Genomic DNA, 115343 nt, shown 5'->3' with positions numbered 1-115343 from the left:
CTGTTTCTCGCGCTGTATACGCTGTTGCAGCACGGCACCGCTTTGGCGTGGTGTACGAATATTGCGGACATGGCGTGGGGCTTGCCGTGCATGAGGAGCCGAACATCCCCAATGTGCCTGGCTTGGAAGGGCCTAATCCACGTTTTTTGCCCGGTATGGTAGTCGCGATAGAACCCATGTTGACGCTTGGCACAGACGAGGTGCGCACCAGTGCAGATGGCTGGACGGTGGTAACGGCAGACGGATCGTGTGCCTGCCATGTGGAGCACACTGTGGCAGTTTTTGCAGACCACACGGAGGTTTTAACAGAACCTACGGAAGTAGAGCGTACCGGCTAGTCAGCTATCTTAAGTGTGCGCGGTGTGCTGATAGTACATGCAGGGAGCAGTTTGTGCACGGTAGGCAGCGTGTAAGTGTACGTGGCGGGCACAGGTGAAGAGGGGATAAACTCGTAACCATATCGCTGTGTGCTGCTTTTAACCCGGGCTGTGTCGGTAGGGGTTTGGGTACGCGCAGGGACGTGGAGGGACTCATGAACATATTGTTTACCTCGTTTGTGTGTGGGGTACATGCGGTATGCCGCAGTTTTTTTACAGCAGCGGCGTTGCTCGTTTTTATCTGCTGCTCTGGTCATCCAAGTTCTGCGCGTGTGCCCTCTGCAGACACGATAGCTCGGCGCGTTGCCGGAGACAGTGGGAACGCTGGGGGGCGGACATTACTTCCTGTGGGGGTTTCGCGTGAATCGGTGCAGCTGTTAGAACGGCTGCAAAACGCGAACCGTCAGGTAACTGCCGAAGTGCTGCCTTCAGTAGTGACGCTGGATGTGGTGGAGACCAGAAAGGTTCGGGTACGTGATCCGTTTGGCGGTTTTCCGTGGTTTTTCTTTCGTGGTCCTGAAGGTCCGGGTGCGGGGCCTGGCGGTGGTTCTGGAAACAAAGGGGAAGCTGAGGAACGGGAGTACAAAACGGAGGGACTTGGTTCTGGAGTCATTGTAAAGAAGACAGGGAAGACGCATTACGTGCTTACCAACTATCACGTGGCGGGTAAGGCTAATGAGATAGAGATTAAACTGCACGATGGCAGAATCGTAAAAGGTAAACTTGTCGGTGGTGACCAGCGCAAGGACATCGCGCTGGTCTCCTTTGAGGACGCAGACCCAAATATCCGTGTTGCCGTCCTTGGTGACTCGGATGCAGTACGGGTAGGAGACATTGTGTTCGCAGTTGGCTCTCCTCTTGGGTACACTTCCACTGTAACGCAGGGGATTATCAGTGCGCTGGGTCGCTTTGGGGGACCGGGCAACAATATTAATGATTTTATTCAAACAGATGCGGCCATAAACCAGGGCAATTCCGGGGGACCAATGGTCAATATTTATGGCGAAGTGATTGGGATTAACGCGTGGATTGCCTCCTCAAGTGGGGGATCGCAAGGGATTGGTTTTTCAATTCCTATCAATAATGTGAAGTCGGATATCGAATCATTTATCCAGTACGGGCAGGTGAAGTACGGGTGGTTAGGCGTGCAGCTGGTGGCAACGGATGCGGACACCGTAGCATCGCTTGGTATTGCAAAGGGTACAAAAGGGGTGCTTGCGGCGGAAATTTTCTTAGGTTCTCCTGCGCACAAGGGGGGACTGAAACCGGGCGATTACTGTGTAAAACTGAACGGAAAAGAAGTAAAGGATGTAAATCAGTTTGTGCGGGATGTCGGCGCGCTGCGCATTGGGCAAACAGCAGTATTCGATTTAATTCGCGGTGGTGTGCCGATGACGCTTTCGGTGCGCATTACGGAGCGTGATGAAAAAATAGTAAATGACTACTCAAAGCTTTGGCCTGGGTTCATCCCACTGCCGCTTACGGAGGCCGTGCGTAAACGTTTGGATTTGAAAGCGTCGGTGCGTGGTGTGCTAGTTAGCAACGCGCAGAGCAAAAGCCCTGCGGCGCTGATGGGATTGAAGTCGGCGGACATAGTAGTGGCGGTCAATGATCAAAGAGTCTCGAGCGTGCGTGAGTTTTACGCGGTGCTTGCACGTCAGACGAGGGAGGTGTGGTTTGACGTGTTGCGCGATGGGCAAACGCTTTCTACCGTGCGATTTCGGTTTTAGGGGGGATAGTCACGGTCGATCACGTCCTGCGGCGTGTTGTGCGCACCGGGCCGTCTGAGCGCTAAGAGCACATGAGTGCGGGTTTTCTAAACAAGGTGGCCGTCCATGTACCTATCAGAAGGCGAAAAGCCTCTCGCGCGCACAGGGGATTCTCCAACGTAAGACTCAGCAGGAGTGCTGTTTTTGTCCCTAGGTCTTCTCCTGCGCGTGCCAGTACCCACATGACCACGTGGGTGCCCGCGCGTGCGTCGGCCGTAAAGCGTTCCAGTGTTTTCTCAAGTGTCGCGTCAGTGACCCTGCTGATAGCAAAACTTTCTTCTAGTTTTTCTCGTACTAGCGCTTGTACGGTTGTATGACCGGTACGGTAGCGCTCAAATAGAAAGTAGAATTCATTTTGTATTCCCATCAAGACCGATAGAGTCAGTAATGCTTCTGTGTGCGTTTGTGTATTTTTGCACGTTGTGCGCAAAATCTCAAACAGTGGTGGTAGCGCGTGGACTGAATTGAGCATCTCAAGCGCTTGCAGGCCACGCAGCACGACAAAGGGATTTTGCGTGCGCGCCAGCACATGCCCAATAAGGAAATGACTTTCGTCATCGTGTGTGCGTGCTAACGCTACAAGCGCTTCTCCGACGAGCAGGTAATCCTCGCTATGGAGCGCTTCGCGCAGGATTGGAATTGCTTGCTGGACCATATGAATGCCAAGGATGCGTGCCGCCTGTGCGGCAGTAGTGAATGTTCCCTCGCGCAATTCTCGCAGCAAAAGATTACGGTTGTGTGTACTCAGCGAGGGAATCGTTTCCAGTGCTTGCAATGCGCTTGCGCGGATACTGAAACGTGGCGATTGCACGTAGGTGCCCAGTTGTTCGGCAGAGATGGGAGAGGCGATGGTACTAAGTTCTTGTACGATATGCTGCTCGGTTTCTAAATTTTCGTTAAAGTCGAGTTTATGTAGGAGGCTGAGAGTACGCAGATCTTTTGGAGAGCAAAGCGTTGCGAGTGTTCGCAATACACGGTATCCACCCAGGTTGCGCAGCTGTGTCTGAAGCGCGATGCCGATTATCATAATCGCGCTGACTCCTGTAAAAAAGATACGATATGCCTGCAAACTGGAGTATCCTGAGAGATGGCAGAAGTCTAATACCACGCCGCCAATCACCGATCCGGCTCCACCAGTGATGCCCAAAATAAGATAGTACAGGACACTTACATCTATTAAAGCATCCTCAGGAACGAGGACAAAAAAATAGGACTGCGCTGCATTATCTTGTCCGGTAAATCCCATGCTGGTAGTTGCACAGAACAGGCATAAAAAAGCAATTGAAAGGAAAGAGGAATGGAGTCCTGGCGTACCAAGCGCAGGGATGAGGGTGAGTACACTTAAAACTGAGGAGATAATGTACATTGGCTTTGCCCCAATGCGATCGATAGCTAAACTCATTATAAAACCGACGATGAGTGCACCGCCGGATGCACATACGGTGAGGATAGTGATAAAGCTATCTGGAGTGTGGTATACGTCCTTTGCGAATACGACAACGAAGGGGCGTACTGTACCTGTGGCAAAGCTGCTGACAAAAAAAGCGAACGTAAAGGTGCGAAAGTTTTTCTCTTTCAGAGCACGGAGTATCGTGGTGTACCCGGAGCGCGGTGAGGTCCGTGGGGTCTCCGGGGAAGTGTGCTGCACATGTTCGCATGACTCGACGGTAGGTAATGTGAAAAGGAGAAACGAAGCAAAAAAACCTAGTGCGATGCCGAGTGCAGTTGCAAAGTGATAGGTTGTGAGTGAAGCGTTAACGCTCAGTGCCCCGGAGAGTAAAAGCGTGGCAATGAGTATGGCACTGTTGTTCGCAAGCGAGATGCGTACGATGTATGAGCTGCGATGTTTGCCTGGTGCGAGCATGGTGATGACCGGATTGTTCGCGATCATTCCCATACCACGAAAAAAGTTAAACAGTGCGACGGAAAAAATAAGCACATACAGTGCAAGTGCCGTATAGTCTTGTGCATAAAGGTGAGGGATTGCGAGCATTGGAAGCAAACTAGTATTGCGGGCGATCCAGGTGTACGCAAAGGTTTTAATGACGCCAAAACGTCGGCACACAAGTTTTCCTAAAGGGAGTGCAAAGAAGGAAAAGTGCATGCACGCGCTTAGCAAGCCTACCGTGGTACTGCGGGCACCAAGCAGCAGTGCATAGAGCGTAATGGTATTGCCAGTTACGAGTGCGAACGAAAGGGAGTTAATCACATTATACTGGTCATAGACGCGTCGCGCACGCTTGAGCGTGAAAGATTGATATTCCCCACTCATTGCGCGCGATTGTACTGATGCGGCGTAATCTGGTCCACTAACTGGTGTTCAGTTTAAGGACGGAGGAAAGGCTCTACAGAGGAGAAATAGGTGAGGGGGAGAAAATGGACAAAAAAGCGCGTGCACACACTGTTATCGTTTGTTTGGTTGGTGCGCTCTCTCTAGCGTGTGCGTATCTTTTGGGCGGATCGATGAAGTATCTGCGTGGAGATGTATCGAGGTTTTGGACCAGTAGCCGTATGCAGCGTCACCCCGCGCACAGTTCTCAACCTGTTGTGCGTACCTTTACCGATGCAGATGGATATACCTGCCTAGATCAAGCACATCCCCATACCATTGTTATAGATGCTACTCGCGTACGAGTGAGTGTACAGGTATGTGCGCAGCGGCGCTCTCTTGCATACAAGGTTGTAAAGAACAGCGTGTACGATCCGCTATCGATTCACCTGGATCCTACGATGCTTGTCCTACGGCGTGGAAAGAAAACAGTACGGGAGTCCACGCCTCCAGCGGATTCCCCAGGAGTAATGCAGAGTGCGTTGAACGTACGCGATACGTTGCGCGATTGGTTTTACACATTTTGGAAAAACGTATGGGGGAGCCGATGGGGACATAGCGTGGTACCGATTGAAGCGATCATTTGTGTGCCAGCGCAGCACAACGTGCACAATCTTAAAGTGCGGGTGAAAGACAGCAGTCTTCGGCTTGAAGGTATTGAGGTGCGTTTTGCAGATGTGTATGCGCACGCGAGCGAACTAAAGCTCAATGGAGTACGTACCGATCGGACTCTCCTGCACACGACAGACGGTGATACGCAATGCAGTCGCTGCGTCCTATCTGACGCGCATTTATACACGGACCGTGGCACACTATCTTTTGATGGTACGTTGCAAGGGAATAGTGAGATAGGTACTCGCACCGGCACAGTTGTTGCGCGTTTTACAGAAAGGCAGTCGTACTATGCACTTTCAGTATTTTCTGGCCACGGTGCGGTGTACATAAATGATCAGCGTGTGAGGAAAACACTGGGGACCTGTCTTTCTACAGGGGGCTCTGCACAGTTGTGTGTAAGAAATGAACGAGGTGTATTGCACGTATATTTTCCACAGTGACGCGCTCATAGCATCGCTGTATGTGTGATGCTCTATGGACAGCGGCTTGTCCTGTGCACGGATTTTGCGCTAGCATGCGCCGCATGATAACAGTGACGGGTATGAGTGTGCAGTTTTCTGACAAACCTCTTTTTAAAGGTGTTGATTTAAAGTTTGTTGCAGGGAATTGCTATGGAGTCATTGGAGCGAACGGGGCAGGTAAGTCAACTTTTTTAAAAGTCCTTTCCGGTGAACTCGAACATCATCAGGGAAGTATCGCTATCGCATCCGGCGCGCGCGTCGCAGTTCTGCGTCAAGATCATTTTTCCTTCGATCAGCACACGGTGAAAGATACCGTATGCATGGGGCATCCTGCGCTCTATCGAGTGATGAAGGAGCGGGAAGCTCTTTACGCAAAGAGTGATTTTAGTGAAGCAGATGGGTTGAAGGCTTCAGAATTGGAAGGTGAGTTTTCGGATTTGAATGGCTGGGAGGCAGAAAATTGCATTGAACAAATGCTTTCTGGGTTGGGTGTAGATGAGGCACACCATGATCGGATGATGTGCGAATTGGACGAAAGCCAGAAGGTACGTGTACTCCTAGCGCAGGCGTTGTTTGGTAATCCCGATGTGCTTTTGCTCGATGAGCCGACAAACGGTTTGGATTTGTACTCTATTGCGTGGTTGGAAGAATTTCTCATTGAATTCCCCAACACTGTGATTGTAGTTTCGCATGATAGGCATTTTTTAAATAGCGTGTGTACGCATATTTGCGATATCGATTATGGGAAGATTCGTTTGTACTCGGGCAATTACGATTTTTGGTATCAGATGAGTCAGATTATGCAGCGGCAGGTTAAGGATCAGCAGAAGAAGCGTGAAGAAAAGATGAAGGACCTGAGGGAGTTTATTTTGCGCTTCGCTTCTAACGCAGCCAAAAGCCGGCAGGCGACGAGTCGTAAAAAGATATATGACAAATTGGTGCTGGAAGAGATTGAGGTGACTGGTCGAAAGTTTCCCTATGTGCATTTTAAACCACGGCGTGAAATTGGGAATCACGTATTGTCGTGCGATGGACTGCGCTATGCCGCTGAGGACCGAATGCAGGGAGGTTCATGTGAGCTTTTTACAGACATGAGCTTTACAGTTGGGCGCACAGACAAAATCGCTTTCGTCGGTCAAGAACACCGCGCGAAGACCATATTGTTTGATATTCTTGCTGGAGAAAAGCAGGCACATGCCGGCTCTTTCCGTTGGGGACAGACGGTATCTGTTGGGTATATGGGAAAGGATACGGCGCGGTATTTTGATTGTGATCTTTCTATCACGGATTGGTTGCGCCAATTCTCTGATGATCAAGATGAAACCTACGTACGCGGTTTTTTAGGCAGGATGCTTTTTACAGGCGAGGATTCGCTCAAATCTGTGCGTGTACTTTCTGGAGGGGAAAAAGTACGCTGCATGCTTAGTAAATTAATGCTTTCTGGGAGCAATGTTTTGATATTGGACGAGCCGACCAATCATTTGGACCTAGAAGCAATTGCAAGTCTGAATGAGGCGTTGGTGCAGTTTCCCGGCGTGATTTTATTTAATTCGCATGACCATGAGTTTGTCAGCTCTGTTGCAAACCGCATTGTGGAAATTACGCCGCGCGGGATTATCGATCGTATGATGGACTTTGATTCTTATGTAAAGAGTGAGGATATCAACGCCACGCGCGCGCAGCTCTACGGCGGTAGCGTACAGCAGCTACGGATATAGCGTCCCTTCCCCTGAAGGTTTGGGGAAAAGGCACAGGGGACTCATGGGCTAGGCGTGCAGCGCGCGCGTCTCTAGCTTCGCGAGCAAAAAGGTGGAAAAGGCTGAGAGCCCCATTGAGTGCTGGGGCCCTGTGCGCGGACGCACCGCTACCTGCTGCGCGCGCAGCTCCCGCTCGCCAACTATGAGCAGATAGGGCACTTTCTGCGTTTGGGCAGTGCGGATCTTTGCGTTCATGCGCTCTGCGCTCACGTCTGCCTGCACGCGGAGCGAACGGGCGCACAGCTCCCGTGCAACGTGCTGCGCATATTCGAGGAAGGCAGGGGCAACCGGAATCACCACTGCCTGCACCGGTGCGAGCCATGGGGGGAATGCACCCCCGTAGTGTTCAATGAGAATACCGATGAACCGTTCTAGAGACCCAATCACCGTGCGGTGGAGTATCACTGGCATGTGCCGTTGGTTGTCCTCCCCCACATACTCTGCGTTCAAGCGCTCGCACGAGGGCAACTGATAGTCTACCTGAATGGTGCCGCACTGCCACTCGCGTTCGAGTGTATCTATAAGTGCAAACTCCAACTTTGGTCCATAGAACGCTCCTTCTCCCGGTGCGTGCTCGTACGAAAGGCCTGCTGCTTCACATGCTTCTGCCAATGCGCGTTCGGCCCGGTCCCAGGTGGCGTCGTCTCCGATGCGCTGCTCTGGGCGCGTAGAAAACTTGACGCGGATCTGCTCCTGTGCAAAGCCAAAGTCAGCATATACCCGCGCAAGGAGGCGACAGAAACGGGTGACCTCCGATGCGATTTGCGCCTCAGTACAAAAGATATGGGCATCGTCTTGTACAAAGCCACGTACGCGCATAACTCCATGCAGGGAGCCTGACGGTTCATTGCGGGTGCACGAGCCAAACTCCGAAAGACGGAGCGGGAGATCACGGTAACTGCGTGTTTTTTGCTTGAAGATTTCGACATGTCCGGGACAATTCATGGGCTTGAGCGCAAAAGAACGCTTCTCGCCTTCGGTCAGGTACATGTTGGCGCGGTATTTGTCCCAGTGCCCCGAGCGTTCCCAAAGGCTTTGGGGCATGACAAAGGGAGTATGCACCTCTGCGTACCCGTCTTCGTGCATGACGCGGCGCAAGTACTGCTGGATGGCCACGTAGAGGGTCCACCCCTCAGGGTGCCAAAAGACCTGGCCAGGATTTTCTTCGTCCAAGTGAAAGAGACCGAGTGCAGGACCGAGCTTACGGTGATCTCGGCGTTTTGCTTCATCCTGCATGCGAAGGTATGTGTGCAAATCTTCTTCAGATTCCCAGGCAGTGCCGTAGATGCGCGTCAGCTGGGGGCCGCGCTCATTACCGCGCCAATAGGCCCCAGCGATGCTCGTGAGTTTAAAGGCGTGCGGATTAATGTCTCGCATAGACTGCACGTGAGGACCCCGGCACAGGTCAGTGAACGCGCCGGAGTGGTAGAGACTGAGCGTGTCGTCTGCGCTGATGCGTTCGATGAGCTCTTGCTTGAATGGCTCGTCTTTAAAACGAGCAAGCGCGTCAGGACGCGAAACCACCTCTTTGACAAAGGGACACCCCGCACGCAAGATGGCGCGCATTTTCTCTTCAATGGGGGCTAGGTCTGCATCGCACAGGGGACGGGGAGGTGAGAAGTCATAGTAAAACCCGTAATCGATAGGCGGCCCCACCGCGAGCTTGGTGCCGGGGAAGAGAGCTTGAACGGCCTCTGCCATAACGTGCGCCAGACTGTGACGCAGACGGTCGAGGGTATCTGAGCGTTTTTGCAGCATGGTGATATTCTCTTCTACACAGAGGCCCAATCGTGAGACCTTATGGGTGGTTTGTCAATGGGCGCCGTTTTGGAGGAAGCACTGAGCCAGTGCGCCTGCGCCGTCACTGCAGTCTGTAGGAAGGGACGTGGTATGTAGGGTATAGTAGAGGATGCTTTCTGTTTTGGATGTGAGCGCGTGACTCGGTCGCAGTGGCATGCGCTCGCCGCTTTTCGCACTGACCTCAAGGCTTTTTGTGTACAGAGTTTGCGCGCGTTTGGGTATCCGTATATGGACCCGCATGCAGCGCAGTCTGCAGTGGCGTGTTGCACGCCGCAGGCTTTTTTGCACCGTGCGCAAGCGGCACTCGTGCGTGCACAAGGAATACCCACGTATCCGGTACACACTCCGATTGTGTACCCTCACGCGCTTGAGGAACTGACCCAAAGTGATCCTGTACCGGCCCTTATTTTGGTTTCGGACAATCCAGGGAAAGAGGAGCAGCTGCATACGCAGCAACGGTATCTGGTAGGACAGTCAGGTCGAGTGGCTCAGGGCTTTTTTTCGCGGCATGCACAGTTAGGGGTTGATTTTCGTACAGACGTGATGCTGTTGAACAAAACGCCGCTTCACACGGCAAAAACGGTTCAGCTCCGTGCACTGGTACGCCTCCTTGCGCAAGATCCAGCAGGAACTGCGCGTGCACGGCAGGTGCAGTCATTTTTGCATCGTAGCCAGTGTTGGATGGCGCGGCGTACGTGTCAGCTGCAGCGATCGTTAGGATGTGATCTGTGGATTGTGGGTTACAGCGAATTGAAAAGCGGACATCTGTTTGAACCCTATGCGCGTTTACTACAAACGGTGTGTGACCGCCGTACGCCGCTTTTTGTATTTCAACATTTTTCAATGAATTGTTTTGCGCGTGATTTTGCAAAGGCACGTGCACGGTCACCTCAGCAGCAGGTGTGTGACACATTAAAAGACCTCGGATTACATCACCGTCAGCAGATACTGGGTTTTTAAAAATGGGAACGCGCCTGCGCGGTTGCGTCCTCACGGGAGAGTGGGCGTCTAAAGATTCTGTGCCTTATCGCCGAAACCGGTAGGATACGCTTTTACACACACTGTACAGACGCGGCACCATACTCAGGAGGATCCGCTGCATGCATATACATAATCGTGGCATTGTGTGGTTTGTGGGGAGCACATTTGCGTGTTTCCTCGTCTTGCTTTCCTGCACTACTACGTCTTCTCCCTCTCCTCAGGCTTCGGTCGATCTCTTTGAAATGGTTGCGCGCGGTGATCTAGATACGCTGAAGACCCGTTTTGGTAAAGATTCTGTCAACGTCCGTGATGCAAATGGAGATACACTTTTGCACGTGGGGGTGTTGCGTAACGACGCGCACGTGGTTGACTTCCTCCTCTCTATGGGTGCCGATACTGAGGCCCAGGATGCTTCAGGCAGTACGCCGCTTATGGTGGCGGTCACAGAAAATTGTTTTGAGTCTGTTCGTATGCTGATTGCACGAGACGCGAGCCTCTTTTCGCGGGATGCACAGGGAGACACTCCGCTTACCCGCGCCATCCGTAAGGGAACTGCGCACGAATTGGTAACCAGAAAGACACTTCTACAAAAGGACAAAAGCGGCAAAACACCCTGGCATTGGGCCGTGCGTGCGCTGGACCGCGATCTGATCAAACACCTTGTCACGCTCGGTCCCCCGACCCAGGAACGCGACGCTGACGGACATACGCCGCTTTCTCTTGCCTACAGCAGTTCTTCTGATGCGCGTGCTGCAGAAGTTGCTGCCGACTTGCTCCTTGGTGGGGCAGAGCTTATGCACGGCTCTTTTAGCGAGTTCGAAATAGCAGTGCTCAAGCGTAACTACGACCTGCACTTTACCGATGGCTCTACGCCGCTGCACGTTATGGCAAAGCGTGGCTATACCGGTTTTGTCCAGTTTCTCGTTGATCGGAAGGTCAATCTCAATGCAAAAAACCTATCCAGCGCCACCCCTTTGCACGAAGCAGTGCGTGCAGGGCAGGTGGATGCTGCGGTCTTGCTGCTGCGCAGTGGGGCCGATCCAAACGTGCGTGACGCGTCGGGGAACACCTGTTTACACCTTGTCGCTCCTGCTCCCTTCCGTGTCCGTTTGGTTGGCGCACTGCTTGATGCAGGCGCTTCTGTCGCCATAAAGGATGACTATGGCGAGACTCCTTTGCACGTCGCGGCCCGTTTAGGTATGGACAGGGCGTTTGTAGAGCGTCTAGTAGGCGCAGGCGCAGATATTTCTGAACGGAACAAAAAGGGCGAAACGCCGCTTGTCCTCACGATTGACCGTGATCATCGGGATTTGACTGCGTACTTTGTCAGTCTTGGGGCAGATATCCATGCAGAAGATATGCGCGGAGAAACGCCGCTTACCAAGGCACTTGCGCGCGGTTTGGAGACAGTAAAAATTGTCGTCACCGATAGCAACTTGTATAAACAAGATGTGGTGGGGCGCGATCCTTTGCACGTTGCAGTATCAAGGCGTGCGCACCTTGACATAGTTAAATTCTTATTTCGCGAACCAAAACAGATGATTGCACGTGACACGATGGGAAACACGCTGCTGCACTATGCGGTTGCAAACGATGACCGTGCTGTCGGTGAGTTTTTGATGAGGGAAGGAGCTGATATCTTCAGTACAAACGTGCATGGCGTGTCACCGCTGAAAACAGCGTTGACAACTAGTGGCGGTCGCGAGGATTGGATTCTGACTGCGGCAAACGTGCACGCTCAGGATACAGGAGGAAACACGCCGCTGCATCTGGCGTGCGAGTGGAAACTTACGCAGGCGATTAATGGTATTTTGCGCAAGGGGGCAGAGATAGAGGCACGCAATTTGAATCAAGAAACGCCTCTTTTCAGTGCGGTAAAGTCAGATGCAGCGGAGGTTATTTCAATTTTGCTGCATCCTCAGGCAGGTAATCCTGCGCTTGTGGACGCACGGGACGCAGTTGGAAATACGGTGTTGCATGCGTGTGTGCGTTGGTCTGCGCTCCGTTCGGCTGACGTGCTTATCCGCGAAGCGGATGCGCGGCATGTATCTCTTTTAAATGCTCGGAATCTTTCTGGGAAACCCCCGTTGCATCTTGCAGCTCGTGCGGGGAATGTCGACTTTATCCGGTTGCTGTTGAGTCATCGGGTGGCGCTGCACATGGGGGATGAGACGGGTAAGTCTGCGCTCACGGATGCGGTTTTGGCAGATCAGGAAGAGTCGGTGCACATGCTCCTTTCTGCGGGTGCAAATCCTGTGCAGCAGGATATGTATGGACGCACTCCCTTGCACGAGGCGGTACTGTGCAATTCGCAGTCAGTTATTGCGGCGTTGCGCGCTGCAGGAGGCAACCCCTTTGCGCGCGATTCGTACGGGACTACGCCGCTGTCACTTGCCCTGTTGAAGGGAGATACGTTTGTCGGTGCAGTCGTGGGGAAGGATCCGCTCCTGGCAAATTCTGACGGGCAGACGCCACTGCATCTTGCGGTTATGGAAAATGTGCCCGTGCAGACATTTCGGCTTTTACTGGCAAAGGGATATCCAATCGACAAACGGGATCGGATGGGATCTTCGGCATTGGTGCTTGCCATAAAAAAGGATCGCTCGGATCTGTGTCATGAGCTTTTAGCACTCGGTGCGGACCTATTCATTGCAAACAACGTGGGGGAGTCTCCGGCCTTGTTAGTCCTGAGCAAGAACACGTCAATCTTGAAAACGCTGGTGGGTTTTGCGGTAAATAAGACAGATTCAGCTGGAGAAAGTATTCTCCATTACGCAGCAAAGGTTGCAGATGAAAAGACACTGCAAGGTTTGCTGGCGATGAATCGCTTTGGAAAGTTTTTACGAAACGTGGCGGGAGAGACACCCTATGACGTTGCGGTGCGCTGGAGTCGTCCGAAGATTGCAGCGCTTTTAAAGGAATAGTGACACGCGGGGCGACGGTGGGGGTGCATCAGCGCGTTTTGTCTTTTTCTCGGGACTGAACCGCCTGCCCTGGATCGGGGTGTGCGATGCGCGGTATAATCGGCTCCATGAATCCTGCGCTTGCGCGTCTTCAGGCGCGTGGTTTTATTAGACAATGTACTGATCTTTCGGCGCTTTCGGCGCGTATGGATGCAGGCCCACTCACCTTTTATGTCGGTGTAGATCCAACTGGCAGTAGTTTGCACGTTGGGCACATGCTCCCTATGTTTGCGCTAAAGCATTTGTGTGATGCGGGGCACCGCGGTTGCGTGCTCATCGGTGGAGGTACCGCGCGTATTGGGGATCCCTCCGGCAAAACCAGTATGCGCAAGATGCTCGATTATGCAACGCTCGATGCGTACGCGGGAGCGATAGTTGCGCAGCTGGATCATTTTCTTTCCTTCGATCACAGGCATGTGTTCTATGTGAATAATCGTGATTGGTTGGCACATTTGAATTACATTGATTTCTTGCGAGAGGTTGGGGCGCATTTTTCTGTAAACAAAATGCTTACCTATGAGGCGTACAAGAAACGCCTGGAGACAGGACTTTCCTTTCTTGAATTTAATTATCAGCTATTGCAGAGCTATGATTTTTTAACGCTCAGTGATCGCTACGCGGTAGAGTTACAAATTGGCGGCGATGATCAATGGGGCAACATTGTTGCCGGGGCGGATTTGGTTCGAAGAGTGCGCGGAAAAACCGTGCATGGGTTGACCTTTCCGCTCATTACCCGGGCGGATGGGCAAAAAATGGGCAAGACCGAGCAAGGTGCGCTCTTCTTAGACCCGGCTTTGGTGTCTCCCTATGACTTTTTCCAATACTGGCGAAATACTCCGGATGAAGATGTGCGGCGTTTCTTGCTCCTGTTTACCTTTTTGTCTGTGCGCGATGTCGAGGCGATATTGACTCAGGGAATTAATTGTGCAAAGGAGCTGTTGGCATACGAGGTAACGCGCCTCATGCACGGAACGGCTGTCGCGCAGGTGGCGTTGCAGGGAGCGCGCGCGGCATTCGGCGGGTGTGGCGATAAGTGTGCATTGCCGACGTTCGAGCTGACACAGTGCACGTTGCAAGTTGGGATCAAAGTGACTGATTTGTTTGTACAGGTTGGATTGTGTACTACGAAGAGTGATGCACGGCGCTTGATTGCACAAGGAGGAGCTTTTGTCGGGCTCCAGCGCGTGGCAGATATCGGTGCGGTAATTGACCAGTCAGCGTTGGATTTGGACGGGACGGTAATAGTTCGCGCGGGGAAAAAACGCGTGGTGCGCATCGTCACTGACGTGCTTGAGTAGTGCGCGGTGTGAATCTGCTATCTGAGGTGATATTGAAAGGGGCAGTCTATCCTGGATTACCCCTTCTGTGTCGTGTCTACCGCTTCCTGTTGTGTAGGTGGCGCTTTGAACATTACATCTATCGACGAAGCACTCGCGCTGATAACCATGTGGCGTCTCGCCCGTGCGGGCTCGGTGTAGTGCGCGCCTCGTTGTTCGGCGCCTTCAATTTTCCACGCACGTTCTCCTGGGCTACAGATAAGACGGTAGTCGGCGCGCGATCCGAGAAGAGTGAAACGAGCGTTCACGTCATTCAAACAGAATGACGCCCGTTTTAGTACCGCCGCTTCAAAGCGGAGTTCGCCGCGCGTGTGTGTCAGCGTGCATGACTTGAGCGTGCTTTCCGTGAGGGCGAGTGTGCCTTCGTTGCACAAAAGCAGTGACCACACCGCGCGTACGCCGCGCACCGTAGTATGTGCGCCCGTCGCAATGATCTTCACCCATGCGAGCGTTTGTGCACGCGGTATGCCAATGCGTATCACTCGGCGTGTACCCTCCGCGTTTTCTGTGCGTGTACGGACACGAAGCACCCCTTCGTGTTCTGTGAAGAACACGTCTTTTTCAGGAGGGGTACTGATACTGATAGCCGTCTTATCCTGGGCAAACAGCACAAGATCTACCCCCTGCACGACAAGATCCAAAGCGTTGGTTTTTGGCTGCAGCAGGCGCGCGTCCTCTGCCTGAATGGACGCATTACGAAAAGAGAAAAGCAGGGCCAGTAACATGAATGCCATGCGCACGACCCAATATCGGCTGCTTTATTTTCTTTTTGCCTATATTTTTTGCAAGGCGGGGATAAGGGACGTGTGTGCAGCATGTCTTGGAAAAGCTTTATAATTCCTGTACGATGGCGCTGTATGGCCGGGAAGGGGAAACACTCATCAGCGGGGTTGCTGTTCTGGCTTGCGTTTTCCTTGTTAATGGCGGTGCTTTTCTTTCTCAATAGAAGAAATATTGACCGTGTGTTTTCGAGCGCTGCAGTGCAAGGGATGTTCGGCAACCAGGATTCCATGCGCGTTTTTGACTCTGCACGTCGTTCTCAGGCCGGCTCGGCTGTTGAAAGTGATGCTAAAGCCACGCTCCCTACGCAGGATGTGGCACAGCCGGACGCTCCTGTTGCAGGATCCCCTGCGCCAGCTGACGCTGGTACCGAAGGGAAAGATGTCGGCACGGTTTCTGGGGCGCCCGGTTCTGCACAACAGTCCCGCGCAATTACGCTGTGCTGGGTGCGCATTGATGCAGATGGAAAGATCACTCGTGAGGAGGTAGCTCGCACGCTTCCTCATTCGACGGTGCCGCTTTCGGATGCGTTGCGCGCATTGTTCCTTGGTCCGTCTGAGGCAGAAGCGGTGCGCGGACTGCGTACGCTCATCCCTGAAGGTACGCGACTGCGCTCTGCACGCGTGCAAGAAGGGGTGGCGGTGTTGGATCTGAGCGAGGAGTTTCAGTTCAATCAGTATGGCATTGAGGGCTACTTGGCGCAGCTTTCGCAGGTGGTGTTCACGGCAGCTGCGTTTCCTACGGTGCATGCGGTGCAGTTTTTGATTGAAGGACGGCGTACCGAATATCTCGGTTCAGAGGGAGTGTGGATCGGTGCACCGGTTTCTAAGAGTTCGTTCTAATAGCTTGGTATGAGGTGAGGCAGTGCAGGATCTGTGTGAGATGTGGCGGCACGCCGTCGCCCGGGTGCTTTCTCAACTGCAGGGGCCTGCCGTTGAGCCGGTCGAAGGTGCGCAGTTAGTTATGGAAGAGCCGCCGGAGCCGGGTATGGGGGACATAGCTTTTCCTCTATTCCTTTTTGCAAAGCGTGTGCGCAGGAGTCCTGCACAGCTTGCACAGCAGTTGTGCACACTGCTTGAAGAAGACACGTCCATGTGTGCGTATGGCACGCCGCAGGCGCGAGGACCCTATCTTAATGTCTTTTTAAATAAGGAGTGTGTAGCTGCGCATACGCTTGATGCTATCTTTGCGCAGGGGGAGCGCTATGGCCACACGCAGTACTTACAGGGCAAACGTATCATGGTTGAGTTCTCTAGTCCCAATACTAACAAGCCGTTGCATGTAGGTCATCTGCGCAATAACGCGATTGGGGAAAGCCTTTCGCGTATTATTGCGTTCTGTGGTGCGGATGTGTTCAAGGTAAATATCATCAATGATCGCGGAGTACATATCTGTAAATCTATGTGCGCGTATCAAAAATTCGCCCATGGAAAAACACCTGCGCATACCGGCATCAAGTCCGATCGCTTTGTGGGAGATTGGTACGTGCAGTTTAACCGTTACGCACAGCAGTACCCGGAAGAAGCAGAGCACGATGTGCGTGACCTGTTACAGCGCTGGGAAAGTGCAGATCCGCACGTGCGTGCGCTGTGGAGAACAATGAACGAATGGGCGTTGCGCGGTATCAAACAAACATATGAGCGAACGGGCATATCTTTTGATAAACTTTATTTTGAAAGCGAAACTTATACCAAGGGACGTGAAGAGGTTAGACGTGGTTTGGCCTGCGGCGTTTTTTATCAGATGGAGGACAACTCTATTTGGGTGGATTTGTCTTCTCTAGGCTTAGACAAAAAGGCGTTGCTTCGCTCTGACGGCACCACTATGTACATTACGCAGGATATTGGCACGGCGATTTTTCGCGCACAGGACTGGCCCTTTGATCAATTGCTGTATGTTGTGGGAAACGAGCAGAACTACCACTTTAAGGTATTGTTCTTTGTGCTTAGGTTGCTCGGTTATCCGTGGGCGCAGCAGTTGCATCACGTCTCTTATGGCATGGTCAACTTGCCCCATGGGCGTATGAAGAGTCGAGAGGGGACGGTAGTAGATGCAGACGATATCTTGGATCGTCTGCACAGTGCGGCAGAAGAGGAAATTGCAAAAAAGGGACGGGAAAATGCACTGAAACACGCACAGTGTATTGCAGAGAATGTTGCCATCGCCGCGCTTCATTATTTTTTATTGCAAGTCAGTCCTCAAAAGGATATGGTGTTTCACCCCGAAGAGTCTTTGTCTTTTAACGGAAACACTGGTCCCTATTTACAGTATATGGGTGCTCGCATCTCTTCTCTTTTAAAGAAGGTTCAGGAAGATGTGGAGCAAAAGGGACCTCGTGAAGTCCGGTGTGACCCTGCATTGCTCACGCACGAAGCTGAGTGGGAGTTGGTGAAGGCGCTTGCACGTTTCCCTGCGTGTGTCACGCGCGCTGCACAGGGACATGATCCGAGCGTTATTACCGGGTATCTCTATACACTCTCAAAAAGCTTCAGTCGCTTCTATCATGATTGTCCCATTCTGTGTGAAGCACGACCGGACTACGCGTGTGCAAGGCTTGAACTTGTGCGTGCGGTGCGCATAGTGCTGAGAACAGCTATGCGTCTGGTGCTGATTCCTTTTCTTGAAGAGATGTAACGTGCATGCTTAATACGTCTTCCACCTTGCATTGCCTGTGGATGCCAGTTCACGTGCGAGGGTGTTCCTATTCTGCACGGAGTAAGTGTTCGGGGTAACGGATGTTCCATAGGAATAGCCCATGCGGCGGTGCGGTGGGCCCTGCAAGGCGCCTGTCTTTCGCGTGCAAAATGCGGACGAATTCGCGCACGGAGCACCGCTTCTTTTCGCAGTGTAGTAGGGTTCCTGTAAGAGAGCGCACCATTTTCCAGAGAAAGGCATTAGCAGAGATTTCGAAGGTCAGTACGCGATGGTTGAAAGAAAAGTGTGTGTCGTAAAAATAACGCGATTTACTCGCACTTTTATCTCCTGCAGCAGCAAAGCTTGTGCAGTCTAGTTCTCCCTTGAGTGTTGCAGCATATTGATTGAGCAAGTGTATATCGGGCATTCTCGCAATGTGCCAGCAGTAAGGCAGTTCGTGCGCGTATGCGACGGGTGCGCAGTGGAGGTGGTAACGGTACGTGCGCATGACGGCAGAGAAGCGTGCGTGGAGTTGAGAGGAGACTTCGCGTGCGTCTGTAATGCGAATGGAGTGCGGGAGCAGCGAATTAAATGCAGGGATAAAGCGATACGCGAGTATATTTCTCATGGGGGTACAAAAATGTGCTGCCTGTCCTACTGCGTGTACGCCAGAGTCTGTTCTCCCTGAACCGATGACTGCTATCTTTTGGTGGTGAATTTTCTCAGCAACTTTTTCCAACTCACCTTGGACAGAGGGAGCACGTTCCCGTGAGCCTGAGACCTGTTTTTGCCATCCGCAAAATCGTGTTCCATCGTACGAAATACGCAAGAGAATTTTGCGCACATCATTCATGTAGTTTCACTGTCTTCGTGTAATTCTGCGAGCAGGTTTTCGTACAATTGTCGGGCGAGTTCCAGCAATGGACCTGGCTTCTCTTTTGAAGACTTTCCTAGGCCAAATATCTTTGCAAGTCCTTGTTTGTTCCGCTGCATGCGCTCCCTTCTGACTGCTCTGTCGCGCTTGGTCCCGTATTTATACTCAAGGAGATACGAAAGATAGAGTACCCCGTCGTACCCATAATTTTTATCCGTGTCCGGTCCAAAGGATTTTAATCCTGCGATAATTTCTTCGCCTGTGCTTTCGCACTCAATTGCCTTGCGATAGAAAAAAAGTGCCTTTTGGTATAGAAGATTGCGGATGTAATCGTAATGCTCGTTCGGATCTTTTTTTTCAAGATCAGAAAAAAGCCATGCTGCCCTGAGCGCGCAGATCCCCTGTTTAATGGTAGGAGAATACTTTTTATCAAAAAAGTCATAGCACAGTATTGCCAAGTAGTAAGCCGCCGCCCCAGAGGAGAGTGTGCGCAGTGCGCTAAAATCCACCTGAGGAATGAGCCGCTCAACTGATGTGCGGCGCTGTGATGTGGTGGAAGAAAGTTTAGTGACAATCCCACGCTCGATATTTCTAAAGTCTTGCAGAAAGGTTGCGTAAAGACAGGTGGGACAAACTACCACGTGGTAAATGGGAGGAAATACCTCTCCATACTTTGCGGACGTCTCGTATGTCCTTCTTAGTTCATCGGTTAAATCACCAGCAATGGTACGACCTCCTCCAGAATGCATTTCTTCTCTTTGGAAGACGGTTGTGCACACCGGACACTCGATGCGCTCTTTTGAATAGAAAGACACAGTGCTTTCTTTTTTGTCTGTTTTCTTTGTAGATGACCGGGTCATAGCGGTTCTCCCTCGATAATCACGATGGCTGAGGCGACTTCTCTCTCATGCGTTAGCGACACCTGTATATGCGTGCCTCCTGTTGCAGCCAACATAGCCTGTGCAGCACCGTAGACTTCTAGTCTCGGCTTACCCCATCCATTTTGACACACCCGAATATTCCTTAGCTCCATGTTTCTGAGTCCCGTACCGAGTGCCTTTCCAAATGCTTCCTTTGCGGCAAAGCGCGTGGCAAGAAACTGCGCTCGCATGTGGTTTTTAAAAAAGTCTACAATCTCCTCTTGATGAAAGAAGCGACGGAGCAGGCGCACGTTGTGTGTCCAAGATACGAATCGTTCTATTTCTACTATGTCTATTCCCACGCCAATGATCATTCATGTCCGTCCGCCGGGACTGACTGCGCTTCGCGCACATGAACGTGAACCTCTTTGGGACTGTACTGTACCATACGCACGTGTTCGGGCAGCGAGAGGATAAGGGGAGCGGTCACGCGTCCGGGTTCAGTAATTTCTCTTGCAGAAACAGAGAAGAACTCCTCTGGGTGCATCTCTTCAATTACATGCTTTGGCACCTGCACCTGTGCACGTATGGTGACCGGTTCGATGCTGAACGTAAGGTGAGGGGCACAGTCGGTGAACGAGACGTGTGTTGTCTCAAGCTCTTTGAGCTCAGAAACTTCCCGAACCCTGACAACGAACTGCGTTTTAGTTTTTGGAAAAGAAACGAGCGTACTCGGATTGATAAGTCCAATGACACCTGAGAAGGACGCGCGTCTATTGGTTATGTCGAGCGTTTCGGTAACTGCTTGTGTGTAGGAAACGAGCAAAGAGGCCGGACCGCGAATTTCCACCATGGAAGGATTTGTGTCGACTTCCCGCAGCTCATAGCCGTACGCAGGGACACCCTCAAGCGATAGGGTTATGGGGATATTTTTGGTGACACTACGCTCCAGCTTGAACGGGATGATGGCAGGATCTGCGACAAGTTCAAGCGCATCTGGTGGCGCAACATGGTCAGCTACAGTCACCCGCACAGGAACTGCATACTCTCCCTCCTCTGTGTAGGAGGACAAATCCACATAGGGGACAATGTCAGATCCGCGCAGTGCGCCGAGCGTATCACGTGAAGCGCGCATCAGCACCGTCACCTTTTGAGGAAAGCGAAGCGCAGGAGTTAGTGCGCCTTCATTTCTCACAACTAACGGAACAGAAATGGCGCGCCGTTCCAGCAGACTGCCGCTGTAAAATTGCACGAGCAAAAACGCAAGCAGTATGCTCGATGCCTTGGCAGCCCAATTGTGCGCAATCCTATCAAGACAACGTGCTGCGACCATGATCCAGTGTCCCTTGAGCGTGTCCAGCCCGAGTGGTAGTTTCGAGTAACTGTTTGAGCTGCGCCAATACGTCCGCGTGCGGAAGATCGTAGTACAGCTTTGAATCGTAGGCAAGGCTGAGCGCGCCCGTTTCTTCTGACACGACCAGGGTAATGGCATCTGTTTTTTCAGCCATACCAAGCGCGGCACGATGACGTGTGCCGAACGTTTTCCTAATATCGTGCTGTTCAGAAAGCGGCAAAAAGGAGCCTGCAGAGACAACGAGCCCATCGCGCACAATGACTGCTCCATCGTGCATGGGGGTATCGTGGCCAAAAATAGTCACAAGCAGGCTGGATGAAAGGCGCGCGTACAGCGCGGTACCCGTTTCACTGACCTCGCGCACGGTATGGTGACGGGCAAATACTACCAACATGCCGCGCTTCCTTTTAGAAAGAACATCTGCGGCAGTTAATACCGCGTCGATGTGCGTATGGTGCGCGCATTCGCGCTGTCGGAGCCAGTTCTTCTCTCCAATTTTCAAAAAAATTTTTCTTAATTCCGGCTGAAACACAATAGTAATGCTGATAGCCACGCCCGGGGCAGTTGCATTGAGAATCCAAAGGAGCGTTTCTAATTTTAATACGAAAACCAAAGCGTAGAGTACGAGAATGGAGAAGGCGCCTTTCACCAACTGGACTGCCTGTGTTTTAACAAGTATCTCGTATGTCTTGTACAGGAGGAAGGAAAGGAGCGCGACATCCAAAAGCGGACGAACGTACGCTGCGTACCACAGGACCATACTTCTAAGAAATAGCACGATGTTCTGACTCCAGGCAGCGTGTGCGCCGATTGAAACGGATGCGGTCCCCCGGCGCCTGGCGTGAGCAGGCGGGGCCTCCCCGTTCCTTCCGCTGTATGGCGGCCATCTGCCGCATGCGCTGCAAGCGCACGCGGATGTAACGAACGGCGTGCAGATGCATACTGTTCACCGAATCTGCCCAACTGAATGGGCTAACAGCCATTCTGCGCGTGCGGCAATATGCGGTGCAGAAAGGCCTGCTGCGGCGAGTACCTGCGCGCGCGAACCATGCGGGTAGAACATGTCCTGAAAAGCAAGCACGTCGCTGCACGGAGCCGGGTGCCTGGTGTTCAAGAGTGCCTGGAGCGCTTCTGCAATTCCTCCGATTTTTACGCCGTCTTCGACAAAAAGAACGGAACGGTAGCGACCTACAAGATCTAAAAAGTAATCTTCGTCTACCGGCTTTACGAAGCGCACGTTGTAGATATCTGCAAATATGCCCTTTCGCGCAAGAGTGTTGGCCGCAGCGGTTACCTCGGGAAAAACGCCCCCTGTGCACACTAACAGTACATTGCACTCATTCTCTCGGGTGATAAGGACGCCGCGTCCGGTATGTACAGGTGTACTGAATCCGTCTTCTTCAGGTGGACATAACGCCTTAGGATAGCGGATAGCTACGGGGGTGTCCTGTGCAAGCGCCCAGCCAAAGAGCAACGAAAGCTCGTGCGCCGACGCAGGGCACAGGATGTTTATGTTCGGAACAGCGCGAAGAATGCTGAGATCAAACAGGCCCTGGTGTGTTTCCCCATCGTGGGGTACGGCACCTGCGCGGTCAAGCGCAAAAATGACCGGCAGATTCTGCACAGCAACATCGTGAATAACCTGATCAACGGCGCGCTGCAAAAACGTACTGTAGACGGCAACGACAGGTTTTACGCCGGCGCATGCAAGCCCTGCGGCGAACGTGACCGCATGTTGCTCAGCAATGCCAACATCGAAGAAGCGTTCAGGGTATATATGGGAAAACAATCCAAGCCCGGTGCCGCCAGTCATAGCAGCGGTGATAGCGACAACACGGTCATCAGTACGCGCTGCATTTAGGAGGGTATGGGAGAAGGCTTCGGTAAAGGTGAGCGCATCCTTTTTTTCTACTATTCCTTCTGCAAGGTTAAACGGTCCTACGCCGTGGAAATCGGTAGGATTCTGCTCCGCAAAGGGGTAGCCTTTTCCCTTTACAGTCTGCACGTGGAGGAGAGTGGGACGGGTGAGTTTTTTAGCGTCGTTGAGTACGCGCTCAAGATCTTCGATATGGTGTCCATTTAAGGGACCGACGTACTCGAATCCAAAGTCTGCGAAAATATTTGACTGGTACAAAAGCGTTCTTGCACTTCGTTTCAGGCGGCTGAGGGCGCGGCAGGCGGGGCGACCGACGAGTGGGACAGTCTGGAGCGCGCGGCGAAGCCGCGTTTTGAGCTTCTGGTATGGACCTTTTACCGTGAGGGTACTCAGGTAGCGGGAAAAGGACCCCGTATTGGGGCTAATGGACATTTTGTTGTCGTTGAGGATGACGATGAGATCACTGCAGGAACGGCCCACATTCAGGAGGGCCTCGAAGGCGAGGCCCGCGGTGAGTGCGCCGTCTCCTACGACAGCGACTACCTTACCTGATTTACCCCGGTATCGTAGGGCGCTGAGGATACCACTTGCGGCAGAAAGTGCCGTGGAAGAGTGACCGGTACCAAAAGCGTCGTACGGGCTTTCATCGCGCCGCGGGAACCCCGAAATACCATCCTTCTGGCGGAGGGTATGGAAGCGCCCTGCGCGTCCAGTGAGGAGCTTGTGCGCGTAGCACTGATGACCGACATCCCAAACGACAACGTCGTGGGGACAGGAAAAGACGCGGTGGAGTGCGATGGTGAGCTCGACGACACCGAGGTTACTGGCAAGATGACCACCATTGGCACTGACAACGCGCAAGATCTCCTGGCGTACCTCCTGCGCGAGCGCGCGCACCTGCTCGGGGGAGAGACTCTTAAGATCGTGGGGCCCAGTGAGGGAGCGAAGCAGCGACAAATCCATGACGAAAACGCCTCATGTCGAACAGAAGGCGCACGGGCCGAGACTACCTGTTCTTGTGCCGATTCTTGCGAAGCTTCTTCTTGCGCTTGTGGGTTGCTATCTTTTGCTTTTTTCTTTTCTTTCCGCAGGGCACGTAGAAACTCCTCAGGAATCCAAGCTGGCAGGAGCGTAGCGGAAACTACCCAAATGGTCAAGGTATACTCGTGCGTAGCACAGGCTCGGAAGGAGCGAGTTTACTGAATGCGTACAGGTGGGTGACGCTTTACCCACGGACCTGATTTAGGTAGAATCAGCGCCTCTGCGGGGCTGTGCTCTGGCGCGGGCGGTTTCCGCACGCGGAGGCACGACAGGCGTCCGCACGAGAACAAAATCAGACCAACATAGGAGATGCTTGCCATGGGACGGGAGTTGTCGTTTTTCTTGCAGAAGGAAAGTGCGGGATTTTTTCTCGGTATGGATGCGCCTGCAGGCAGTAGTGTCGCGTGCGGCAGTGAGGTGCTGCGTGCAGTGCCTGTAGGTACAGTGGATGCAGCGAAGGAAAAGCATATCCCCGTGGTAGAAGTGCACGGACACGAGGTAAAGGTGAAGGTGGGGAGTGTGGCTCACCCAATGACGCCGGAGCATTACATTGCGTGGGTGTGCCTCAAGACCCGGAAGGGTATTCAGCTCAAGGAACTTCCGGTAGATGGAGCGCCTGAGGTGACCTTTGCACTGACAGCAGACGATCAGGTGCTCGAAGCCTATGAGTTTTGTAACCTGCACGGGGTGTGGTCAGGTAAGTAGGGGTGTAGTGCTCTCCTGTTTTTAGGAAGGGGAGCAGGAGATTGGGGGCATATTTGCGCGCAGTACGCCCTTGCGTAGGATGCAGGCGTGGTGTCGAGGCGTGCACAAGCGGGGAATATGCGAGAATTGGAGCATTTCGTGCAGTCTCTTGCTACGGCTGCTTGCGCGCTGGGCGCGGGCCTCACGCAGGTTGCGACGTCAGAGCGCGTGTGGTATCTCCTGCGCTTCGTTGCCGTGCTGTGCATCACCTCTGCCTTCTTTCGAATGCTGAGGCGCGGTGTGCGCCGTGTTGTTGCAAGGCGGTTATCCGCGCAGACGCAGCATTTTGTGTTCAAAACACTAAACTATCTCTCGTTCACGGTGATGACGTTTACCGCCTTTCACTGGTTGGGGATCAACGTGAGCGCGCTGCTAGGGGCCGCGGGGATAGCGGGAGTAGCGCTTGGATTTGCGGCGCAAACGTCGGTTTCAAACGTCATATCAGGGCTGTTTGTCATGACCGAACGTGCTTTTCGAATTCAAGACGTGATAGAAATTGACGGTATCGTCGGTGCAGTGCAGTCAATTAATTTGCTTTCGGTGGCGCTCAAAACGCTCGATGGGCAGTATGTGCGCGTGCCCAACGAAACGATCCTCAAAGCGAACCTTGTTAACTATTCGCACTGTCCTCATCGCCGAGTGAAAACGGAAGTTTCCGTGGCGTATGGAAGTGACCTGCGCCGGGTGCAACAGCTCTTGCTAGATGTTGCGACACGTAACCGGTTTGTGCTTTCGGATCCTGCGCCGGCGGTTTTGTGGAATGCCTTCGCTGACTCGGGTATTGACGTAACGCTCCTGACCTGGACTCACATTGAGCATTTCAATGATTTGCGCAATGCTATCTTCGTGGATATCGACGAATGCTTCAAACAGGCGGGCATTGAGGTTCCCTTTCCGCATGTGGACGTACGGGTGCAGGGGGCGTGCGATGCGCCACGTGCGGAAACGGTGTGAAATGCAGGGTGAGTCTTGATGTGCGCTTTTTCTTTGGACATTGACAGGATGGATAGAGGGACAGGGGGAGGCCGAATGAGATGAAAGGAAAAACGGTGAGCGCTGCGCTCGTAGGGAAACTCATTGCCCTAAGCGTAGGGGTGGTTGCGTGTACTCAGGTGAAGGATGAAACGGTGGGGGTAGGGGTGCTGTCTGAACCGCACGCGCGCTTACTTGAGATCGCAAAAGAAGAAGTGAAGAAGCAGCACATCGAACTACGTATTGTAGAGTTTACAAACTACGTGGCGCTGAACGAGGCGGTAATGCGGGGGGATATTCTGATGAATTTCTTTCAGCATGTGCCCCATATGCAGCAATTTAACCAGGAGCACAACGGGGACCTGGTAAGTGTTGGAAACGTGCACGTAGAGCCACTGGCGTTATACTCTAGAACGTATCGGCATGTGAGTGATTTCCCCGCCGGCGCGGTCATTGCCATTCCAAATGATTCGTCCAACGAGGCACGTGCACTCAGACTTTTGGAAGCAGCAGGGTTCATTCGGATGCGTGCGGGTTCAGGACTGTTTGCCACAGTAGAGGATGTGCAGCAAAATGTGCGCAATGTGGTACTTCAGGAGGTGGAAAGTGCCCTTCTGCCGCGCGTCTTTGATCAGGTAGATGGTGCGGTGATTAATGGAAATTACGCAATAATGGCTGGTCTTTCTGCACGGCGTGACGGGCTTGCAGTGGAACCTGATGCCTCAGCCTACGCGAATGTGCTGGTGGTAAAACGAGGAAACGAGGCTGATGCGCGCGTGCAGGCGGTGCTCCGTGCGTTGTGTGGTGGGCGCGTGCGTACGTATCTGAAGGAACGCTACAAGGGTGGGGAGGTGGCGCCTGCTTTGTAGGGTGCAAGTTCTTTCCGTTTAAAACCTACCCAGTCCTGACGGTTCTTCTGCATACTCAAGGATGGGGATGGTGTGGGTGTGTCTTTTGAAAGAAGGTGTCCCGTGTGCGCGTCGCGTTTCATAAAGGGCGTGCGCTCTGTGCGGGAGCCTTCGATGTGTCTGAAGGAGGCGCTGTGTTTACACGAACACGGACAGTAGCGGGGGCATTCGTTCTTGTCTGGTTTCTTGCACGTGGCAGTGCGCAGGAGCAACCTCCTGCTGCTGCACAGGCGGGAGCAGCTGAGGTGCGAGAGGCACTCTCTCTTTACCGGAATGGGCGTAGCATGGACACTTCAGGTGGGCGTGAAGATGCACAAAAGATGTATACGCAGGCGGTTGAGCTTTGTCGCAGTGTGCTTGAGCGCGATCCGCGACACGCCGACGCGTATGCAGTGTGTACCTGGTCTCTTTTCCGTCTTGGTCGTTATGCAGATACGGTTGCCCTATGCCAGGAGGCGCTGAAAATTTCGGTCGATCACCGCGTGGTGGAAACTCTCGCAGAGGCGCTCTTTTTTGTCGGCGATTACAAGGGTTCCATGCACGCTATGGAGCGCTATATTGACATGGCGCCGCGCGGTGAGCGTATCAGTGTGGCATACTTTTATTTGGGAGAGATCTTTCGCCTCACCAAACGCTTCCGGAAGGCAGACATCGCGTACTCAACAGCGGTGAATTTTGAACCGTCGAATGCGCTATGGTGGTATCGCCTGGGACTTGCGCGCGAGTACGCAGGAGACAAAGGCTTTGCACTTGATGCATACCGACGTGCGTTGCATTTGCGTCCTGAGTACAAAGAGGCACAAGAATCCATCAGGCGCCTGAGTTAACCTCCAAAAGGTTGACGTCGGAATGGTGTGCATATGAATCTTGAAGCGTTTATTTTAGGGTGTGGCGGCATGGTGCCATTACCCCATCGGCATCTGACTTCTGTGTTGTTGCGTCGTGAGGGAGAGTTGTTTCTGTTCGACGCTGGGGAAGGTACCCAAGTGTCGTTGCGGCGTCTGAGCTTACGCTGGAAGAAAATCAGTGCCATTTTCATCAGTCACACCCATGCAGACCACATCACTGGGCTGCCGGGGCTTTTGATGCTCTCTTCTCAAGTTGCTCGCAGCGAACCGCTGTACATCATCGGTCCTCCAAGAACTGCAGAGTATGTGGAAACGAGCCGCAGGATTTTGGACATGTACATTAATTACGAGATTATTGTCAAAGAGGTGATAGAACCACAAGTGGTATACCGTGGTAAGGATTTTCAGGTGCGCTGTTTTTGTCTGGATCATACCAAGCCGTGTATGGGCTACACGCTAGAAGAGCAGGATCGTCCCGGATCATTTGACCCGCGCGCGGCTCAGGATTTGCACGTTCCCTGTGGGGCGCTGTGGTCTCAGTTACAGTCAGGGGTTGCAGTGCAGTCCGCGCAGGGGGTGACAGTATATCCTGAACAGGTAATGGGACCGGCGCGTCCGGGGCGTAAGGTGAGCTTCGTCACTGATACAAAATATTTGCAGTCCATTGCAGCCGAGGTGCGGAATTCGGATTTCTTTGTGTGTGAGGGAATGTTTGAGAAAGGGATGGAAAAGGATGCAGCAGAGAAAAAGCATATGACGTGCGTGCAGGCAGCCACGATAGCGCGCGATGCGCGTGTGCGACTTATGGCACTCATCCACTATAGCCCTCGATATACCGATCACGAGTTGAAACGTTTATTAAAGGAAGCGCAGCGTGTTTTCCCGCACACTATTCTGTCTCGTGATCAATTGATGGTTCCCATTGCGTATCGAGAATAGATATAACGCGCCGTTGCAATACTCCGTTGGAATACCGAGGCGGTTGGTACAGTTACTTTCTCTGTGGTGTTCTCAGTGGGAAGGGAGCGCGGCGTGCGGGGGCGATAGAGAGAGTGGAAAACCTTTACGCATTTTTTTTCGCGTGTTACCATGCGCCCACATCAGGAGGTCTTAAGTGAGTGACATTGCATGCATTGAAGCGCGCGAGATCATCGATTCTCGGGGAAACCCCACTGTCGAAGTGGATGTCTCGCTCAGTGACGGTAGCTTTGGCCGTGCGTGTGTTCCTTCAGGGGCGTCTACCGGAGAGTTCGAGGCGCTCGAAATGCGTGATGGAGACAAGGAGCGCTATAACGGTAAGGGTGTTCTCAAGGCCGTTGGAACTGTCAACACGCTCATTGCTGATACGCTCGAAGGTATGGATGCGCTCAACCAGGGTGAGATAGATCACGCGATGCGGAATCTGGACGGCACTGACAATAAGTCAAAGCTTGGTGCGAATGCTATGCTTGGCGTCTCCATGGCTTGTGCGCGTGCTGCTGCAGACTTTCTGGGTGTTCCTCTCTACCGTTACCTCGGTGGTGTGCACACTTTTCGCATGCCGGTCCCTATGGCCAACATTATCAATGGGGGGAAGCATTCTGATAATAAAATTGACTTTCAAGAGTTTATGGTTATGCCCATCGGCGCTGCGTCCATGCGCGAAGCGGTGCGCATGACCGCAGAGGTGTTCCACGCGTTAAAGGGCCTGCTTGCCGCCGACGGCAAAGCTACGTCAGTTGGTGATGAAGGTGGTTTTGCGCCTGATTTGGATAACGAGCAAGCCCTTGAGTACATTATGAAAGCGATCGCAAAAGCCGGCCTTGCGCCGCGGAAGGATGTGTGTATTGCGCTTGACTGTGCGTCTTCTGAGTTATTCGATGAAGGAGATCGGAGAGGGTACAAGTTTTGGAAGTCGAATCCGGGGAAGCTGTTCACAGCACAGGAAATGATTGATCTGTACAAGAAGTGGATTGCTACGTATCCGATTGTGTCTATCGAGGATCCGCTTGACCAAAACGACTGGGCAGGTTACGTGCAGCTCACGAAAGAGTTGGGAGACAAAGTCCAAATTGTGGGAGATGATTTTTTTGTAACCAACACTGGGCGTCTGGCCCGAGGTATCAAAGAAGGATCGTGCAATTCGATTCTGATAAAACTTAATCAGATTGGCACGGTCACAGAAACTGTCGACGCGGTGCGTATGGCTCAGAACGCAGGCTACGCGGCGGTGATTTCACATCGCTCGGGTGAGACAGAGGATGCGTTTATCGCAGACTTAGCAGTGGCACTTGAGACAGGTCAAATCAAAACCGGCTCGATGAGTCGCAGTGACCGGGTGGCGAAGTATAACCAGTTGATGCGCATTGAGGAAGAGTTGGGTGCACAGGCGCGCTACTACGGGGCAAAGACCTTTGAGCGGTTTGGTTGTTAGCTTGTAAGGTGCGAGGAACTCTATAAGAAGTTGGGGTACGGGGCAGAGAACGCAGGACTCCGTGTCGTTTCTTCTTTACTTCCTGGCGGAATGGTTGCTGGTCTTTCTGCTGTGAGGACGCTTTTATCTTCGCCAGGATGTGTTTTATACTCCCGCGTATGGGCGCGGGAGTTTTCGTCAGCGATAATCGCCTTCAGTTTTCTCGTAGTCTCGCAGAGGTTTTACGTAATCAGGGGTGTCGTGTGTGCTTGAGCGCACACGAGGCAGCTCGTGGGGATGTGCCTGTGCGTGATGGGTTGGTTTATTGGAATCGCGCGTCTCCCTTTTCATTGCGCGGTATTCTGCTTCAGATTGAAAATCTAGGCATTGTGCTTGAGACAGCGGTGTTCGTTTTTGACGCGCAAAGTTATGTAGATCTTTATCCGGGAGATGATTTTTCCAGTATCGATCGGATCTCGGTGGATTTGATCGTGGCAAATATGGCATTGGTGCACATGCTGACTGCGCATTTTGTCAGTCAGGCGCGTGGGAAACTTCTGTTTGTGCACCGGGAGACGAGCGCGCACTGTGCGTCTGCTATGGTATCTGTTGCGTCTGCCGCTTTTGTGCGCATGGCGGAGGAGTGCGTGCTCGGTCTTGCGCGAAAGGATGCACCGCGTATGCAGACATTGTTAATACGGCTTGACGGAGTTGACGACGATTCCTATACGCAGTGGATTGCAACGCAGCTTGCATCTCCGGTTCTGTCACGTGGCCCTGGGCGATGGGTAAGGGCTGGTCAACGTAGCTTTTTTGGAAAATAGAGGTCACGCGACGTTGTCTTTCCCTTTCGTTGCCGTGTTCTTCTCTTTTAACGTCTTTATTGTTTGCTTCGCTATAGATTAATGACGCGGTATAATCCGTGTAGCGTAAAGCCGATCTTTTCGTATACGCGCCGCGCTGCCATGTTACGTACCTTTACGAAAAGCACCGGTGTTTTTCCTATATCGAGTCGGTTATACGCAAGCGTTGCAACCAATGCAGTGGCAATGCCCCGGTTGCGATATGCAGGCACCGTATATACCCCGCCAATTTGGTGACAATGAAAGCCATGTGCGTTTGTTTGCGCCTTTGCAACGATGTGTCCTCCTATTGAGGCGTGGAATATCACGCGTGTACGGAGATGTGCGTGCAGGGTACGCACGGTCGCCTTATGTTTTGGACTGTTTCCTACGGGCAGTACTTCTTCACGTTTGTAATGCATATGGAGAGGAAATAGCTCTCGCATATCTTTTAGCTGTGCGCGCCGGATATGCAATGGAGCACTGTTTTGCTCATATTCAACACGTGGTGTGTGTAGTGGCAGCACCAGTAGGTAATATCGCTCCTGCTGCGCGTGAGTTGTAATACCTGAAATCGAGCGTGCGATAACGCACGTGTGCATTTCTGTACCTACAATCGAACGCACCTGCGCGGTTACCAGCCGTTTGCAGGCACGGTAGATCGCCGCACTGTTTGTGTTTGGCTCACTGTTGTGCAAAAGCAACCCTGCGCGCGTGAGCAGGAGTACTGCACACGGTTCTGCATCTCGGTACAGTACGCTACCGCCCCGTATAAAGGGAGCGGTACCACGCGTGGAAAAAGAACATTTAGCTGCTTTTAGATATTCCGCCAAGCTGACACTGAATGCTTCACGCGACTTAACGAAGGCAAGGGCTTCATCAATGGTATGCGCGTCGAGGTTGCGAACGAGACGAGACACTATGTCCCCCACGACGGAGGTACAGAGGAGACAGAAAGCGTGCATGGCCCGAGAGGCTCCTGGAAGATCGAGTGCACACCTGCGCACGACCCCGCCAGACCCTTTTGCAAAAGACACACCGTCGCAGCCAGCGCGAGCTCCAAAGCTTCCTCAGAAAGAGTTGGGGATGGGGAGAGAGAACAGTACCCTCCCCTCGAAGGATAAAAAACGCACACCCGAAGTGCAAAGACGCGCAGTTTTAGTTTTGGAGTGTGTCGATGTAACTCGCGGCGGCGTGCGCGGCAAGGGCACCATCCGAAGTAGCAGTAATAACCTGCCGGAAAGACTTAGCGCGCACATCCCCCGCAGCGAAAATCCCCTCTACAGAGGTACGCATCTCGTCGTCGGTGACGATATAACCGGTGGAATCCTTTTCTGCGTCGGGCAAAAGACCGGTGATGGGAACCATACCGATGAAGAAGAAAACAGCATCACACGCGAGCTCTCGCGTTTCTCCCGTCTTAACATCCTTAAGCAGAACGGAGGAAACTTTCGTTTCACCACGTACCGCTTCAAGCGTAGTGTTCCATTGAACGGCAATATGTGGATTTTTAAGTGTGCGCTCTGCAATGGCCTTCTGTGCACGCAGAGTGTCCCTGCGGTGAATCATCGTCACCCGATCGGTGAGGCGAGACAGTACTAGCGATTCATCACACGCAGCGTCACCCCCACCAATGACCACCACGTGCTTGTTTCTAAAGAAGGGTCCATCGCAGGTGGCACAATAGGAAACGCCACGGCCTAAAAACTCACTCTCCCCCGGGATGCCCATCTTGCGATGCTCTGCACCGGTGGCAAGAATAACAGACATCGCCGTATATGCTCCCGTACCCGTGGTAATGTGGAAAACGCTATCGCGCTTACCGATAGTGGTAACTTCTTCGTAAGCAATCTGAGCCCCAAAGGCAACTGCCTGCTTTTTCATGTTTTCCGCGTACTCGAAGCCACTGATAGGAGTTGCATAACCCGGATAGTTTTCCAACGAATCAATAAGCAATGCTTGACCACCGTGTGCCTTGCTCTCAATCACAAGGGTCCTGAGATTGGCGCGACATGCGTACTGCGCTGCGGACAGTCCCGCGGCCCCAGCGCCTACGATGATAACGTCGTAATCTGTCTCCATGCCGAGAGTGTATGCACGCGTAACTGATTAGTCAACGCTTTTTTAGGTGCCCTATGTATGCCGGTAAAAAATATATGATTGAATTCAGGAGAAGATACGTGTGGAATTGATTATTCCTGCCGTGCGTGCGCCTGTCATTCTCAGCGGTTAGGCCCTTCCTTTCCCTTGGTTTGTAGGGAGGTCATTCTAGTAATTCGTGTCAGAATACATTAGACTCACGCCATGGGCGCGGCTACGACGGGGTTTCCCATAAAGGCTGCAGTCATACACTTCACCGCTCTTAGCAGACATGAACAGTATATCGTCTCGCGCGCGCTGTGTGCTTTGCGCACGCAGCCTCGGCGTGCGCAGGTTGTACGCCGGCGCGTGTCTAATTTAAAACGTCTGGTCCGTGCTATGCGTTCGTACTCAGGTGCAGATGGTGCGGACGTAGAAAGGTTTGGAAAGGGAACGGTGACAGACCTGGCCGATGCAGGAAGGTTCCTCTTTTTACCTGCACGTGTGGCGCTTAGGCGTGGGTACCTGATTGCTAAAATCCAAACCTTTGCGTTTCTTACGCAGGAGGTAACGCGGGTAGCTCTAGCTGAGTACCTGGTGCAGGAGTTGCGCCAGGTGCAGTTTGCACTCGTGTGTATGCTCATGACAGAGGATCTATACCTCTCTCTAATGGAGCAGGAGCACGTACCCGCGCGTTTGAAGACTGCTGTTACGCATGCGCTCGTAGCGCTGTGGGAACAGCGTCCGGATGAACGTGCGCGGCGCGCTACGTCGGCACTGCATCAGGTGTGGTGTGCACGGGAGCACTTGGCCCCTAGCTTTGGCTCAATGCTCGGTTCTAGTGAGTTGTTTTTGCTCTCGACAGAGCTAGACGAGATGTGGCGCGACTTTTTAGTGCAGCGCTTGAGCGAAGCAGGAGTTTGTACCGCACTAGAGGAGTTCCTGTTTGGTATTTCACATGAGCAGATCCAAGCCATTCGCTTGCAATTGCGTGCGCAGGGGGTTGCGGCACTGAGCCGTCAGGAAGCATACGCCCTGATCGGGGAAAAGGGCGGGGGAGAAAACACGCAGGCGCACGCATACCAGCGTGTAGCTGATCTGTGCTCCTTTTATAGGTCGTTTATAATACGCAAAAGAGATGCCCAGGCGCGACTACGCCTAAATATGCCTGGACCTGTACGAACCATCGAAGAACACTACGTGGAGTACCTTTTTTTCCGTCAGGGGGAAGCCTGTTTTGTACATTAACGTGCGAGCTGCGCCTTCTACAAAGAGTTTTCCTTTAGGAAAGGTGTGTCGCGTCGAGACAAGCGGTCAGCACCTACTGTTTTTTCATACTCCATCACCCGAAGCGTCCCCACGCGCACCTGCGTGGAAAGCTGGGTGCGCAAAAAGCACACTATCTGAGGGTGCCGTATTCGTTCGGCTCCTTGTTTTACCCATACGGCGCAGTGCGCTTGCCCTTGCGTGTCTACGCGCACGTGTGCGTGCACCACGCACGGATGTTGCATAAGCACACAAACAAGATCCTCTGCGTACACCGCTTCTCCGCGCGCACCGAGTTGCATATGGCACGAGCTGCTGCAGGGGAGGAGATTACCGGTTTCTGTCTTTGTCCAAAGCGTCCCTGTACGGAGCCAGCCGTCGGGAGTAAACGCTGCACGTGTGCGTACCTCATCGCGCCAATAGCCGGGTGTTACACCCTCTCCCCGTAAGGCAAGTTCCCCGGTGCTGGTGAACGCGTTGTAGTTTAAAAGGCGCGTTTTTAAACCGGGCACCGCACGCGTCTGAGTGCGTGGCGCCGGCATGTCTTTGTCTTTTGTATTTTTCTTTGCGGTCACAAAAATGAGCACGCTCGCATGTAGATACCCGTGAAAGAGCACCGCTTCCAGCGAGATCCGGTGCAAAATCTGCGTGTGTTCACTGCACTCTTCGCTCCAGAGAACCAAGAGGCGCAGCTGTCCTCCAAGTTGGGTATGGAGCTGCCGAGCACAGGGGCGGCGCGAACGCAGCTGCTCGGAAGCCTCCAGAAAAGGTGGGAGACAGAAAAGCAACGTCGGCTTTACGCATTGCAATTGCTGCAGTGGCAACCGCATCTGTGGGAGTGGAGGTGCATACCACACGCAGGCACCCTGTAAAAAAAACTGCAAGAAACGCACACACGAACTCGAATAAGTGTGCAAGGGGGAGGAGCGAAAAAACCACATCGTGCGTGCGTACACGCAGTACACGCTGTGCATATCGCGCGGTGCACAGTAAATTCCGTTGGGTAAATGTTACGGCACGGGGAGGAGTGCCAGCGCCTCCGGTGCTGGTGTACACCACGCTGGCAATGGCATCCGGGTCTGATCCAGCATTCTTCCAGTGCGTCACAGGTACTGGAGTGTTTTGTACACCGTCCGTTGTGCAGACAAGGGAGAAATCTTCCAGAGCGATCAGTGTTCTTTGCGCGGTGTGCGATACGGTAGAAAGGTCCTGCCCGTCTTTTGCGGAGCAAGAAGCAGCGTCCGGATCGGTGAGTGTATCCGCTTGGGCGAGTGTTTCTCTTTCTGCAGCGCCCGCAATGACACAGCAAACGTGAGCATGCTGGAGGCAGCGGCGCAGCTCCTGCGGACTGAGCTCTGGTACGAGAGGGACTGCGCGGGCACCAAGGCTTACTATTGCAAAGTAGCTAACTCCCCACTGTGGACAGTTGGGGCCAAAGAGCGCAACGCAGCTTCCTGCGCGCACACCACAGCGCATCAGCAACTGGCGTGCACGGCGCACACGCTGTGCAAAGAGACGGTAGTTCAAGCAGCACCGCGAATGCGCGTCCGTAGCATGGCCTAGGAAGCAGACTGCATTTTGAGATCCAAAGTGCTGGGCACAGTGTCTGAGTGCCGCTTCAAAGGTAAGATGTGGCACGGTTCCCCTTCGACTGTACATGGCGGGCATAGTATCTGCATTTGTTACGTTTTTCTACCGTTTTATATCTTTTACTACGTCATACGTGCAGTGTGTACGAAGCATTATCGCAGAGCACGCGGGTCCCCACGGATGGTTTTTATGACCGTAAAACTTCTGTAGTGGCATTAAACGCCGCAATACGCGATGCGATACGGCCAGGAGAGTGCAGAAAGCTACGGTGTAGCCGTGTCAGCGCAGGGGTAATTGGTGATAAGCACTTCGCACCTTTTTCCCCTTGCGTGAGCGGATCGTGCGATACACCGAGGGGCGTTGAGTTGTTGCACACGGAATGGACGATACCATGCGCGTACCTCAGGGCAATCGCTGTTTGAGAGCATAAAAAGAACTCCCCGCGCGTCTAGGTGCATGCAAAACGCAGCAAGCGATTCGTGCGCTGCTCTATCAAAACCGGTTTTATCATAGGCACTGAAGGTGCCAAGGTACGGTGGATCGAGATACACAAAATCTCCTCGTGCAGGTTGAATGCAAGAAAAGTGTTGGCAGTTAAGAGTGGTGTTTGCTAGCGCACGCGCGCAGCTGCGTAAATTCTCCTCATCAATGCGTATTGCAAGGTGTCCGACCTGCGCCGCAGGCTGTGTACTGCGAGGGGTAGGCGCGGTGGTATTTAGAAAAGGAGACGCAGGTGCAGCGCGTCCGAGAGGCACATTGAATTGACCTGCTTTATTGACACGGTACAGTCCGTTATAGCAGCTCCGATTCAGGTACAGGAAAAGCGCGGCAACCTCGAGCGGATGCTCGCATACGGCGAATTTACGCCGCGCAAGACGGTAATAGGTAGGGGTGTGGCAGGCGATGTGCTGTCCAACCCGGACGATAAGTTCTTCTACACGGTCACGAACGGCTGCATACGCACACAGCAGTGGCCAATTTATGTCAGATAGATAGATGTCGTGTAGGCGCACCCGAGTACACGCGCACAAGTGCCAAAAGAGCGCTCCCCCTCCCACGAAAGGCTCAAAGTAGGAGCCGAATGTCTGTGGCATATGCGCAAAAAGGGTTGGGGCGAGGGCGCGCTTTCCTCCTGCCCATTTTACGAAGGGGCGGGCGGTGTCAGAGCGGGACAAGGAGAGTATCCTTACAGGGCAGCATACGCGCTACTCCCGGAGGGTGCCGGATAATTGTTCCCATGCAAGGCGAGCGGCGCACTGTTCTGCGCTTTTTTTGCTGGTGCCATAACCGGGTCCGAAGCGTGCATCGCCAACGGTAACATCCACCCAGAAGCGTACGCTGTGATCAGGTCCGGTGCGCTTGACGACCGTGTACTCCGGCTTACTACGATAGCGCTGATGTGCAAGCACCTGGAGGGTAGATTTGTAGTCATGGTGCAAATTTTTCTCTCGTATGGGGCGGACACGGGGGAGCAGGAGACGGAGAACAAAACGCTCTGCCGCCTTGAACCCTGAATCCAAAAAAAGCGCACCGATGACAGCTTCGGTAGCGTCGGCAAGGATGGCTTTTTTGTGCCGACCTCCTGAAAGCTCCTCCCCTTTTCCTAGCAGAAGGTAGTGGTCTATACGCAGGCTCAAGGCAATGTCCGAGAGGGTGTCAGTAGACACGAGCACCGCCTTAGTCTTTGCTAAATCCCCCTCGTGACTGTCGGGAAGTGCGCGATACAGGCAAGCGGCGGCTACCGCGCCAAGCACGGCATCCCCGAGAAACTCCATGCGCTCATTGTGGCGCACACCGCAATGGTCCTCTTTTGAGGAAAACAAAGACCGGTGAGAAAGTGCCTGGTCGAGTGCGGTAGGATCGCGGAATTTAACGCCGAGCGTCTCTTGCAGGCGCCGGAGAGACTCCCTACGCTCGGGGGTGAGGGGAGAACGAGAGCGGGAAAAAATATGACCGAGACACAGGCTCATGTCACTTTGGACTTGATGAACTCGTACGCATCTCTGACTGTTTCGAACTCGTTTGCTTTTTCGTCGGGGATAGTAATCCCCATCTCCTCTTCGATCGCATAGACCAACTCGTAGGTATCTAGGCTATCAGCACCGAGATCTCCTCGGAAGGAGGAATCAAGCGTGATGGACGCCTCCTCCACCTCTAATTTCTCTGCCACTAATGCCCTCATTCTTAAGAACAACTCATCCACGGGGCAGCCTCCTTGTGCGCGAGCAAAAGGCAGTCGCTCAGGTGCACACTCGCACGGGCACTAGCAAAGGTCATCAGGGTTAATCACCTGGCGCCCCCGGTAGAAGCCACACCTACCACACACACGGTGAGACTGCACAAAATTACCACAGTTCCCACACTCAACAAGATGCGGGGCCTCAAGCCGCATATTAACCGCACGCCTTCTACGGGTGCGTGCTTTTGAGGTATTTGCTCGGGGCACTGCCATAGGGTGCGCTCCTTTCTGCGCAAGAACTGTGCGCTTCGGACCGTCGACCGCAACACACAGGCTCGCCATTGTGCATGTTCTTCGGTGAACGGTCAAGGGTGCTCATGTGTGCTTCTTAGCATTGTGCAATGCCCCCTGCGTGTGTGGGGGTAAGGGACGGATGTATTGCAAGAGGGAGAGAGCGTATCCCTCTGCATACAGAGCGTACCGGGAGCGCACGGCAGGTAATGGAGCTTTTTGGGAGATATCTGGATCCGGTGCACGGGGAGCAGTACAATGGGTGCCCCATGTTCGTAGTTACCGTGCAAAAGTGGACGCAGGAGACGTGGACTGCAGAAACGTTTTTACAAAGTCCTGCGTGGGCGCACTTCAAGCGAGCGTACGGCTGGCAGACGTACGTGTTCAGCGTGCATGTGCGCCCGGATGCAAACACTGGGGGAGAAAAACACTTTCCCCTGCTCATTCTGTGCAAGAATATTAAGCCCTTTGGCGTGTTTGCGTATGCGCCGGGTGCTCCCCCGTATCTTCAGGACGATCAGATTCCGTCACGGCAGATGGCGCGCGCACGTGCCAGTCTGCTACGTGAGTTAACGAGCGCGCTACTTCCCTTTTTCGTGCGTAAGCCGTTCCTCGTGCGGTTTGATCCCCCGTGGGGGTGGGCTGCTGCGGTGTGCTCGCTCCCTTCTCTTGCATCCTCCTCTACGCATTGCGCGGTGGGAACAGAGATGGAGCTCTTTACGCGAGAGCTCCACGCGTGTGGACTACGGCGCGCTGCTTGTAACGTGCAGCCTCAGGATACATTGCTGTTGGATATGCGCCCCGCGCGGGAAGATATTTTTGCTGCTTTCAAACCAAAATGGCGCTACAACGTTCGACGTGCGCAAAAGCACGGTGTGCGTGTGGCGCGTTTTGATACGCTCGCGCAGGAGGGTTCTCCGGGTAGTCTGCGCGCGGCGGTGGATGTGTTTTACGCGCTGTACCAAAAAACTGCGGCGCGTGATCGCATTGCCATCCACACCCGTCAATATTATCGCGATTTTTGCACCGCATTTGCAGCACAGGGGATGCTGGTGCTCTGTCTTGCCTATGCTCCGCGTGCAGCACTGCGGGTGCGTATTGCAGGAAAAGACACACCGAAGAACATAGAGACACCCCATCCCCCGGCATCGGAAGACAGAGAATTAGGGTGCGCTGATGAGCAGGCAATTGCAGCTTTGGTATTGTTGTGTTTTGACACGTGCGCAACTTATGTGTATGGAGCTTCTGACTATTCAGCACGCCATCTTATGGCACCGTATGCGCTGCAATGGTATGCAATTCAAGAAGCGCGTGCGCGCGGCTGTCTTTGGTATGATTTTTACGGTATTCCGCCAACGGACGATGTGCGTCACCCAATGCACGGGTTGTACCGTTTTAAAACAGGTTTTGGCGGATTCGTATTCCATCGTGTAGGAAGCGTAGATATGCCGGTTCGGCAATTGCATGCTGCGGCATATGCATGTGCTGAGCGTGTGCGTATGGGGTGGTTCAAGCGTGTTCGACGGATGGTGTGCGCCTGTCTGCAGTCACTCGGTAGACAGCGTACTCAAAACTATTCAGCGCATACTGCAGGCGCAGGTGCGTGATGGAACTACATGTGGGGAGTCCGGTGCTCTATCGAAAGCGCCCTGCGTGTGTACACGCTATCGAGCGAGGGAAGGATGCGAAGATCACCATTGAAACCGAACACGGGTTAAGACGCGTGCGCGTGAAAGACGTTTTGCTCTTGCACCCGGGCACTGTTTCTTCCCTGGTAGAACTATTGTCTGCGTCTCACATTGCGCGTATAAGCGAGGAATCCGTACAGGACGCGCGCGAGTTTTTCGGTACCGAAGCTCCTTCCTTTTTTGAACTTGCAGAGCTCCTCTGGGGGGCTTCTGCCGCGCAGTCGTGGGCCTATTGGGAGCAAAGTGTGCAAAGTGCGTATTTTGTTTGCAATGAGCCTGCCGCCGCAGTGCGCATCCGCTCTCAGCAAGAGTGCGCATCCTGCGCAGTGCAGGAAGAAAAAAAGGAAGCGCGTCAGGCGTTAAAGCAGGCGTTCATCCAGGAGCTACGGCGCGTCGCACGAAGTGCACGCAATATGGCACCAACTGCGCAGGAAGGAATGCATCGTGTGCACGTGTCGCAGGTGAACGAGCAGTTTACGCCCTTTCTGCAGGAAATCGAAGCGTTCGCGTTGGGGCACGCGAATCGCTGTAAGATTTTGCAGTGTGCCTTAGGCTGCGAGCACAGGGAGCAAGCGCATGAAATACTCTTGCACTTCGGGTTCTGGCCGGTGTATCGCAATCCGTATCCTGATCGTCTGTGTCCTCTATTTTTAAGTCCTGCTCATGTGTCTGGTTCTGATGGAGAACGTGCGGCGCAGCAAGATGTGCACACACATAGGTGTGTCACTCAAGCACGCACAGATTGTACGCATCTTGCCGCGTATGCCATCGATGGGGAGGGTACGCGCGACCCTGACGATGCGATCAGTTTCGATGGTACGTATTTTTGGATCCATGTAGCGAGCCCTGCAGAGCTCGTTCTTCCTGATTCGCACGCAGATGCATGCGCACGTACACGGGGTGCTTCGCTCTATTTGCCTGAAGGCGCAGTGCGCATGCTCAGCGACGTGGTGGTTGATACGTGTGCACTCGCGCGCGACGCAGTTTCTCCTGCACTGTCTTTTAAAATTTTACTTGATGAGCACGGTGACATCAGCTGTGTGCACGTGCTCCGGAGCATGGTGCGTGTTACGCGCCTTTCCTATGCGGAGGCGGATTCCCAGCGCGATACCCCCGCGTTGCAGCCTCTTTTTGACTTTGCGCGCAACAACATTGCACGGAGAAAAGGGCGCGGCGCAGTGGACATTTGCTTTCCTGATGTCCACATGAGGGTAGATTTTCCTGTGCAAGAAACAGGGCAAGCGGGAAAGGAAATGAACGCCGGGGACGTGCCCGATACACAGGGAAAGGTGCCGCGTGTTCACATTGAAGCACAGCAGTCGTACGAGTCTATGAGCATGGTGCGTGAATTCATGCTCTTAGCGGGAGAAGCGGCAGCACGGTTTGCCTTTCTACATAACCTTGCCTTTCCTTATGTGAGTCAGGAACGTCCTCAGCTGCCCGTGCAACTACCAGCGGGATTGGCGGGGGAGTACAAAAAGCGGCGCGCGATGAAAGCTCGTCGCGTGAGCACAACCGCCGCGGTGCACGCAGCACTCGGGCTGTCTCAGTACAGTCAGGTGACCAGTCCTTTGCGTCGCTATGTGGATTTGCTTGCGCATCAACAATTACTGGCGTGTATTGATCACGCGTATGCAAAAGCTCCTGCTGTAGGAAGTGCACAGACAAACGAGACGCTTGCGCTCAAGCTTGCGCAGGCAGATGAGGCAGCGCGCCAGGCCACACAAGCAGAGCGTGTATCGCGTCGTCACTGGACGCTCGTATACTTTTTGATGCACCCACACACGCGGTACGAAGCGATTGTGTTGGAGCCACTGCAACCGCGTGCACACGTGTGGTTACCTGCTGTTGCTCTTGAGGCGGATGTAGCATTAGGTCGGCAGGCGCAGTTCAACGAACGCGTAATGCTCCGTGTCGTGCGTGTGCGCCTTGCCACGTTAGAAGTACATTTTTCTGTCTGCGAGCACTGTCACCGCGGCGTGACGCAGGCTGTAGAAGGTGAGGCGGAGCAGCCCTCATAAGAGGAGTATGTTTTCGGATCTGTGTTATTCCCCTGTGGATATTTCAGGCGGTGCGTGTACGGTAGCCACTTGGCTGGTTCCTCCCTGCAGGGCGTGCCCGGTTTCTGCGTCAAAGTACAGTGCTTTGGACAAATCGAGTGCAAGGGTAAGCAAAGTTCCCTCGTGTGCGGTTAGGGTATGATTGCAGCGGGCAACTATCGGTTGTACACCTGCATCGAGATACACAAACGTTTCTGCCCCTAAAGCTTCAACTGCAAGTACTTTTAGCTGAATGACGTTGGCGCATTCTCGCGCGAGTGTTTCTTCCGTGCGCGGCGTGATAGCTTCCGGTCTGAGGCCAAAGACTACCTGTGTGCCAATATAGTTTTTTAACAAAAAGGACGCGGGGATATCCGGTCGAAGAACAAAAAGACCTGCATCAATTTTTATCCCATGCTCATCTTTAACAATCGTAACAGGGAAACAATTCATAGGAGGAGAACCAATGAATTGTGCAACGAACGTGTTCGCAGGATGCTGGTAGATATGGAGAGGAGAACCAATCTGTTGTACGCACCCGTCTTTCATGATGACAATCTTATCTGCCATTGTCATCGCTTCCATTTGATCATGGGTGACGTAAATCATCGTGGCCTTTAGGCGCTTGTGAAGAAGAGAGATTTCGGATCGCATTTGCACGCGCAACTTTGCATCTAAATTTGACAATGGCTCATCAAAGAGAAAAACCTTAGGATTTCTGACAATGGCACGTCCAACTGCAACGCGTTGTCGCTGTCCCCCCGAAAGTGCTTTGGGTTTTCGGGCAAGCAGTGGTTCGATATCAAGAACACGCGCTGCTTCGTGGACACGGCGGATGATTTCTTGCTGAGGGATTTTACGGATTCTAAGGCCGAACGCCATGTTGTCAAAAACGTTCATGTGTGGGTAGAGCGCGTAGTTTTGAAAGACCATCGCGATATTGCGATCTTTTGGTGTAACGTGATTCATGTGCTCACCGTCAATGTAGAGGTCACCTGAGCAGATATCTTCAAGCCCTGCAATGATACGTAGTGCAGTTGACTTGCCGCATCCAGATGGTCCGATGAACACCACGAACTCTCCACTTTCTGCGGTAATAGTTACGTCTTTTACTGCATGGACGCATCCGTGATACGTCTTACAGATATGCTTGAGTTCAACCTTTGCCATAGCGTTTACATTCCTTTTGAAACACGGGTGCGCAACACACTACTTTCCTTACGCAAACGGGAGGTGGTGTTGTCATGTTACGCGCTCTGCATGTGGTGCAAGCGGTCGTCTAGATATGCGACAAGCGCTTCGGTAAACAAATCTTGATTTATCAATTCGTGTGCAAAGAAACGGAAGCCGATGGCACCGGCGTGTCCACCGCCGTTTTGAATAGCAAAATGAGATAGCAGTAAACGCAAATCCAACTGTTTCACCCGCGCGGCAGTGCGCACGCGCCACTGCGTGACATAAAATTGCTGTGTTGGATCTGGATACGCGGAGATACCGATACCTGAGATACTCTCTGCAATGTTGCTGGTCGCCATTTTTATCAACGAAACGAAATGTTCTGCATTGCAACACTCGTGCAACGCCTGTGTTTGTGTCTGATTGAGAAGGAGCAGGGAAATACTGCCGCGGTGTTGCACGTTTTTCACCATTGTTTGGTAAACCGCATGTTCTTCAGCGGACAGAGACTCCAGGGTATGGAGGATTTGTTTGGTGGATGCTATGTTCCCGGTAATCGGTTTTGTTTTTTCCCTGAGCATAGTGTTCAGCCTCTGGGTGAAGTAGGTGTAGAGCGCGCGGTCTTTCCGACTTATCAAATAAGCACCTGTCTTTGCATCCCCTATCATACCGGTGAGTATTGAAAGCACAACATTGCGTGAATACAAATTGCGTATCCCAAGCGCAGTGCGCTGCGCGTGGTTACGCGCGAGTTTGTAACAAAGATAAGCGATGATTTCGCACGTGCTAGAGGCGCGTGCGATAAGGCTGTAGCCTGGATCACCGCAGCAGGCAGCGTTTGCAAAAAGGTGATGGTCAAGTTCAATTTTACGGATAGTCGAATCTGAAAGGAGTAGTCGGCACGACGGAGGCGCGTAGATCATACCGGGATTTGGGGTGTCTAGAATGACCAGGGCATCCGGCATACGGGGGACAGTTTGTGTATCGAGATGCACGGCAATTCCGTTATAGAGACAAATATCAATGAGGAATGAAATCTGCACACGAATGGGACCTTGACAACAAATTTCCACGCGTTTATTGCATCGCGTGAGCAGGAGTGCGAAGGCTACTAACGATGCGATACAGTCTTCATCAGGATGTTCATGTCCGAGCAAAAGAAAGGAGCCGTGTATCGCAATCTCCTGCAGAATATTTCGGACGACGGCATTTTTCGCTGCAATGGAGAGATCTCGTTTTGGCGACGGAGAATAGGTGTAGTCACACGCTAGCGCGCCCATGACGGCGAGTATACTATAGAGTGTCCGCTGGTGTGCGGCAAATGAGACCGTTCTCCCAATTATTTTCTGGGTAATGTTGCTCCCTTGTTACTCGTGTGAATTTGCAGTACCGTTGGGCCAGAGGCAGCTTGGCGTGCGCAGGAGTGATTGTGTGTGCGCCAGACGTGACGGAGCCGAGGTTGTATTGAGTTTTCCTTTTGCATGATGACGTTTCCCGAGGCTGCATCGTTTTTGCCGTTCGTGCGGCGCGCAAAGGCGTGCCTGCGCGTCTTGCGTATATGAACGGACTGCAGCCCTGCCTTGTGCAGGGTGTGTCTTGCGATTGCGTTGGGGCATGCTGCAAGAAGCGTACACAGGGGGGCATCCCCCACGAGGGTATGGAGAGGAAATGAAAATTATCATCAGTGCTTCTGTGCAAATTATTCTTGATCAGGCCTTTGATTTAGCGCGTAAGCGGCGTCACGAGTACATCACCGCAGAGCATGTTCTTTTTTCTGCCCTTGCGCATCCTGCTGCGTTGGAAATTATCAATCTCTGTAGCGCGGATATCGCGCTCATCCATAGTAATCTGTCAGAGTTTTTAAAAACACAAGTTCCCGTTGACTTAAGTCATACTCCTTCTCAATCACTGGGTTTTCAGCATCTGCTTAAGCGTGCAGTCTTGTATTGCGAGGCGAATAAAAAAAGTGCTCTTGAAGTCGGAGATCTGTTGGTAAGTCTCCTCCAAGCGGAGACAAACTATGCTTCGTACTACATGCGTATGTCGGGTATGAGTACGGCGCGCTTGATTGAAGTAATAGCTCGTGTCAATGGCATCCGACACGGGGATAAGAATGTGTCGATGGGGTCGAACGCGCAAGAAAGGTATTCAGAGTCAGACGACGTTGGCGAATCTGCAGGGCACGGTCCTCCGCTCGATGGAACAGAGGGGGATGGTAACACAGCGGACGTACATGTGCACTATGAACACTGCGCGCATAAACGCACGGATGCAGATACGCATCGGTATACGGTGCTGGAAAAGTATACGGTGAATCTCACCGAACGTGCTCGTCGGGGAGAGCTTGCTCCGCTCATTGGGCGTACGCAGGAAATTGAGCGGACGATTCAGATTTTGTGCCGGAGACAGAAGAATAATCCGGTACATGTGGGTGAAGCTGGTGTGGGAAAGACGGCAATTACTGAGGGGCTTGCGCAACGTATCGTGCGGTGCGATGTGCCAGAGGCGTTAGAGGGAGTAGAGATTTTTAGCCTTGATATGACAAGCCTGTTAGCAGGTACAAAGTTTCGAGGGGATTTTGAAGAGCGGCTCAAGCGTCTTGCAGAAGAGTTGGAAAAGAAAACACAAGCAATTCTTTTTATTGATGAAATTCATACGGTAGTCGGTACTGGCTCAGGCGGTTCGGGTGGTTTGGATGCGTCTAACTTACTCAAACCGCTGCTTTCTTCAGGAAAGATTCGCTGTATTGGTTCTACCACGTATGAGGAATACACCAAACATTTTCGCAAAGATCAGGCGTTAGCACGGCGTTTTCAAAAAATTGATATTGAAGAGCCTTCTGAGGAGGAAACCCTCCGAATTTTGGAAGGGATTCGCACGCTTTACGAAGACTTTCATGCAGTGCATTACAGTGATGAAGCATTAGCTGCTGCGGTGAGACTTTCGGTGCAATACATCCAAGGGAGACATCTGCCGGATAAGGCGATTGATATTATCGACGAAGCAGGCGCGTGTGCAAAGCTATCCCGGGGAAAGCACGGAACAGAGGGAGTGTGTTCAGTAATTGGGGAGTCGGATATAGACGAAATTGTGGCAAAAATTGCGAAAATCCCTAAGCAGCGGGTATCTGCAAGTGAAATAGAAAAGTTGCGTAACTTTGAGCGCAGTATTTCAGAAAAAATTTTTGGACAAGGCGAGGCAATTGACTTAGTCACTCGTACGCTGAAGCGCGCGCGGGTGGGATTGCGCGTAAAGCATAAACCTATAGCAAACTTGCTTTTTGTGGGGGCTACCGGTGTGGGAAAAACAGAGCTTGCGCGGACGCTTGCCCAGGAACTAGGGATTGTGCTGCATCGTTTTGACATGAGTGAGTATCAGGAAAAGCACACGGTGAGTCGGTTGATCGGCTCACCGCCCGGTTATGTTGGGTTTGAAGAGGGGGGATTGCTCACCGACGCGGTAAGGAAACAACCGCATGCGGTGCTCCTTTTGGACGAAATAGAAAAAGCTCACCCGGACATTTTTAATGTCCTGCTCCAGGTTATGGATTACGCAACGCTCACTGACAACCAAGGCAGAAAAGCGGATTTTCGCAATGTTATTTTGATAATGACAAGTAATGCGGGTGCCCGGAACATGGGTGTTTCTCTCATCGGTTTTCACAAGGGGCAGGTGGGTACTGCAGTTATCGACGAAGCAGTAGAACGTATTTTCTCTCCAGAATTTCGGAATCGGCTGGACGCAGTTATTCGTTTTGATGCGTTGTCCTTGGAAACGATGGAACGCATCGCCCGCAAGGAGCTTGCCCTGGTGTGTGAGCAACTGCAGAAAAAACACATTCGTTTTGATATTACCGATGATGCACTCGCGTTGCTCGCTGAGCGTAGTCACTCAGGGGGAAGTGGTGCGCGTAATGTTGCACGCTTGGTAGAGCAAGAAGTTGCAAATGTGCTTGCAGATCTTATGCTTTTTGGAGGAGTCGCTGAGGGGGATGCGTTGCGGTGCACGGTAAAAGATCGGCATGCTCAATGCAATTTTCTCCGCATCGAGTGCGTGCAGTCTTCGTATTCGGGGAGTATCCAAGACGCGCTGGGGTGATGATGCGTGGCACGGTAACGGTGTATCCGTGTGGTAGGCAGTGCACGTGCACTGAGTTATTCAAACGCGTTTCTCTCTTATCTTCCGCCAAAGCTCTACACTCCATACCGCCACCTCGTCTATGATCCTGCGTGCGTTCCCACCGGCAGTGAGAGTGGTGCCTGAAACGAGCGGAACGCGAGCGAGCACCATTCCATTTGATTCGTCAAGAACATGCGCAAAACCGATAACGTCCGTTTCTTGTAGCGGTGCGCGCAAAAGGGGAGGGAGTGCGAACGTTATGCTGATGCGCGTACCGGGCGTATTCAGAACTGGGCACGATGTACACGAGGGGTGGAGGATTGGTCGCAGTGCCCCAGGGCGCTTACTGCCCAGGACGGGAATAGCACAGGGAAGCGCATCACTGATAGCCGTGCGTACATCGGTGCACTGGAAATGGGTGAACGCCCAGTATAGAAGGGTAGCGCCGTCACGCGCGCGGATGCGCTTTCCTTCGGGAATGGAATTCCCTGCGCCGCCTAAGATAACTGCAATGATGCGGGTGTCTCCGCGCAGACTGCTGAGCGCGACGTTAAAACCGGATTCGCGGATATAGCCAGTTTTTAATCCGTCGCAGCCGGGCACTGCTGTGGAAACGTTTCCGCGCGCTGCGGTTGCTGCAAGCAGGGTGTTGGTTGCAGGGAAACGTGTGTGTGGGGGTATTCTCGAAGTAGCGGGAGAGTTACTACGCTGAAAGTAGCTGCGCGCATGAAAGCGTGCAAGGTTTTCAGGCCATCGGCGCACATACTGGCAACAAAAGAGCACAAAGTCACGCGCAGTAGTTACATTGTGTTCGCTCAGACCGCTTGGTTCCACAAAGCGTGTGCGCGTAAGACCCCATTTCTGTACAAGCGTGTTCATGCGCGTGCAGAACGCCGGTATACTGCCTGCAACTGCATAAGCGAGGGTGTAGGCTGCATCGTTCCCCGAAGCGATGTTCATACCTGCGAGTAAGTCGTGTACGCTGATGTACTCACCTGTACGTAAAAATATAAGCGAGCTGCCCGGTGCAAAGGCCTGCGCGCTACCTGCAAGCGGTACGCGTATACGCTGTTGCCAGTGGAGTTCTCCACGCTCGAGTGCTTCCATGACCACTGCACAGGTAACCAGTTTTGCCAAGGACGCCGGGGGGAGGGGTAGGTCTGCGCAGAAGGAGGCAAGGAGTGTGCCGCTTCCTCCTTCGGCGATGGCGTACGCGCGGGCACTGATGGGGGGTGGGGTGGATCCTGCAGATAGATTGGTAAATTGAAGCGTACGGATAGGGTGAGCAGAAAAGGGATTACGGGACGACGGAGAAAAACGCAGTGTTGGGGAGAAAAGAAAGGAAGGGTGGAGTACTCGCTGCGCGTGCCACTGCAGCGCCCCTGCCCCGACTACGCACGCACCTAACGCATACAGCGCGCGCTGCCCACGCCGCCGTGCCACGGCGCGCAGGGAGCGCGATGAGTGGTCTTTCAAACGGGCAGTACACGCGTGTACCGGGTGTCCCGGCACACCGTATTAGGGACAGAGCGTACGGCACGGGCCGACCGCACATGCGTCACCCCTTGAAAAGCACGCCGCGACACGTCCTGTGTATCACAGAAAACACCACACGGGTCATCATACAGCCTCCCGGCAGAGCATGTTGTTTGCATTACTTTAGTATAGCAGAATGCGAAGTGTGCAGCGAAGGATTCATCAATCCTGTTGCGTTCTCTTCTTTTTTGTGAGGCATATATTGCACCGGATGCTCCTTGCGTCTGCCTGCCCTTTTGGGCAACACTTGTTGCCAGAAACCTGTCTTCACGAAGTCTTGTTTAAATCAGAGTAGGAAACGCTATGACGCGAAAATTAATCACCGCCGCACTCCCCTATGTGAACAACGTTCCACATTTGGGAAATCTTATCCAGGGTCTTTCTGCAGACGTTTTCGCACGTTTCTGTCGGATGCGCGGCTATCACACGTGTTTTGTATGTGGTACCGACGAATACGGCACGGCAAGCGAAACCCGTGCGGCAGAACAAGGTCTCAGTCCTGCACAATTGTGTGCGCACTACCATGCACTGCATCGCGACATCTATCAGTGGTTTGATCTGTCCTTCGATTATTTTGGGCGCACTACAAGCGATGCGCATACTGAGCTTACGCAAGCGTTGTTTCGTCATTTGGATGCGCGGGGTTTTATCAGTGAACATGAAAGTGCGCAGGCGTACTGTCTGCACTGTGCACGGTTTCTTGCTGATCGCTATTTGCGCGGTACCTGTCCCCATTGCCGTAATGCTGAGGCGCGTGCTGACCAGTGCGAGCACTGTGGAGTGCTCCTTGAGCCGGAAACGCTCCTGAATGCGCGCTGTGTGAGCTGTGGCACGGCGCCGGAGTTTCGCCCTACGCGTCATTTGTATTTAAATTTGCCTGCACTGGAAAAAGCCTACCGCTCGTGGTTTTGCACCACGAATCATCTGTGGACTAAAAACGCGGTGCGTATGACTGAAGGTTGGCTACGTACGGGATTGCAGGAGCGTGCGATCACGCGCGATCTGCGCTGGGGGGTGCCAGTTCCCAAAGCAGGATTTGAGCAGAAGGTATTTTATGTGTGGTTCGATGCGCCAGTCGGTTACATTTCCATTACTAAGTGCGGCACAGAGGCAGCTTCCTCGCAAGAAGGGGGGGGGACCGACGATGGCGTGAAAGAAAAATGGCAGTCTTGGTGGCTTGATCAGCAGGATGTGGAGTTGGTCCAGTTTGTGGGGAAGGACAATATTCCCTTTCATACGCTGTTTTTCCCCTGCATGCTCATCGGTTCCGGGCAGCGGTGGACGATGCTTACGCGTCTTTCTGCGACGGAGTATTTGAATTACGAAGGGGGGAAGTTTTCTAAGTCTTTAGGGGTGGGCGTTTTTGGTTCGGATGCAAAAGAATCGGGCATTCCCTCAGATCTGTGGCGTTTTTATCTCCTGTACCATAGACCGGAAAAAAGCGATGCGCACTTTACCTGGCATGAGTTTCAGGAGCGTGTAAACAGTGAGTTGATTGGTAATCTGTGTAATCTGGTCAATCGTACGCTCACCTTTGTGGCGCGTACGTACGGGGGCGTGGTCCCTGCGCAAGATGGAGCGCGCAGCACCCGTGCGCAGGTGATGGAAGAAACGCTTGCGCTCCGCGAAGCGGTGCGGAATACTGCAAAGCGCATGACAGATTTAATGGAGCAGGTACAGTTGCGAGAAGCGTTTAGAGAAGTGTTTGCGCTCTCAGCGCGTGCGAATAAGGCGTTGCAGGATGGTGCACCGTGGAAAACGCGGGCGCAGGACCGTGAACGTGCAGACGCCTTGATGCGTGAGTTATGCTATGTGATTCGGGATGTGCTGATTTTAGCGCATCCTTTTTTGCCGTGGTACACGCAGCAAGCGGCCCGATTTTTGGGTGTTCAGTTGTCTTCCTGTGCACCAGAGGGGGGAGGAGCTGTGTGTGCTGCGAAGAAAGACGCGGATACGGCGCAGCCGGACACAGTGCAACCGACCCTCCGATGGTCAGACGTGGGAGAACGCAAGGGTTTAACGCAGGTGCATCCGCCGGTGATTTTATTCCGTCCGTTGGAGACGGAAACTATTGCTGCGTATCGTGCCCGCTATGCTGGAACAGCCAGGGATGGGGCAGGAGTGAGCGTACCGCGCACTGCACAGATGCCCACGGGAATGAATAAGAAAGAGACAGACGCTCAACAAAAGAAGGAGGAGCGTGAAATGCCCCCTCCCTCAGATACTGCACGGTTATCTGCATTTTTTTCTGAGCGCGTTGTACTGAAAGTAGCACGAGTGTTGCAGGTGGAGCGTCATCCGAATGCGGATATGCTTTTTGTTGAAACATTAGATGATGGCTCTGGCGTTGAGCGCGTTATTGTTTCTGGTCTTGTGCCTTATATGGCTGCAGATGCGTTGCGTGGTGCGCACGTGCTTATTGTGGATAATCTGCAGCCGCGCTCACTGCGTGGGGTACGGTCTTGCGGCATGCTGTTGGCCGCAGAGTATGTAGATGCGCAGGGCACAAAGGCAATTGAATTGGTGCAGGCGCCATGGGCTCTGCCCGGTGAACGCGCAACACTTGCGAGTGCGCCGCCGGTCATTACACCGCACGGGTCTGCCGTTATCGATGCGGACGCTTTTTTTTCTGTGCCTATTCGTGTGGTAAATTATGCAGTAGAAGTTGCAGGTGAGCCGCTCATGGTTGGAGGAAGGCCACTGGTAATGCAGCGAGTGAAAGAGGGAACTGTCGGCTAGGAATATTCACAGAGCATTTGGTTTTCCGTGTCGGATAGGGGGAGCGCAGCATGAACGTGGGATTTTTGGGTTTTGGAGCAATGGGACGGGCGCTGGCAGAAGGGTTGGTGCACGCAGGAGCGCTGCAAGCGGCTCAAGTGTACGCCTGTGCGTTAAATCAGGAAAAGTTGCGTGCGCAGTGTACATCTTTGGGCATAGGTGCCTGCGCGTCAGTTCAGGAACTGGTACAGAAAAGTGAATGGATTTTTCTTGCAGTCAAACCATCTCAAATCAGCACGGTACTGCGCGATCGCCAATCCTTTCAGGGAAAAGTGCTTATTTCCCTTGCGGCGGGTATGTCTTGCGCTGCATACGAGGCATTGTTTGCCGCGGACCCTCATCAGGGTATCCGTCACCTGTCACTTTTGCCGAACTTACCTTGTCAGGTGGCGCGGGGGGTGATCATTGCAGAAGCGCGCCACACCCTGCACCACGATGAGCACGCTGCGCTTTTAGCAGTGCTGCGCACAGTTGCACAGGTAGAGGTGGTGGACACCGCGTACTTTGCGATCGCAGGGGTGATTGCAGGCTGTGCTCCGGCGTTTGCCGCGCAGTTTATAGAAGCGCTCGCTGACGCAGGGGTGCGCTATGGCCTGGCGCGCGATCAAGCGTACCGGCTTGCGGCACACATGCTTGAAGGGACTGCAGCGCTCATACAGCACAGTGGTGTACATCCTGCACAACTTAAAGATCGCGTGTGCTCTCCTGCAGGGAGTACTATTCGCGGGGTGCTTGCGTTAGAGGAGCAGGGATTGCGCCGTGCAGTTATACACGCGGTGCGCGCTGCGCTCAGTTCTTCCTAAGGGGTGGGCAGGGTGCATTGCTTGTTTTTTTTGACTGCTGACAGTACAGTTGCACCCTTGTGAAAAGTTCGTGCGTATATTGGCGGATCGGGGTTCTCGTTTGTATTCTGTGTGGAGTGGGGAGCTGTGGCGGTCGTGCGCGCGTGCGCGAGTATTCGCGTGCGGAGCTTGTTATCGGTACGCTCTGTCGCGTGCGCGTGTACTCTAAGCGACCTGCTGCTGAAGTGCACGCGGCGCTTGAGGAGGTGTTCACGCTGCTACAACAACAGGAGATGGTGCTGAGTGCTAACCGTGATGACTCTGCGCTTGCTGCCCTAAACGCTCAGGCAGGTTCGGCACCGGTTGTTGTTGACAGGTCGCTGTATGCGTTGCTTGAGCGTGCGCTTTTTTTTGCAGAAAAGAGTGGGGGTGCGTTTAACCCCGCACTAGGTGCGGTAGTCAAGCTTTGGAATATTGGCTTTGACCGTGCTGCTGTCCCTGACCCCGACGCGCTCAAGGAGGCGCTGACACGTTGTGATTTTCGTCAGGTGCACCTGCGCGCTGGGGTATCGGTGGGCGCGCCACACACGGTACAGTTGGCACAAGCGGGCATGCAGTTGGATTTGGGCGCCATTGCTAAAGGATTCCTTGCGGACAAGATTGTACAACTGCTCACTGCGCATGCTTTGGATTCAGCGCTCGTTGATCTGGGAGGAAATATTTTTGCCCTTGGTCTTAAGTATGGAGATGTGCGCTCAGCAGCCGCGCAGCGGTTGGAATGGAACGTGGGTATTCGCGATCCGCACGGCACGGGGCAGAAGCCTGCACTGGTGGTGTCGGTGCGCGATTGCTCGGTGGTGACTTCTGGTGCGTACGAGCGTTTCTTTGAGCGTGACGGGGTACGCTACCATCATATCATCGATCCGGTTACCGGGTTTCCGGCACACACTGATGTGGATTCTGTGTCTATCTTTGCACCCCGTTCCACAGATGCAGATGCGCTTGCTACCGCCTGTTTTGTATTGGGGTATGAGAAAAGCTGTGCGCTCTTGCGTGAATTTCCCGGTGTTGACGCGCTGTTTATTTTTCCTGACAAGCGCGTGCGCGCAAGTGCAGGGATTGTCGATCGCGTGCGTGTGCTCGATGCACGTTTCGTGTTAGAGCGTTAGGACAGCACGTGTGCTGTTCGTGTGTAAAAAAGTGTGGCGGACTGTCCTCATCATGGTGTGTGTGCAGGATGCGTGCGCGGGGGTTCGGTCAGATGTCAGGGTGTAGGCAAAGATGAGCGCAGCGCTGACAAGAGGTGTTGAGTGCACCCTTTACTCCTAGGTTCAGTGAGCTGCGTAATTTTGAATCGAGGAGTACAGTGATGGAGACGTTTTTTACCTCAGAGTCTGTGAGTGAGGGTCATCCTGATAAGCTGTGCGACCAGATTTCTGACGCTGTTCTTGATGCCTGTCTTTCGCAAGATCCTCACAGTTGTGTTGCGTGCGAAACTTTTGCCTCCACGTCCCTTATCCTGATTGGAGGTGAAATTAGCACGCGGGCGCATATTAATCTTACCCAAATTGCGCGTGATGTTGCCGCTGACATTGGATATGTAAGCGCTGATGTCGGTCTTGATGCAGCGTCCATGGCTGTTCTTGATATGACTCATCATCAGTCGCCTGATATTGCGCAGGGGGTGCACGGTGCAGGACTGAAGGAGTTTGCAGGATCGCAGGGGGCAGGGGATCAGGGGATTATGTTTGGTTTTGCGTGCCGCGAGACGCCGGAGTTTATGCCCGCCCCCCTCATGTGCGCGCACGCGGTTGTGCGCTATGCTGCCACGCTTCGTCATGAACGCCGTGTGCCGTGGCTGCGTCCTGATGCAAAAAGTCAGGTTACCGTACAATACGAGGGACATCGACCGGTACGTATCAGTGCGGTTGTGTTTTCTCAGCAGCATGATCCGTCACCTTCATACGAAACCATTAGAGAAACGCTCATAGAGGAGATAGTGCGTCCGGCGCTTGCACCTACAGGTCTGTTAGATGAAAACACGCGTTTTTTTATCAATCCAACCGGTCGTTTTGTCATTGGCGGTCCCTTTGGGGACACTGGTTTGACCGGGAGAAAGATCATCGTAGACACGTATGGGGGAATGGGCCGCCATGGAGGAGGCTCCTTTTCAGGTAAGGATGCATCTAAGGTAGATCGTTCTGCAGCGTATATGGCGCGTTATATTGCAAAAAATATTGTGGCAGCCGACCTTGCTGAGCGCTGTGAGGTGCAGCTTGCATACGCAATCGGCGTACCATATCCGGTTTCGCTGCGGATAGAAACATTTGGAACGGCGCGCGCATCTGAGTCACACATCACACACGCGGTGAAAGAGATTTTTGATTTAACCCCAGCGGGTATCGTGCGCACGTTGGACCTGTGTGCGCCTCGGTACCGCTCGACTGCAGTGTATGGTCACTTTGGGCGCGAACAGTTTCCTTGGGAACGCACAGACTGCGTGTGCGACTTACAGCGTGCGGTGCGCCCGTTCGCGCTCTCTGGCCAGATAAAAGAGTAGCTTCGTTTCTTTTTTGTCTGCGCGGGGCCTGTATCGTTACAGCCCTTCACTTTCTGCCCATGTTACGATGATTGGCTCTAGGGAATGTATGGAAAACCCAAGGGTATGGACCTGCTGGTATTCATGACTGTTGGGCCACCGTTGGTAGGGGTCATCGTAGTGCGTGTGCAAAAAGTGATAGATGGTGTCTTCTGCATTGTTTTTGCGCGCGCGTAGGCGCAGACCACGGCGTACTGTTGCACGGTTGAGCACCGTACGAATGGCGGTCCGGACCTCTTTGAAGAACAATTCGCGATACACGCCGTAGTCCTTCCCGGTGATTCTTTTAACAATGTGTGCGATGGATTCGACCGTCTCTTCCGGTGGGGAAGATCGCTCTACGGTTGCAGCTCCCTCCTGGTGCACGGGAGAGGAAGTGACGATATCGGAATGTCTTGCCTCCGCGTGTGTTCCTGTGCGTGATGCACGGGAACTGCACGTGCGGACGTTCTTTGTGTTGTGACGGAAAACCCTTTCCATTCCCGCTGTTTCATCTTTCTGTTTTGATTCCCCACTATCTTTTTTACTAATTTTCTCCGAAGGAAGGGCAGGTAACTCTTTCTTACGCGCACGAGTCCGTGCACGCGTGCCCGCCGTCTTGCGCGCATGCGGAGTAGAAGATCGTCTGTGAGTCGCAGGCACTTTTTTACCCTTTTGATGATGATGCTCCGCACGTTCTACCAGGCGCGCTTTTAACCAGTGCCAGTTTCGTTGCAAATACAGATCACCACTGATGCTGTAGTAATACCCTGAGGCGACGTGCGCGAGCACCAAGTGCAAAATATCTTCGTCTTTCCATTGGTGACTCCGTCCAGTTTTAATTGAATGAAAGATATTGTAGTGATGTGTTTTATACTTTCTGCTGTACAGTAGCACGGTGTTCTCAAAGGCTCGATCATCGTATCTGTGCCAGTATTTGATTGCATACGCAAGTACCCGATCTTCAATTTTTGTAATAGTTTTCGCGATTTCAATGGTGCGTACCTGTTCTGCGGTGAACACCAGTTGTGAAAAATCTATCGTTGAAGAGGTATCTGTACCGTGAGCCTCTGTGCAAAAGCCGTAGGTTGCGCGCGTGTGTGACTCCTGCCTAAATGTTCGCACAGAAGAAAGCGTGTCGGTAACGTACATGCGAATGATGTCTGCAGCCTTTTCCATCTCTTTCTCTCGGTAGAGCAGCCATTGTGCATAATGCGTGTGCTTTCTGGAGAAATGAACGGACTCAAAGCGGTTGAGAGAAATAGAACGCACAATCTTTTCGCAAACTCGGATCAGCGTGCGCACGTCGGTCAGGTCGAGGGGCGCAACCGCGGCGGCGAAAAAATCAATAATTTTCTTTATTTCTTGGATTTTCTTCTGAGCGAGCTCTGCTAGGGCATCGGCAAGCACTTCCTTAAACCGCACGTCCCTTTTGCGATAATAGGACATGAGGAGTACCCTACGCTCCTTCTGAGGGTATTTCACCAAAAGCGTGCGGTTGTAGATATCCAGTGCCTGTCTTTGATCTCCAAGGGATCTTAGTTCAAAATACCGGTCGATGTCGGCATCTTCGCTAAAACTCAGCTGGGGAAACTCCGCCCTCAGTACTTTTTTATCAAGCTCTGTGAGTGTGCGCATGACATCCCAGGTGCGTAGACAAGCTCTTTAGAAGAAAGGCTGGCGCGCAGCGCCGGCCTTTCGAAGCGGTGAGAAGAACTAACGCAAGAGGCTTAGAACGCTCTGCGTAGCCTGATTCGCCTGTGCAAGCATAGCAGTCCCAGACTGCACCAGAATCTGGTTCTTGGTGTAGTCTACCATCTCTTTTGCCATATCCACGTCGCGGATGCGAGACTCAGCTGCCTGCAAGTTCTCTGCCGCGACATTGATACCGGCAACCGTGTGGTCAAGTCTATTCTGGTAGGCACCGAGATCAGCGCGCTGCTTATTAATTCTCTTTATTGCCTGATCAAGCGTACCGATTGCGCGGTTGGCCTTTTCAGGAGAATCGATATTCATGACCGACTCGTCACCTGCATCCCGAATTCCCATGGCAACTGCAGTCATGGTCCCGATATACGCACGCGTGCGCTGGTCCATGTTTGCACCGATGTGGAACCACATGGATGCAGTTACAGTGTTCTCCCCGCCTTGACGCGCGAAGCGACCAGTGAGCATGTTCATGCCATTGAACTGAGCGTGGCTGGCAATGCGATCCACCTCTGCTACCAACTGAGAGACCTCTACCTGAATGTAGAGACGGTCTTCTGCGGAGTAGATACCGTTCGCCGCCTGCACACTCAGTTCGCGAATGCGCTGGATAACGTCGGTGGTCTCCTGTAAAAACGCCTCCGCAACCTGAATGAAGGAGATGCCGTTCTGCGCGTTTGTAGACGCCTGGTTCAAACCACGGATCTGGCTCCGCATCTTTTCAGAAACTGCAAGACCCGAAGCGTCATCCCCTGACCGGTTGATGCGCAGTCCTGAAGACAACTTCTCAATGTTCTTCTGGACGGACAAGTTAGTGTGTCCGAGCGTTCTTTGAGAGAACATAGCGCTCATGTTGTGATTGATGATCATGAAGCATTACTCCTTTTGGTGCTTTCAAGCGGACCAGCCGCCCTGGCATCCCTGCCGTTGCACCCCGTGCTTGGTAAGGGGTATCGGAATACGCCGGGTGCACTTGAGGAAAAAGCGGTGCGTATATCTTGCGTACGTGAGTGCTTGAACGTTGTGCAAATCGGAGGTAGAATCCCCGTCCTGTTGACCTCTGCAGCAGAGTTACCCCGGTTAGGTTCGTGCGTGAGATAGGTTGCCGGTTGCGTCCGGCTGTGTGTGCACTGTGGATTGAGTGGCTCTGTCCTTGTTTGAGCTTGTGCGCGGCGTAGCTGTACTTGGCGTGCACTGCCGTCTTAGCTTTCCACGGAGGGATGTGGGAGAAGATAATTAGGGAATGTGGGGAAGGCGTATGAGGTGTATGAAGATACCCAGGCAACTGACGAGGCGTCGGCTACTTGAGAGGTTTTACGCGCACCCGTGGGTGCTTGTTGCGGTGCTTAGCGCGCTGACGCTCTTTTTTGCAGTCCAGCTACGCACGCTACGCTTGGACAATAATAATTTTCGCTTTATCCCCAAGGAAAACTCGGTGCGTATCGCCGATCAGCGCATCGATAGCACATTCGGCTCCCAAGTTCCTGTGCTCATTGGTATTAAGCGTGAGTATACTTCCGTCGTTGATCCTGTCTTTCTTGCGGACGTGCGGTCGCTTATTGAACGCATCAGTGCGGTCCCCTTGGTGAGGGCGGAGAGTACTCTCTCACTCCTGTCTGCCGAATACCTTGGTCTGCGTGCAGGAAATATTATCAGTGAGCGTGTTGTTCCTGATGAGTTCTCCGGAAGTGCAGAAGAGGTACAGGGCGTTTATCGAAAACTTCGAGATTGGGATTTCTATGAATGTAGTCTAGTCTCGCGCGATCTACGCTCTATGCAGATAGTCGTGTTTCTAGACACCTCCAACGAAGAAAGTAGTTCACCTGAAGCGATGGCAGCTTGTCGCGCGATCATACGCATTCTCGGTGCGTGGAAAAGTCGTGACGCTCAGACTTTTGTCACAGGGGTGACTGTTTTTAACGAAATGGGGAATGAGGCGTCGACGCACGATTTAACGCTCCTGGTGCCGCTTGTGGTGCTCATAATAATCGTGGCGTTGTTTGTATCGTTTCGCCGCCTGGCGGGTATCTTCTTGCCCCTTTTGACAGTGGTCATATCTACCGTGTGGGCCTTAGGAGCTATGGCTTTGTGTGCCATACCACTTTCTATCCTTTCTGCCATCTTGCCTGTAATTCTTATTGCCGTCGGGAGCGCATACGGCATTCATATAGTTAGTGCGTATTTTTACGGCGCCTCCTCGCGTATCTGCTCCACCCGGCAGGAGCATCGCGCTCGCATCGTGGAGGCAGTGGATAAAATAATTCAGCCAGTTTTTTTGTCTGCACTTACCACCTTCGTTGGTTTTGTATCTTTTTGTTTTACCTCTGTTGTGCCTATTTTTGAGTTCGGCGTGTTCGCAAGCGTGGGCGTGGCGTCTGCGTTTGCAGTGGCGCTCATGCTTATCCCCTCGCTCCTCATTATCCGTGGGCCTGAATCGCGTGTGTGTGCGCATGCTCCCGATGCCGGTCATGAACACATGGATACGGCGATCACCGGTACGCTGATGGTAATCGCCCATCACTATCGGACGGTGTTGTTTGTTGCATTCCTTGCTGTTGTATTTTCCCTGGTGGGGATGTCACGTTTGGTAATTGACAACGTGCTTACGGAATACTTTGAGCCGGAGGTAACAGTGGTGCAGTCTGATCGCTTTATGCAGCAGCACTTCGGTGGTTCTCGATCGCTCACCGTATTAGTGAGTACCCCTGCGCGGGATGGCAGTGTAGCACGTCCGGATGTACTGAAGGCTATGGATGATCTGACTGAGTTTTTACAAACGCGGGTGGAGCATGTGGGAAAGGTTATTTCTCTCGTCCCGCTTATCAAGCGCATTAACCAAGTGTACAACGCAGACGCGTCGGCGCGAGGCCTGGAGGCGCAGTCTGCAGATGTGGTGCGCGGTGGTACGGATGACTTTGGTGTTTTTAAAACATTCACGGGCGGACATGAGGAACCTGCGCGGGCGGAGACGTCACGTACTTCCTTGGCGGCGCCGGGGTCATCGTATGATTTTCGTCAAGCAGTCGGTATGCTGGTAAGTGCCGTGCGGGATTCTGATTTTGATCGTTCAGATGCGCAGCAGCTCGTGCAGGCTCTTGAGAAGGCGGTGAACTACGATGGGCGCGCGTATTATGAGATACCGTGTGATCCTAAGAAATATGGGGTGAAAACGAGCGAGGAATTGCAGGAAATTATCAGTGGGTATTTGTTACTGCTTTCAGGAAAAGGGTTGGGTCTGGTGGATCGTGCCGTAGACCCCCGTGCGTTAAAGATGAACATCCAGCTCGGAACTAAGGGTCAGCAAGACTCATACGGTGTCATTGAGGCAGTAAAAAAGTTTATCCGGGAAAATTTTCCTCAAGACGTGCACGCTGAGTTTGGCGGCTCAGTATTGGTTGAGCAATCCTTGAATGATCTGGTGGTACAATCTCAGCTGATTTCACTGGTTTTTTCTTTGTGTGTAGTTTTTATCATCATCGCAGTACATTACCGCTCGCTGTTTGCTGGTATAATCGGTACCCTTCCTTTAGGAGTATCTGTGTTGGTGAACTTTGGGGTTATGGGATTTTTTGGCATTAAGCTGAACATTTGCACCACGATGGTGGCAGGCTTTTCAAGCGGTATTGGGGTCGACTATACGATACACTATCTGGCGGCGTATCGGCGCGCGTGGAAGGAGTGTGGTGGAAAAGATTTTCTGACACAAACATTCTATGGTTCAGGGCGGGCAATTCTTTTTAATGTTCTGTCTGTAGGATCGGGATTTGCAGTGCTGATGCTTTCAAAGTTCAATGTTCTTGCTGATTTTGGTTTGCTTATGGTGTTGGCTATGCTTACAAGTTCAGTGGCGAGTCTCACGCTCCTTCCTACCTTACTGAATGTGGTCAAACCAAGGTTCATCACACGATAGAACCAAAGGGAGGTATGCATGAAACGGATAGCATATGTGCCGTTGTGCGCGGTAGTTGGTGGCATGTGTTCGATGTGGGCACAGAGTGCAACAGATGTGATGGGTAGCTTTAAGAAAACGGCGGAAACAGGCACAATGGGTACGCAAGCCCGCATGGTTGTCCGGAAGGCGGGTAAGACGGTGAGTACCTTAGTACTTAAACAGTATACCCGGTATGAAAAGAGTGGAGAGCAAAAGACTCTTATAGAGTTTTTGTCTCCGTTGAGCGTGAGGGGAACACGCTTCTTATCCCTGCAGAAAAAGGACGGGGCGTGGGAGCAGTACCTCTATTTGCCCAAACTCGCACGCGTCAGGAGCATTACAGGGGGGGATGCCCACGCTTCGTTTATGGGGACGGATTTTTCGTATCACGATCTTTCGCTTGTTGGTGGGGTTGCTGATCTTGATGAATGTACGCTCGACGGTACGGAGTCGTACGGGGGAAAGATGTGCGTGCGCATTCAGACACTGTCACACAAGCCCCAGGCGCGGTACGTCAGGGCGTTGCTGTGGATAGAGCAGGAAACAGGTCGTTTTGTGAAAGGGGAATTTTTCGATAAAAAAGACAAGCGCGTGAAGATCATGACGCTTTCTGATTACGAGACTATCCAGGGTGTAGATACACCAAAGACGGTTGTGCTCGAGACGATCGCCCAACGCAGTACTACAACCATTCACCTCACGAAGGTTGAGTATCACATGGACATCCCTGAGAAGGTGTTTACCCCTGAGTATCTAACCCAAACCGATCGGTGAGTGTTGTGGCTTTTAGCGTGTTGTTTCTTCGTGCGGTATGGCTCGGTGGCTGGCGGTCGAGCCCTTCTTGAGCGTCTCGAGCGTCGAGGCGCCATCCTGCCGTATTGCGTTTAGGAAGTCGATGACGCTTGGGTAGCGCTGAAAAAACTCACCCCACTTTGTGAGGCGTTGCATTTCAAAGTTCTCAAGTGCGCTGCGCTTTGCCGCTTGCTGCGCGAGTGCACTGAGGTGTTCGGACCGCTTCGCTTCGAACGCGCGGTAGGCCTGCTCTGCAGTGTGGTACAGGACCATGTCTGGTATGTGTACCTCGGAAAGCACCACCTCTGAAATTGCGCAGTGGGGAATTTCTTTTTCGATTGCGCGTTTCAGTTCTCGTGTGGCAAGCCCGTACTGCGTGTGAACGCGCTCGTAGAGGGCTGGGTCGGCCATGCAGCGCGCGATGAAATCGTGCGACACCTGGGTGAGTGCCGCTTGTGCTGTAGTGTCCACGTATCGCTCGAGCGAGTTTTGGTCAGTGATCCTTTCTCGCTGCACGGTATCCAACAGGAAAGCTTCTTTGAGAGCAACGCGCGCCGAGAGCGCTAAAGTCCAGTCAAAGGGTGCGTGTTGATCAAGCAGCTGCGCGTACTCCTTTGCCGCGGGCAGGACGTCCTGAACGGTGACGGAGACCGTCTGCTTCTTCAACTCAAAGGCAAAGAGCTCCGCATTGGACGGGAGCAGCGGCTCCCAGCGCCAGAGAAATCGCCCCGGAGCGATGAGCGCGTGGTGGTAACCACCTGAGCGTGATCGCATAACCCCATAACTTCCCGCCGGCAGGGAGAGCTGAAGCCATCCCCTCCACAGAAGGTACGTACTCGCGCCCAGGGCACAGACAAGCGAAAAACAAAACGTCCGCACACGCATGAGTAGGGGAGCCTAGCAGTTTGTGTATCCCAACGCAAGAGTATTTGGGCGCGCAGTATATGGTGGTATCGTGCAGTCCTTTTGCACTGTCCATTGCTGAGACATACCGTGGTAATTGAATGGGCAGCGCCCTCTATGGTAGGGTCCGCCCCTATGGGTCGAGACTCGCCGGCGGGTATGCGCGAGGCCGTTTACTTTCTGCACCGGATGGTGGTGTGTCTGGGCGTGCTGCTGTGTGCAGCGTCGCTACTTTATGTGTTTGGGAACTTTTCTCACTTTCTTGATAAAAGCCAGTTTATTATTTTACGTTCATGTGTCGGCTGTTCAGTACTGTTAGTGGTTGCCTGTTTGTGTGCGGGCAGTTTTGAGCTCTACTTTTTTTTGACGCGTAGTGACGCCCCGTATGGGCGGCTGCTGTGTATCACCGTCGTGGCACTGCTTTTTGGTATGGGTGCACTTGTTTTCAATACGGTAGTGCTCATCGTGGCTAAAGGCACATGAGAGATTTACGAGGCACATCTGCATCTTTTACTTCACACGTTGTAGTTTACAGCTGGAACTGAGAGCCGAGGTACACTTGGCGTACGTGAGAGGATCGTACTACCTCTTGTGGACTGCCCTGGGCGATAATATGGCCGCAGTGTATGATATAGGCTCGGTCAGTGATTTGTAGTGTTTCACGTACGTTGTGGTCCGTGATGAGTATGCCAACGCCTGAGTGCGCAAGACGCACGATAATGCGCTTGATATCCTGCACGGCGCAAGGGTCGATCCCGGAGAAGGGTTCATCAAAAATTAAGAAGCGTGGATTTACCGTTAATGCACGCGCAATTTCCACGCGTTTGCGCTCGCCACCTGAAAGCGTGTCTGCCCTTTGATTTCGCACATGGGTCAGCTGAAATGCTTTGAGCAGCGCTTCGCATCGCTCGGTTTGTTCTGTGTAACTCAGATCGCGGCGCATTTGCATGATTGCGCGCACGTTTGCTTCTACCGTTATTTTTCTAAAAATAGACGGTTCTTGCGGTACGTAGGACACGCCCATGCGCGCGCGCACATGTATGGGTAGCGGCGTTATGTCTGTGCAGTCTAGCAGGACGCGCCCGCTATCTGGACGGCACAGACCCATTACCATACTGAACGATACTGATTTGCCTGCTCCATTGGGACCGAACAGCCCAACTATCTCTGCTTGGTGTACAGAAAAGGAGACGTCATGCACCACGTGCCGTGTTCTAAATGTTTTATTGAGTGCAGCGGCCACGAGGCGCTTTTCTCCCGGTGGAGATTCATTCCAGGAAATATTTTTTTCTTTCTCTGTCTCTGCCTTTAAAGTATATGTGACATCGTGCTTTGCACGGAGTCTGCGCGCGGCAGACAGGAAGCGTTGAAATGTCACCGGTGTTGTTCCCATTCGTAGGGTTTGAGAATTGAGCCTTGCACTTTTCCGTGTAGCTGAATTTCTCTACGGGCCATATTCAACGTGATACGTTCTGCCTGAAAAAGATTACCGCGGTCGCTAACCCGTGGCGCACCGCTTAATTCAAGGAATATACTTTTGCGGTAATACATACCGAACATGGCCTGACATTGCAGGTCTTGGTAGGTAAGGGACACGTTCATTTGTAAGAGCAATGTTTCGTTTTTTTCGTGGTAGACTATGCGCTCTGCACGTGCCATTACGTTTTCTCTTTTGTCAGAAATCTGCGCAGCACCGAGTAGTTCGGTAGTATGCGCATTTCTGCTAAAATGCAGAGATTGTGCAGAGAACGTAAGGTGCTGTGTTTTTTTTTCTCCGCGCACGTTGCCGGTGGCGGTAACAAGATGATAGTCGTCGCCGGAAATTTCAATCTTATCTGCGTGGATTTCTAAATCGGCAAAGTACATGCGCGCGTTTCCGCGGAGTACAGTGCGTGGGGCGTGGGGGTCGGCAGAGCCTTCTAGACTGTCTGCAAAAAAGCGCACCTTACCTCGCGCGTGTGCGCGTTGCCACACGCACAGGGACATGAGAAAAAGTGCAAGGAGTACAGTGCGCAAGAAGGGTACGGGTGAAAAAGCAGGGTATGAGGACGCGCGAGTCATGGACTGAGATTCGGTGCGGCGTACCGTGACGCGCGGGTTTTGGCGAAAGAGTCAAGATCGACGTCTATGTGAACGCCATTTTGAAACACAAAGCGTTTGGTGCGTGCATTGACGCATAAACCAACCCCGGTGACAACAGCCCCTGATGCATCGCTGATGCGAACAGGGGAGAAGTGATCGCTTGTGAACAATGCTCGCGTATTTTCCCATCGAAATGCGCGTCCTTCCAAACGCAGACCCTCATGGGGAAAGAAGCAGTCCACCTTTTTCCCGAGGTAGAAAACAGTACCTTCGCAGTCAGTGAGCAAAACACCTGCATGCCCGCGCACGCTCGCACGCCCATTGCCGTCGTAGCGTGTAAAGTGGATGTCCCGTGCAGTCCAGGTTTGGTCGTGGTGATAGAACTCAAGCGTTTGAGCATGCAGGCGCGTTTCCAACAGGTGAGTGTTGTAGCGATCGAACGTCACTTGGAAAAACGCGATGGTAGGTGTGTTGCGCGTGGCGGAGGGTTGCTGTATCCAGCGTAAGGCACTGCTGTCGGCGCAGCAAACCAGAAGGAGGCAGGAGACAGGAGCAAAGAGGAGTCGAATGCGCACTACCGCTCCTTTACGCTACAACGGGCGTAGCCGGACAGATGCCCGGGCAGAAAAAGAAGGACAGACAACGCGTCCCAAGTAGGAAAGAAGGACGCACCTTAAAAGCAACAACCCCGCCCCCACAGCCGCGAAGCACAACAAACCTCGCAAGAAGGGCGAACGAACTTGAAAGAGATCGCGCGCCATTGTACGTTCTCCCCTATGAAGATTAAAGAGAAAAAAGGCTATTTCATCTCTTTTTCCGCTCTATTTTTGATTGCCTATATGTTCGTAGCAGCCGTCCCCCTCGGGGCTGACCCTTACTTTTTGCCTATTTGGGCACGTGACCTTGCATCTGAATTGCACGAAGAGCGTCCTGAGCGCGCGGTGCGCGTGAACGCTGACACAGTGCAGACCCTCCAACCTTTCATGGTGGGGGAGTACTTTGGCTATTTTACCGATGAGGGGTCGGTTGTGTTTGCCACGCGGGTTACCCAGCGCCTTTCTGCTTCTACACACGCATGGGCGGTGTATCCTGAGCATGCAGTGCGCACGCCTGTTTTTAACCCTGCTGGGGAACACCTTGCAGAAATTGCTGAGCCAGGCTTTGTGCATATTGAAGCGGATCGCTTTTTTCTCTTTTCCCCAGGGGGAAATGCTGTTTCCTCCTATGACGCGCGCGGTGTACAACGGTGGCGTGTGTTGCACACGGCGCCTATAACCGCGTTTCACTCTTCTGCTGCAGGCGCGGTTATCGGGTTTTCTGATGGGAAGGTGATGGTTGTACGTGCCGACGGCACCGTCAGATGTGCATTCTATCCGGGCGGGAGCACATATGAAATTGTGTTTGGGGTGACTCTCTCTGCAGATGGCACACTTGCTGCGTGCGTGTGTGGTTTGGACAGGCAGCGCGTTATCCTGGTGTCTCTTGCGGATGTGCAGTGCAAGATTGTTCACCATCAATATTTGGAGGGCGCGTTACGTCACCAGCTTTTGATGAATTTTGATACCGAAGGGCGCTATGTGGTATTTGAACATGCACAAGGGGTAGGGGTGATTGATTGCCAAAGGTTAGAGACAAACATTATCCCCCTGGTTGGGGATGTTGTTGGTATGGGCGTGCAGCCTGAGTGCGATGTTGTGACGGTGTTAAGCCAGAAGGAGCAGCGGTGTCGGTTTGCTGTTTTTGAGCGCGCGGTGCATAGGGTGGGGGATGTGCGGTTTGACGCACAGGATGTGTCATTGACTCAGGGTGAAAAAAAATTCTTTCTAAGTATCGATATGCTTCTTGCACGCATTGACATTGCAGGGATCCCGTAAGGGGTAGGGACAGAGGGGGTGTGCCGGCGTGCGTACGATTTTTGTGGGTGTACTGTTGCTCGCGATTATGGGAGAAGGGCGCTTGTGTGCGTTGGAATGGCCTGTTGATAAACCTAAGTTTTTGTCTCTTTTTGGACAGAGTGTGGGCGCAGGTCTGTTACAGCAGGGATTGATTTTTGATGGAGCAGACTCTGCAGGAGAGCGTGGATACGCGGTACGTACTGCGGGGTACGGACGCTGCGTGATGCGACTTCAAAAACATCGCCGTGCGCGTGTCTTTCCCGGCGCGTTAGGAAATGCGTTGATTTTTGCGCATGAAGACGGGTTACAGACGGTATATGCAAATTTACGCGAAGCGAAAAACGCGCAGGATTTTGGTTCTACCGCGGAAGCAGAATCCGGGGTAACGGTCGGATACGCAGGATCAAGTGCGTGGGCACCTCCAAACAGTTTTGTGTTCCAGGTGATTGATACAAAAAACAAAGTGTATCTCAATCCCTTGCTCCTGCTGCCTTCGGTGTCGGACACCATAAAGCCCACCATTCAGGATGTGGTATTGGCGGGAAAGACAGGGGTGTTGGCTCTTTCGGGGACAGCAGCGCCGCGCGATGCCGACGGGTATGTCTATACACGCAAGCGCACCCGTGTGCACAGGCGCGTTACGCAGGGAACCTATCGTCTGTATGCGGCAGTCGCAGATGTGTTAGAGCATGGTACCCAGACGTTCACTCCGTTCCAAGTGCATGTTGTGGTGAACGGATCGGAAGTGAGCGCGGTGTCCTTCGAGTTGATTGTGGCGAAAGATTCGCAGGCGTGTCTGTCAGGGTCGCTTTTAAATGAACGCCTGTTATATGAGATGAAGGGTCGCGTGTTTTTGGGGAGCGTAGTGCTCACGCGTGGTACTGCAGAGCTTGCGATTAGCGCGCGTGATATTTCAGGCAATGAACGAACGGAAGTGTTCTTTTTACAGGTGGAGTAAGGCGTTCGTAGTTTTTTCATTTGTACACCGGGGTGTGTGAGGGGGTGTGGTGTGGATAGGACGGGTGGATACGTGCGGCTTGCGCTTGCAGCCCCTGCGGTGCGTGTTGCGGACTGTGCATACAATACCCAGCGTATGATTCAGACGGTGCGTCGTGCAGCTTCATGCGGTGTGGACATACTATTGTTTCCCCGTCTTTCGCTTACAGGGTGTAGCTGTGCGTCTCTTTTTGCTCAGGATACGCTGCTTTCGGCAGTCTGCACGCACGTATCTGCACTGTGTGCTGGCACTGCTGATTGTCAGCTGTTAGCGCTTGTGAGTGTGCCCTGTTTTTTGCGCACTCAGGTGCGCGTGTGTACTGCGCTTGTCGCACGAGGTCGTGTTCTAGCACTGGTTGTGCAGGATACCCTGGCGGCGTGTGGCGCGCAAAAAATGCAAGTGCCCTGTGAGGTCCTGTACGGTGGTGCACCGGTGCCGGTGTACGATGTGCAGACGTGTTTTGAAAGTGCAGAGGGTCTTTTCTCTTTTTGTGTTGGTGCTATGGATGGATCGGTACCTGCCACGCTGGTGTTGCAGGCCTACGGTACGCCAAGTACGGCGCAGACACCGGATATTTTTGCTGCGCACGCTGCGGCATACAGTGCACAGCACCAATGTGCGTATGCGTACGTAAATGCGGGGTGGGGGGAGTCTAGTGCTGATGCGGTGTATGGCGCGGAAAGTGGTATTTTTGAGTGTGGGCAGTGTGTGGTCCAAGACTCATTGCAGGAGATGCGAGAACGGGGGGAGCGTCCGGCGCACGCGGTGCGTGGACTGCATGTTAGTGCGGACGTAGATGTGTCTTTGGTACACTTTCGTCGTCGTGCGCGTAGCGGACATACCACTCTGGGTGCATCGGCTCCCTGCGTCACGCTTCCTGCAGGCATATTTGCAGCGTCAAAGGCGCACGCCACGCTGCGGCGTCCTCGCGTACCCTGTCCTTTTTTTCCGCCTGCTTTTCAAAAATCGCAGGATGCGGTGCCCCCGCTCACGGGTGCCGTGTGCCTCGCTGTTTCTGCACCGTCAGACACGCAGGACGGTTTTTTGCAAAGAACGATAGACTTAGCCGCGCAGGGCGTGGCACTCCGTCTTGAACACATGGGCTGTAGGCGCCTGGTGGTGGGTGTTTCAGGAGGTGTTGATTCGGCGTGTGCATTGCTAATATGCGCGCGCGCGTTAGATTTTCTCTCGATTGCGCGTACACAACTTTATGCGCTAACGCTTCCTGGCTTTGGTACTACGTCAGGAACGAAAGGTGCGGCGCAGGAGTTTGCGCGTGCGCTCGGTTGCACTGTGCAAGAAATTTCTATTAGCGCGGCAGTGACGCATCATCTCCATGATATTGGGCATACGATGCAGCAGTGTGACGGTACGTATGAGAATGCACAGGCGCGCGAACGGACGCAGATTTTGTTAGATCGTGCTAACCAGCTTGATGCGCTCATGATTGGTACGGGAGATGCGTCAGAAGGTGCGCTTGGTTGGGAAACCTTTGGGGGCGATCACCTTTCGCTGTACGCAGTGAACGCATCTTTGCCCAAAACCGTGGTGCGAGCCTTGATTTCCTATGCTGGGCGTGTACCTGAGCGTTTTGTGTGTGAAACTGATTCTCCCTATGCACCGCGCGGTGCTGCCTTTTCTCGCGTTTGTGCAGCTATAGTTGCACAGCCGGTGAGTCCTGAGCTCATACCTCCTTGTGATGATCGTATTGTGCAGTGTACCGAGGAGATGCTCGGTCCTTATGAATTGCATGATTTTTTTCTGTATCACATAACGGTGAACGGTTTTGGTCCTCGAAAACTTTTTCGTGTGGCCGCGCATGCGTTTGGAACTGCGTATTCTTGCGCGCAGCTATGTGCAGCGCTGCGCGTTTTTTTTACCCGCTTGTTTTCACAGCAGTTCAAGCGTTCTTGTGTGCCTGATGGGCCCGGTCTTACGGAAGTGAACCTTTCCCCTCGTGTGGGTTTTTATTTTCCCAGCGACACTTCCGGTGCGCTATGGCGCGCAGAGCTTGAGCAGCTGGCTTGTGGGGAATAGACTGGCACGCAGGATTTTTAACAACTGATATGGAGGTGCGTAGGGCGTGGTGCATACGCTTTTTTCTTGGGTTTCAGCGCATATTCACTCGTTACCTATGGTTGTGTTTGTCAGCCTGCTCTTGGCAGGAGTGCATGTGCCGGTTTCTGAAGATGCGCTGATTGTCATGAGTGCATTAGTATGTCGACAGGATGGAGCATCTGTGCCGAGCTTTCTAGGAGCGTTGTATGCAGGTGCATTAATAAGTGATTATGCGGTGTATTTTTGGGGATACCTGTTGCAACAGGGTGCGTTGCGTGTGGCTGCTCTTGAGCGGACGCTCGCGTCCTGCCGCGCACAAAAGATAGTCACACTTCTTTCGCGTTATGGCCTTTGGGTATATGTGCTTGCGCGTTTTGTCCCATTTGGGGTTCGTAATGTGGTTTCGCTGACGTCGGGGTTTGTGCGTGTGCCGTTTGTGCGTTTTGCGTGCTACGACGCACTCGCAGCGGCCTGTAGTATTTCTGTGCTCTTTTGGATGACCTATTTCCTTGGCTCTGTACAGCGTATTTCACTCAAGGTTTTTGCGGTGGTGATTTTGCCTTTGTCGGTGCTGGGTATACGGGTGTTGATTGGCCGCCGGCAGAAAACCACAGGGGATGGAGTGAGAATTACACACGATGACGTACAAACTAATGTAGGAGTGAGGTGATGAGCACGTGTGCGCAGGCTTTTTATCGCTTGTATGAAATAATTGTGCGGTTGCGTGCGCCGGACGGGTGTGCGTGGGATTTGGCACAAACGCCGGTAAGTATGTGTTCGTCCTTTTTGGAGGAGACGTATGAAGCGCTTGAGGCTATCCTCGAAGAGGGCGAGGCACAGCATTCGTCGTATGCTCACGTTCAGGAGGAGTTGGGGGACGTGCTGATGAATGTGTGTATGATTGCATACATGTATGAACAGCGAGGGGTGTTCTCGCTTGCAGATGTTGTAACTGCATTAACGGAAAAGTTAATTCGACGTCACCCCCACGTATTTGGGCAAACAGAAGGATTTCCTGGACCGGAAAATCCGAAGCGAGCACAAACAGCACAGGAGGTGTTTGATCAGTGGGAACGGATTAAAACACAGGTGGAGCGTCGCCGTGCAGCTTCTCCGTTAGAGGGCATTCCTCGAACGGTTCCTCCCCTCATGCGCGCGTCCAAAATGCAAAAAAACGCGTCGCGTGCGCGTCTTTTTTGTCCAACACGCACGGAGGTGGTACGAGAATGTGCGCGTACCTTTCGTGCACTCCGTGCGATGTCAGAGAATTCTGCCGAACAATCCGCCACTCAAGCAGCGCATGTTGCAGTAGGTGCGCTGTTGACTGCAGTGATATCGTTTGCACATCTTGTGGGGGTAGATCCGGTGCTCGCCCTTATCCGCGCAAATGCGGACTTCGTGCGCCGCTTTTCGTGTGCCTGTTCTATACCTGCCATTTCTGGAGGTACTTCTGTATTTTTGTCTCGCGCGTGCCATAAACCACGTCGCGCACGCACGCGGGCGTCTGCGGTGCGCAGGCGCGCACGGTCACGGCGACTGTTTTTTACTCGACACAAGCTGGGGAATATGCTACGGTAGGACGCGTCCCTGTCTCCGTGTGTAAATTGTTAGCACGGGCAGGGTGCGTGTTGAAGAAGAGGGGGCTTATGAAGACGTTGCAGTGTGATATTTGTCGGAAGGAAGTGGACAATTCGCTGCCCGAGAGGTTGTATTGGACATTCCGGGAGTATGATGTGTGTGAGGACTGTAAGGAGTCTATTGAGGACAAGTTGCGCCCTATCATACGTACTCACCAGCCTTATTCTCAGGGTTGGTACGAGAATCAGTTCATGGGTATGGTGCAGCGCGGGGTGTCTAACCGTCGTCCGTAAGTTTTTGATGTCAGTGTTTCGTGCTTGATGTGTGAGGTAGGGACGTAGGGGTGTGATCCTTTTTTCTCGCGCGAGGTTGTGGGCGAGGGATGGTGTCGCTCGCGCTTATGTTTCTTTCCTTGGGCCGCGGCGCTGTGTTTTTTGTGCGTCCCGGTGTACTGGGACGGTTCCTCTGTGCTGTTCGTGTGTGCAGGATCGGTTGTACGCGCGCGCACATGACTTTTTGGAACACCCTGAGGATTTCTGTAGTCGCTGTGCCAAGCCGCTTGTTTCGGCGCGAGCGTTGTGCGTCTCTTGCCGTGCGCTTCGAGAATCGGGTGAAACGCCTGCGCTTTGGCGTGTCTTTTCACTTTTGCCGTACCTGGGTGTGGGGCGTCCTCTTATGTCGTTGTGGAAGACACAGCAGGAGCGGAATTTTGATGCTCTTTTTTCCCGCATTGCCGGGTGTTTTTTGCGTACAGCGCGTGAGCGCTCCTTCGTCACTGCAAGTACCGAGTTGGTGCCAGTGCCGCCGCGGCCATGCAAGATGGCTGAGAGAGGATGGGACCAGGTTGAGGACGTGTCGCGTCGACTAGAATTGGCTGGTTTTACCGTTAATCGTGCGTTGGTGCGAGTAGAGGGTCGTTTCGCGCAGAAAACATTGTCGCGCGCTGCGCGTGTTGAGAATCTTGCAGGGAGTATAGAGCTCGGGGCGCACGCTCGTGTGCCGCGTGATGCCTTGATTATCGATGACGTAGTTACCACGTATGCCACGATGGACGCGTGTGCGCGTGTGCTGCGCTCCTCGGGCAGCGAGCGTGTGCAGGGTTTCTCGTTCTTTTTTGCGTGAGGCGTCAATTAGTTAGCGAACTTCTTTTAGAAATTCCTGAAAATGCCGCAGGACGTACGGCCCAGCAATTTTTCTCTTATATGTTGTTTTTGCAGCATAGGTCTCTTAGGCAGCACTCCGTGCACCGTGGTCTTCGTGCGGTGCAGGTGTAGCGTCCGTGGAGTAAAATCCAGTGATGTGCATGCATGCGAAACTCACGCGGGGTGACCACAAGCAAGTCGCGTTCAACCGCGCGTGGGGTTCTTCCAGAGGAAAGCCCGATGCGTGGCGCTGTCCGCAGGATATGCGTATCAACTGCGATTGTGGGTATGCCAAAACCCATGTTCAGGACTACGTTTGCCGTCTTGTGACCGACCCCGGGTAGACTCTCTAGGGCATGGGCGTCGCACGGTACTTGGGCAGCGAAGCGCTCGATGAGTTCAGCACTGAGTGCAATGATTCGGCGTGCTTTCGTGGGGTATAAATTAATCGTCCGTATGTAGGAGCATAGCCGTTCTTCCCCCAGCGCGAGCATTGCTTGGGGGGTGTCTGCCACATCAAACAGAGCAGCGGTCGCCTTGTTGACGCTTTTGTCTGTTGCCTGCGCAGAAAGCAGTACTGCCACCAGGAGCGTAAAAGTATTGCGCCAGTGAAGTTCTCCTTGTGGTTGCGGGTTTGCTGCGTGCAGCTGCTCAAAAACGGCGTGTACCCCCTTGCTGTCTAATAGACGCATAAGGGTGCCAGTAAAGAGAGGTAGTTTAAAAAGTGCAAGAGGTCATGGGGTGGAAAGGAGGGAAATGAACGCACAGGATTCAGAGAGTTTCCTGAAGTACGAACTGCTGGACGCACTCAAGCATATGCACCTCGTGGTTCAGTTTTCGGATATTAAGCTTTTGCGGTACACTGATAAGCAAGACGAGCTTAGGAAAGCTTGTCTCCGACTTGGAATGTTGAAAATTGGTTGAAATGACGATGATGGAATGCTTGCGAAGAAGTTCCATAACCTCGTTGACTTCAGGTTCATGATGGGAGAACTGTATTTCTAGGCGCTTATTCTGGCGAGTGGGAAATACACACTTTTCAATTTTATCCAAGCCTGCAAGGGTGATCAGTACGAGGAGCACGAGCATCGCCCCTGCGCTGTACAGCCCTGCGCCGATAACGAGACCGATCCCTGCTGTCACCCAAATAGTAGTAGCAGTGGTTAAGCCTTTCACGTTTGCACCCATTTTTAAGATGGCACCGCCGCCGAGAAATCCCATGCCGGAAACCACCTGTGCAGCGATGCGCCCGGGGTCGCCGATGTGGTCTCCGGTAATCTCACTTACGCAGAGGGACAGGAGCATAACGCCCGTAGCACCGACACAGATGAGTGTGTGAGTGCGCAATCCCGCTGCCTGTAACTTTGAGGAGCGCTCCAACCCGATAGCAAGTCCTGAGACAAAGCTGAGCAAGAGCCGGACAACAATAACGGAATCTGTAATCATGACTTTTCTCTTAGGGCGTAGCAGGATGCAAGTGCCTCGAGGGAGACTTGAACTCCCACGCCGGTGAAGGCACTAGCACCTGAAGCTAGCGTGTCTGCCAATTCCACCATCGAGGCAAGAAAACCCTTCCATGGTGGGAAATATAGTTTTTCTAGTCAAGGGATTAGAGCAGCTTTCAGGGCACGGGATGCAAAGGCGGCGTACTTGACAAAATGCCAATTCCAATACACGCTGCCCGCGGCGCTGCGCGTGGCGCCGTGGGCTATTAGCTCAGCTGGTAGAGCAACGCCCTTTTAAGGCGTGGGTCGATGGTTCGAATCCATCATGGCTCAGAGGTGGGATTGGTGCGCAACAAGGTGCGAGTTCTTGCGGTGGTCGCAGCGCTTGCGGCTGCGTGCGCGGTGGGCTTCTTTCTAGGAAGGTGGTTCGACTTCTCTGCTAGGTCCTCGGTGCTCGAAGCAGCTGATTCCCTCTCCGTTTCTTCTTCGGAAGCGGCCAGCTTTTCCACGGTTGTTGCAGAGGGGGACCCGTACACCGTCGACGAGCGGCAGAACATCGCCGTTTACCGCAGTGCCAACGAGGCCGTTGTCAACATTACCACTGAGATGGTAGGGGTTAATTGGTTCTTAGAGCCCGTGCCTCTCGAAGGTGGCTCTGGGTCTGGCGCTATCATTGACGCCCGCGGGTACGTGCTCACCAATACGCACGTCATCGAGGGTGCGTCTAAAATTTATCTCTCGCTACACGACGGCAGCCAGTACAAGGCAACTGTCGTGGGTGTAGACAGGGAGAATGATCTTGCGGTGCTTAAGTTTGTTTCTCCTCCTGGAGCACGCTTGACAGTTATCCGCTTCGGTTCTTCGCGCAACTTGGATGTCGGACAAAAGGTGCTTGCCATCGGGAATCCCTTTGGACTAGCGCGTACTCTTACCGTCGGGGTTGTTTCTGCTCTCGCGCGTCCCATTCAAAATAAGGGCAGTATCATCAGAAATATGATTCAGACGGACGCGGCGATCAATCCTGGGAATTCTGGTGGTCCGCTTCTGGATACCCAGGGGCGCATGATAGGCATTAATACCGTTATTTACTCTACATCTGGAAGTTCTTCTGGTGTTGGCTTTGCGGTGCCAGTAGATACCGCAAAGCGCATAGTGTCCGAGCTAATTCGCTACGGCCGTGTGCGTCGCGGCAAAATCGATGCCGAACTCGTGCAAGTCAACGCATCTATTGCTCACTACGCGCAGCTTACAGTAGGCAAGGGATTGCTGGTATCACAGGTCAAGCGGGGAAGCCCCGCTGCACAGGCAGGACTGCGCGGTGGCACGACGGCCGTACGCTATGGACTGGGACGGAGAGCAGCGGTTATCTACTTGGGGGGAGACGTCATTACCGCCATCGACAACCAGCCTGTAGCGAATCTGAGCGATTATTACTCGGTGTTGGAGGATAAGAAGCCTGACGACGAAGTTCGCGTTACAGTACTCCGCGGCAGACGGCAGCATGTGGTAGCCGTGCGGCTCACAGAACGCTCAGATGAGTAGCGAGGTCGCGCGCCCCGTGCAGGCTGCCTTTTTCACTGGTTACTTCATGATGCTGCGTGGTCCTCTTTCCTCCTTTTTCCCCTTCTTTTCCTTTCCCTTGTAGGCGGCGTTTTTATCTGTCTCTGGTGTCTTCTTTGGATCCTGTTGCGTGTCAAACGTTTCAAACGATTGCGCCATTTCCTCTAGCAGCGCGTCAAGATTTCCCTGATCGAGATACTGCATAACCTGTGAACATTGAGCAGGAGATAGTGCAATGCGCACCGCAGGGCAGTTGTAACCATTTGCACCCGGAATCGTGCGGTTTGCAATGATAAAATAAGGGCGATCATCAGTGATAAACTGATACTCAAAGCGCATAGTGGGGGTGGCATTGTGCGCAGAGCCAAGAATACCCCAGGTCATCAGCGGAGTAGTTGTCCCAAAGTACGCCCGCTCACTACTCTTTTCCCGCGTGAGCGTTTGTGCTTCATATTCGCCTAAGTACTTCTCAATAGCTTCGCGCAGTGCTGTACGGTCCTTACGCTCAAGGTAGAGCGTAATGCCGTCCAGTAGGAATTTGAACTGCATAAGCACAGTGTCGATCGGCGGGTCAAACACAAAGGTAAAGTCGCGTGGAGAAATCGCAGTACGCAAGCGGTCGACCGTGTAGGCATTCAGGACTCCTAATTCCTTAGGAGGGTAGTCGTTCGAAACAGTCATGTTCGTGCTTGAAGCACAGCAAACCAAGACCCCCGTACCCAGCAGTGCACCCAGAGCGCGATACCCTGCGCGACATAACCTGATTCCCCACTTCCGTAAAGGCAGAGTGGAGGGAGAAAGCATACAAAATCCTAGCGTTTCCATGGGACGCAGCGTAGCACACAAGCGATGTCACGGCGAGACTATTTGAGAAAAGAGAGATTGACTAATAAACATACGTCCGTACGGCGCAGTGTCCCGCTTCGGACAATTGATACGTATCCCCTGTTTTTGCTATGGTGGGCGCCGATGCACCTTGTGGCTGTCCTTTTGCAGGGTATCGGAAGCCTTGGCTTCATGCTCTTTGGTATGAAGCTGATGAGTGACGGTATCCAAAAGGGTACTGGAGAAAGCCTCCACAAAATTCTCCAAGTGATGACCAGTAACTGTTTCTTCGCGGTGCTAACCGGCATGGCAGTTACCGCTATTGTGCAGTCGTCAGGGGCTACGACGGTTATGACGATTTCTTTTATTAACGCGGGAGTGCTTTCTTTGACGCAGTCAATCGGCGTAATTCTTGGTGCGAATATCGGTACCACTGTTACTGCTTGGATTGTTGCGCTTGTGGGTTTTCAGTTTAAGCTTGCGTCAATCGCTGTCCCCGCCTTTGGGATTGGCTATTTTCTGACTTTTTTTAAACACTTGCATAAAGGACATTTGGGCGAGAGCATCATGGGCTTTGGTCTTCTCTTTACCGGGCTTGGTTTGCTCTCTTCGCTCATTCCTCCACTTTCTGTAGAAGAGCTTTCCTTCCTTAAAATTGCAGTTGAGGATCGTGCGCTCAGTGTTTTTGTAGGACTCCTATCAGGCTTTGTGTTAACGGTCATCTTGCACTCCTCGTCTGCAACCACTGCGATCGTGTTGACTATGGCGTTCGGTGGTGTCATCGGAGTGGAGTTCGCTGCAGCAAGCGTATTAGGAAGTAATGTGGGCTCTACCATTGATGCTGCAATTGCAGCCATTGGGAGTAAATTGAACGCACGGAGAGCTGCCGCAGTCCACGTGCTGTTTAATGTGTTTGGTGCATTGGTTTTTTTGATGTTTTTTCATCCAGTTTTGGCACTCTTGTGTGTTTTGACTCCAAAGAATTCGGGTTTTGATAACATCACAGTGCGGCTTGCGCTCTTTCACAGTATGTTTAACATCGTCAACACTATTATTGTGTTTCCCTTCACTAAGCACCTTGCAGCGTTTGTAGAGTGGTTAATTCGTCCTCGGTATGACGACGCTCCAGAAAGGTATCAGCTTGTTTTTCAAGAAACTGCGGTAAAAGAGAGCGCTGAGGCACATATTTTTCGTGCGGAAATTGAACTGAAAAAAATGTTTTCAATAGCACAGGGTATGCTTGTTACTATCCGTAAGTCCATTCAGGGAACGTGTATGCTTTCTACTGATGAGATCGTAACACGCCTGACAAAGGAAGAGGATTATGCAGATCAAATGCAGGAACAGCTTTCGCGCTTTCTGATTAAAACATCGCATCTTTCTTTGAGCGAGAAAGCAAAACATAACGTGCAATTAATGTTTTCCATTGCAGACGATATTGAAAATATTACTGACCATTTGTGTGGTATAGGGTTGTACTTCCATAAGAGCATCAAGGGAAATGTACCGCTCAAGCGTGATGATATCGAGGAGTTAGTCCCGTACGTCGGCATGGTGGATGAGTGCGTTGACTTTGTGTATTCGCACTTGAACCGTCCACTGGAAGATAAGCAGGTGTTGCACGTAAACCAAATGACGCACTCTATCGAAAGCAAGGGGGCCCATCTAAAAGGACTTGTGCGCAGACGTCTTGAGCAGGGTGCAGATGTAAAGGCGGAGCTCCTGTATATGGACATCGTGCGTGGTATAGAAGCCGTCGGTAACTATGCCCTTAGTATCTCGCGCTGGCTTGCACGAATGCTGTAGTGGCGCAGTGAGCCGCTGCATCAATCAAGGCGATGTTCTTGGGGAGGGGGAAGAGAATCCTCCGGTTTCCCAGAAGCCTTCTTAGAGGAAGAGGTTCTCCTTGAGATCTGCTCCCTTAGGCCTTCTCCGGAAGGGAGGCGCCTTGGATAGGTAGACTTTTCTGCAGGGGTAGCGGTATTTCTTAGGCGACTGGCGTGCCCAACGAAGGAAACGCGCGGCAGGTCCTTGCGCTTCTTGGATAAGCGAACTGCTTCCTCCGCTGCGCGTCGGGGTATGCGCGCAAACGCGCAACGTTCGGTTATGTCAACGCGATCTACAAGATGACCGGGGATTTTTACCAGGGCACAGATGAACTGCACAACACGTTTCCGAGTGAGGTAGCTTTTTTTTCCGTACTCAATGCGCACATACGCCTTTTCCGCGTCATGGGGACGTGCGCGGGCCGTCTCTGGCGTAATCGTTTTAATATCCCGGTACTGCCTGGGGTCCAGCGCAGTACCGTAGTGGATTTGCAGGAGCGCGGCGACAAGCGACACGTTCGGTTCCTGAGGAACGTCGGCGGAAGTACCCAGGGCTTCTGCCACGCGAGCTTTAAGGTCTTCTTGGAGCAGCCGCTGCGCAAAACGGGTAAAGGTTCCGTGCACCCCTTCAGAGAGTAATTGGCAAAGATGAGTCTTGAGGGACGAGAAAATACGCCCCTCCTTTTGAGTAAGGATGTGCTCCACCAAAGGTACCGTACTAGCTTTCAATTCGCCATTACAGTGTTTACTCAGATACTCCATCCGTCGTGTCTCGTGTGGGCGTACAAAACTGATAGCGATACCCTGTGATCCTGCGCGTCCAGTTCTGCCGACGCGGTGCGTGTAAGTAGCGCTATCATGAGGAATGGAGTAGTTCACCACGTGCGTAATTCCTTCGATGTCAATGCCGCGAGCGGCAACATCAGTGGCGACGAGGATACGCGCTCGTTTTGTACGAAAGCGCTCGAGAATTTTTTCTCGCTGGCTTTGCGGAATATCTCCGTGAAGTGCAGCAACATGGTAATGGCGTTCGTCTAGAGATTTCGCAACAGTGTCGGCGTCCGCCTTGGTTTGACAGAACACCAGACCGTAAAAGTTGTCGCTCACATCAATAAGGCGCACAAGCGCCTCGATTTTGTCAGCGTCCCTTACAACCCACATAAATTGTTCAATGAGCGGGCGCGCCTCTTCTGGAGTGACTTCTTCAACAACCTCGTAGCTTCCCATGAAGGTAGAGGCAATAGAAAGGATCTGCCTGGGCATAGTGGCAGAAAACATAAGGACGCGTGCGTCTTTATTTGCATGAGAGAAGATAGACTCTATATCCTCAACGAAACCCATGTTTAGCATCTCATCCGCTTCGTCTAATATGAAGTAGCGCAGATAAGACAGCTCGAGAGAACCGCGCTCAATATGATCGATGACGCGCCCGGTCGTTCCTACTATTATCTCTCCACCCTGTTCGAGATTACGCAGCTGCTCCGCGATGGAGACCCCACCGTACACGGTGTGAATCCGAGGTATTTTTTGTATCCTCAGGGAGCTCAGTTCGCTTGCGACCTGCGCAGCGAGCTCCCTTGTAGGAACAAGCACTAAGGCCCCTGGGTGTTCGCACGGGCTTCCCAGTTCTTGGATAAGGGGGAGGCCGAAGGCGGCCGTTTTTCCAGTCCCGGTTCGGGCTTTTGCGATGATATTCGCATCCCCTGCCAACAGTCGGGGAATGGCAGCAGCCTGGATGGGAGTTGGGCACCGAAACCCCTTGAGTCGCACCGCTGCAAGCGATTGTTCATTCAAACCAAGCTCTTCAAAGGACACGTCCATAGAAGGGAAGTGTAGCAAAAAGTGGAACTTTCTTGTAGAGACAAAAACACACAAAGAGCGCTGGACACCGTAGCGTTCCAGCGCTCTGGGAGCTCTTTCTCTATGGGCTCCCAACCACGCCCCTTGCACCCTTGTGGAAAAGGGGAAAAAGCGTATACGCTCTTGTCTATCCGTTACGGCAGAGGACGGTATTTCACGTTGGGCTCATACAGACCCTCGCGCTCCTCTCCCTTGAGACTGGGGATGACCAGGACTGTCTCAGGCTCTACCCAATTGGGGTTTTTGGACTGAGGAATTTTGTCCTTGTTCGCCTCATACAACTTCTTCCAGAGGAAGGGGTTGCCATAAACGGCGGGGTTTTTGGCAATATTCCAGAAACATTCCCGGTCAATGGACCACGTAGTCACCTTGTATTGCGCAGGTAGCACACGACCCTTCTCGAGTTCCTCCGCCTTTCGCGCTGCTTCCTCGGCGGCCTTGCGCGCAGCTTCCTCCTCCGCACGCTTACGTTCTTCCTGCGCTTTCTGGGCTGCAATTCTTTGTTCTTCGAGTTTTCGTGCCTCGGCGGCCTTGCGCGCAGCTTCCTCCTCCGCACGCTTACGTTCTTCCTGCGCTTTCTGGGCTGCAATTCTTTGTTCTTCGAGTTTTCGTGCCTCGGCGGCCTTGCGCGCAGCCTCCTCCTTCGCGGCCTTTGCAAGCAACTGACTTTCAGGCTTTACGTTTTTGAGTGCGTCCAACGCCTTACGCGCCCACGTGAGCGCTACGTCGTACTGCTTGCTGTCAAAAGCGAGCCCTCCGGTCTTGATAGCCTCGCTAGCGAGCAAATACTCGGTCGGATAGGCGCGATCGATGCGCTCATTTTTCGCCCACGCGTGGCGGGTGCGCGCAGCGTTCATAGCGTCCTCGGCAGTGGTGCGCGCCATAGTTTCCTTGATGTAGACCGAGGATTTTTGCGCAAAATCCTCAGCGAGCCGGGCGTACTCTGCAGAGACGTCATACTCTCCCGCATCGTATGTCTTCTCTGCAAGCTCCGAGTACGCACGACTCTTGCGAGAAAATTCATTGTCGTCGTAGGAAGCGGCAGACACAAACAGAGGAACACCCAGCAGTACGTACAACGCGGATACGAGCGAGAAATTACGTGTCTTCATCGAGAGGCTCCTTCTTCGTTCATAGAGGATTTTGGAGAACGTCCTCCGTCTTCAACACCCCGAGACTGCACGCGAGAAGGTGAAGAGGTGTCAGATATGGGGATCGGCGCAGACTCATCTGCCTGCGTTGTGTTAAGCCTGTCGTTTGGAAGCGGCTCTACCTCAATCGGCTCCTTTGAGAAACCCTGAGCGTTTTCAGGAAGTGGGGCACTCTTATCCGCACTCCGCGCAAGGTCAGAGGACGCCTTTTGCTTTGTTTTTGCAGACTGCAGCGCCTTTTCCGCCTCGGTCTTCTTCAGGCGTACAACCTTCCCCAGTTCTGTGTAGATCTCGAGGGCACGGTGGTACCCGCTAAAAGCTTTGGCACGTGCATTTACCTCTTCAGCTTCACGTGCTTCTTGGTATTGGCTGTCAGCTTCTTCCAGCTGTGGACGCAACTCGACGGCTACCTTAAGACCGCCAACGTCCGTCTTTGCAGCACCCGCACGTGCCTTCATATCGGGTAGTAAGCGGCCGAATCCCTCATGCGCGACTTTCCGATACGACTCGAGCGCTTCGACGGTGGATTGCAGACACTGCGCGCTATCGGTCTCGTATAATTCAAGTGCCTTCTTCCACGATTCTTCCGCAGCGTTCGCGCTGTCCCCGTCGTACTGCGCAAGCTGGTGAGTCTGGATCTTAGATTGTAGGTCAGCAACTTCAACTCGGTTCCTGAGAATCTCGTACTTATCCGCAGCTTCTGAGGCGACACCGGCAGCTTTCTTGAGGTCCCCTTCAATCTTGGCGTCGGTAGACTGGCGCTCAACGTCCTGAATCTGGGAGAAAAGTTCGGGGTGCTGGGTGTCTGCGCCAGACTCTTGCGCGCCGATACGCGCCTCCATAAGCCTACGGTCAGCATGCGCACTCTCGACCAGAAGCGCACGCTGCTCTGCAGCCTTCTTTTCAGCTTCCTCCTTGGCGCCCGAGGCACAGGAGCCGAGCATAGCCGCGCAGGCAAGTGCTACGCCGGAGTACACAAGCGTATGAGCATTCATGATGTTAACCTCCCACGTGATACCTCCTCGGCTCATGTGAGGAGAGTACCGTTCGGCCCGGGAGGGTACACCAGAAAGCCCCCTTATTCAAGACTTCGCCACCGCGTCGAGAAGGACGCGCCGCCTAGCACGTTACGCTTACCTTTGTTCTGCTTTTCGTTTCTCTTGGTATTCCTTTATGAGCGAGTCCGTCACACCTTGCGGTGCCTTGCCGTATTTAGCAAACTCCATAGAATACTCAGCCTTACCTTGTGTGGAAGAACGTAGCACGGTGGAGAACCCGAACATCTCGCTCAGCGGGACCTCCGCGTCCACGCGGGAAAATTGTTCATCGTCCGCTGACGATACAACCACTCCCCGCCGCTGGTTAATTAACCCAAAGACACTGCCTTGGAACTCCTGGGGCCCTTCCACCGACACTCGCATGATTGGCTCTAAGACTACTGGCTTTGCCCCATTGTACGCTTCACGAAAGGCACCAATCGCTGCCGCCTGGAACGCCATGTCTGAGGAGTCAACCGGGTGAGACTGCCCATCGTTAATGGTAACGCGCACCCCCACAATCGGAAAACCAATAAGAGTTCCTTTCTTTACCGCTGTGCGAAAGCCTTTGTCACACGAAGGGATAAACTCATTTGGGATTACTCCTCCCTTGATTTGATCTACAAACTCATAGTCCTGCCCGGCGATGGGCTCTATAAAGCCGGCCACACGCCCGAACTGCCCGGAACCGCCGGTTTGCTTTTTGTGGGTGTAGTTAAAATCCGCGCGCGCACTAATTGCCTCCCGATACGCCACCTGCGGCATGCCCGTCTCCACCTCACACTTATACTCGCGTCGCATGCGCTCAATGTACACATCCAGGTGCAACTCCCCCATCCCCTGGATGATAGTTTGGTTAGACTCAGGATCTACGAAGCTGCGGAAGGTAGGATCTTCCTTGGTGAACCGGTTCAGCGCCTTGGAAACTTGGTCAGCGGACCGCTTGTCCTTAGGAGTGATGGAAAGCGAGATGACCGGCTCTGGAACAAACATCGAAGTCATTGCGTAATTCAGATCTCCACTGCAAAAGGTGTCTCCCGACGCGCAGTCCACGCCGAAAAGCGCCACAATGTCTCCGGGGGTTCCCTCACTGATGTCTTCCATCTGGTTAGAGTTCATCCGTACCAAACGGCCCACCTTGAATTTCTTGCGCGCGCGGACGTTAAAAAGCTCAGCCCCTTTTTTGATAGTCCCCTGATATACACGCACATAGGTGAGTTGGCCGTATTTGCCATCCTCTAGTTTAAACCCGAGCGCAACTACCGGTGCGTCTGCATCGGTGGAGAGGGTAACTGGCTCCTCGGCTCTATCCAGATCGAGCGCGGTATTAGTTACCTCGGTAGGATCTGGCAGGTAGTATGTGATAGCGTCCAAAAGTGGCTGAATACCTTTATTTTTGTACGCAGAACCGCAAAAAACCGGGACAAACTTTTCTGCAATGGTGCCCGCACGTACTGCCGCTCGAATCAATTGATCGGTCTCAGTTCCTTCAAGGTAGGCCTCAGCAAGCTCGTCAGAAAACAAAGACGCCGCATCGATGAGTTCATCCCGGTACTTTTTCACATCTGCCTGATACTGTTCGGGAATGGGCGCCTCACGCACGTGCGCGCCACTTTCTCCCTCGAAATAAAGGGCTTTGAGCGAAATTAAATCGATGACACCCTCTAGACGGTCTTCAAGCCCAATGGGTAACTGCATAAGATGCGCGTTAAGGGAGAGCTTTTCGCGCAGCTGAGCGCAGACCTTGAAAGGGTTGGCACCCGTACGATCACACTTATTGATAAATGAGATACGGGGCACGTGATAGCGGCGGAGCTGCCGGTCGACAGTGATGGACTGGGACTGGACGCCTGCAACCGAACAGAGTACGAGGACGGCACCGTCTAAAACGCGCAAGGAGCGCTCCACCTCGATGGTGAAGTCAACGTGCCCGGGAGTGTCAATGACGTTTATAGTGTGTCCCTTCCACTGGACCTGGGTGGAGGCAGACTGGATGGTAATACCGCGCTCCCGCTCAAGCTCCATGTTGTCCATGGTGGCGCCAACACCGTCTTTACCACGCACCTCATGGATGGCGTGAATACGATCACAGTAAAAGAGAATGCGCTCAGAAAGGGTTGTCTTTCCAGAATCTATGTGCGCGCTGATGCCGATATTCCTGAAGGTAGAAATACCTCTACTCATAGCAATTCCTTCTTCCTCGGGGACTGGCGCGCAGCGTAACAAGCCCTCAGGAAAAAGACAAGGCCCCGCTCCACAGCAGACGGGGTAGCAGGGCGCAGCCCGCCACCGCGGGGAAGACGGGCGCCCGCCTTCTCTGGCGGGGTCGTGCCGATGCACACGGCGCGCTTCACCCCTCCGGGCTAGAACCGCTAGTTTTGCGTAATCTGCAGTTTACGCGCTTACCCTCCTGTGAAAGGCAGAAGACTCTGCAAGGGAGTAGGCGCCGCCCTGCTCTCTGAGTGAGGGAACGATGAGGTTGACCGTAAAGTCTGCGTGTGCCGTATGCACAGCAACCTGGTACAGCCCGCGACGGATACGCTCAGTAAATTTTGCAGTGGCAAAATCAATCTCCTTGAGAGAGAAAATGCGTTCGCATGCAATGTTCCCGCCTCCTGCCGCTTCATGAATGATAAGATGACGCTGCCCGCCTACTGCGCGCACGTGCTGCAACTGAAAGGCACAGAGAGCGCAGACCTCCCCCTGTGTTTGGAAGAGCAGTACGTCAGAGGGAAGAGTGCCGTGTCTTTCATGCAACGGAGCAGAACTACGCTGCACCCTGTGCGCTCTCACTGAATAGTCCATCTCTACCATGAGCGCGCGCCACTCAATGAGCAGCGTCAAAAGCGCATGCCGAGAGGTGTAGGAACTCTCCTGCGCGTGTGACCTGGTGTTGTGCGGCACGTCGGGAATAAGACGCGAAGAAGAACAGGAAGTAGGAACGGGCGGGCAATAAGGAGGGAGCGGCGGACGCTCCAACGTCTCAAGTATCTGAGGAGCCTGTTCCCAGGAGATTGTGCGCACATATGCGTGTTTTTCGTCGCGCAGTGCATCAGACGGCATCGATGCGGCAAGGATAAAAAGGGTGTCCCCACGCGTGCGTGCACCAATGACGGTTGCGTGCGCCTCGATGCGCGCCAAGAACGCTCTCAAGGGTGCCAGGTCCTGCGCGTGCTCTGCGCGGTACCGGATAAGGGACAGGTGCTCACGTCGCTGAAGCGCGGCGTATAGAAAGGGGCGATTGTCGCCCGGGTACGGGTGATAGGTAGGTGTCATTAGGTGAAGTTTCGGTGAACGCGCGCATGAGGGTAAGCAATAGCCGCGCGCGTGTGTTTTTTTGCAGCACCGTGCATACCGCCCCAGCGGACGTCGCTAAGCTGCGCCGTACGGCTCTCACACAGTCTGTCGACGTTTCACCTTCTTTTCGTGTATCATGGGCCGGCGTGCCCGCGCGCACTGCAAAAGGGAGCCTTAACTGAGATGAATACGCGCTACAAACAGTCAGATGATTCTTCAGATCCATTCGGGTTTTTTAAGTTCTCCCCCCGCCCTCAAAAAGGCCCTTCGTCGTCACGCGAAAGACCTCCGCGCAGAAATTCGCGTAAGGTGCTCTCGCTCGTGCTCCTTGCTCTTTGTGCGCTGCTTGCTCTTGCAAACCACTTTTTGTTTTCCCGTGCTTTGCGCATCATCCCGTTCTCGGAATTTAAAGATCGCATTGCAAGTGGGGAAATCGTAAAGGTTGTTGTCGGTTCCCCTTACTTTGTCGGGTACACTTCCGCGCGCCCTGCGCCTTCTGCGCGGGGTTTCTCGTTGCTCTCTGAGCGGGAGGCTCCTACCTATCATGCCATCGGTGTCCTCTCCGATTCCTTTTTGAGCATGCTCGATGAGCGGCAGGTGGTCTACAGTATTAAGCCGCGCGAGCGCAATTACCTCATAGAGACATTTCAATATCTCTTTCCGCTGCTCATCCTCTTTTTTGTCTGGCGCTTTTTCTTTAAGCGGATGGCCTCAAATGTAAGCGGGCTGGGGAGCAGTATTTTCTCAGCCGGACACGCGCGCTCTGCGGCGGTGGAAGAAGGAAAGGTCACCACACGCTTTGCAGACGTTGCAGGGGTGGATGAGGCAAAAGAAGAGCTGATGGAAGTAGTTGATTTTCTCAAGTTCCCTAAAAAGTATACTGAAATCGGGGGGAAAATTCCCCGCGGGGTGCTGTTGGTCGGTCCCCCAGGGACGGGTAAGACGTTGCTTGCACGCGCAGTGGCAGGTGAGGCGTCAGTGCCCTTTTTTCGCATCAGTGGCTCAGACTTCATCGAAATGTTTGTGGGGATTGGCGCCTCGCGTGTGCGCGATTTATTCAAACAAGCGCGGGAGAAGGCGCCAGGGATTATTTTTATCGATGAGCTTGACGCAATTGGAAAAAGCCGCCTGAACGCTATCCATTCCAACGATGAGCGGGAACAAACGCTTAACCAGCTTCTGGTAGAAATGGATGGGTTTGATAACACCACCGGTCTCATTTTGCTTGCTGCTACCAATCGCCCCGATGTGTTAGATCCTGCGCTCCTACGCCCCGGTCGTTTTGACCGACAGGTTTGCGTAGATCGGCCCGATCTTAAGGGAAGAGAGGCAATTCTGCGTATTCATGCGCAGAACGTGAAGTTAGCGCCAGAAGTGGATTTGAAGGCAGTGGCGCGCATCACCGGTGGGTATTCAGGTGCTGATTTGGCAAACGTGGTGAACGAGGCAGCGTTGCTCGCGGTACGGTCTGGGCGTGCGCAGGTGATTGAAACGGATTTGGACGAAGCGGTCGAAAAGACAATGATAGGATTGCAGAAAAAAAGTCGGGTAATTCGAGAAGAAGAGCGCCGGATTATTGCGTATCACGAGACAGGACATGCCCTTGCAGGTACCTTCACGAAGGGTGCAGACAAGGTGCACAAAATTACAATTATTCCCCGGGGCACCTCTGCGCTTGGATATACTTTTCACATTCCTGAAGACGATCGGCATATTGTTACGGAGCAGCAGTTGTTGGCAGAAGTAGATGTGCTGCTTTCAGGACGCGCAGCGGAATTTGTAGCCTTTGGGGAAGTTTCAACTGGTGCAGGGAACGATATTTCTCGCGCAACAGACATTGTCCGCAAGATGATTACAGATTATGGGATGAGCGAAAAGTTTCAAAACGTTGCACTTACTCGCCGCGGAACCGGGTATCTCGCGGAGCCGCAGTTAGCGCGCGAGTATTCGGAGTGCACACAGCAGTACGTTGATGAGGAAGTGGCGCGCGTTCTAGCTGAGCGCTACCGCGCGGTGGTAGCACTCTTGACGGAGAAAAAAGAGCTCCTTGAGTACATCGCAACGCGCCTTTTGGAGCGAGAAACCATCGAGCGCGACGAGTTTGAGGAAGTTATTCGCTGCGAACACGACCTAGAGGGGCTAAAAAAGCGTCTAAGCCAGCAGCAGGAAGGGGCATCTGCCCCTGCGCAGGGTCAGTCGCCACCTTCCTGAAGGATAAGACGCTGTTCCTTTACGCTCAGGGCCCGCGTGATAAAAATTTCGTCTGCGCTCGTGCTGTGAATGATGGGCTTGCCGTTGCGGTGAATTTCTCCGTGTACCTGCACGATGGGGAAGCGTGGGTCGTCGGGGTTAACGTCCACCACCTGCGCGATTTTCCCGTTTGATAAGTGCACATGGGTCCCGATAGGATAAAACGACAGGGCAAAGAGAAGCGCGCGCGAAATGACTGCATCGTACTGGGTGTTCGCGTTACGCACAAGGTCGACGATGCCCTCAGCGGCGTTTTTCATTTCCTTGTATGAGCGCGGAGCGGTTGCTGCCTCGTAAGAACAAGCGACTGCGATTATCTTGCCATAGAGGGAAATCTTTTCTCCCACGAGCCTGCGCGGGTAGCCGAGCCCATTTTCGCGCTCGCGATGCTCAAGTGCCCCAACACACACCGGCAGAGGGAGCGAGTGGTCACGCAGGATATGGTAGGAGATAATAGGGTGCGCAAAGATCGCCTTCTGCGTTTTTGGATCTAACTCCCCCTCCGTGGTGTACGCCTTCGGGATAACGCGCGCCATGCCAATTTCGTGAAGCAGGCAAGATGTTGCGAGCTCAATGATCTTGAACGGTTGCATTTTTAGCTGTAACCCAATGACAACAGCATACAACGTCGAACGGAGTGCATGTGTCTCAAGCGCGTAGTGCTCCCGGTAGGGAATGGTGGGAAGGACGCGCAGTAGCGTTTGCCGATGCTTTTTTACCAATTCGCAAAGCATCTTCGCACGGTCAATGACCGCGCGCGTGTTCAGGCTCTGCTTTGCACGATACTGATCAAAAACGTGCTCAACGAACATTTGAAACTCGTTGTACTGTTTCTTCAGTGCGTGAAAACGGCTTCGTTGTGCACGCAAGGCCTCGGATCCGGGAGCACCCTTCGCGTTTGGATCGCCGGATGCAGGCAGAGGACACTCCAGTGTAGTCTCAGAAGAAAGCAGTTGTCCGCCGGTGTGCACCGTGGTGAAGTCCCACTCCTGCAGTCGACTCTTTAGCGCTTCGTCAAAGAGACCTGCGGGGGTCAGCACTAAAAAAGTGTCATCAAGATACACGTCATCGCTGAAGTGGGTTTCCTCGGGTATATCTACAATTGCATACGTATTCACGTTTCGCTCGCCCCCATAGTAGAATGGCGCCCCGCACAGGCGGGGAGGCAGTATAGGAGATTTCCCATGAAGATCAAAGCATTAGTAGTGCTTTTTAACGGTGCACTCCTGCTGCTGTGTATGGGTACCGGATATGTTCTGTTTCTCACTCCTGTCCGGGGTACAGGCTGGCAATCTGTGCGCGCGTATGGGATTTTTTTTCTCATTTTTCTCCTACTCTTTTTGCTGATAAATACACTCTATGTTAAAAACAGGAGACTGCTTCGATACCTGGATGCGGAAGATTGGTCGGCATTGGCAGCTCTTTTGGAGGAGGAAGTGTTCACCCGCAATAGGGTTGCCTTGCGGAGGGTGTCTCTCCTTTCAGAGTCACTGATCCTTTTAAGTGACTTTGAAGCACTTGAGCGACTAGAACATTTTGTGCACGCGCAGCGCCCTCGGTATATCATGAAGTGCGCGCTCACCTTTGCCGTTGGCAAGCTCCTTGCGGGAAAGTACTCGGAGCTGCGTACCTTTATGACGCGCGTTGCCGCCACACAGGCGCCCGTCCAGCCGTGGACTCGCTTTTACCTCGCATTCGCGTGTCACCTGTGCGGCGACTTTGAACAGGCACACGCGCATCTTCTCACGTTGGTGCACACCAAGCGTCAGCCGTTGATTCGCGTACTCAGTGCATACCTTCTGTCAGAAGTGCTTCCTGAAAAACTTAGGCGCGCCCCCGCGCACGACGCCCAGCTGATTGCGCGCGGCTGTGCGCATGCAGCACAGGTGAGGGCAGACGTCCATGCACACTACACGCCCCGCCGCTGGGCGGACTACGAGAATCGCAAGAAGCAAAACGTAGACGTCTTGGTGTTTCTAAAACTGATGCAGGACGCACGCGCTTGGCTCTTTCCCTGAAAGGGGGAACGCACGGGCCCTGCCCCTGCGCCCCACACACGTCTTTGAGTGGCCCCGGATGTCAGGCCTCGCGCCACTCCCCCTCCTCCTCGGTATAGGCGGCGCAAAACTTGAGTGTTCGGGTGAGGAGTTCAAAGAGGTGTGCGTGTGCCCGTGCGCGGTAGGTAGGCTCGGTCGGGAGGAGCGTGCACAGCGCTGTGTACAATGCATGTGTTTTGTTTTCATACGTTGTGGGTGTCAGTGGCATCGCGTTGAGGAAGGAACGAGTTCTCTCAAGTGCGTGCTCGAGGTTATGGGGAGAAGCGCACCGCGTATCCGCACGTCTGAGAGCACGCCATAGGTTCCGTGCACCTTCTGCGGATTTCTTTTTCTTCGTGAAATGACCGAGACAGTGCACAGGTGTACTCTTCATCGTGCGCCTCCAGCGCACCGCATCGGTGCAATTGACCTGCACGCTGCTGTTTCTATACCGGGAGTATAGCCTGCGTCGGCGGCTATACATGGTCCGGCAGTGCGGCACAGCTGCAGACCGGTTGAGTAACGTGACAAGCTGGGAAAAGCGCAAGGGCGTGATGCCTGCAACTCTCCTTCCTGCAGGCTCAAGCGCATACGTTTTAATGTGCGTATAACGCGCAAGGTGTGCTTCGAGCCACACGGCGTACAGTGAAAAACGCGCGTCGGTTAGCACCGTTTGCTCTTTGTTCTCCCCGGTAGGGGAAGCAGGGGAGTTCTTTCCTGGATGGGGGTCAGATGCAGCCGGGACAGGATATAGGGGCAGGGAGTGCAGTGCACAGAAGGAGGTAGTTTCGGCAGGAGCCACTCGACCCGATTGCAGGTGTGCCCGCTCCTCAAACAGCGCTCCGCGAAAGTGCGTGCGCGCTCCAGGAAATGCCAGATCCAACCCTATGTACACTATGGTTGTCGCTCCCAAGTAGCGGGCACATTCCCACGCACTTGTAGCAACCGACCCACCTGAGGCGAGAAGATCGGGCGCGACAAAAGGGAGAGGAAGAGCGTGGGAAGGAGAGCAGGAGGCATCATGGTGCGCAAGGGATGTAGCGAAAGGGCATGCCGAACCTGCAAGGACAATGTACTCCCACGGGAGTCGAAACACTGCAGGGAACACAGAAATGTCAGTGATAAGCAGTGCATGGGGCGCCACCGCACGTGCTACGTGCAAATAGTTCCAGTATTGTGGATCAAACAGAAGCACAACGTCCGGGGTGACGCGCGCGCGTGCACACGCGCGCAACGCGGTATCAACCGCAATAATCAGTGTTTTTTTTTTAGGTACGGAAGGAACGATATACTCGCATCCACCCCAGGGCCACCTGCAATGATGAGTGCAGTACTCCCTGCCGCGCAGTTGCGCAGCGCATTTACGGGCGTGCGCACACACAGCTGTGCGGCATTTTTTATAGTGTTGCGTATCCAAAGCGGACCGAACCGTTGCAGCGTTTGCTTATTCGTTTCTGCCTGTGCAGTTGCGTGCCGGTGCGCCTGGGTAAAATCGTGAAACCACGCGGTGTTTAGCTCCTGGGCTGGTAAGAAATGGAACAGGGGGAGAGACACATCCCCCGTGGCGCGCAGGAACTGCAACACATCCGGTACCGTCTGTGCAGGCAGTATTTTTAGACGTTCGTGTCGGAGGAGGGGAGTGAGAGGTCTACTGGCTAAAAAAAGCAGGAACACGAATATATCTGGCTCGATAAGCACTACCGTGTGCGTAGGGTGCTGCTGCGCGTACAGTTCTGCTACATAGCCAAGACCTAAACCTGCACCTACATAGCCGCCTTTTGCAATCGCGTGCGTAAAAAAATCCTGGCTGATAAGACGTGCAGCCTCTTGCCGCGGCCGATATTTTGAGTGGAGATAGGTGCCCCGTACTGCAAGCGTTGCGTCTCCGTCATGGGCCGCTGCAAGGAGGTAATCAGGAGGGATGCGTTGCAGGAGCTGCTCGTTTGGAAGTGTCAGCGCACGTGCAAGATCTGGAAACCGCTGGGCAAAAAGAGCGCTGTTTTGCGCAAAAAACTTCTCAAAGGGATGCTTTCTTCTGTGTTTCAGATCCCCTGCGCGTGTGGTACTGCAGCCTTGCGCAACACCGGCCGGGAAACGCGCGGGATCTCGCTTTTTATTTGAGTTTGAGTTCAATGGTCATTCCTTTTGTCAGAGGTGTGCCCGCAGGCGGATGCTGCTCGTACACATAACCTTCTCCTGTAAGGACAAGGTGCACGTCGGTGCGTTTTGCAATATCCAGGAGTAAACGTTTAGGTTGACCGGTGAGGTCTGGCATATGGGTTCCTAACCGTGGAGGTGTCCGTTCTGACGTATGGATGAGACCGCTATGTTGGATTAACGGGGCGTTGGCACGGACCATACCGCGGTAGTCGATAATCTCGTTTGCCGCTTGAGAGATGACAGGCGCTGCAATGAGCTCTCCATAGGCTTGTCCGATAGGACGGATGATGGCAATGTATAAGATAATTTCTGGATCGTGCGCGGGGAAAAGGCCGATGCAACTTGCAAGGTAGTCGGTGTCGCTGTACCCACGACCATTTCTGTGCGCCATTTGCGCAGTGCCTGTTTTGACTGCGATCGGCACCCCGTCTACGAGCGCCTTTTTCCCGGTGCCAAGTTCTGCGGCGGTGCGCATGTATCGCAACACCTTTTGCGCATTTACTGCGGAGATAACGCGTGTTTTGGGTTTCTTTTTGTGCCGGTACACCACGGTACCTTCGGCGGTAGTGACCTCATGGAGGAGGGAGAGGCCGAGCGGTACGCCCTCGTTGGCGAGCGCGGTAGCGGCAGCCACAACCTGCAAGGCAGAGACGCCAATTTCCTGGCCGATTGCGATGGTGTGCTTGCTGCGGTGGGACCAGCGTTCTGAGGGAGAGAAGAGACCGACGGTTTCCCCCGGCAACTCAATTTCTGTTTTCGCGCCAAATCCAAAAGCGCGCAATAGTTGCTCAAAGCTGTGGTTGTCGGCACGTTCAGCAATTTGTGCCATGCCGTCATTACACGAAAGCCGGATGATATCTTCAGCGCTGATGGTGCCGTGTGGGCGCAGGCAGCGGATGAGATGGCCTTTTTGACCTGGTTTTAAAAAGGGGGAGGTAAAGGAGAAGGAACCGTCGCAGTGGAGCGTGTCGTGGGTGTAAGTTACCCCGAGTTCTAACAGTGCAGCGATGGAAAAAATTTTGAACACAGAGCCAGGCTCATAGATGAAAAGGGCGGGGCGATCGAAGCGTTCGGCAGGGGTACTTTGGGAAAAGTGTGAAAGGTTAGCAGACGGCTTGCTGACGTAGGATAGAATCTGACCTGTCTTTGCCTCCACCGCAAGGAACATGAGTCCTTCTGCCTGGGTACGCCGGAGCGTAGTATCTGCGATTTTTTCCATCATGTACTGGATGGTTCGGTCGATCGAGAGGGTGACAGTATGCCCCTTGCCCGTATACCCGGTGTGGTACGGGGCAGGAGAAAGAACATCCTGCAAGGTGTACTCGATACCGCTCAGTCCCCTTCCGTCATCACCTACGTATCCGATGACCGTGGACGCTAGGCTACTTTCTGGATAGATGCGGTTGCGCACTGCCTCTAGGCGAAATCCTTTCAGGGAGTGCTCCTTAAGAGCGTGAGCGACAAGGTTCTTTTCCGTTTCACTCATTTTTTTCTTGAGGTAAAAGAAGTGAGCGCGCGCGGTGCGGAATTTTTCTTCAATATCTTGTTCTGAAAGGTCAAGGACCTGTGCTAACACGTGGGCTGCAGTGCGTGGGTCTGAGACAAGATTTTTGTTAACACTGAGGTTGTAGACGGTGGTTCCAACGGCAAGAAACCGGCCATTTCGGTCCAAGATCGCGCCGCGTTCAGTGAGTGTGTTCAGTTCCTTTGTCTCGTTGCCACGCATGAGCATATACCGCGCGCACTGAACGGTGAGCAGCAGAAGCACAGCGGTCAGGGAGGAGATAAAGACCGCAACGCGGCTTCGGGTAATGTTCACGGCAGGTCGGGCCTCTTCCCAGGAGGGGTGGACGCCTGTGCAGGGTAGGCTAGCGTCCCACGGATGCACTCGAAAGGAGGTCGGTGCGGACAATTTTGACTTCTACGCACAGCGCTGCACTGTACCACAAGTAGACGCACGTTAGGAAGGTCAGCGGTTGCATAAGCAAGACACGTAGGGTGTGCGTGCAGGGGAGGCAGGAGTGCTTTCGGAAGAAACGATTGACAGGGGACGTCTTTTGCGCTAGCCTACCCCTGGTAGGCTGTGTTTTTTTCAGGGGAGGGTCGGTGGCTCACATAACGGTGGATGATTCTGAGAATTTAGAGAAGGCAATTAAGCGCTTCAAGCGCCAGGTGGAGAAGGAAGGTATTATTCGCGAGTGGAAGAAAAAAGAATTTTATGAGAAGCCTTCCACGCTTCTGAATCGCAAGAAGAAGGCGTTGCGGCGCAAGCTGATGAAGAAGGGGCGCAAGGTCAGCGACTCAAGGCTGTACTAGGCGGGTATGAGTTTCTCTTGGGTAAGAGCGGGAAGAGGCGGTGGAGCTTAAGTTTTTAGGTGAGCCGTGCCTGACAACGGTTTCCGAGCCGGTTTCGGAGGTGGACGAGCAGCTGCGCGCGTTCATCTCGGGTATGTTTCGTGTGATGCGTGGGGCAGGCGGTGTGGGGCTTGCGGCGCCGCAGGTAGGGCGTACCGTCCGCGTGTTTGTAGTAGATGTTGAGCACCACGTCCGCGCTTTTATCAATCCCCAGATCACTGCCGCGTCTGAAGAGCAATCTTCCTACGAGGAAGGCTGTTTGAGCATTCCTCACATTTATGAAAGGGTGTTGCGTCCGCGTCGGGTGAGTGTGCAGTACCTCGACGAGAATGGTAAACGTTGTGCCGTTGATGCAGATGGTATTCTGGCAAGAGTGATCCAGCACGAGTACGATCATCTTGACGGTATTCTTTTTTTGGATCGCATTGACGAAAAGCGGAGGGATGATGCCCTTCGTCGGTATGCGGCGCTGCGCGGGACGATTCGTTAGCCCATGGTGAGGGTCTTCTTCGCGGGAACTCCAGAGTGTGCCGTGCCTTCTTTGCGCCGGGTGGCGTGCGCTCATCGGGTTGTGGGGGTTTTGACGAATCCTCCTGCTGCTGTCGGACGCTCGGGGAAGCTTGTCCATTCTGCGGTTGCAAGGGAATTTTTTCGCTTAAAAGCGTCTGGGGTTCTTCCTGAGTCTGCGTCTCTTTTCGTTCCGGGGCGTTTGGATCGCGCCTTTTATGACGCGGTGGAGGCTTTGCGTCCGGACGTGCTGGTGTGTTTTGCCTACGGTAAGATTTTTGGCCCTCGGTTCCTTGCGCTTTTCCCGCGCGGTGCTATTAACGTTCATCCTTCGTTGTTGCCGCGTTGGCGAGGGAGTACACCGGTCCCTGCGGCGATTTTAGCGGGGGACTGCGAGACGGGTGTGACGCTCCAGTACATTGGTGAGGAGATGGATGCAGGGGACATTCTTGCGCAGTCCCGTGTTCAGCTCGACGGTACAGAGACTACTGGCGCGCTTCTTTCTCGTTTGTCTTTGGTGGCTGCCGATCTTGTGGATGATGTTTTAGTCGGTGTTGAGCGGCACACGCTCGCCCCTGCAGCACAGGATCACTCGCAGGCAACATTTTGTGGTAAGCTCTGTAGGGAGATGGGATTGGCGGACTGGAGTAATCCTGCAGTTGTGTTGGAGCGCAAGATTCGGGCCTTTACTCCCTGGCCGGGTCTATTCACCTATAAAGATGGGGAAAGGATAGCGATTTTGCAGGCGAGGTCGTGTGAGTCTTCGTTTGTTCCCCTCGCTCCTGTGGGGACAGTGCTTGCTGCAGATAAAAATGGGGTGTTTGTCCAGACAGGCGATGGAGTTCTGTCCCTTTTACAGTTGCAGCGCTCCGGGAAAAAACCTCTGTTTTGGAGAGATTTCCTCAATGGTTCCCCTCTATTGCTGACAGGTAGGTTAGGGGTGTGAGTGATACACGCCAGGCGTGAGATTTCTACGCAACGCATGATGCGTACCCCAAGTGTGTCTTGTTACAGAGAAAGGGGAGGTTGGTTTGTCCGAAGAAATTCTCACGATAGAAGAGGTTGCGCGGTACCTGCGAATTTCTGAACGTACCGTGTATGAGTGGGCGCAAAAGGGGAAGATTCCGTCAGGAAAAGTGGGCACCGTGTGGCGGTTTCGCAGGTCAGAAGTTGAGCGATGGGTTGACACTTGTCTTTCCTGTTCTCACAGACAGAGCCATTCGGATGTTTTGCCCATTGAGCGGATCCTGTCCACCGATCGTATCCTGCATCTTGAACAGTCTGAGCGTCGTCCGGCGCTCTATGAGCTTTCTGATTGCTTGAGCACTGCACCTCAGATTAAAAATCGTAGCGAGCTTGCGGCAGAAATAGTGCGGCGCGAGGAGCTCATGTCGACTGCAATTGGGTGTGGTATTGCAGTTCCTCATGTGCGCTTGTCTTCTGTAACTGATTTGGTTATGGCGGTAGGAATTTCAAAAAAAGGTATTGCTGATTTCGGTCCTCTTGACGGACAAGACGTACATCTTGTTTTTATGATTGCCGCTGCTACCAATCAGCACCGGTACTATTTGCAAACGCTTTCTTTTTTTAGTTCAAAATTGAAAAGGCCCGATTTGCGGACGCGCCTCTTGCAGACTAACACCGCGCTAGAAGCGTACACCGTGTTGACAGAGCAGTCTAGTTTGTAAGATTTAGAAGAGAGCAGGATTGTTCAGGCAGAGGGAAAGCATTGACCTATTTTTTTGAAACGTACGGGTGCCAGATGAATGTTGCAGAGTCTGCTTCTGTAGAGCAGCTCCTGTTGGCGCGGGGGTGGACAAAGGCGGTAGACGCGCAGACGTGCGACGTGCTGATTATCAATACGTGTTCTGTGCGAATTACAGCAGAAACGCGGGTCTTTGGGAGACTTGGCTTATTTTCTTCTCTTAAAAAAAAGCGTGCGTTTTTCATTATCCTTATGGGGTGTATGGCACAGCGTTTACACGACAAAATTCAGCAGCAGTTTCCTCGTATTGATTATGTAGTGGGTACGTTTGCGCACGCGCGATTTGAATCCATTTTCCAAGAAATTGAACAGAAGCTTACCCAGAAAGATTACCGCTTTGAGTTTATCTCCGAGCGTTACCGGGAGCATCCTGTCTCTGGGTATCGTTTTTTCGCTTCTTCATATAGCGAAGGTTCATTCCAAAGTTTTATCCCCATCATGAATGGCTGCAATAATTTTTGTTCGTTTTGCATTGTGCCATACGTGCGTGGACGGGAGATCTCGCGTGATCTTGATGCTATTTTGCAGGAAGTGGATGTGCTCTCTGAGAAAGGAGTGCGGGAAATTACGTTGCTCGGACAAAATGTTAATTCGTATCGGGGAAGAGACCGTGAAGGGAACATAGTTACCTTTCCCCAGCTGTTGCGTCATTTGGTTCGTCGTTGCGAAGTCAAAGATCAGATAAAGTGGATCCGCTTTGTTTCCAGTCACCCTAAAGACCTTTCTGATGATCTGATTGCTACTATTGCTCAGGAATCTCGTCTGTGTCGTCTGGTGCATTTGCCAGTGCAGCATGGGGCGAATGGAGTGCTCAAGCGGATGCGACGGAGTTACACGAGAGAGCAGTATCTGTCGCTGGTGGGTAAACTGAAAGCGAGTGTCCCCAATGTGGCGCTGAGCACAGATATTCTTATTGGGTTCCCGGGGGAGACGGAGGAGGATTTTGAGCAAACGCTGGATCTCATGCGGGAGGTGGAGTTTGATTCCGCTTTTATGTATCACTATAACCCGCGCGAGGGAACGCCTGCCTATGACTTTCCCGATCGTATCCCTGATGCAACGCGGATTGCGCGTCTACAACGCGTCATTGCTCTGCAGATGAGTACTACTTTGAAAAAGATGCGCGCACGGGTAGGAAAGACATTGCCAGTGTTGGTAGAGTCGCGCTCGCGAAATAATCCTGAAGAATTGTTTGGACATACAGAGCTTGGGGAAATGACCGTGCTTGAAGGAAAGGTGGATCCTACGTACATCGGACGCTTTGTGGACGTGCAAGTGAAGGAAGTGCGCGGCAGGACCTTGCGTGCCCATCTGGTGCAGGAGCGTGCAAAATGACATATGGAAAGCTGATTTTTTTTATTATCGTACTTGTGGGTTTCGCGCTCTTCATGTCCTTCAACGTGGAACACCGCTGCGATGTATCGCTTGTCTTTTATACCTTTCAGGCAGTGCCGATCACTTTGAGCTTGCTTTTTGCCTTTGCGTGCGGTGCGCTTACGGCGTTGCTTTTTCTTATTGATCCGGACGCGAAAACAAGAAAACAGAAACGTGAAGACAGTCCTACCTCTGCTCCTACAGGCGGCGTTTCTTCTCCGGAGCATGTGGACGTTCCCTAGCCAGACTGCAATGACACAAAGTCGCGTCTAGGGCTCGCAGGACGGCGCGCGTGTGCGTGTTTGGGTTCTCTGCTTAATGCGTGCAGTTTTTGTCCGATACACAGCGCATGGTGCTGTCGCGCGCGGTGTGCGCGTCCTTTTTCTTCTTCCACGTAGCAGTTGCCGCGTATACGGCGCGTGTCCAGGAAATGGCGATGCGTGGTTTTGCATTGCGCAATTTTCAGCAGGTGCATGCGTATTTTGAGCAGCATATTCCGTTGCTTTCTTCGTTTACGGAGAAAAAGGAAGCGCTCTCGCTCTTTGCTCAGTATTTAGAATTGCACGATGCTCATGAGCGTGCGGCACATCGTTACCGAGATGCGGCGTTGTATGCGCTGGGTACTGAGCGCGTGCAGTTCTTACTTGAAGCTACGCGTAATGCAATGGCCGCGGATGCGCGCGAGTATGCACGGGAAACGTTGGCAGAAGTCGAGCACATAGGTGTGCAGGTGCTAAACAAGAAACAGCATGCTACGTTCTTGGTTTATCACGTGTGGCTTGCGCTCCATGCGGCGTCTACGGCCGCGCATCTCCATGAGCAGTTGGAAAGATTGGAAGAGTATGGCACGCAGGGTGTGTTCAATGTGTTTGAGACGGTGTTGCTGTTTACTCGTTGGTGGATTACTCAGGATGAGAAGGTGGCACAGCGTCTGACAGAGAGGTATCCGCAAAGCTTTGAAGCACTTTCGGTTATAGGGGCGGTGGAAATAGCGCCGTCGGTTTTTTGGCATTTGATGCCGCGTGCGTACGGAGAAGCAGTTGAATCAATGGGAAAATCTGAGACAGTTGTCTTGCAGGACGCGAAGCTACGTCCTGTACCCGAGGTGGTGGCAGCGCACAGGACCCGTCGCGCGCACGTGGCCGCAGACGGCACGGCTGCGCGGTCTGCTATGTCGTCGTCCCATAATTTGGGCGTGTCGATTCTCGAGGGAGGGGTATCTGTGCCCGATGAGGTGGGCGCGGGAGATGAGAAGCCACGGGGGTACCAGCTCGGGTTTTTTCGAGCAAAGGAAAATGCGCAACGGCTGATGGACGATCTGGAGAGGCGTGGTTTTGGGTTCCAGCTGCATACGGTCCGACGTGCAGACGCGGTGTACTACCAAGTTTTTGTGCCGGAGGATGATTCCGGCTTTGTTGGTCACCGACTAAAAGATGCAGGATACGAGACGTTTCCCCTATTCTAGGGGGCCGGCACACATCGGTGTTTTAGAATGAGTTCCTGTATAAGGTGGTGCATAAACGCGTGGGGAAGCTGTGGATATGGGGATAGCGTGGGGAAAACCAGGAATAAACCCGTGGAATGCAATTGCTCAGCAACGCATCAGGGCGAAGGAGCACTAGCCGGACCGGCGTGATATCTGGTGTATTGACCGTCCCACATCGACGTGCTGCCAATTTTGAGCCGTGCTACGTCTTCAACCGCCCTTACGTGTATCACCTCGTGGGATTCAAATGTTACCTCAAGGCGGCGGCGGATGCTGGAAATTGCGGTGTTGCGCGTGAGAAATGACACCGTCTTGCGGTGTGTGTGCGCGCTATCTACCAGGAAGATTTCTTGGACTGATGCGCGTGAGAATGTGATCTCCGCGTGTTCTCGGTCAAAAAACAGCAGAGGATGGATATCGCCTGAGTTCGGGGAGATTTCAGTTTGTATCCACAGTCCTGCCAAGAGGTGCTGGAGTGCTCCCTGTTCACCATGTGTTGCACGGTTCCAAAGGGCTATGCGCATTGCTGTTTGTACAGGCGGTTGTGTGTGTGTCTGTGCTGCTCCGCCTACAGGGGCCGGCGGGGCGTTTCCATGTGACCGTGGGTCTGTCGTGGTGGACGAGCCGGACGTATTGTCTGCCGTGTCAGACGGGTGTGCGGCGGTGTCCCGCGCGTTGCTGGGAAGTGCAGCAGTGGGTAGAGCGCCGAAGGTATCATGCGGGGGAATTCTGCGTGGAGGAACGTGACCGTGCTGAAAGCAGGAGAAAATATATAGAGCCCACGCAGCGACGAACAACGATCCGGCCACACTCAGTAAAGGTCTATTCACGGGACGCTTCCTTGCACGCAGTACGGAGGCACCAGCCTAGTCAAGCGAAGGGGTATAGCGCGGACTACTCTCTTTTGCAGGAGGAGTAGGGGTCGGGCGTTTCGAGTGCGCAGCTGCGATGCTGCGATACAGCTCCCGCGCCGTGTGGGCAACGCGGTCGTGCACGGCCATATCCAAGGTGATTTCGTACCAGTTGTCGTGTTTTACGCGTCGGGCTCTAACAAGGTAGGGACTTTGAAAGGAACGCTGTTTGCCACGGTACTTTGAGGTGAGCGGTGCGTCGTGCTCAAGGTCGGTAACTAACAAGAGAACCTTGTGTCGGTTGTTGTCTTTTCTTTTTTCTTGTATCTCCCAGACGGTATCTAAAGCGCGGCCGATGTCTGTGTAGCGACCGTTTGGGACAATGGAATCGACAACGGAAATAATTTTATCTCGGTCCTGCTCACTGCGTAAGGTGAGGGTGATAAGTTCCTCAGGCTTTTCGTAAAACTGGTAAACGGTTATCCAGTCGCCTTGGATGGTCATGGAGGAGACGAACTCATCGCGCACCCAGCGGTGTAAACTGCTGAACTTTCCTGGTTCTTGCATGGAGCGTGATTTATCTATCATCAGGAAGATGTCGACGGGGACAGTGCGTTCACCTGCATGCAGGCACAGGTGGATGAGAAAGGTGCAGAGTGCAGGACAAAGCGCTTTTTTCAGGTGCATTAGATACTCCCTTTATGCAGGTCATTACGTGGGCACGGTTATATCACAAGAACCAAAAAAGGTATGAAAAAATAAAAAAGAGCTTTACATTTCACGAAACATGTTTACAATCGACGAAAGGTATTGTAGCAGAGAGAATACTCAAGCCATGCGTAAGGAGAAAAGTAAATGGCAAGTTTAGATCTACCTAAGAGTCCCAATGTGTTTCATCCCGAAAAGCCGAGTGCGGTTGGGTCAAGGAATTCACTGGCGCAGGACTGTCGTGACCAGCAGCAGGAGGTGAACCAGCTAATAGAGGAAGAGACAAACAAGATTCTGCACCACCTGAACACTAAACTGCCGAAGGAGGTTCTCGAGCGTCTGGACGTAATGGGTGGGTTGAAGGAAAAGTTGTATAACTACTTCAACCAGAATTACCAGAACATGTTCAACCGGTACATGGTGACTGCGGAAGACGAAATGCTGAAGAAGGTCCGTGGTTTCATCGACCGAGAGGAAATGAAGGTGTTGAACCGTTACACGCCGAAGGAGATTGCCATCCTACTGGATGAGGTTGCGGGAGCGGATAAGTTCAACACCGGAGAGATCGAGAAATCGATGGTGAATATGTACGGGCACTTGCAGGGTCATATACAGCGGGGTGTGAATGAGCTTGAGACGCACACCAATTCTTTGCTGCGTCAGAAGGTTGATGTGGGTGCTTTTGTCCGCGGAGAGAATGCGTATGCGGTAGTCAAGTGTGCGTTCAAGGACAATCTTGCGCGTCCTAAGACCGTCACTGACGTGAAGTTGTCTATCAATATTCTGGACTCAGAGTTAGTTAGCCCTATCTTCCATTACCAGACGACGGTAGCGTACCTTATTAAGGATCTCATCTCCAATCACTACATAGATGCCATCGACAAAGAAATTGATCGCGTGAAGGACGAGCTTATCGACCAGGGTAAGGAAGAGATGTCTGATAGCAGTATCATCTTCGAAAAGATGAAGATGGTGAGCGATTTCACCGACGATGACTGCGAGAACCCTGACAGCAAGCGCTACGAGCTTATTTCGCGGGAGTTGATGGAAAGAATCAGCAATTTGCGCGCGGAAATTGATCCGGAAACTTTCGACCAATTGAATGTTCGCGAGAATATCAAAAAAATCGTTGACCTTGAGAACATAAGGAATCGTGGCTTTAACACGGCTATCAATTCGATTACATCTATCCTTGATACGTCGAGGATGGGGTACCAGTATATCGAGAACTTCAAGAATGCGCGCGAGCTTATCCTTCGTGAGTATGATGACACAGATATTTCGAATCTTCCTGATGAGCGTTACCAGTTGCGCTTAAAGTACCTCGATAATGCTCAGTTGATTGAGGAGCGTAAGGGGTATGAGGTGATGCTTCGTTCTTTTGAGACGGAGGTGGATCATCTATGGGATGTGCTGCGTACTAAGTACGATAAGTCTAAGGCGTCTAGGTTCATGGCGAAGATTACCGACTTTGATGACCTTGCTAAGGTGTACAAGAAGCATATAAAGAAGCATTACAAGGATAAGACTGGTGAGCCCGTGTACGAGGATATTGCGAAGGTATGGGACGAGATTGCTTTTGTGAAGCCTGCTGAGACCGAGGTGGAGCGGATGAATCGTACGTTTGTGTACGAGAAAGACAAGATGCGAAGGAAGCTTATTCTGATGCGTGGGAAGTTAAAGGGTATGTATGATTACCAGTATCCTATTGAGCGTCGGGTTATGGAGGAGCGTCTCGCGTTCTTGGAATCCGAGTTTAACCGTTTCGATTACTTGGTGAATCCTTTTCACTTGCAGCCGGGCTTACTGCTCGATATCGACATCACGTCTATAAAGCGCAAGAAGGCGACGCTCGACGGTATGGCTAACGTGCTTAATGAGTTCTTGCATGGTATCTCTAAAGGATTTGCGGACGCTGCCTTTGCTTCGTTTAGTCGTCGTCGTTCAACGGTGCGTGCTGATATCGGTCAGAGTTTTGCTAGTGACGGCAGTGCCGACCAGAAGGAGTCCAGCGGTAGGGTGGCTTTTATGGATATGGTAAATGAGACTCCTGCGCTTGAGTCTTCCGTGGCCGCTGAGCAGGTGGATGTGCGCTCGGATGTTGGAATGAAGACGAGAAAGGCTGGCGCGGTGGATGCAGGCAAGGGTCGACGTGGTAGACGGTCTGCCATTCGCGAACTCTAGCGAGATTGTAGATAGACTTTGTCGTGATCCGAAGCTCCCTGGAACTTTTCTGTTTCGGGGAGCTTTTTAATCATCAAAGGAGTGTTACGTGGTGAGTGCATCTAGTTTTTACGTGCCTGCAGCGGTGAAGAAGAACTTTAATGCTCTAGTGCGTCATGTGAAGGGCGTTTTGAGCGTGTTGGATGAGTGTGATCCGAAGAATAACGTCGCAGACCAGGTCAACCTGCTGCTCTGTGCGAAGGAGATGCAAAGCGAGCAGGTTGCAGCGCTCCTGTCGGTGCTACTCATCGACACGTGGGGGTATCGGCTGTTTTCTTACAATCTAAGGAAGGTTTCCGTCGAGGGTCTCGGGTTTGCTCAGGAAACTGCGCGGTGGAAGGGAGTGGATATTGTACTTGGTTATCATCACCCCGATCTTGGATTTTTGGCAATAAACCCGAAGAATCCTTCGAACGCCTCCCTTGTCGAGGGTTTTCGGAAAAATGAGCTCTTGTTGGTGTACGTGGGAAAGCAGGATAGGGGACCGCTTGATGAACGGATTGCAGACGAAGTCGCCAAGGGTTTGATTGCTCTGATAGAGAATCGTAAGTTCGTGGTTCCCAAAGAAATCCTTTCGGGGGTTTTTGCATTTGTGTCTACGAAAAAGTCTGAGGGTTCTGGCAAGAGGGTTCGATCGGCAAAGAAGTCGGGTGCGGACGCTGCCAGGGCGTCTGAAGGGGCTACCTGTGATCGGGCTTCGTCTGAGTCTGTGTCTCCTACCGCGCGTCCTCCTGCTCAAGCCTCTGCAGGTCCGATTCGGATGTCTCAGTTAATATCGGTGCCTGTTTCTAACGAGTTGTTTCATAACGGGAATGTGGAAGCGTGGAAGCGTATTATCAGGAGTTACAACGCGCGGTACCCTTCTTCAGAGGTCATTGTGTTCTACGATGGTGAGCGTATTGTGGATATTAACACTCTCTTCAAATGGGGAAAGGTGAAGCACGGGAGTGTGATTCAGTTTGCAGTGTCAGGTGAGGAAATTAAGGATTTGTCCAAGCTCTCTAAGTATTTCAAGGAGGGGGCGAGTTCTCGTTTTGAGGTGTTTTTGCACGGTTCCCCAGACACGGTGTTGAATTTGTTTTAGGAGTGCACAATGAACATTGCCAAATCCATTCATTTTCTGAGCAATAAAGAGGCTCTCGATAAGAGGCTTGACCGAGGGCTTTTGGGGATTCGGGGTCGTCAGGCGGATGAGTTGTCAAGTCTGGGGTTGCCCGTGCTTCCGAGCGTGGTTATTGATGCGACAGTCTCTCGTAGTCTGTATGGGGAGAAGCTTCGGTCCGCGCTAAGTCCGTATTTAAGGAAGTTTACGCTTTTAAACAGAAAAGAGTATGCGGATGCAAAGAATCCTATGCTCCTCAAGGTGGTTTTATCCCCCAATTTGGCCATTTCGAATTATCCGGTATTACATAACTTTGGTTTGACACGGGATACTTTCGCGGGGTTTGCCGAGCGTGTCGGGGAGCATTTTGCAACGCACGAGGTGTTCTTCCTTTTGAAGGGTGTATTTGGGGTATTGCTTGGTATCGCAGAAAGTGAGGAGAACACCAAGGGTGCTTCGGAGTTTGTCGAAACCCTGAAGGAAATAGAGGTTTTTTTGCAGGGAGGAAAATCTTCTCCCTCTGGGCGCGAGGCGATGAATCGGTATCGAGCCTTGCTTCCAGACGGCTTTTTCGATGATGCCTACGTTCAGCTTGAAGAAGCGGTAAGGCTTGTTAGTAAACTGCTGTCGTTTGAGGAGGATGGGGAAGATGGAGTTGCCATCCTTATTCAGCCTATGGTCTACGGGAATTATGGGGGAGGCAGCTACTCGGGTCGGTTTTTCAGTAGGAATATTATAACTGGAGAGAAGAAACTTCAGGGTCAGTATTTTGAGGAGCGGTTCGACGAATGCGATGCCGAAGGCAGTGATGTAAATGCGATAAAGCCGGCTTATCTTAAGCAGTTGCAGGATATTGCGTGGAAACTGGAGGATCACAGCCGAGAGATTCGGGAGGTTCGCTTTACTATCGAGGCGGGCAGTTTATGGCTTATTGAGCAAAAACCTGTCGAAGCGAAGAGCACAATCTCTTTGGTACGGTTGCTGCTCGACCTGTACGAGCGCGAGGTGGTGGATGCTGAATACGTGGTCAAGTCGGTAAAACCGGGTCAGCTGAACGAGATTTTGCACCCGGTCATTGATATGACGAGTGTGACAGGTTTGAAATCCTCGCAGGGGGGGATTATTGGTGTTCCTGGTGCGGCGGTTGGGCGAGTGTACTTTACCGCTGATTCCCTCATCGAGGCGTGGCGTGTGGCGAAGATGGGCGGACAAGATACACGGTGTATCTTGTGTATGCCTGCAACGTACGCGGGGGACGTTAAGGCAATTGAGGTGGCAACTGGTGTTCTTTCTAACGAGGGGGGGTACTCCGCCCACGCTTCGGTTGTTGCCCGTCAGTATGGGAAGATCTCTTTGGTCCGTCCAGATATGAAGATTTATTCGGACAAAGCGGTCGTTGACGGTATGACTATCAACGAGGGCGATTTTGTAACGCTTAATGTTCCTTACTACGGGGAATCCACCCTGTATATGGGAGCTGCGCAGCTCATTGAGCCTGATCCAGAGACGTCTGGCCTAGTGAGCTTCATCGAGCTTGCGAAGGGTTTTGTGCGTTCGTTTCACGTGCGGGCGAACGCGGACAGTCCACACGATGCAGAGCTCGCGCTCGCCTTTGGTGCGCAGGGTATCGGACTGTGTCGTACAGAGCATATGTTCTTCAAAGAAGATCGGATAAATGTGTTCCGCCGTATGATCTTCTCGGAGAATGCTGAGGAGCGGACGGGCAGTCTCAAGCAGTTGCAAAAGATGCAGGGAGAGGATTTCTACGGCATCTTCAAGGTAATGCAGGGACATGAAGTGACTATTCGCCTTCTGGATGCTCCTTTGCACGAGTTTTTGCCGCACGGGGAGAGTGAAGTTAGCAAGTTTTTGGAGTATCTCGAGAAGGTTTGTGGTAAAGGTCTGTCCCGGGAGGAGTTGCAGGAGCGGATCTCCATGCTATCTGAGGTGAATCCCATGCTGGGTCACCGTGGGTGCCGTATTGCGATTTCATACCCGGAAATCTACGCCATGCAGGTGCGCGCCGTGTTCGAGGCAGTGTACCGGTTGCAGAAAGAGAAGATCTCGGTGTACCCAGAGATAATGATCCCCATTGTCATGAATTGCCGTGAGTTAAAGCAGATTGTGTATGGTAAAAAGATTGAGGGGCACGCATACCAGGGTATCGGCTCGATAGAGGAAGAGGTACGTCTTGCGCTCAAGGCAAAGGAGGTTGACTATAAGGTGGGTGCTATGATTGAGCTGCCTGCAGCTGCGTTGAGTGCAGACGAGATTGCGCGCTACGCGCAGTTTTTCTCGTTTGGGACTAATGACTTGACGCAGACAACGCTTGGACTCTCCAGAGACGATTTCAATACGTTTATGCCGGACTACACGATGTATGATTTGGTTGACGGAAACCCCTTTGCGATACTCGATGCGCGCGTGCGCGAGTTAATTGAGGTTGCTATGCAGCGTGGACGGCTGGCACGGCCGGATATTCAGCTAGGTTTGTGTGGGGAGCACGGTTCACGGTCAGAAAATATTCGTTTTTGTATGGAAGTAGGACTAGATTACGTTTCGTGTTCGTCTTACTCGGTGCCTATCGCTTTACTTGCAATTGCACAGGCGGAGATTGAAAACGCAGAAAAGGAAGGCAGGAAGCCTGCATGGCGGGGAAGGTCTTCCGCGAAGTCAGGCGGTAGGCGCGCTAGGTAAGGTGTCGTTCGTGCTTGGTGAGCGTCTCTGTGCGTTCCACTAACGGTGCGAGGGATGGCTGCGTCTGCGTGGTTAGAGGTGTAGCTGGGTGTTTTTTGGAGGTTTTGTGTACGCGCTGATTGAATACAAGGGCAAGCAGTATAAGGTGGAACGGGGTAGTAGTATCGTTGTAGATAATATCTCCGAAGTTGCGCCGGGCGGGTGCATCGATGTGCGTGAGGTGTTGATGATTGGTGGCGAGGGTTTGACGCGGATTGGTTCTCCTTATCTTGAAGGAGTGGGTGTGCGCGCGGTGGTGGGGGAATGTTTTCGCAGTCGGAAGATTACCGTGTACAAGTATAAGAGCAAGAAGGATTACCACCGAACTATCGGTCATCGGCAGTGGTACACTCGCTTGACCGTTAGTGACATCTTGGGGGTGTAGGCTCTGGTCCGAGTGTTGCTTGAAGTCGGTGACCGAGGGCAGTTTTTATCTGCAGTTGCCTCTGGTCATGCTGCGCGTGGAACACGAGGCGGTGATGTTGTGTGTGCGGCAGTTAGTGTGCTTTTGCGCACTGCGGTGCTTGGGCTTGAGCGTTTGGGTCCTCAGATAGAGGCGGCGGATCGGGGTTTTCTCTCCTTTCGCGTGGGGGGGTGTCCGGATTCCGCGTTGGCTCTCTTGTGTTTCACTGCGGAGTTTCTAGAACGTGGTTTACGTACGTTGATGCAGGAGTATCCCAGTTCGGTGCATCTTTGCGTGCGGAGGGGAGTGGTGTGTGCGTAGCGTCGCGGTTAAGACAAAACGGGGGGTAGTATGGCTCGAAAGAGAGGTGGCAGTGGATCTAAGAACGGGCGCGATTCTAATCCGAAGTATTTGGGAGTAAAGTTGTTCGGTGGTCAGCACGCTCGTGCTGGTTCGATTTTGGTGCGCCAGCGGGGTACCCGAATTCACCCGGGAGAAAATGTGGGAAGGGGGAAGGACGATACGTTGTTTGCTCTTGCTCCTGGGGTTGTGACCTATCTTCAAAGGAAGGGGAGGCGCCTCGTTTCTGTGTGCGTGGAAAACCGGCCTTCTTGAGCTTTTATAGAGGGAACCAGGTGCCTCCTGTGCTTTGTGTCTGTGGTGTAAGAAGGGTCAGGGGGTATTTGCGTGTCTGTGGGATCGTAGGGGGCGTGCACAGGTTTTTGAGAGAGCATGGCCAGTTTTGTTGATGAGGTGCTGATTCGTGTTTCCTCTGGTCGGGGTGGAAATGGCTGTGTGGCGTTTCGGCGGGAAAAGTATGTCCCGCGCGGCGGCCCCGCGGGGGGCGATGGAGGGCGCGGCGGGGACGTTGTGTTCCAGGTACGGCGCAACATGCGCACGCTTGTGCACCTGAGGTATGGACGCGTGTTTCGTGCAAAGAATGGGCAGGATGGAGAGGGGGCACGCCGCTTTGGTGCAAAGGGGCACGATTGTGTTATACCGCTGCCTCCGGGTTGTCTTTTAAGGGATGCGCAGACTCATGAGGTTTTGCACGATTTTGGTCATGCCCATGAAGGTTGCGTGACGCTCCTTTCGGGTGGAAGGGGTGGTTGGGGGAATTATCATTTCCGTGGCCCAGTGCAGCAGGCTCCGCAACGCGCGCATTCTGGGCAGCCGGGGCAGGAACGTGTGGTGCACGTTGAACTGCGTATTGTGGCAGACGTTGGCTTTGTGGGGCTCCCCAACGCGGGCAAATCTTCTTTGCTGAATTTTTTTACCCACGCGCGGTCGCGCGTTGCCCCTTATCCTTTCACTACCCGGATTCCTTACTTGGGGGTGCTGCGTACGGGGGATGGGCGCGACGTGATCCTGGCAGATGTCCCTGGGATTCTCGAACGCGCCTCGCAGGGTGTCGGCTTGGGGTTGCGCTTTCTCAAGCACTTGACCCGCTGTGCGGGGCTTGCATTTCTCATTGATCTTGCAGATGAGCGTGCGCTGCATACATACGATTTGCTTTGCAAGGAATTGTACGCTTTCTCCCCTGTCTTTGAGACAAAGGCGCGCGTGCTCGTAGGTACCAAGCTTGATTTGCCGAATGCGCGTGAGTGTTTGCAGCAGCTTCGTGCACAGCACCCATCCACTGAGGTTTGTGGAGTCTCGGTGCACAATCGCTGGGGTTTAGATGAATTGCAGGAGGCTTTTGTGCGTCTCTCTGACGCAGGTGCGGGCGCGTTGCGTTCCCCTGTGTGGCGGAACCAAGCTCCCAGTTTTATGTACGCTCAGCTTGAGGATCCGGTGTGTCAGGTGCGTGATGATTTTGGGGCAACGGTGAGCTTGAGCAGAAAACGAAAAGTGCGCGGATGAAGTTAGCCCTGTTTGGCGGTTCGTACGATCCTGTTCATCTGGGCCACTTGCTCTTGGCTGATGCAGTACACCGGCACGCCGGGTATGACCGCGTGCTGTTTGTGCCTACCTTCGTTTCCCCCTTCAAAGAAAAGGAAGGAAGTGCAAGTGCGCACGATCGGGTGCGGATGCTCCATTTAGCAATTGGGACAACGCCGTATTTTTCTGTTGAAGAGTGTGAGATTAGGCGTGGGGGTATTTCGTATACTGCCGAGACGGTGCAGCATGTGCGGGAAAAGTATGGCGCACAGCTTGAGGGCAAGCTCGCGCTGGTATTGGGGGAAGATGCAGCGCGCAGTGTACCGCACTGGCACGCGTTCGATTCGTGGAGTACACACGTTGATTTTGTCGTGGGTGCGCGCCCTGTGACGTCAGGCGATGGGGGGAACGTAGAACGCGCCACACGCACTCTACAATCGTTTCCCTTCCCATGGGTTTCGGCGGAGAATGTGGCGCTTCCTATTTCGTCAACGTACATACGCACCGCAATTCAACGGGGGCGTAGTTGGGGTTATCTTGTACCTTCCCCAGTTCGTGAGTATATTATCGCGCGTGGACTCTACCGGTCGTGAGCCTCTGCCTTCTTTCTCCGGAGTGGACGATTCTTCCTGTTCTTCTCGTTTTCTTTCTTTCCTTGGACAGGCGCAGATGCCAGCGTTCTCTTTTGTGTCTGCAGATATGACGGCGCTGATTGCGCGTGTGGACGCGTACGCGCGCGCAGTGCTTTCGCCACCTAGGTATGAGCATTCGCGTCGTGTAGCGGAGTTTGGGTGCATGCTGGTACGGCGGTATGCGTTGGAAGCGCAGCTTGAGCCGCACGTTTATTGCGCGGGTATTGCGCACGATATGTGCCGGGAGCATTCGGAAGTGTTCTTGTTGCGTGCTGCTGCGTGCGATGGTTTTCCCATTGATGTAACTGAGCGTGGTACGCCATTGCTCTTGCACGGGCGCGCAGCCGCGTGTGTGTTAGCACAGGAATTTGGCGTGCAGGATGAGGTGTTGTTGTCTGCGGTGCGCTGGCATACCTTTGGGTGTGAAGACTTTGGTGTGTTAGGAAAGATTCTTTTTATATCAGACAAAATTGAGCCAGCTCGTGCTTGGGCGGCGTCCTTGCGCGGTGCAGTGTCAACGTTAACGTTAGATGCGCTTGCTGCAAAAGTAGTGAGTGCGAGTATTGTGTGCGCAGAGCGAAAACGTACCACGCCCCATCCGCGTACGTGTGCGATGTTGCGTGCACTGGGAAAGGATGTAAGTCAACCCGCGTAACGGGTGGCAGTCGGGCAAAAGTAGGGCAGTGTGTGTATCTGCCGCAGTTCGACGAGAGGCCAGGGAGTGTGCAATGAAAGTGTTGGATATGGGAAGACATGGGCTTTTTTTACTCCTCATTTTTTTTATGCTGGTTATCACCGTCTTTGCAGTCTTCTTTGGTATGAAGCGCGATCCGCTTGAATCCTCACTTTCTAGCGACAATATTCTCAAGGTGTTGTTTGTCATTGAACACGAGAACGTTCCAATCTCCAGCAATGTTGTTGCGTATTATCCTGCAACGAGGCGCGCGGCAATGTTTGATATTCCCCATAATATGGGACTTATTCTGCAGAGTCTTGGCCGTACGGATGGCATCGGTTCGCTTTACAGCGAGCGTGGTATTGAGGAGTATAAAAGGGAGGTAGAAAAGTTAACGGGAATTAACGTTCCTTTTTCTGTAGTGTGCTCGCTGGATAACTTTTCTAAATTGACAGATTTACTCTCTGGTCTGTCGGTGTTTATCCCTACGCCCATCGACGTGCACACAGAACGTGCAGGGCATGTCCTGTTACCGTCAGGATCAGTGTCTTTGGATGGGGATAAGATGCGTGATTATCTTTTATACGAAGACGAGGATGAGGGAGAAGGGGAGTCAGCATCGAGGAAACAGAAAGCTATTTTAGCTTTGTTGCGTAGTGTTAATGATCACAGTGAGTTTTTTGTTCATTCAACTCGTGCTTTTTCCTTGAACAGGCTAATACGTTCTAACGTTCGGCGTGCTGACTTAAAAAAGCTTATAGGTGAATTATCTAAGTTGGATTCAGAACGCCTAGTGCCGCAGCGTTTTTCAGGGACTAAACGAGTGGTAGACGGCAAGGTACTCCTTTTTCCATCTCGTGATGGACAGCAAATTAAGGAAATCGTGCGCCAGACGCTTGCGGTGCTTGCGTCAGAGAATGGTACGGCCTTTGAGCGTGTGTATGCGTTGGAAATTCTTAACGGAACTGAATCGCACGGTCTTGCGCGCACGACGGCGAATATTTACCAAGGATTTGGTTACGACGTAGTTCGCGTTGATAATGCATTGGAGCAAAGTGTGCAAAAGACGGTGCTCGTCGATCGCATTGGGAATCCTGCAGTGGCTAAAGTGGTGGCGCAGGTGATTCGTTGTCAGAATATTGAGACAACTAGCGCCTCGCTTGATGAGTATGGGGTGGAAACGGGCATCGATTTTACGCTTATCCTGGGGAAGGATTTTAATGGATATCTGGTAAAGGAGGGAACGTGAGTGCTAACGGAGCTGCTTCCGCGGTAGCAGAGGCTCTGTGTGATGCGCGCGCGGAGGATGTATGTGTGTTTGATGTAAGCGCGCGCTGCGGCTGGGCGGACTTTGCGGTAGTTGCCACTGTGCCTGGCCTCTTGCACGGCACTCATCGTCTGGTGTGCGAGCAGGCGGCTCGCTTTGGCCTAAGAGAAGTACATCGAAAAAAACGAGGCCTTTGCGAAGAGCAATGGCGGGTGCTGGACTTTGGGTCTATCCTGGTTCATCTTATGAGCGCGCAGGCGCGCGCCTTTTATGACCTCGACCGGCTGTGGCAAGATTGTCTTGTCGCGCGGTAGGTTAAGCTGCCGGGCTCGTGGCACGTATTGCCCGCGCAGGAGCTCTCATTCTTTTTTTTGTACCGGCTCTCTTCTCCTCCGCGCTTCAGTTTGGGCGCGGTGCAGCATGGTGTGCGCAGTTGGTGCCGGGTCGGTTACATACGCGGCGAAATCTGGAAAAACAGAGGCTCTGTGGGGTGTGTTTTGCGCCTGCGCGTACGCGTCGATTGCCTGTATTACTTTTCCTTTCTCTATATGGCTTTTAAACAGGGCACTGAGGCACGCAGGAATAACTGCGCTGGTGGTGTTTCGAAACGCAGGAAGCCCTTTGTGTTCTTCAAAGAAACTGTTTTGGTACGCGGCAGACGCAAGCACAGAGAGTGCACGACACGCGGTTGCCACACGCGCGCTTTTTTTGTGCACTGCGAGTCCTTGCACTTCCAAACTTCCAGTCAGTACGTCTTGTGCATTTTCGGTTATAGGGAGGACGCACGCGCCCAAGTTGATTCCAGGACGTTCTTTTATGATTGCATCTGCAACCAGGTGACTGCCAAAGTACATAGCGATGCGATCGCGTGTAAAATCATGAATGATTTCGCGCACGCGCGCAGTCCGGTGGTGTTTGTTTACGTATCCCCGCTTGAACAGTTCCAGATAGGCTCCGAGTACAGGATAGAGCGCACGCTCGTGCGTCCAATCGATGGAGTCGTCTGTGGCACGTTTGACTAAATCTCGAGCGCCCTGCTCACCGAGCACTTTCGTAATCGCGTCAGCAAGCAACGTATGTGGAAAGCTTTCCGTTGTGCTGAGCGCGAGGGGTACGATAGAAATGCCACTTTTTACAATGAGAGCGCAGCTTTCTAGGAGTTCATTCCAGCTTTTGGGCTCGGATATCCCGTAGCGATCAAAAAGGTCCTTGTTGTAGAAAAGTGCATTGATAGACACGGCGCAGTTTAAGGGAAGCGCAAATGTCTTGCCGTACGGATCTGTGGGAGGAATCAGTAGATCCGGTATCCAGGCTTCTTTGCTCAGATCTACAAAGTAAAGGTATGGGTCAAGGGCATGGAGCGAGGGAAGAGACACCTCTACAACATCCGGAGCGGTCCCGTCTGCAAGGCGCGCGTGAAGCACCGTAGGATACTGATCGTCCTGGATGGTTTCGACGGTGACGGCGATTCCTTCTTCCAATTCCAACTTCGTAAACACATTCTGCAGGCCCGAAGAGTAATGCTTCTCTCGTATGAGGACTGAGAGGCGAACCGGTTCTTCTTCCTTTCCCTTCTCTTTGCTGCCATGGCAGAAGACGGGTAACAGCACAAAGAAAGAGAGGAACACACCGCCGATGCGGGCGTAGGTGGCGGATCCGGTATTACGCATGTAAACCTCCCCGACACGTATATCTGTTCATCGGACCCTTCTCGGCGCCGATGGCGTTTTGCTTGAATGAGGACTGCACGCAAAACCTGCCAGGAAACAATGATGAGAAAAGCAGCGGTCGGCGCGTTAGTTGCCTTGTGCGACAGAGCTGAAGAAAGGCTTTTCTTTGACAAATCTGCATTCGCTGTACTATCATCCATCCCTCCGAGAGTTTGGTCGAAGGAGGCATGGCTGTGTTCAGCATTCTAGAAAAGAAACAATTTTCTCCGCAGGTGTTTTACTTGAAGGTGCATGCACCTGATATTGCAAAAAATCGTGCTGCAGGACAGTTTGTGCTTGTTCAACTTGATGACGAATACGCTGAGCGCATACCGCTAACGATTGCGGACGCGCATGCGGATGAAGGGTGGATTGCGCTAGTGATCCAGACTGTTGGCGCCACTACTATGAGGCTGTGCGAAAAGGAAGTGGGCGATTCCATCTCTGTAGTTCTCGGTCCGTTGGGAAATCCAACTCTCATTGAAAATGTAGGAACTGTCGCCTGCGTTGCAGGGGGTGTTGGGGCAGCTCCGCTGTATCCTATTGCCCAGGCGCATAAAAGGGCTGGAAATCACGTCATTGTAATCCTTGGGGCGCGCAATCGGGATTTAATTATTTTTGAAGAGGAGATGCGCGCGCTTGCAGACGAGCTGGTCATTGTCACAGACGACGGCTCATATGGACGCAAGGGCTTAGTGACTGAGCCCCTGCGTGAGCTGTGCGAGCGCGCGTCCTGTCCACAGGAGGTGGTTGCTATCGGTCCGCCGATTATGATGAAGTTTTGTGCGGAAACGACGCGCCCCTTTGGGATCCGCACGGTCGTATCTTTGAACACCATTATGATTGACGGCACTGGCATGTGCGGTGGCTGTCGGGTGAATGTAGGTTCTGAGATAAAATTTGTTTGCGTGGACGGACCTGAATTTGACGGGCATCAAGTTGATTTTGAGAGCATGATGCGGAGAATGAGGGCATTTCAGGCAAGGGAAGCGCATGATGTCCACTGCTGTAAGATGAAGCACCACGCGGGGAGGTAGGTATGACATCTGTACAAAATGTCGTAAGCGATGCCAAGACGTGTGACGTACCGGTTGAGTCAGAACCAGAAGCGCGTACGTATCGGCCGCACGCACTGCTCCAGGAAGAAGCGTGCCAGCGCCTGGCGCAGCTCCAGGGTAAAGAGCTGAAGATGAAGGATCGCACGCAGATCCCTTTGCAGCGTATGCGTATGCTGCCGCCAAAAAAGCGGTCGCTCCTCATGCAGGAGGCGGCGCTGGGTTTTACAGAGCAGCAGGCACTGGTTGAGTCTCAGCGTTGTTTGAATTGTAAAACCAAGCCGTGCGTAAAGGGTTGTCCGGTAGGAGTGCCGATTCCTGAGTTTATTGCGTGTGTCCAAAGGGGAGCCTTTAAGGAAGCAGTTGATATCATTAAGACGACGAGTTTACTCCCTGCAATTTGCGGTCGTGTGTGCCCGCATGAGCGTCAGTGTCAATTGCAGTGTACCGTGGGAAAGATGTTTAAGGATGTGTCCAAGGCGGTGTCGATTGGTGCGCTTGAGCGTTTTGTCGCTGACTGGGAGCGGCAGCATGGTCAAATTACAGTTCCGTACTGTGCGCCGTCTACGCACAAGAAAGTGGCCGTCATCGGGTCAGGGCCTGCAGGTCTTGCAGTTGCCTCAGATACGGCGCGTGCAGGCCATTCGGTAACGGTGTTCGAAGCGCTCCACAAACCGGGTGGAGTGGTGACCTATGGTATTCCTGAGTTTCGCCTGCCGAAAGAAGTGGTAGTGACGGAAATTGAAACACTCAAGAAAATGGGGGTGACGTTCCGGATGAACTTTTTGGTGGGCAGAACAGCAACGCTGGAACAGCTGTTCTCGCAGTACGGTTTTGATGCAGTTTTTATCGGGACCGGTGCGGGATTGCCGCGCTTTATGAATATTGAGGGTGAGGAATTGTGCGGGGTGTTTGCAGCAAACGACTACCTAACGCGTGCGACGCTGATGAAGGCGTATGACACTGCGCATGCGGACACGCCGGTGTATGCGGCAAAGTCAGTGGTGGTAGTCGGTGGAGGGAATGTGGCGGTAGATTCCTCGCGTACGGCGCTCCGTTTAGGGGCTGAGCAGGTGCACTGTCTGTACAGAAAAACGCGTGCGGATATGACCGCCTGTGTGGAGGAAATTGCACAGGCAGAAGATGAGGGGGTGACGTTTCACTTTTTGTGTCAGACCACCCGCATTTTGGGGGATGAAGAGGGGAACGTGCGCGCGGTAGTGTTCCGCGATTGTCAGGAACAGATTGATGCAGGAGAACGTGTGTTTCTGCCCTGCGGCGATGCTGAGTGTAAACTTGCTGCAGACGCGGTGATCGTTGCCGTTGGGAATGGTTCAAATCCGCTCATGGCAAAGACAACGCGCAGTCTTGCAGTGAGCGAGCGGGGTACTATCGTGGTGGACGAGGATCAACGGACGAGCATTCCGGGAGTGTGGGCTGGGGGAGACATTGTCTTAGGAGCGGCA

General features: G+C 53.0%; 102 protein-coding genes, 2 tRNA genes and 1 pseudogene (2 of these 105 cut by a window edge). 61 read left to right on the top strand and 44 right to left on the bottom strand.

What is annotated here, in order from left to right:
• On the top strand, positions 1-338 hold the 3' portion of the coding sequence (gene map, locus TPANIC_RS04165; RefSeq protein ID WP_010882286.1) for a type I methionyl aminopeptidase. It extends 430 nt beyond the left edge of the window; the window shows 338 of its 768 coding nt (coding positions 431-768); its start codon lies beyond the left edge, outside the window; it ends in the stop codon at positions 336-338.
• A 194-nt stretch (positions 339-532) separates the two neighbouring features.
• Positions 533-2107, top strand: coding sequence for a Do family serine endopeptidase (locus TPANIC_RS04160; protein ID WP_014342830.1), 1575 nt, complete (start codon positions 533-535; stop codon positions 2105-2107).
• A 61-nt stretch (positions 2108-2168) separates the two neighbouring features.
• On the opposite strand, the gene TPANIC_RS04155 is transcribed toward TPANIC_RS04160, so the two are convergent.
• Positions 2169-4418 carry an MFS transporter gene (locus TPANIC_RS04155; protein ID WP_010882284.1) on the bottom strand — a complete coding sequence of 750 codons (2250 nt, stop codon included), beginning with the start codon at positions 4416-4418 and terminating at the stop codon, positions 2169-2171.
• A 104-nt stretch (positions 4419-4522) separates the two neighbouring features.
• Between TPANIC_RS04155 and TPANIC_RS04150 the strand changes: the two genes are divergently transcribed.
• Together TPANIC_RS04150 and TPANIC_RS04145 are read left to right on the top strand one after the other, a co-directional pair.
• Positions 4523-5530 carry a DUF4097 family beta strand repeat-containing protein gene (locus TPANIC_RS04150; protein WP_010882283.1) on the top strand — a complete coding sequence of 336 codons (1008 nt, stop codon included), beginning with the start codon at positions 4523-4525 and terminating at the stop codon, positions 5528-5530.
• A gap of 83 nt (positions 5531-5613) precedes the next feature.
• Positions 5614-7269, top strand: coding sequence for an ABC-F family ATP-binding cassette domain-containing protein (locus TPANIC_RS04145; protein WP_014342829.1), 1656 nt, complete (start codon positions 5614-5616; stop codon positions 7267-7269).
• Positions 7270-7317: 48 nt separating this feature from the next.
• On the opposite strand, the gene thrS is transcribed toward TPANIC_RS04145, so the two are convergent.
• On the bottom strand, positions 7318-9096 hold the full coding sequence (gene thrS, locus TPANIC_RS04140) for a threonine--tRNA ligase (protein WP_010882281.1): 1779 nt from the start codon (positions 9094-9096) through the stop codon (positions 7318-7320).
• Positions 9097-9243: 147 nt separating this feature from the next.
• On the opposite strand from thrS, the gene TPANIC_RS04135 reads away from it, so the two are divergent.
• The 3 genes from TPANIC_RS04135 (at position 9244) to tyrS (ending at position 14350) form a co-directional block, all read left to right on the top strand.
• Positions 9244-10068 (top strand): hypothetical protein, encoded by an 825-nt coding sequence (locus tag TPANIC_RS04135; RefSeq protein WP_010882280.1) that lies wholly within the window; start codon positions 9244-9246, stop codon positions 10066-10068.
• 140 nt (positions 10069-10208) lie between these two features.
• Positions 10209-13013, top strand: coding sequence for an ankyrin repeat domain-containing protein (locus tag TPANIC_RS04130; protein ID WP_010882279.1), 2805 nt, complete (start codon positions 10209-10211; stop codon positions 13011-13013).
• Positions 13014-13120: 107 nt separating this feature from the next.
• Entirely contained in the window at positions 13121-14350 is a 1230-nt protein-coding gene (tyrS, locus tag TPANIC_RS04125) for a tyrosine--tRNA ligase (protein ID WP_014342602.1), read from the top strand.
• A 56-nt stretch (positions 14351-14406) separates the two neighbouring features.
• Here the strand turns inward: tyrS and TPANIC_RS04120 are convergent, their stop codons facing one another.
• Positions 14407-15129 carry a hypothetical protein gene (locus tag TPANIC_RS04120; RefSeq protein ID WP_010882277.1) on the bottom strand — a complete coding sequence of 241 codons (723 nt, stop codon included), beginning with the start codon at positions 15127-15129 and terminating at the stop codon, positions 14407-14409.
• A gap of 66 nt (positions 15130-15195) precedes the next feature.
• Here TPANIC_RS04120 and TPANIC_RS04115 point away from each other — a divergent pair, with 66 nt between their 5' ends.
• Complete coding sequence (locus TPANIC_RS04115) at positions 15196-16011, top strand: GerMN domain-containing protein (protein WP_010882276.1); 816 nt, start codon at positions 15196-15198, stop codon at positions 16009-16011.
• A gap of 22 nt (positions 16012-16033) precedes the next feature.
• A complete protein-coding gene (gene argS, locus TPANIC_RS04110; RefSeq protein WP_010882275.1) occupies positions 16034-17803 on the top strand; it encodes an arginine--tRNA ligase in 1770 nt (589 codons plus the stop codon).
• A gap of 67 nt (positions 17804-17870) precedes the next feature.
• Here argS and truA read toward each other — a convergent pair whose 3' ends face one another.
• The 7 genes from truA to dxs are packed head-to-tail and all read right to left on the bottom strand — an operon-like array spanning position 17871 to position 23730.
• On the bottom strand, positions 17871-18656 hold the full coding sequence (gene truA, locus TPANIC_RS04105; protein ID WP_013945413.1) for a tRNA pseudouridine(38-40) synthase TruA: 786 nt from the start codon (positions 18654-18656) through the stop codon (positions 17871-17873).
• On the bottom strand, positions 18653-19537 hold the full coding sequence (locus TPANIC_RS04100; RefSeq protein ID WP_010882273.1) for a DUF2225 domain-containing protein: 885 nt from the start codon (positions 19535-19537) through the stop codon (positions 18653-18655). The genes truA and TPANIC_RS04100 overlap by 4 nt, the downstream gene beginning before the upstream one ends.
• A complete protein-coding gene (locus TPANIC_RS04095; protein ID WP_010882272.1) occupies positions 19534-19911 on the bottom strand; it encodes a holo-ACP synthase in 378 nt (125 codons plus the stop codon). The genes TPANIC_RS04100 and TPANIC_RS04095 overlap by 4 nt, the downstream gene beginning before the upstream one ends.
• Positions 19908-20870 (bottom strand): CdaR family protein, encoded by a 963-nt coding sequence (locus tag TPANIC_RS04090; protein ID WP_014342597.1) that lies wholly within the window; start codon positions 20868-20870, stop codon positions 19908-19910. The genes TPANIC_RS04095 and TPANIC_RS04090 overlap by 4 nt, the downstream gene beginning before the upstream one ends.
• A complete protein-coding gene (cdaA, locus tag TPANIC_RS04085) occupies positions 20848-21669 on the bottom strand; it encodes a diadenylate cyclase CdaA (RefSeq protein WP_010882270.1) in 822 nt (273 codons plus the stop codon). Before cdaA ends, TPANIC_RS04090 begins: the two co-directional genes overlap by 23 nt.
• Complete coding sequence (locus TPANIC_RS04080) at positions 21656-21841, bottom strand: hypothetical protein (protein ID WP_010882269.1); 186 nt, start codon at positions 21839-21841, stop codon at positions 21656-21658. Before TPANIC_RS04080 ends, cdaA begins: the two co-directional genes overlap by 14 nt.
• Complete coding sequence (dxs, locus tag TPANIC_RS04075) at positions 21838-23730, bottom strand: 1-deoxy-D-xylulose-5-phosphate synthase (RefSeq protein ID WP_010882268.1); 1893 nt, start codon at positions 23728-23730, stop codon at positions 21838-21840. Before dxs ends, TPANIC_RS04080 begins: the two co-directional genes overlap by 4 nt.
• Before the next feature lie 396 nt (positions 23731-24126).
• Between dxs and TPANIC_RS04070 the strand changes: the two genes are divergently transcribed.
• The 7 genes from TPANIC_RS04070 (at position 24127) to TPANIC_RS04040 (ending at position 30496) form a co-directional block, all read left to right on the top strand.
• Positions 24127-24513 carry a superoxide reductase domain-containing protein gene (locus tag TPANIC_RS04070; protein ID WP_010882267.1) on the top strand — a complete coding sequence of 129 codons (387 nt, stop codon included), beginning with the start codon at positions 24127-24129 and terminating at the stop codon, positions 24511-24513.
• A 117-nt stretch (positions 24514-24630) separates the two neighbouring features.
• Positions 24631-25506: a mechanosensitive ion channel family protein gene (locus TPANIC_RS04065; protein WP_235214038.1), complete on the top strand. Its 876-nt coding sequence runs from the start codon at positions 24631-24633 to the stop codon at positions 25504-25506.
• Between the two features lie 80 nt (positions 25507-25586).
• On the top strand, positions 25587-26393 hold the full coding sequence (locus tag TPANIC_RS04060) for a MetQ/NlpA family ABC transporter substrate-binding protein (RefSeq protein ID WP_010882265.1): 807 nt from the start codon (positions 25587-25589) through the stop codon (positions 26391-26393).
• Between the two features lie 95 nt (positions 26394-26488).
• Entirely contained in the window at positions 26489-27259 is a 771-nt protein-coding gene (locus TPANIC_RS04055; protein WP_010882264.1) for a tetratricopeptide repeat protein, read from the top strand.
• A gap of 33 nt (positions 27260-27292) precedes the next feature.
• Positions 27293-28219, top strand: coding sequence for a ribonuclease Z (locus TPANIC_RS04050; protein ID WP_014342594.1), 927 nt, complete (start codon positions 27293-27295; stop codon positions 28217-28219).
• A 175-nt stretch (positions 28220-28394) separates the two neighbouring features.
• Positions 28395-29693, top strand: a complete 1299-nt coding sequence (eno, locus tag TPANIC_RS04045) for a phosphopyruvate hydratase (RefSeq protein ID WP_010882261.1) — start codon at positions 28395-28397, stop codon at positions 29691-29693.
• A 137-nt stretch (positions 29694-29830) separates the two neighbouring features.
• A complete protein-coding gene (locus TPANIC_RS04040) occupies positions 29831-30496 on the top strand; it encodes a hypothetical protein (RefSeq protein ID WP_010882260.1) in 666 nt (221 codons plus the stop codon).
• A 71-nt stretch (positions 30497-30567) separates the two neighbouring features.
• Here the strand turns inward: TPANIC_RS04040 and TPANIC_RS04035 are convergent, their stop codons facing one another.
• Both TPANIC_RS04035 and trxB read right to left on the bottom strand, forming a co-directional pair.
• The gene (locus TPANIC_RS04035) at positions 30568-31434 is read right to left on the bottom strand and encodes a GNAT family N-acetyltransferase (protein WP_235214036.1); all 867 of its coding nucleotides are present in this window, start codon (positions 31432-31434) and stop codon (positions 30568-30570) included.
• 238 nt (positions 31435-31672) lie between these two features.
• Entirely contained in the window at positions 31673-32596 is a 924-nt protein-coding gene (trxB, locus tag TPANIC_RS04030; RefSeq protein WP_010882258.1) for a thioredoxin-disulfide reductase, read from the bottom strand.
• Between the two features lie 222 nt (positions 32597-32818).
• Here trxB and TPANIC_RS04025 point away from each other — a divergent pair, with 222 nt between their 5' ends.
• On the top strand, positions 32819-33841 hold the full coding sequence (locus tag TPANIC_RS04025) for a hypothetical protein (protein ID WP_014342828.1): 1023 nt from the start codon (positions 32819-32821) through the stop codon (positions 33839-33841).
• A 17-nt stretch (positions 33842-33858) separates the two neighbouring features.
• On the opposite strand, the gene TPANIC_RS05605 is transcribed toward TPANIC_RS04025, so the two are convergent.
• The 6 genes and pseudogenes from TPANIC_RS05605 to rpmF form a co-directional block, all read right to left on the bottom strand.
• A complete protein-coding gene (locus TPANIC_RS05605; protein WP_075743341.1) occupies positions 33859-34800 on the bottom strand; it encodes an AMP-binding protein in 942 nt (313 codons plus the stop codon).
• Positions 34781-35518: pseudogene (locus TPANIC_RS05675) on the bottom strand (AMP-binding protein); the annotation flags it as partial. The gene TPANIC_RS05605 and the pseudogene TPANIC_RS05675, both read right to left, overlap by 20 nt.
• A gap of 194 nt (positions 35519-35712) precedes the next feature.
• Positions 35713-36624 carry a DNA adenine methylase gene (locus TPANIC_RS04010; RefSeq protein ID WP_010882255.1) on the bottom strand — a complete coding sequence of 304 codons (912 nt, stop codon included), beginning with the start codon at positions 36622-36624 and terminating at the stop codon, positions 35713-35715.
• Between the two features lie 30 nt (positions 36625-36654).
• Positions 36655-37419 (bottom strand): ribonuclease III, encoded by a 765-nt coding sequence (gene rnc / locus TPANIC_RS04005; protein WP_010882254.1) that lies wholly within the window; start codon positions 37417-37419, stop codon positions 36655-36657.
• Positions 37416-37652, bottom strand: coding sequence for an acyl carrier protein (gene acpP, locus TPANIC_RS04000; protein ID WP_010882253.1), 237 nt, complete (start codon positions 37650-37652; stop codon positions 37416-37418). Before acpP ends, rnc begins: the two co-directional genes overlap by 4 nt.
• Positions 37653-37712: 60 nt before the next feature.
• Positions 37713-37901: a 50S ribosomal protein L32 gene (gene rpmF, locus TPANIC_RS03995; protein WP_010882252.1), complete on the bottom strand. Its 189-nt coding sequence runs from the start codon at positions 37899-37901 to the stop codon at positions 37713-37715.
• A 227-nt stretch (positions 37902-38128) separates the two neighbouring features.
• On the opposite strand from rpmF, the gene TPANIC_RS03990 reads away from it, so the two are divergent.
• Positions 38129-39526, top strand: a complete 1398-nt coding sequence (locus tag TPANIC_RS03990) for a peptidoglycan bridge formation glycyltransferase FemA/FemB family protein (RefSeq protein WP_235214035.1) — start codon at positions 38129-38131, stop codon at positions 39524-39526.
• On the top strand, positions 39526-41628 hold the full coding sequence (locus TPANIC_RS03985) for a ribonuclease catalytic domain-containing protein (RefSeq protein WP_014342827.1): 2103 nt from the start codon (positions 39526-39528) through the stop codon (positions 41626-41628). Before TPANIC_RS03990 ends, TPANIC_RS03985 begins: the two co-directional genes overlap by 1 nt.
• 24 nt (positions 41629-41652) lie before the next feature.
• Here the strand turns inward: TPANIC_RS03985 and TPANIC_RS03980 are convergent, their stop codons facing one another.
• The 3 genes from TPANIC_RS03980 to TPANIC_RS05355 form a co-directional block, all read right to left on the bottom strand.
• Positions 41653-42816, bottom strand: a complete 1164-nt coding sequence (locus tag TPANIC_RS03980) for an ABC transporter ATP-binding protein (protein WP_010882249.1) — start codon at positions 42814-42816, stop codon at positions 41653-41655.
• 77 nt (positions 42817-42893) lie between these two features.
• Positions 42894-44102, bottom strand: a complete 1209-nt coding sequence (locus TPANIC_RS03975) for a DHH family phosphoesterase (RefSeq protein WP_010882248.1) — start codon at positions 44100-44102, stop codon at positions 42894-42896.
• Positions 44103-44115: 13 nt separating this feature from the next.
• Entirely contained in the window at positions 44116-44445 is a 330-nt protein-coding gene (locus tag TPANIC_RS05355; protein WP_010882247.1) for a hypothetical protein, read from the bottom strand.
• 45 nt (positions 44446-44490) lie between these two features.
• Here TPANIC_RS05355 and clpA point away from each other — a divergent pair, with 45 nt between their 5' ends.
• Positions 44491-46920 (top strand): ATP-dependent Clp protease ATP-binding subunit ClpA, encoded by a 2430-nt coding sequence (clpA, locus tag TPANIC_RS03965; RefSeq protein ID WP_010882246.1) that lies wholly within the window; start codon positions 44491-44493, stop codon positions 46918-46920.
• 60 nt (positions 46921-46980) lie between these two features.
• On the opposite strand, the gene TPANIC_RS03960 is transcribed toward clpA, so the two are convergent.
• Entirely contained in the window at positions 46981-48384 is a 1404-nt protein-coding gene (locus TPANIC_RS03960) for a D-alanyl-D-alanine carboxypeptidase family protein (RefSeq protein WP_237249937.1), read from the bottom strand.
• Between the two features lie 396 nt (positions 48385-48780).
• Here TPANIC_RS03960 and metG point away from each other — a divergent pair, with 396 nt between their 5' ends.
• The 4 genes from metG (at position 48781) to metK (ending at position 54597) form a co-directional block, all read left to right on the top strand.
• Positions 48781-51216 carry a methionine--tRNA ligase gene (metG, locus tag TPANIC_RS03950; RefSeq protein WP_010882243.1) on the top strand — a complete coding sequence of 812 codons (2436 nt, stop codon included), beginning with the start codon at positions 48781-48783 and terminating at the stop codon, positions 51214-51216.
• A gap of 50 nt (positions 51217-51266) precedes the next feature.
• Positions 51267-52058, top strand: coding sequence for a pyrroline-5-carboxylate reductase (proC, locus tag TPANIC_RS03945; RefSeq protein ID WP_010882242.1), 792 nt, complete (start codon positions 51267-51269; stop codon positions 52056-52058).
• 59 nt (positions 52059-52117) lie between these two features.
• Positions 52118-53206, top strand: a complete 1089-nt coding sequence (locus TPANIC_RS03940) for an FAD:protein FMN transferase (protein ID WP_014342584.1) — start codon at positions 52118-52120, stop codon at positions 53204-53206.
• 200 nt (positions 53207-53406) lie between these two features.
• Complete coding sequence (gene metK / locus TPANIC_RS03935) at positions 53407-54597, top strand: methionine adenosyltransferase (protein WP_010882239.1); 1191 nt, start codon at positions 53407-53409, stop codon at positions 54595-54597.
• Positions 54598-54633: 36 nt separating this feature from the next.
• Here metK and TPANIC_RS03930 read toward each other — a convergent pair whose 3' ends face one another.
• Entirely contained in the window at positions 54634-56253 is a 1620-nt protein-coding gene (locus tag TPANIC_RS03930; RefSeq protein ID WP_010882238.1) for a hypothetical protein, read from the bottom strand.
• A gap of 78 nt (positions 56254-56331) precedes the next feature.
• Positions 56332-57192: a flagellin N-terminal helical domain-containing protein gene (locus TPANIC_RS03925; protein WP_010882237.1), complete on the bottom strand. Its 861-nt coding sequence runs from the start codon at positions 57190-57192 to the stop codon at positions 56332-56334.
• On the opposite strand from TPANIC_RS03925, the gene TPANIC_RS03920 reads away from it, so the two are divergent.
• The 3 genes from TPANIC_RS03920 to TPANIC_RS03910 all read left to right on the top strand — a co-directional run bounded on the left by TPANIC_RS03920 (position 57178) and on the right by TPANIC_RS03910 (position 61027).
• Entirely contained in the window at positions 57178-57423 is a 246-nt protein-coding gene (locus TPANIC_RS03920; protein ID WP_010882236.1) for a hypothetical protein, read from the top strand. The two genes, TPANIC_RS03925 and TPANIC_RS03920, sit on opposite strands and share 15 nt — an antisense overlap.
• Before the next feature lie 166 nt (positions 57424-57589).
• Positions 57590-60232 (top strand): efflux RND transporter permease subunit, encoded by a 2643-nt coding sequence (locus TPANIC_RS03915; protein ID WP_237253588.1) that lies wholly within the window; start codon positions 57590-57592, stop codon positions 60230-60232.
• Positions 60233-60250: 18 nt separating this feature from the next.
• A complete protein-coding gene (locus TPANIC_RS03910) occupies positions 60251-61027 on the top strand; it encodes an outer membrane lipoprotein-sorting protein (protein WP_010882234.1) in 777 nt (258 codons plus the stop codon).
• Between the two features lie 12 nt (positions 61028-61039).
• Here the strand turns inward: TPANIC_RS03910 and TPANIC_RS03905 are convergent, their stop codons facing one another.
• Entirely contained in the window at positions 61040-61819 is a 780-nt protein-coding gene (locus TPANIC_RS03905) for a hypothetical protein (RefSeq protein WP_235214032.1), read from the bottom strand.
• Positions 61820-62083: 264 nt separating this feature from the next.
• Between TPANIC_RS03905 and TPANIC_RS03900 the strand changes: the two genes are divergently transcribed.
• Positions 62084-62431, top strand: coding sequence for a hypothetical protein (locus TPANIC_RS03900; RefSeq protein WP_235214031.1), 348 nt, complete (start codon positions 62084-62086; stop codon positions 62429-62431).
• Between the two features lie 46 nt (positions 62432-62477).
• Here the strand turns inward: TPANIC_RS03900 and lptB are convergent, their stop codons facing one another.
• From lptB to TPANIC_RS03885, 3 genes are all read right to left on the bottom strand, one after another.
• On the bottom strand, positions 62478-63191 hold the full coding sequence (lptB, locus tag TPANIC_RS03895; RefSeq protein WP_010882231.1) for an LPS export ABC transporter ATP-binding protein: 714 nt from the start codon (positions 63189-63191) through the stop codon (positions 62478-62480).
• Positions 63192-63322: 131 nt separating this feature from the next.
• Complete coding sequence (locus TPANIC_RS03890; protein ID WP_237249911.1) at positions 63323-63814, bottom strand: LptA/OstA family protein; 492 nt, start codon at positions 63812-63814, stop codon at positions 63323-63325.
• Positions 63815-64005: 191 nt separating this feature from the next.
• Positions 64006-64605, bottom strand: a complete 600-nt coding sequence (locus tag TPANIC_RS03885) for an LptA/OstA family protein (protein ID WP_010882229.1) — start codon at positions 64603-64605, stop codon at positions 64006-64008.
• 165 nt (positions 64606-64770) lie between these two features.
• Here TPANIC_RS03885 and TPANIC_RS03880 point away from each other — a divergent pair, with 165 nt between their 5' ends.
• The 7 genes from TPANIC_RS03880 (at position 64771) to TPANIC_RS03850 (ending at position 71680) form a co-directional block, all read left to right on the top strand.
• Positions 64771-65904, top strand: a complete 1134-nt coding sequence (locus TPANIC_RS03880; RefSeq protein ID WP_014342578.1) for a WD40 repeat domain-containing protein — start codon at positions 64771-64773, stop codon at positions 65902-65904.
• Between the two features lie 517 nt (positions 65905-66421).
• Complete coding sequence (locus TPANIC_RS05650) at positions 66422-66883, top strand: hypothetical protein (protein ID WP_010882226.1); 462 nt, start codon at positions 66422-66424, stop codon at positions 66881-66883.
• Between the two features lie 36 nt (positions 66884-66919).
• On the top strand, positions 66920-68959 hold the full coding sequence (locus TPANIC_RS03870) for an NAD(+) synthase (RefSeq protein ID WP_014342823.1): 2040 nt from the start codon (positions 66920-66922) through the stop codon (positions 68957-68959).
• A 46-nt stretch (positions 68960-69005) separates the two neighbouring features.
• On the top strand, positions 69006-69650 hold the full coding sequence (locus TPANIC_RS03865; protein WP_010882224.1) for a DedA family protein: 645 nt from the start codon (positions 69006-69008) through the stop codon (positions 69648-69650).
• On the top strand, positions 69650-70558 hold the full coding sequence (gene mazG / locus TPANIC_RS03860) for a nucleoside triphosphate pyrophosphohydrolase (protein ID WP_235214027.1): 909 nt from the start codon (positions 69650-69652) through the stop codon (positions 70556-70558). Before TPANIC_RS03865 ends, mazG begins: the two co-directional genes overlap by 1 nt.
• 68 nt (positions 70559-70626) lie before the next feature.
• A complete protein-coding gene (locus tag TPANIC_RS03855) occupies positions 70627-70851 on the top strand; it encodes a hypothetical protein (RefSeq protein WP_010882222.1) in 225 nt (74 codons plus the stop codon).
• A gap of 187 nt (positions 70852-71038) precedes the next feature.
• Positions 71039-71680, top strand: a complete 642-nt coding sequence (locus TPANIC_RS03850) for a ComF family protein (RefSeq protein ID WP_235214026.1) — start codon at positions 71039-71041, stop codon at positions 71678-71680.
• A 76-nt stretch (positions 71681-71756) separates the two neighbouring features.
• On the opposite strand, the gene nth is transcribed toward TPANIC_RS03850, so the two are convergent.
• The 3 genes from nth to TPANIC_RS03835 all read right to left on the bottom strand — a co-directional run bounded on the left by nth (position 71757) and on the right by TPANIC_RS03835 (position 73262).
• On the bottom strand, positions 71757-72392 hold the full coding sequence (nth, locus tag TPANIC_RS03845) for an endonuclease III (RefSeq protein ID WP_010882220.1): 636 nt from the start codon (positions 72390-72392) through the stop codon (positions 71757-71759).
• 79 nt (positions 72393-72471) lie between these two features.
• On the bottom strand, positions 72472-73146 hold the full coding sequence (locus tag TPANIC_RS03840) for an MgtC/SapB family protein (RefSeq protein ID WP_010882219.1): 675 nt from the start codon (positions 73144-73146) through the stop codon (positions 72472-72474).
• 32 nt (positions 73147-73178) lie between these two features.
• A tRNA-Leu gene (locus TPANIC_RS03835) sits at positions 73179-73262 on the bottom strand.
• 143 nt (positions 73263-73405) lie between these two features.
• Between TPANIC_RS03835 and TPANIC_RS03830 the strand changes: the two genes are divergently transcribed.
• Together TPANIC_RS03830 and TPANIC_RS05350 are read left to right on the top strand one after the other, a co-directional pair.
• A tRNA-Lys gene (locus tag TPANIC_RS03830) sits at positions 73406-73478 on the top strand.
• Positions 73455-74687: a S1C family serine protease gene (locus TPANIC_RS05350; protein ID WP_014342572.1), complete on the top strand. Its 1233-nt coding sequence runs from the start codon at positions 73455-73457 to the stop codon at positions 74685-74687. Before TPANIC_RS03830 ends, TPANIC_RS05350 begins: the two co-directional genes overlap by 24 nt.
• A 39-nt stretch (positions 74688-74726) precedes the next feature.
• Here TPANIC_RS05350 and TPANIC_RS03820 read toward each other — a convergent pair whose 3' ends face one another.
• Positions 74727-75551, bottom strand: coding sequence for a hypothetical protein (locus TPANIC_RS03820; RefSeq protein ID WP_010882217.1), 825 nt, complete (start codon positions 75549-75551; stop codon positions 74727-74729).
• Between the two features lie 3 nt (positions 75552-75554).
• On the opposite strand from TPANIC_RS03820, the gene TPANIC_RS03815 reads away from it, so the two are divergent.
• On the top strand, positions 75555-77336 hold the full coding sequence (locus TPANIC_RS03815) for a Na/Pi cotransporter family protein (RefSeq protein WP_010882216.1): 1782 nt from the start codon (positions 75555-75557) through the stop codon (positions 77334-77336).
• Positions 77337-77356: 20 nt separating this feature from the next.
• On the opposite strand, the gene TPANIC_RS03810 is transcribed toward TPANIC_RS03815, so the two are convergent.
• The 5 genes from TPANIC_RS03810 to TPANIC_RS03790 form a co-directional block, all read right to left on the bottom strand.
• A complete protein-coding gene (locus TPANIC_RS03810) occupies positions 77357-79306 on the bottom strand; it encodes a DEAD/DEAH box helicase (RefSeq protein ID WP_010882215.1) in 1950 nt (649 codons plus the stop codon).
• 44 nt (positions 79307-79350) lie between these two features.
• Positions 79351-80328: a LysM peptidoglycan-binding domain-containing protein gene (locus TPANIC_RS05500; protein WP_010882214.1), complete on the bottom strand. Its 978-nt coding sequence runs from the start codon at positions 80326-80328 to the stop codon at positions 79351-79353.
• Positions 80325-81362, bottom strand: a complete 1038-nt coding sequence (gene tmpA / locus TPANIC_RS03800) for a migration/adhesion factor TmpA (protein WP_010882213.1) — start codon at positions 81360-81362, stop codon at positions 80325-80327. The genes TPANIC_RS05500 and tmpA overlap by 4 nt, the downstream gene beginning before the upstream one ends.
• Before the next feature lie 138 nt (positions 81363-81500).
• Positions 81501-83588: an elongation factor G gene (gene fusA / locus TPANIC_RS03795; protein WP_010882212.1), complete on the bottom strand. Its 2088-nt coding sequence runs from the start codon at positions 83586-83588 to the stop codon at positions 81501-81503.
• A gap of 210 nt (positions 83589-83798) precedes the next feature.
• Positions 83799-84680: a hypothetical protein gene (locus TPANIC_RS03790; protein ID WP_010882211.1), complete on the bottom strand. Its 882-nt coding sequence runs from the start codon at positions 84678-84680 to the stop codon at positions 83799-83801.
• Between the two features lie 402 nt (positions 84681-85082).
• Here TPANIC_RS03790 and ftsH point away from each other — a divergent pair, with 402 nt between their 5' ends.
• On the top strand, positions 85083-86912 hold the full coding sequence (ftsH, locus tag TPANIC_RS03785) for an ATP-dependent zinc metalloprotease FtsH (RefSeq protein ID WP_010882210.1): 1830 nt from the start codon (positions 85083-85085) through the stop codon (positions 86910-86912).
• Here ftsH and TPANIC_RS03780 read toward each other — a convergent pair.
• Entirely contained in the window at positions 86894-88069 is a 1176-nt protein-coding gene (locus tag TPANIC_RS03780) for an HD-GYP domain-containing protein (RefSeq protein ID WP_010882209.1), read from the bottom strand. The two genes, ftsH and TPANIC_RS03780, sit on opposite strands and share 19 nt — an antisense overlap.
• Here TPANIC_RS03780 and TPANIC_RS03775 point away from each other — a divergent pair.
• Positions 88028-88969 (top strand): hypothetical protein, encoded by a 942-nt coding sequence (locus TPANIC_RS03775; RefSeq protein WP_010882208.1) that lies wholly within the window; start codon positions 88028-88030, stop codon positions 88967-88969. The two genes, TPANIC_RS03780 and TPANIC_RS03775, sit on opposite strands and share 42 nt — an antisense overlap.
• Before the next feature lie 61 nt (positions 88970-89030).
• On the opposite strand, the gene TPANIC_RS03770 is transcribed toward TPANIC_RS03775, so the two are convergent.
• Genes TPANIC_RS03770 through TPANIC_RS03760 form a run of 3 tightly spaced genes read right to left on the bottom strand, consistent with a single transcriptional unit; the run spans position 89031 to position 93059 of the window.
• Positions 89031-90221, bottom strand: coding sequence for a 6-hydroxymethylpterin diphosphokinase MptE-like protein (locus TPANIC_RS03770; RefSeq protein ID WP_014342821.1), 1191 nt, complete (start codon positions 90219-90221; stop codon positions 89031-89033).
• Between the two features lie 20 nt (positions 90222-90241).
• A complete protein-coding gene (locus TPANIC_RS03765; protein ID WP_010882206.1) occupies positions 90242-91120 on the bottom strand; it encodes a motility associated factor glycosyltransferase family protein in 879 nt (292 codons plus the stop codon).
• The gene (locus TPANIC_RS03760) at positions 91101-93059 is read right to left on the bottom strand and encodes a penicillin-binding protein (RefSeq protein ID WP_010882205.1); all 1959 of its coding nucleotides are present in this window, start codon (positions 93057-93059) and stop codon (positions 91101-91103) included. The genes TPANIC_RS03765 and TPANIC_RS03760 overlap by 20 nt, the downstream gene beginning before the upstream one ends.
• A gap of 194 nt (positions 93060-93253) precedes the next feature.
• On the opposite strand from TPANIC_RS03760, the gene rpsU reads away from it, so the two are divergent.
• The 7 genes from rpsU to TPANIC_RS03725 all read left to right on the top strand — a co-directional run bounded on the left by rpsU (position 93254) and on the right by TPANIC_RS03725 (position 98613).
• A complete protein-coding gene (rpsU, locus tag TPANIC_RS03755; RefSeq protein ID WP_010882203.1) occupies positions 93254-93463 on the top strand; it encodes a 30S ribosomal protein S21 in 210 nt (69 codons plus the stop codon).
• A gap of 40 nt (positions 93464-93503) precedes the next feature.
• A complete protein-coding gene (gene def / locus TPANIC_RS03750) occupies positions 93504-93992 on the top strand; it encodes a peptide deformylase (RefSeq protein ID WP_010882202.1) in 489 nt (162 codons plus the stop codon).
• A 3-nt stretch (positions 93993-93995) separates the two neighbouring features.
• On the top strand, positions 93996-94955 hold the full coding sequence (gene fmt / locus TPANIC_RS03745) for a methionyl-tRNA formyltransferase (protein ID WP_010882201.1): 960 nt from the start codon (positions 93996-93998) through the stop codon (positions 94953-94955).
• 85 nt (positions 94956-95040) lie between these two features.
• Positions 95041-95697, top strand: a complete 657-nt coding sequence (locus TPANIC_RS03740; RefSeq protein WP_013945354.1) for a PTS sugar transporter subunit IIA — start codon at positions 95041-95043, stop codon at positions 95695-95697.
• Positions 95698-95738: 41 nt separating this feature from the next.
• A complete protein-coding gene (gene miaB, locus TPANIC_RS03735; protein ID WP_010882199.1) occupies positions 95739-97109 on the top strand; it encodes a tRNA (N6-isopentenyl adenosine(37)-C2)-methylthiotransferase MiaB in 1371 nt (456 codons plus the stop codon).
• Positions 97106-97390 (top strand): hypothetical protein, encoded by a 285-nt coding sequence (locus TPANIC_RS03730; protein WP_010882198.1) that lies wholly within the window; start codon positions 97106-97108, stop codon positions 97388-97390. Before miaB ends, TPANIC_RS03730 begins: the two co-directional genes overlap by 4 nt.
• A gap of 107 nt (positions 97391-97497) precedes the next feature.
• Positions 97498-98613 carry an SPOR domain-containing protein gene (locus tag TPANIC_RS03725; RefSeq protein WP_235214023.1) on the top strand — a complete coding sequence of 372 codons (1116 nt, stop codon included), beginning with the start codon at positions 97498-97500 and terminating at the stop codon, positions 98611-98613.
• A gap of 137 nt (positions 98614-98750) precedes the next feature.
• On the opposite strand, the gene vwb is transcribed toward TPANIC_RS03725, so the two are convergent.
• On the bottom strand, positions 98751-99464 hold the full coding sequence (gene vwb / locus TPANIC_RS03720; RefSeq protein ID WP_010882196.1) for a vascular adhesin/metalloprotease pallilysin: 714 nt from the start codon (positions 99462-99464) through the stop codon (positions 98751-98753).
• Positions 99465-99500: 36 nt separating this feature from the next.
• On the bottom strand, positions 99501-100172 hold the full coding sequence (locus TPANIC_RS03715; RefSeq protein WP_010882195.1) for a vWA domain-containing protein: 672 nt from the start codon (positions 100170-100172) through the stop codon (positions 99501-99503).
• On the opposite strand from TPANIC_RS03715, the gene TPANIC_RS05345 reads away from it, so the two are divergent.
• The 12 genes from TPANIC_RS05345 (at position 100142) to rsfS (ending at position 111427) form a co-directional block, all read left to right on the top strand.
• Positions 100142-100363 carry a hypothetical protein gene (locus TPANIC_RS05345; RefSeq protein WP_010882194.1) on the top strand — a complete coding sequence of 74 codons (222 nt, stop codon included), beginning with the start codon at positions 100142-100144 and terminating at the stop codon, positions 100361-100363. The two genes, TPANIC_RS03715 and TPANIC_RS05345, sit on opposite strands and share 31 nt — an antisense overlap.
• The gene (gene cfpA / locus TPANIC_RS03710; RefSeq protein ID WP_010882193.1) at positions 100341-102377 is read left to right on the top strand and encodes a cytoplasmic filament protein CfpA; all 2037 of its coding nucleotides are present in this window, start codon (positions 100341-100343) and stop codon (positions 102375-102377) included. Before TPANIC_RS05345 ends, cfpA begins: the two co-directional genes overlap by 23 nt.
• Positions 102378-102465: 88 nt before the next feature.
• Entirely contained in the window at positions 102466-103500 is a 1035-nt protein-coding gene (locus tag TPANIC_RS03705; RefSeq protein WP_010882192.1) for a hypothetical protein, read from the top strand.
• A gap of 9 nt (positions 103501-103509) precedes the next feature.
• The gene (locus TPANIC_RS03700) at positions 103510-106215 is read left to right on the top strand and encodes a putative PEP-binding protein (RefSeq protein WP_010882191.1); all 2706 of its coding nucleotides are present in this window, start codon (positions 103510-103512) and stop codon (positions 106213-106215) included.
• A gap of 106 nt (positions 106216-106321) precedes the next feature.
• Complete coding sequence (gene rplU, locus TPANIC_RS03695; RefSeq protein ID WP_010882190.1) at positions 106322-106639, top strand: 50S ribosomal protein L21; 318 nt, start codon at positions 106322-106324, stop codon at positions 106637-106639.
• Between the two features lie 12 nt (positions 106640-106651).
• Positions 106652-106978, top strand: a complete 327-nt coding sequence (locus tag TPANIC_RS03690) for a ribosomal-processing cysteine protease Prp (RefSeq protein ID WP_010882189.1) — start codon at positions 106652-106654, stop codon at positions 106976-106978.
• A gap of 30 nt (positions 106979-107008) precedes the next feature.
• A complete protein-coding gene (rpmA, locus tag TPANIC_RS03685; RefSeq protein WP_010882188.1) occupies positions 107009-107272 on the top strand; it encodes a 50S ribosomal protein L27 in 264 nt (87 codons plus the stop codon).
• A 117-nt stretch (positions 107273-107389) separates the two neighbouring features.
• Complete coding sequence (gene cgtA / locus TPANIC_RS03680; protein WP_010882187.1) at positions 107390-108520, top strand: Obg family GTPase CgtA; 1131 nt, start codon at positions 107390-107392, stop codon at positions 108518-108520.
• A complete protein-coding gene (gene nadD / locus TPANIC_RS03675; RefSeq protein WP_010882186.1) occupies positions 108517-109131 on the top strand; it encodes a nicotinate (nicotinamide) nucleotide adenylyltransferase in 615 nt (204 codons plus the stop codon). The genes cgtA and nadD overlap by 4 nt, the downstream gene beginning before the upstream one ends.
• Positions 109094-109825: a bis(5'-nucleosyl)-tetraphosphatase (symmetrical) YqeK gene (yqeK, locus tag TPANIC_RS03670; protein WP_237250196.1), complete on the top strand. Its 732-nt coding sequence runs from the start codon at positions 109094-109096 to the stop codon at positions 109823-109825. Before nadD ends, yqeK begins: the two co-directional genes overlap by 38 nt.
• A 73-nt stretch (positions 109826-109898) precedes the next feature.
• The gene (locus tag TPANIC_RS03665) at positions 109899-111095 is read left to right on the top strand and encodes an LCP family protein (RefSeq protein ID WP_010882184.1); all 1197 of its coding nucleotides are present in this window, start codon (positions 109899-109901) and stop codon (positions 111093-111095) included.
• Positions 111092-111427 (top strand): ribosome silencing factor, encoded by a 336-nt coding sequence (gene rsfS / locus TPANIC_RS03660; RefSeq protein ID WP_010882183.1) that lies wholly within the window; start codon positions 111092-111094, stop codon positions 111425-111427. The genes TPANIC_RS03665 and rsfS overlap by 4 nt, the downstream gene beginning before the upstream one ends.
• A 45-nt stretch (positions 111428-111472) precedes the next feature.
• Here rsfS and TPANIC_RS03655 read toward each other — a convergent pair whose 3' ends face one another.
• Entirely contained in the window at positions 111473-112783 is a 1311-nt protein-coding gene (locus TPANIC_RS03655) for an ABC transporter substrate-binding protein (RefSeq protein ID WP_010882182.1), read from the bottom strand.
• 233 nt (positions 112784-113016) lie between these two features.
• Between TPANIC_RS03655 and TPANIC_RS03650 the strand changes: the two genes are divergently transcribed.
• A complete protein-coding gene (locus tag TPANIC_RS03650; RefSeq protein WP_014342556.1) occupies positions 113017-113859 on the top strand; it encodes a sulfide/dihydroorotate dehydrogenase-like FAD/NAD-binding protein in 843 nt (280 codons plus the stop codon).
• Positions 113860-113861: 2 nt separating this feature from the next.
• Positions 113862-115343, top strand: partial view of an NADPH-dependent glutamate synthase gene (gene gltA / locus TPANIC_RS03645; protein WP_010882180.1) — the 5' portion only. The gene runs 75 nt beyond the window's last position; only the first 1482 of its 1557 coding nucleotides appear in the window; the start codon lies at positions 113862-113864; its stop codon lies off the right edge, out of view.

The sequence above is a fragment of the Treponema pallidum subsp. pallidum str. Nichols genome (genome assembly GCF_000410535.2).
GTDB lineage: Bacteria > Spirochaetota > Spirochaetia > Treponematales > Treponemataceae > Treponema > Treponema pallidum.
Note: the sequence above shows the minus strand (reverse complement) of the source record. Positions and strands in the feature narration are given on the sequence as shown.

Coding starts and splice junctions, on each gene's coding strand:
- TPANIC_RS03815 (WP_010882216.1), top strand. CDS start 75,555: ATGTCACGGCGAGACTATTTGAGAAAAGAGAGATTGACTAATAAACAT.
- TPANIC_RS03915 (WP_237253588.1), top strand. CDS start 57,590: ATGAAGATACCCAGGCAACTGACGAGGCGTCGGCTACTTGAGAGGTTT.
- fusA (WP_010882212.1), bottom strand. CDS start 83,588: ATGAGTAGAGGTATTTCTACCTTCAGGAATATCGGCATCAGCGCGCAC.
- TPANIC_RS03980 (WP_010882249.1), bottom strand. CDS start 42,816: ATGGCAAAGGTTGAACTCAAGCATATCTGTAAGACGTATCACGGATGC.
- TPANIC_RS04150 (WP_010882283.1), top strand. CDS start 4,523: ATGGACAAAAAAGCGCGTGCACACACTGTTATCGTTTGTTTGGTTGGT.
- TPANIC_RS04090 (WP_014342597.1), bottom strand. CDS start 20,870: ATGGTCGCAGCACGTTGTCTTGATAGGATTGCGCACAATTGGGCTGCC.
- TPANIC_RS03985 (WP_014342827.1), top strand. CDS start 39,526: ATGGAACTACATGTGGGGAGTCCGGTGCTCTATCGAAAGCGCCCTGCG.
- TPANIC_RS03730 (WP_010882198.1), top strand. CDS start 97,106: ATGACATATGGAAAGCTGATTTTTTTTATTATCGTACTTGTGGGTTTC.
- truA (WP_013945413.1), bottom strand. CDS start 18,656: ATGAATGATGTGCGCAAAATTCTCTTGCGTATTTCGTACGATGGAACA.
- fmt (WP_010882201.1), top strand. CDS start 93,996: ATGGTGAGGGTCTTCTTCGCGGGAACTCCAGAGTGTGCCGTGCCTTCT.
- rpmA (WP_010882188.1), top strand. CDS start 107,009: ATGGCTCGAAAGAGAGGTGGCAGTGGATCTAAGAACGGGCGCGATTCT.
- TPANIC_RS04100 (WP_010882273.1), bottom strand. CDS start 19,537: ATGACCCGGTCATCTACAAAGAAAACAGACAAAAAAGAAAGCACTGTG.
- TPANIC_RS03990 (WP_235214035.1), top strand. CDS start 38,129: ATGGAGCTTTTTGGGAGATATCTGGATCCGGTGCACGGGGAGCAGTAC.
- TPANIC_RS03700 (WP_010882191.1), top strand. CDS start 103,510: ATGAACATTGCCAAATCCATTCATTTTCTGAGCAATAAAGAGGCTCTC.
- TPANIC_RS04160 (WP_014342830.1), top strand. CDS start 533: ATGAACATATTGTTTACCTCGTTTGTGTGTGGGGTACATGCGGTATGC.
- TPANIC_RS03665 (WP_010882184.1), top strand. CDS start 109,899: ATGAAAGTGTTGGATATGGGAAGACATGGGCTTTTTTTACTCCTCATT.
- tmpA (WP_010882213.1), bottom strand. CDS start 81,362: ATGAATGCTCATACGCTTGTGTACTCCGGCGTAGCACTTGCCTGCGCG.
- TPANIC_RS05350 (WP_014342572.1), top strand. CDS start 73,455: ATGGTTCGAATCCATCATGGCTCAGAGGTGGGATTGGTGCGCAACAAG.
- TPANIC_RS03840 (WP_010882219.1), bottom strand. CDS start 73,146: ATGATTACAGATTCCGTTATTGTTGTCCGGCTCTTGCTCAGCTTTGTC.
- TPANIC_RS03975 (WP_010882248.1), bottom strand. CDS start 44,102: ATGGGCGCGCTAGCGTGTGACTACACCTATTCTCCGTCGCCAAAACGA.
- TPANIC_RS04050 (WP_014342594.1), top strand. CDS start 27,293: ATGAATCTTGAAGCGTTTATTTTAGGGTGTGGCGGCATGGTGCCATTA.
- nth (WP_010882220.1), bottom strand. CDS start 72,392: ATGCGTCTATTAGACAGCAAGGGGGTACACGCCGTTTTTGAGCAGCTG.
- TPANIC_RS03930 (WP_010882238.1), bottom strand. CDS start 56,253: ATGCGCACACTCACAGAGCTTGATAAAAAAGTACTGAGGGCGGAGTTT.
- trxB (WP_010882258.1), bottom strand. CDS start 32,596: ATGGAGACAGATTACGACGTTATCATCGTAGGCGCTGGGGCCGCGGGA.
- TPANIC_RS03890 (WP_237249911.1), bottom strand. CDS start 63,814: ATGTACTTTGCCGATTTAGAAATCCACGCAGATAAGATTGAAATTTCC.
- TPANIC_RS05500 (WP_010882214.1), bottom strand. CDS start 80,328: ATGAAGACACGTAATTTCTCGCTCGTATCCGCGTTGTACGTACTGCTG.
- clpA (WP_010882246.1), top strand. CDS start 44,491: ATGAAAATTATCATCAGTGCTTCTGTGCAAATTATTCTTGATCAGGCC.
- mazG (WP_235214027.1), top strand. CDS start 69,650: ATGAGCACGTGTGCGCAGGCTTTTTATCGCTTGTATGAAATAATTGTG.
- TPANIC_RS04145 (WP_014342829.1), top strand. CDS start 5,614: ATGATAACAGTGACGGGTATGAGTGTGCAGTTTTCTGACAAACCTCTT.
- metK (WP_010882239.1), top strand. CDS start 53,407: ATGGAGACGTTTTTTACCTCAGAGTCTGTGAGTGAGGGTCATCCTGAT.
- cfpA (WP_010882193.1), top strand. CDS start 100,341: ATGGCAAGTTTAGATCTACCTAAGAGTCCCAATGTGTTTCATCCCGAA.
- TPANIC_RS04155 (WP_010882284.1), bottom strand. CDS start 4,418: ATGAGTGGGGAATATCAATCTTTCACGCTCAAGCGTGCGCGACGCGTC.
- TPANIC_RS03905 (WP_235214032.1), bottom strand. CDS start 61,819: ATGCGATCACGCTCAGGTGGTTACCACCACGCGCTCATCGCTCCGGGG.
- TPANIC_RS03900 (WP_235214031.1), top strand. CDS start 62,084: ATGGGTCGAGACTCGCCGGCGGGTATGCGCGAGGCCGTTTACTTTCTG.
- TPANIC_RS04070 (WP_010882267.1), top strand. CDS start 24,127: ATGGGACGGGAGTTGTCGTTTTTCTTGCAGAAGGAAAGTGCGGGATTT.
- cgtA (WP_010882187.1), top strand. CDS start 107,390: ATGGCCAGTTTTGTTGATGAGGTGCTGATTCGTGTTTCCTCTGGTCGG.
- TPANIC_RS03790 (WP_010882211.1), bottom strand. CDS start 84,680: ATGACACCTACCTATCACCCGTACCCGGGCGACAATCGCCCCTTTCTA.
- TPANIC_RS03655 (WP_010882182.1), bottom strand. CDS start 112,783: ATGCGTAATACCGGATCCGCCACCTACGCCCGCATCGGCGGTGTGTTC.
- TPANIC_RS04060 (WP_010882265.1), top strand. CDS start 25,587: ATGAAAGGAAAAACGGTGAGCGCTGCGCTCGTAGGGAAACTCATTGCC.
- TPANIC_RS04025 (WP_014342828.1), top strand. CDS start 32,819: ATGGGCGCGGCTACGACGGGGTTTCCCATAAAGGCTGCAGTCATACAC.
- TPANIC_RS03715 (WP_010882195.1), bottom strand. CDS start 100,172: ATGCACCTGAAAAAAGCGCTTTGTCCTGCACTCTGCACCTTTCTCATC.
- TPANIC_RS05605 (WP_075743341.1), bottom strand. CDS start 34,800: ATGTGGTTTTTTCGCTCCTCCCCCTTGCACACTTATTCGAGTTCGTGT.
- dxs (WP_010882268.1), bottom strand. CDS start 23,730: ATGGATTTGTCGCTGCTTCGCTCCCTCACTGGGCCCCACGATCTTAAG.
- metG (WP_010882243.1), top strand. CDS start 48,781: ATGACGCGAAAATTAATCACCGCCGCACTCCCCTATGTGAACAACGTT.
- TPANIC_RS04130 (WP_010882279.1), top strand. CDS start 10,209: ATGCATATACATAATCGTGGCATTGTGTGGTTTGTGGGGAGCACATTT.
- TPANIC_RS03725 (WP_235214023.1), top strand. CDS start 97,498: ATGGTGCTGTCGCGCGCGGTGTGCGCGTCCTTTTTCTTCTTCCACGTA.
- TPANIC_RS03910 (WP_010882234.1), top strand. CDS start 60,251: ATGAAACGGATAGCATATGTGCCGTTGTGCGCGGTAGTTGGTGGCATG.
- TPANIC_RS03855 (WP_010882222.1), top strand. CDS start 70,627: ATGAAGACGTTGCAGTGTGATATTTGTCGGAAGGAAGTGGACAATTCG.
- TPANIC_RS04095 (WP_010882272.1), bottom strand. CDS start 19,911: ATGATCATTGGCGTGGGAATAGACATAGTAGAAATAGAACGATTCGTA.
- TPANIC_RS04040 (WP_010882260.1), top strand. CDS start 29,831: ATGTGTTTTATACTCCCGCGTATGGGCGCGGGAGTTTTCGTCAGCGAT.
- nadD (WP_010882186.1), top strand. CDS start 108,517: ATGAAGTTAGCCCTGTTTGGCGGTTCGTACGATCCTGTTCATCTGGGC.
- tyrS (WP_014342602.1), top strand. CDS start 13,121: ATGAATCCTGCGCTTGCGCGTCTTCAGGCGCGTGGTTTTATTAGACAA.
- TPANIC_RS03925 (WP_010882237.1), bottom strand. CDS start 57,192: ATGATCATCAATCACAACATGAGCGCTATGTTCTCTCAAAGAACGCTC.
- rpmF (WP_010882252.1), bottom strand. CDS start 37,901: ATGGCAGTGCCCCGAGCAAATACCTCAAAAGCACGCACCCGTAGAAGG.
- rnc (WP_010882254.1), bottom strand. CDS start 37,419: ATGAGCCTGTGTCTCGGTCATATTTTTTCCCGCTCTCGTTCTCCCCTC.
- proC (WP_010882242.1), top strand. CDS start 51,267: ATGAACGTGGGATTTTTGGGTTTTGGAGCAATGGGACGGGCGCTGGCA.
- TPANIC_RS04065 (WP_235214038.1), top strand. CDS start 24,631: ATGCGAGAATTGGAGCATTTCGTGCAGTCTCTTGCTACGGCTGCTTGC.